The organism is Micromonospora orduensis (assembly GCF_006228125.1).
GTDB classification, from domain to species: domain Bacteria; phylum Actinomycetota; class Actinomycetes; order Mycobacteriales; family Micromonosporaceae; genus Micromonospora; species Micromonospora orduensis.
In genome coordinates, this window is sequence record NZ_VDFY01000162.1 from 57,672 (window position 1) to 151,937 (window position 94,266).

Here is a 94,266-nt window from a genome sequence, read left to right on the forward strand (position 1 = left end):
CGCCTGCTGGAGACGGCCTCGGCGCTCGATCTCATCCTGATCGAGGACAACCCGTACGCGTTCACGGCCGCCTCGGACGACCGGCTGCCCAGCCTCAAGGCGCTCGACCGGACGGGGCGGGTGGTGCACACCGGCACCTTCGCGAAGGTCGCGGTGCCGGGTGCCCGGGTCGGTTACGTCGTGGCCGACCAGTGGGTCACGTCGCGTTCCGGCCCGCCGACGCGACTCGCCACCATGATCGCCGCCGCCAAGAACGCGGTCACCCTGAACACGTCCCCGCTGGCCCAGGCCCTGATCGGCGGGCTCCTCCTCCAGCACGAGGGCTCCATCGCCGCGCTCGGGCGACGTAAGGCGGCGCACCTGCGCGGCAACCGGGCCGTCCTGCTCGAACGGCTCGTCCACCACTTCGGCGAGCCCGGTCAGCCGGGCCCCGGGGTTCGCTGGTGGGCGCCCGAGGGCGGCTACTTCGTCCAGGTCGAGCTTCCGGTCGAGGCCGACGACGCGCTGCTGCGGCACTCCGCCCAGACGTTCGGCGTGCTCTGGACGCCGATGCGCGGCTTCCACCTCGACGGCGGAGGCGAGCGCCGGATCCGGTTGTCGTGTTCCTCGCTGGAGCACGAGGAGATCGTCGAGGGCACCGCCCGGCTCGCCGACTTTGTCAACGCGTTGTAGCGAACCCACCGTACGGACCCGGCGGCGCCCGCCGGCGGCGTTGGCGACCGGTGCGCATGCCAAGGAGGAGCAGTGAGCGACGACCTCTCGTCATCCAAGCGGCGGCCGACAGCCGACCAGCTCGCGTGGTACCTGGCCGAGCAGACGGCGTTCTGGGCCGGTGGCCTGCACCACAGCCGGGCGGTGCTGGTCGAGGACGACGTGGTCCCTCCCGCGGTGGCCGCCGCGTGCACGGATCTCCAGCGCCGCCACCCGATGCTGAGGCGGCACTTCCAGGACGTCGACGGGGAGCCGCTGCTGGTTCCGGGCGACGGCTGTCCGGTGGAGTTCGCCGTCGCTGTACCTCGACCGTTGGCCACCGCGCTGGCGGTGGCCGCGGCCGACGCGAGCCGTCCCTTCGATCTGGACGGACGACCGGCGATCAGGGTGGTCGTCTATCCGGTGGAGGGTGGCAGCACCCTCGTGGTGCTGACCATCCACGCCGTGCTGGGCGGCCGGTCCGTGGCGTCGCGCCTGCTCGACGAGCTGGGTGAGCGCTACCGGTCCACGGTCACCGGTCCGCCCTGGCCGTCGGCCGACACGGTGGCGATCGAGCGGGACGACCGGGGCACCGCGCTCGACAGCGCCCCCGGCGCGCCGACGGTGGCAGCGCAGCCGATCACGTGGCCCACCAGCCGCGGCCGTGGGCGCAGCGACGGTCGGTCGATCATGACGGCCTGGTCGCTGGACGAGAGCCACACCGCGCTCGCGCGACAGTTCGCCGACCGCGCGGGCGTCTCCCTGGCCACGGTCCTGCGGTGCGCCCTGCGCGTCCTGCTCCTGCGCGAGACCGGCGAGCGGGACATCCCGATCGGCTCACCGCGGCCCGGCGGAACCGGCGACCCCGACGTCGTACCCGAGGGCATCCAGGTCCTGCACCACGTCCTCGACCCGAGCACCTCGGTCGTCGACACGGTCCGGGCCGAGCACGCCGCCGCGACGCGGCCGCTCGACCATCCCGACGTGCTGGGCGCGCTGCTGTCGCGGCCGTTGCGGTCCGAGCGGCCCGCCGGGGCCGACGTCCAGGTCGGCTTCCGGTACGACACCGCGGACGGGCCGCGCACGAGCTGGGCCGGCATGGCGACGCGCGACATCGATCTTCCGGTGGCGCACTCACCCTACGAGCTGGAGTTCGACGTGACAGTCGACGGCCCTCGGGTCGTCGGCGCGTGGCGCGGCGCGGTCGGGCTGTTCGACGAGCACACCCTGGAACGGATGGGACGCAGCTACACGACCCTGCTGCACGGGCTCGTGCGGTGTCCCGCCGCGCCGATCGGTGACCTGGACGTGATCCATCCGACCGACCGGGCGCGGCTTGCCGAGTGGGAGGCGCCGACCCCGGGCGTGAGCGGTACGGACACGCTCGTCCACCTGGTGGACCGGTGGATCCGCGGCACGCCCGAGCGGCCGGCGGTGGTGATGGCCGACACCGTCCACAGCTACCGGGACCTGGACGATGCGGCCAGCCGGGTGACGGCCGCGCTGCACGCCCTGCGCCTCCCGCCCGAGTCACCCGTCGGCATTCTCGTGGCCCGCCGTGTGGAGCTGCCCGCGCTCCTGCTCGGAGTCGCCCGTGCCGGCCTGGCCGCCGTACCCATGGATCCGGATCATCCCGCTGAGCGCCTGTCGTACATCGTCAGTGACAGCCGGTGCGGCGCGGTGGTCACCGACGGCGCCCTGCCTGACGATCGGGTGGCGGCCCTCGGCGCGCCTGTGGTGTCGCTGTCCGACCTGCTGGCGGCCGACCCGGCGCCGACCGACCGGGGCCCGCACCCCGACGCGCTGGCGTACGTGCTGTACACGTCCGGGTCCACCGGCCGTCCCAAGGGTGTCGCGGTGACCCACCGCGGCCTGGCCAACTGTCTGGTGGCCACCCGGGAGCTGCTGGGATTCCGGCCGGACCAGTCGCTGCTCGCCGTCACCACGATCTCCTTCGACATCGCGATGCTGGAGACCTTCCTCGCGCTGGTCAGCGGCGGACGGACGATCCTGGCGACCAGCGCCCAGGCGCGCAACGGTGTGGAGTTGCAGGCCGCCCTGCGCCGGTACCGGCCCGATGTCATGCAGGCCACGCCGATGACCTGGCGCATCCTGTTCGCGACGGGCTGGCCCGGGGACCCCCAGCTGATCGTGTCGTGCGGTGGCGACGTCGTCCCGCCCGAACTGGCCAGCCGCCTGGTCGCGTGCACGAAGGAGTTCTGGCACACCTACGGGCCCACGGAGGCCTCGATGTACGCGGTGTGTGAACGACTGCCACGCGGGCCGCAGACGTCGATCGTGCCGGTCGGCCGTCCGCTGCCCGGCGTATGGCTGCGGATCCTCGACGACGCGGGCTCACCCGTGCCGCCGGGTGTCATTGGCGAGCTGTACATCGGTGGTGTCGGTGTGGCGCGAGGTTACGTCGGCGCGCCCGGGCAGACCGCTGAACGTTTCGTGCCCGACCCGACCAGCCCGGGCCGCCGGCTCTACCGCACGGGTGACCTGGCACGGTGGCGCGCCGACGGCCGGTTGGAACTCCGGGGACGCAACGATCGTCAGGTCAAGATCCGCGGCCACCGGATCGAACCGGACGAGATCGAGAGCGTCCTCAACGGCCACCCGGACATCGCGGTCGCCGCGATCGTGGTGGCCGGCAAGGACCGCGAGAGCAGGAGCATCGTGGCGTTCCTCCAGCCACGACAGGCAGGCGCCGGTCAGGACCTGGTGACCCGGGTCGCGGCGCACGCCCGCGAGGTGTTGCCGGCGTACATGGTGCCGGCCTCGTACGCGCTGCTTCGCGCGATGCCCCTGACCGCCACCGGCAAGATCGATCGGGTCGCGCTGGCCCGGATCAGGCCCCCGCGACAGAACGGCGCCGAGGACGACCCACAGACCCGCTGGGTGTACGACGCATGGCGTACCGTCGCCGGCACCGAGCGCCCCGACGAGGCGCAGCTCGCCGGAGACCTGCGGCTCGCCTGGAAACTGCGCACCCACGTACGGCGCGAGCTGGGCGTCCAGCTTCGCCTGGACGACATCGTGACGGCGTCGACCGCCGCCGGTCAGGCACAGCGGATCCGACAGGACCAGCTCGCCGCGGGCGGCCCGCCCCTGCGCTGGTCCGGCCGTACCGATCGGACGCCGCTGGTGCTCCTCCAAGGGGATGCCACCTGGCCGGCGCAGGCGGTGGCGGAGTTCGAGCGCTGGTTCCGGGTGGCGATCCTCGACGTCTCCGACGGGCACGGCCGGGACGTGCCGGCGCGGCTGGCCACGCTCGACGCCCCCGGCGGCGCGGTGCTGGTGGCCCGCGGTGACCTGGTGACAGGCGCGGCCGAGTTCGCCCACGACCTGCGCGAGCGCATCGGCGTCGGGCCGAAGGTGCTGGCGGTCGAACCACCCGCGCCCGGACATGGGCAAAAGCGCGCTCCACAGTGGGTGGCGAGCCGCGACCACCAACTCCTGCGCGCGTGGCGGGCGACGGCAGAGGACGCCGACCTCGTACTGCTCGCGGTGGATGACGACGCGGCGGTCGACTGGCCGCTGCTGGCGTCCGTCGTCGCCGCGATGGGCTGACCTCCGGCGGTTCGGACGGCGCCGGCCGACCGCCGCGCCGCCGCGCGGGCGGGCGGCCGGGGCACGGCAACGGTGAAGTGGTTGAGCGTCGCGCGACGGGGCGACGGTGGTACTCGTGGAAACGACCAGTCGTCCGCGCAGAGGACGGTCAAGGCGGGAGATCTGACGTGTCATTGGTTTTCGACTACGGCGCCGACCGGGACGGCAAGACGCCGTTCACTCCGCCGTCCCAGTACGAGGAACTCCGCAACAAGTGCCCCGTGAGCCAGATCTCCATGTGGGACGGCAGCAAGGCCTGGTTCGTCACCCGGCAGAAGGACGTCCGGGCCGTCTTCGCCAGTGAGGCGATGAGCGCCGACAGCCGTACGCCCGGCTTCCCGCTGGTGTCCCCCGGCTCGGAGAGCCTGGTCGAGGACAACCCCACGTTCGCCCGGATGGACGCTCCCGAGCATCCCCGGCAGCGCGCCATGGTCAACGCCGAGTTCACCCACAAGCGGGCGAACGAGCTACGACCGCAGATCCAGCAGATCGTCGACGATCTGCTGGACCAGATGATGGCGAAGCCCGGGCCGGCCGATCTGGTCACGGAGTTCGCCGTGCAGGTGCCGGCGCGGGTGATCTGCCTGATCCTCGGTATCCCGCACGAGTACCGCGACTACTTCCAGAGTCTCACCCACACCATCTGCGACCACTACTCGGGTGAGGAGGCGATCAGGGACGCGAACGAGAAGCTGACCCGGTTCCTCGCCGACGTGATCGAGCGCAAGGACCGGGAGCCCGCTGACGACCTGCTGAGCCGCCTCGTGGTGGAACGCGAGCGTACCGGCGAACTTCGCAGGATCGACATCATCTCGATGGCCCGGGTGATGCTCACCGCCGGGTTCGAGACGAGCGGCAGCGCGATCGCGCTCGGCATGGCCGCGCTGTTCCTGCACCCCTCGGAGATGGCGGCGCTGCGCGAGGACCCGAGCCTGATGCCGGGCGCGGTCGACGAGCTGCTGCGCTTCACGACTATCAACCACACAGGCATACCGCGGGCCGCCCTCGCCGACACCGAGATCGGCGGGCAGCAGATCAAGGCCGGCGACGGCGTGTTGGCGTACCTGCCCTCGGCGAACTTCGACCCCGAGTTCTTCGACGATCCCGAAACGCTGAACGTACGCAGGAAGAACCGCGGCCACGTGGCGTTCGGGTACGGGCCGCACCGGTGCCTCGGGCAGCACATCGCGCGGGTCGAGCTGGAAGTGGCCTTCGAGACGCTGCTGCGCAGGATGCCGAACCTGCGACCCGCCGTCGATCCCCAGGAGATCCGCTTCCGGCGGCCGACGTCCTCCTTCGGCGTGTACGAGCTTCCCGTGAGCTGGTAGTCACCCCGTCAGCGCGATCGTCAGCAGCCGGAGATGGATGGTCAATGACCGCGAACACGGACACCGCAGAACTCGACCTTCCCGCCCCGCCCGAACCCGGCCTCACCGCGGACCAGGTGGTGGCGAGAGCGGAGGCGATGATCCCCGAGCTCATCGAACGCCAGGCCGAGGCGGAGGAACGCGGCTTCTACGCCGAGGACATCCACGAACGCTTCGCGCGCAACGGCTTCTACCGGATCCTGGTGCCCCGCCGCTACGGCGGGTACGAGTTCGGGATCGAGACGTTCCTGCGGGTGTCCATGACCCTGGTGCGCGGCTGCTCGTCGACCGGCTGGATGTACAGCCTCGGGGCCGCGCACGCGCTGATGGCCGCCACGTTGTTCGACGAGCGGGCGCAGGCGGAGATCTTCGGTGGCGGCGACTTCATCTGTCCCAGCACCTCCGTCCCCAGCGGGTCCGCGGTACCCGCTGAGGGCGGGGGCTGGACGGTCGACGGCACCTGGTCGTACTCCTCCGGCGCGCCCTACGCCACCCACTTCATGGGCCATGCGCTGATGCCGGCGCGGGAGGGGCACCCGCCGGCGCCGCTGCTGTTCGTCGCGCCGCGCAGCCAGTGGGTGCGGCTGGACGACTGGGGCCAGCAACTGGGCCTGCGGGGCAGCGGCTCGCACAGCATCAGGATGGAGAACGGGCACATCCCGGACCACCTGGCGCAGCCCGGTGTGCAGATCGCCGAGTACGACGCGACGTCCGGCACGCCGGGGCGGACGCTGCACGGCAACCCGGAGTACGGTGGCGCGCTGCTCACCTTCATCAACTTCATCAACTGCTCCATGGCGGTCGGCATGGCCCGGGGAGCGCTCGACGCGTACGAGGATCTGCTTCGCGTCCGGACGACTCTGGTACCGCCGATGGTCCCCCGCTACCAGGACCCGGACTACCAGCTCTGGTACGGCGACGCCGTCGGGATGATCGGCACCGCCGAGGCCGCACTGCTGAACGCGGTCCAGCAGTGGCATGACGCGACCGTCCGAGGGCCGGCGGCGGTGACCAGGGAGGTGGACCTGCGCCTCTCGGCCATCTGCCGGCACGTGGCCAAACTGTGCTGGGATGCGGTGGGCGGCTACATCATGCCGACGGCCGGTTCGAGTGCGGTCCGGCACGGTGAGCGCCTGGAGCGGGTGTGGCGGGATATGTCCACGCTGCGTACCCACGCTGGTCTCTCGGTCCTGCTGCCCACGATCGCCATGCGCCAACTCGCCAGGACGCTTGTGCACTGACCACCGGCGCCGTGGGCGCCCTGGACCCCGTTGCCGGTCACCCACCGGCGACGGGGTCCTCGTGTGTCGGCCTTCGCCACCAGCGCGCGACGTCCCCGTTTTCCCGCGTGACCGCCCAGGGCGTGAGACGGCACCGCCCGGCGGGGACTTCCCCGCCGGGCGGTGATCTCACAGTCGGGCCGGTACGGCCCCGATCGTCTCATCCGTCACGACGCCGCCAGCTCGAGCCGATCGGGCCCGTCGCTGATGATGTCGAGGAAGCACTGCTGGATGCGGTCGGCGAGCTCGGCGTCGTGCATGTCGGTCCGCACCTGGAAGACGATTTCCAGGCCCTCGGGGACCGGCGCCACGATGAGCATGACGGCGAAGAAGCTCATGCCGGCGAGCCCGGCGCCCTCGTTCAGGAACGACCCGGAGACGCCGCCCAGGCTGATGCTGGGCGTCGAGGTGTAGTTCAGCGCCACCATCCGGTCCATGTGAATCAGACCCTCCGGGCCGCCGAGCACAGCTCCCATCTCCTTCGGTACGACGAGAACGTCCCGCGCGGCCATCGCCCGCTGGTACGTCTCGCGCATTCGCGCCAGGATGTGCGGACCGGAGTGGGACGGTCCGTTCGGCCGCAGCAGAATGTTGCCGACCCGGTTGGTGACGGTTCCGTCGATCACCTCACCGGAGTTGTTCGCGATCGGGACCATGACCGCGAAGTCCGGCAACCCACCCGCGCGGACCAGGGTCTCCACGTAGACGGCCGCGATACCCACCGAGGGCGGCATCCCCTTGGCCCGGGCGTAGTCGTTCCAGCTCTGCAGCTGCGACTGCGGCACCAGGAAGCTGCGCAGCGCGGCCGGACCCGGCGCCGAATATCGCGAGCCCTCCGGCATCGGTGGCTTCTCGGTCGATCCGTCGCTGCGTCCGGGCAGCTCACAGGCCGGGAGGTCGCGGAGCTCGTCGCGCCAGTACTGCCGCTGCGCCTCGATGTTCGCCGACGCGAGCTGGTGTCGGAAGTCGCAGGCCATCTCGGCGAGCGACGCTGTACGGATCGGCCACTGCGGCTCCTTGCCGGCCACCCGCGCCGCGTACGCGACCGACAGCTCGGTGGTCACGATCTCCGCGGAACGGCCGTCGAACCCCGCGTGGTCCACGGCGAGCCCGAACAGGAGGCGTCCGCTCTGCCCGCTGCGGACGAGCACACACCGCCACACCCTGCCCTCGTCGACCCGCAGGGGCACCCAGAGCGCGCGCCGGAGCGTCTCGGCGGCGGCCTTGTCGGTGTCCTCCTCGCCCAGTCGCTGGAACTCGACCTGTCCCGGGTCGGCCGGTACCTCGGCCAGGCCGAGCTCCGGCCCGCTGAGGTACCGGGCGTGCAGCGCCTGGTGCCGGCGATGGACGTCGTTCGCCGCGCGTTCCAGAGCCACGTCGTCGATCTCGCCGTCGAACCACCAGGCCAGCTCGACCGTGATCTTCTGCGGGACCGTCTCGGCCTGCATCGGCGTGATCGCCACGAGTTCGTCACCCTCGCCGCCGGAGGGCTTGGCGGGGCGGCCCTGCTCGTTTCCCGCCTTGGCCCGGGCTTCGTCGATCCAGGCGGCGAGCTGGGCGACCGTGGGGGTCCGGAAGATCTGGGTGAACCTGACCCGCACGCCGGTGATCTGCTCCAGCCGGGCACAGGCAACAGTCACCCACACCGAGTCGAGTCCGAGGTCGAAGACGGAAGCCGTGCGCGGCAAGCCGGGAACGTCGAGCATCTCGGCGAAGATGCGCTCGACCATGACCTCCGTCTCGCCTTGTGGGCTCTCGTCGGCGCCGATATCGGGCGACGGAGCGGTGGGGGAGGTCTCCAGGGCCTCTTGCTGCGTCATTTCCACTCCTCGGAGGGGATGGGAAGGGCTGGCAAACAGGATTGGCCAGAAGCTGAGGATTGCCCGGACTTCTTCGGGATCGCACCTCACGGGTTGCTCCCCGCCGCCGCTCCTGTCGGCCACCGAACGGGTCGGCGCAACAGCCGAGAGGCATCCGCGAGGCCCCGGTGCCACGGTGGATTCCGCGAAGGACATTCCGCTCCGGGCTCGAATGGGGAACAGGCATGGGTTCCAACTCCACCCGGGAACAGCTCGCCGCGCAGGTCGCCCAGGCACCGGACGCGGAGCTGCCCGAACCGGTGTTCGCCAACCCGGCGGCCTACCGGGCACCCGACACGCCGCGACAGGAGACCCTGTGCGCGCTGTTCGCGGAGGCCCTCGGCGTGACCCGGGTGGGACTGGACGACAACTTCTTCGACCTGGGCGGCCAGTCACTCAACGGCATCCGGCTGGTCAACCTCATCAACAAGGCGCTCGGGCTGGACCTGTCGATCGACGAGTTGTTCGACTTCCCGACCGTCGCCGAACTGAACCAGCACATCGAGAGTTGAGCGGTACCGGACTGTGACCTCGCATCACATCGTGACCAGCAGGAGGCAGGCGTGACGACAACCGACGCCGAGGGTCGGGCCGCGGCGGCCGGAGTGGCCCCGTTGTCGCTGAATCAGGAGTTCAACAGCCTCTTCGACGGGGGTGGCGACGACGGCCCGTTCGGTTGTCGCAATTTCGCGGTCGGCGGGTGGCGCGTCACCGGTGGGCCGGTCGACCCGGATGTGCTGCGCGACGCGCTGGCCGACGTGGTGGCCCGACACGAGGCGCTCCGGACGCGAATCGCCGGGCCACCGGACGATCGGTACCAGGAGATCCTGCCGCCGAGCCCGGCCCGGGTGGACGTCCGCGATTTCCCGCCCACCCCCGAGGCCTCGCGCGCGGAGCTGGCCGAGACGCTGCTGCACGAGATCGAGACGGAGACGATCAGCGCGTACGAGGCGCCGTTCGTGCGCGTCGTCCTGGCCAGGTTCGACGACCGGGACGCGGTCCTGGTCCTGATGGGACATCACCTCAGCGTCGACGGGCAGTCCCTGGCGGTGATCATGCGGGACCTGGCCAACCGCTACGCCGCCCGGACCGGGCACAGCGTGCCGGAGCTGCCGGCCGCCCCGCAGTACCGCGAGTACGGCGCCTGGGAGCGCGAGGCCGCCACCTCGGTCGTGGCCCGCGACTACTGGCGCCGCCACCTGGACGGCGCCCAGTACACGGCTGTCGCCACCGACCTGCCGCGCTCGTCCGGCCTGCCCGAGACGACGGCTCGGCACCGCTTTCTCATCCCGGCCGACGTGATGTCGTCAATCGACCGCGTCGCCAGGTCGAACCGGACCACGCGCTTCATGGCCATGGCCGCGATCTACCAGTTGCTCGTGCATCGGCTCACCGGCGTCACGGACGTGGTGATGGCGACCTTCACGCCGGGCCGTGGCGGGGGGCTCTTCGACGAGACCGTCGGTTCGCTCTACAACTTCGTGCCACTGCGCACGGACCTCACCGGGTGCGCGTCGTACGAGGATGTGCTCCGGCGGACCCGGCGCACCTGCCTCGAGGCCTTCTCCCACGACATCCCGACCATGCAGATCTTCGCCGAGGCGCCGCAGCTGATGGACTCCGCGATGACCGACAACACGACGGCGATGGTGCTCGAGAGCGTGCCCACGAATCCGGTCGTGGACGCGCCGGGTGACCTGAGATTCGTCCGGATCACCCGTCTGGTGAGGTCGCAGGAGTTGTCGTCCGCGGTGCCGGACGGGGCGCTGTGGGACGTGAACCGGGATCCGTCCGGCGTCGGCATCGGTGCCGTCACCTACAAGCGGAACCTCTTTCGCCCGGACACGATCGCTTCGATGGCGGCGGAGTTCGGCGAGATAGCCCGCGCCTTCAGCTCCTCCCCCGGCGCGTCACCGGGCCTGGTGTAACGCACTCAGGACGGCGACACCTCCCGCGGACGGCGAAACACCACCCGAGAAGAGGACATCCATCGTGACCAATAGCATCCCGACCATGCGATTCGGTATGTTCATCCCCCAGGGTGCCGACTTCGACCTCGTCGGCATACCGCCGGCCGAGCAGTGGGACATACTCCGCGGTCTCGCCCAGGCCGCAGACGCAGGTCCGTTCGATTCGATCTGGGTGTTCGACCACTTCGTCAGTGATCCCCCGTCCGAGGAGTCGGCGTTCGAGGCGTGGTCGATGATGGCGGCGTTCGCCGCCTGCACCTCACGGGTACGCCTCGGGCAGCTCTGCACGTGCATGGGCTACCGCAATCCGGCGTACCTGGCCAAGGTGGCGGCCTGCGTCGACGTCATGTCCGGCGGCCGACTGGACGTGGGCGTCGGCGCCGGCTGGAACGAGCACGAGTGGCGCAGTTACGGCTACGGCTTTCCCAGCACCGGCGACCGGCTGGGAATGCTCGACGAGGGCGTGCAGATCATGCGGCAGCTGTGGACGACAGGCAGGGCCACGCTGATCGGCAAGCACTACCAGGTCGACGGTGCGATCAGCCGGCCGCTGCCCCTTCAGGAGGGCGGCATCCCGCTGTGGGTCGGGGGCGGCGGCGAGAAGAAGACGCTGCGGATCGCGGCGAAGTACGCGCAGTACACGAACTTCGGGGCGTCACTTGACGGTTTCACCCACAAGTCCCAGGTCCTGGCCGAGCACTGCCGGCAGGTGGGTACCGACTTCGACGCCATCGTCCGGTCGGTCATCCTCAACGTGACGATCGGTGAGACCGAGAAGGAGGTCGCCGAGAAGTTGGCGTGGACCCGAGCCCAGTACGCCCCGGTGCTGCCGGCGGCGGAACTCGAGTCTCTCCTGCGTTACTGGAGCGAGGGTCTGATCGGTACGCCCGAACAAATCGTCGAGCAGTTGACCAAGGCGGGACGGATGGGCGTCGGGTACGTGAACGCCAGATTCGTCGACGCGGCGTACGACCGGTCGAGCATCGATCTGTTCGCCGACAAGGTGATTCCGGAACTCACGAGATAACCCCGCGACCGGAGCACCGGCGACCCCACCCGCTCATTGCTCCTGTGCGGCACACCGCGCCGCGCGGCTGAAGATTTCCGCTGCAACGGTTATCATCGATGCCGCTCTGGTTCGTCGCTGATGTGGAACCGTGAGGTCGAACGGCGGACTGGGTCTTCGATCGACGAGGTGAGGGAGCGGCGGATGTCGGCTGGCGGATTTTCGGCGAAGCGACTGGTCCGGGTACGGGACCTGCTCGAGCGACACGTCGACTCCGGTTTCGTTCCTGGCCTGATGATGGTCCTGGCCCGCCGGGGCGAGGTGCATGTCGAGGCCAGGGGCACTCTCGCGTTCCAGGGCGCGGGCTCGGGGGTCCCGATGGCGGGCGACACTATCGTCCGTCTGGGGTCCATGTCGAAGCCGATCGTCGCGGCGTGCGCGATGACGCTTGTCGAGGACTGCACGCTGCGCCTGGACGACCCGGTGGACGACCTGCTGCCGGAACTGGCGGACATGCGGGTGCTCGGCGATCCGACCCGGCCCCTGGACGAGACCGATCCCGCTGCCCGTCCGATAACGCTGCGGGACATGCTGACCTTCACGATGGGCACCGGCATCGTGATCGCCGAGCAGGACACGGCCCCGATCGCCGACGCCCTGGACTCGATCGGCCGGCCGCACCTCGACGAGTGGGTGCGCCGCCTGGGCGCGCTGCCCCTGGTCCATCAGCCCGGTGAGCGCTGGATGTATCACACCGCCGCCGACGCGACGGGCGCCCTCATCGCCCGGGCCACCGGCAAGTCCTTCGGCGAGGCCCTGCGCGAACGGCTCTGCGATCCGCTCGGGATGAAGGACACCGGCTTCAGTGTGAACGCCGACTGCCTCGACCGGTTCTCGACGGCGTACGACCGGGACAGCACCCCCTCGGGCGAGGCGGTCGTCGAGGACCTGCCGGACGGCCCGTTCAGCCGGCCGGCGACGTTCGAGAGCGGCGGCGGCGGGCTCGTCTCGACCGCCGACGACTTCCTGGCCTTCGCGTCCGCTCTGCTCGCCGGCGGCACCCACCATGGCGAGCGGGTGCTTTCGCGGGCGTCGGTGGCCCTGATGACCACCGACCAGCTGACGCCCGAGCAGAAGGCGATCTCCGGCTTCTGGCCCGGGTATTTCGACAGCATGGGCTGGGGTTTCGGGATGTCCGTCATCACCCGGCGCACGCGCGTCGGCCCCTCGGTGGGCAGTTACGGCTGGCCCGGCTTCTACGGCACGGCCTGGTACAACGATCCCGCCGAGGACATGACGGCGCTCGTCATGATGCAGCGGGCGCACATGGGCGACCAGACCCTGCCGATGTGGAACGACTTCTGGACCACCGCCTACCAGGCGATCGACGACTGAGCCGGCACCCGGCTCGGAATGCCCGGACGGCGTGACGCCGTCCGGACACCCACCTCAGCCGGTCTGCCCGAGCCCGGCCTCCGCGGCCGCTGCCGCGTACGTCGCCCGCAGCTCGGCGAAGACCGACGGTGTCCCCGGCTCACGCGGGACGCCCAGGTGCTGCTCGCGCAGCTCGTCCATGAACCGGTCCCACAGCTCCGGTCCGCCCCGCTCGAGCAGTTCGACGCGGGCCGAGAGCTCGTGGCTGGCGGGCATGTGTCGCCGGCCCCACGAGCCGAGCGCCGCCATCACCGGCACGAGCTGCACGCCCGCCTCGGTGAGGCTGTAGCGGATCTTCTGCCGGTGGGTCGGGTCGTCCGCCCGCCACAGCAGTCCGTTGTCGACGAGCCGCCGCAGGCGGTCGGCGAGGATGTTGGAGGCGATCCCCTCGCGCGACCCCGCCAACAGCTCGCGGAAGTAGTGCCGGTCGCCGAACATCACATCGCGGAGCACCACGAGCGACCAGCGGTCGCAAACCGCCTCGACGGCCAGGTTGATCGGGCAGCCCGACCGGTACACGGAATCTCGTACGTCAGTCATCGTCGCTGACGGTACTTCGCAATCGGGCGTGTTAACGTCTCTCGACCACTTTTGTTCTGCAATCAGTTGCGGAGGGCTGATGGAGCCGACGAGCGAACGCATCGACTGGCGCTACAGCGACGACGGCGCCGAGCTTGTCCCGTGGGCCGACGCGGTGGCGAGGCTCGCCGCCGCGGGGCTCGCCTGGGTGGTGACGGTGCGTCCGGACGGCCGTCCACACGCGACCCCGATGGTGCCGGTGGTCCACGACGACAAGGTCTACTTCCACACCGGCAGCACCGAGGTGAAGTACGCCAACATCCAGGCCAATCCCCGCGTGCTCGTGCTTGCCGGCGACACGGAGTGGGAGCGCGGCCTGGACGTGTCCGTCGAGGGGACGGCCGCGCCGGTCACGGACGACGCGTTGCTGCGGCGCATCGCCGAGCTCTACAGCGGTTGCTGGGACGGCCGTTGGCAGCTCGACGTCCACGACGGGGTCGTTTTCTCGAAGTCGGCCGGCGGCGAGGTCGCGGTCTTCGAGGTGACGCCGCGCAAGGCGTTCGGCCATACGAAGGGCGACCCGTTCAGTCAGACCAACTACCGCCTCTGACGCCGGTCCGCGGCCCGGTACTCCGGTGCCGGGCGGCGGCCCCGTGGGCGACCCGTTCGGGTCGTCCGGCACGGACCGCCCGCAGATTTCCGCGAATGGCACGTCAACCATTCCTGTTCTCGTGAGGCGCCGCGTCCCTCGGATTCGGCATTCCGCCTGCCGCTGAGCGTTGTCAGCGGCATCTCTTCCGCACGGAGTCCGCCGTCTGCACGGCCGCGGACCTCGGGGCGACAGCCCCGCCGCCGCACCTGGTCTGACCCGACATCAGGCCAGGTGTCCGCCGACCTCGAGCCGGTGCCCGGCAATCTCCAAGATGCAGCGTCCGCGTCCCGGAATGCATTGTCGGAGTACGAGCACAATGCGGCTTTGGCCAACCGTGCCAAGGTGGCTGAGATGCGGAAGGAAGATCTGCGCGTGACCGTTGACATCGCCAATACCCAGGGGCCGGAGGACCGGACACTCGTAGCGGAGTTTCCCGTTCTTCCACCCAACCCCTACGACTCCACGATAGTTGGGGTGGGCACGGCCTCGTCCTCCACGTCCTTCTCGCAGCAGGACCTGCTGGACACCTTCGCGATCTCCGACCCGAAGATCCGCTCGGTCTTCCTCAACAGCGCGATCGGCCGCCGTTTCCTCGACCTGCCGCTTCCGGCCCAGGACGGCACCCCGTCCCCGGAGACGCAGGCCGACCTGCTCGATCGGCACAAGCGGCTGGCCGTGGACATGGGGATGCGCGCCCTGCAGGCGTGCCTGGACGACGCCGGCGCGACGGTTGCCGACATCCGGCACCTGTGCTGCGTGACGTCGACCGGGTTTCTCACGCCGGGGCTCAGTGCCCTGCTCATCCGTGAGCTGGGCATCGACCGGCACTGCAGCCGGAGCGACATCGTGGGGATGGGATGCAACGCGGGGCTCAACGCCCTGAACGTGGTGTCGAGCTGGTCCGTCGCCAACCCGGGCGAGCTCGCCGTGGTGTTGTGCGCCGAGGCCTGTTCCGCCGCGTACGTCCTGGACTCGACCATGCGCACGGCGGTCGTGAACAGTCTGTTCGGCGACGGCGCCGCCGCGGTGGCCGTGGTCGGTCGTCCGGTCGGCAGTTCGTCGGGCGCCTCCGGCCATCCGCGCATCCTCAAATTCGCCAGTTGCATCATCCCGGACGCCATCGGCGCCATGCGCTACGACTGGGACAGCGACCAGAACCGGTTCAGCTTCTTCCTCGACCCGCAGATCCCGTACGTGGTCGGGGCGCACGCGGAGATCGTCGCCGACCGTCTGCTGGCGAACACCGGACTGCTGCGGAGCGACATCGCGCACTGGATCGTGCACGCCGGCGGCAAGAAGGTCATCGACGCGGTGATGGTCAACCTGGGACTGAACCGCCACGAGGTCCGACACACCACAGGTGTCCTTCGCGACTACGGCAACGTGTCAAGCGGCTCGTTCCTCTTCTCGTACGAGCGGCTCCAGCAGGAGAGAGTAACCGTCCCGGGCGATTATGGAGTGCTGATGACCATGGGTCCTGGTTCCACGATCGAGACAGCGTTGATCCAGTGGTGAGCGCGGAAACCGTCCGGACCGGCCGGGGCGGCCTGTACGCCGCCGCCGGCGCGCGAGGTGATGTCGAGCTTCGCATCGATGGCTCACAACCCTTGAGCCGGGAGTCCGTGGCCGCGGTGGAGGCCGCCTGCGCGGCCGCCGAGTCGGACCGGACCACGACCGTGCTGCCGGTGCGGGTGACCGGTACGCCCGGCAAGGACTGGACACACGGCCTGGACGTCGCACTGGTCAGCAAGTGGGAGCGGGCACTACGCCGGCTGGAACGCCTGAACGTCACGACCGTCGCGGTCGCCTCCGGCGACTGCGGGGGCCTCGCCCTGGACGTCCTGCTGGCGACCGACTACCGCATCGCCACCCCCGACATCCGGCTGTCCCTGCTCGTCGACGGGGAGGCCACCTGGCCGGGCATGGCGCTCTTTCGACTCGCACAGCAGTCCAGTGGGCCCCGTCTGCGCCGGGCGATCCTCTTCGGCGCCCACCTGGACGCGTCCGAGAGCGTCGACCTGGGCATCGTCGACGAGCTGACCGACGACCCGGCCACGGCCCTGACCGAGGCGGTCGAGATGGTGAGCGGTCTCTCCGGCAGAGAGCTGGCCGTGCGCCGGCAACTGATGTTCGACGCCGCCACCACCAGTTTCGAGGATGCCCTGGGCCGCCACCTCGCGGCCTGCGACAGGGCGCTGCGGCGGTCGGCTGCCACGGCGCCGTAGCGGAACCGGTTCCCGCCTCAGGGGAGGGGCGGGTACGGGGGAGTCGGATCGTCGCTCGCTGGCGGCGACGGTCCGACTCCCCCATCTTCATGACACTCCGAGGAGACGACGGCCCGGCCCGGGGCGGCAGAACGCTGTTCCGGGCCGGGCCGTCCGCGCCCGCGGGGCCAACCCACCGGTCACGCGACGGGCGACCGATGCTCCGGTGAGCATCGGTCGCCCGTGGTGACAGTCGGACAGCTCAGTCGCGCGGACAGTTCTGGTAGACCGCCAGCTGCCACCGGTCGTCGCGCCGGACCAGGATCCAGGACGCCCGGATGGCGTCCCGGTCCGCCAGTTCGGTCTCGCCCGACGCGATCACACCGCCCGTGGTCAGCAGCGCCACGGCGCCGTCCGCGAGCGGCTTGAGGTCGATCGGGGTACCGGTGACCCGCGTACCCTCGTAGGGGCCGGCGTAGCTGGCCGACATGAATTCCCGGATCTCGTCGCGGCCCTTCTTGTACACGCCGGGAAGGATCAGCGTTCCGTCCTGGGTGAACAGGTCGGCGAAGGCGTCGGCGTCGTGCGCGGCCCAGGCCGCGACCATCCGCGCGGGTACGGCGGCGATCTCGGCCTGCTCGGCGCCGGAGATGGACGGCGCGGCGACCGGAGAGGGATTGGTCGTCATGGTTCCTCGCTTTCGTCGTACCGAATTGGGCACTGCTCTGATCGGGTGAAGACGCGGGCAGGCGACCCGGGCGCCGGCGCGGTCAGCGTGGAAGGGACCGGGCGAACGTGCGGATGTCGCCGACCAGCAGCTGTGGCTGCTCCAGGGCCGGGAAGTGGCCGCCACGGTCGAACTCGGTCCAGTGGGTGAGGGTAGGCATGATCTGCTCGGCGAACCGGCGTACCGGCCGCACCGCGTCCTTGGGGAACGACGCGACGCCCACCGGCATCTCCAGCGGCCACGGCCCGGCCCAGGTTCTGGCGAAGTCGGCGTCCATGTGGCTGGACTCGTAGTACAGCTGGGCGCTGGACCCGGCGGTCGCCGTCAGCCAGTAGATCGACACGGCGGTGAGGATGTGGTCGCGGCTCACCGCGTCCTCGGGCACCTTCGCCGAGTCCGTCCATTCCTTGTACTTTTCGGCGATCCAGGCGAGCTGCCCCACCGGCGAGTCGGTCAGCGCGTACGACAGCGTCTGCGGACGGGTCGACTGGATCCGCTGCCAGCCGGTGCCGTCCTGCATGAACCGGGCGGTGAACTCCAGCCGGGCCAGGTCCGCCTGGTCCAGGCCGGCCATCGCCGCCGGGTCGGGCGGCGGGAAGGTCACGCACATGTTGAGGTGGATGCCGACGACGTGCTCGGGGTCGGCCAGGCCGAGCCGCAGCGAGATCGGCATACCCCAGTCGCCGCCCTGAACCGCGTACCGGTCGTAGCCGAGGCCGCGCATCAGCTCCTTCCACGCGTCGGCCACCCGACCGGTGTCCCAGCCGACCTGTCCGGTGGGGCCGGAGAACGCGTACCCGGGGATCGACGGGATGACCAGGTGGAACGCGTCGGACGGCTCGCCGCCGTGCTTGACGGGGTCGGTCAACGGCTCGATGACCTCCAGGAACTCCGCAACGGTGCCCGGCCAGCCGTGGGTCATGATGAGCGGCAGCGCGTCGGGCTCAGGTGACCTGATGTGCATGAAGTGCACGTTCGTGCCGTCGATCTCGGTCACGTACTGCGGGTACTCGTTCAGGCGTGCCTCGGCGGCCCGCCAGTCGTAGGCACTTCGCCAGTGGTCGGCCAGCTCCCTGAGGTATCCCAGCGGCACGCCACGGTCCCAGCCGACGCCCGGAATCTCGTCCGGCCAGCGGGTGCTGGCGATCCGCTGTTTCAGATCGTCGAGCTCGGACTGCGGAATCTCGATACGGAATGAGCGCATCCTGCACCTCCTGAACTAGTCGCGGGCCACTGCGAGCGGCGCCGGGGCCGGGGACCGGCGCCCGGCATGCCGCAGCGTCCGAAGAACCCGGCCGGGACGAAGGAGAGCGGTCGGCTCGTCGACGAGGCCGGCGACCCTCATGAGGGCGTTGGTGAGGCTCTCGTCGTGGACCGCGGCCCGCTGGAGCCGGGCGACGTAGCTATTGATCATGCGTACCCGGGGGGTTCGTCGGCCCTCCACTCCGGCGTAGCCGAGGTCCGCGACCGCCGCGAAGTCCCAGGGCGAGTCGATCTGGCGCGAGATCGCCTGGAAGAACTCCCGCGCCGGCGGTACGGGGGACCTACTGAGCTGGTCGGCCAGCACCCGCGACTCGATGGCGGCGACAGCCATGCCCTGCGCGTACACAGGGTTGAAGCTGCACACCGCGTCGCCCATGACCAGCAGGCCCTCCGGGAAGCGGGTCAGCCGCTCGTAGCGGCGGCGCACGCTCGCCGGGAAACGGAACATCACCGGGTCGTCGATCGGCTCGGCCTCACGGATCGACTCGTAGATCTCCGGAACGGGCAGAGACCTGACGAACTCGAGGAAGCCCTCGGGGTCGGTCGGCGGGTGGTCGCCGAGCACGCCCGTGAGGGACAGCTCGACACGGCCGTCTCCCCCAGGGAGCCGGTAGTAGAAGGCGCCGCGCGGATGCGAGGGGGTCGCCGCCGCCATGATCGCGATGTCGCTGCCGAAGGGGTCGCGAGGCACCCGGTAGTGGCGGGTGGTGTAGGCCAGGTCGACCTTCACCCGGTCCTCGGCCGGCCGGGCATAACCCAGCTCCTCCAGCCAGGCCGGCGTCCGTGACCCCCGGCCGGTGGTGTCCACCACCAGGTCGGCGGGCAGGATCTCCGGGCCGGAACTCCCGTCGCGGGGCTGCACCCGCACGCCCGTGACCCGACTCGCGTCGGGGGTCGTCTCCAGCCCGACGATGTCGTGCTGCTCGAGGAACCGCACATTGCGCAGCTCCTCCACCCGATCGCGTATCAGCCGCTCGATGACGGGCCGGGTGCACGGCACCGACAGCAGGCCCGTCTGTGCCGGCCGGAGTCGCATGCCGTTGAAGTACCAGCGGATGTCGCCGCTGAAGTCGCCGGGCTGGACGCCGGCGTCCTCCAGGTCCGTCATGAGGCCGGGGAACCGCTTCTCGAGGATCTGCTGGCCGCGGGCGACCAGACCGTGGGCGTGGCGGCCGTGCGGGACGCCGCGCCGGTGGCCAGCCACCCCCGCCAGCTCGTCACGATCCACCACGAGCACTTCCGCGTAGACGTCGGCGAGTACGTCGGCGGCGAGCAGGCCGGCGAGGCTGCCACCAAGTACCACCGCCCGGTTACCGAGCTGATCAGGCATCGCGATCTCTTCCTCCCCTGTGGGCCAAGAAACGTGCGCCCTCGCGTACCGGCGGCCGCCGTATCGGGCAGGCGAAGGCCCTTCTTCGCCGCATGGGCCCCGGCAGAACCAGAGCCAGCATCGAGGATGGCGGCGGGCCGGACACCTTCCACCGTGCTACGGGACCAGGTCACGACGCCGCCGGGTACCGGATTCCGACTGGGCACCGTCCGATAAGGAGCCGCGCGCCGGTGCGCGAAGGATGGTGAGGGACGACGGTCGACCGAGTCGATCATGGTTGGCCGTGACCCTCCCGGGTCGCGGCCAACCCCGGTCGGCGAGGCCACGGGCCGCATCGGGCGGCACGAGCGCTTTAGGGAGCGGCATGACGCATTCGGGCGACGAACCAATCCTCCGGCGGCTGAGCCCCGGAGACGCCGATCCGATCCTGGTGGCCGACTTCCAGGCGATGTCCATGTCACCGCGCATGAGCGAGATGCTCAGCGAACGGATCCAGGGCCGCGCCGTCTTCCAGATCGATCCGATCGGCGTGCTGTCCGAGGACCGCCTGTACGTTCCGTTGCCGGATCTCGCCGCGGCCTGCGTGGACGAGTTCCTGACCGCCGGCGCGGACCACGGCCATGTGCACGTCGTCGGGCACTGCAGCGCCGCGCCTCTGGCACTGCGTGTCGCGGGCCTGTTGGCGGCCACCCGTCCGGTCACCGCCGTCCTGGTGAACCCGACGTGGCCCGGCGACGCCGATGTGACCGCGAAGTTCACCGAGTTCCTGGGCAAGTTCGGCCCGGCCACCCCGGCGCCCCCGGATCTGACGGCAGATCCTGCCCTCGTCATGGCGGGGATGGAACGCACCCTCCTCGACGAGGTGACGGCCCTGGCGGTCAGCCGGGGCCTCAGCGGCTCGGCGGGGGCGTTCACCGACCTGATCGTGTGGTACCGCGCGTGGCTGGCCTTCCTGCTGGCCGGGCGGAACGACACGCAGATCGGGCTCGCCGCCGGACAGGCGGCCGTGACGGTGCTGTCCGACTCCCCCTCGACCGTCACCGTGCCCGGCCGGACCGAGGATGCCTACCTGGTACGCGAGCTGCCGTCGCAGCCGGTCGGTACGGTCACGCCGGAGCTGGCCGAACTTGTCGCCACGCACATCGTGCCGACTCTCCGGACCGCGGCGCCCAGCCCGTCCCGCGTCACCGGCCACACCGCCTAGCCGCAGGCCCCGTCGCTCGCAGGGGGCGCCCCGCCGCGGTCGTCGATCGGCTGCTGGACGGGCGCCCCAGGGTCGGTTGGCCACCGTCACCGTCGGCTGAGAACGCGCGCAGGTGACGGATGGAACCAGTCCGCGCACGTACCTGTCGCGCCGGCGCCGCTCCCCTGCACCCCGTCACGGCAGGGCCGGCCGGACCGATCCGTCGGTCCGGCCGGCCCTGCTCCCATCCGCGTCCTGGCCGGTGCTCCTCGCGAAGCACCGGCCAGAACCGTCTCGATCAGCTCACCGCGCCGGCGGGCTTCGCCTCGACGAGTTCGGCCGCGTCCGGCCTGGTCCGCTCACCCCAGCGCGCCACGGCCGGCATCAGCAGGGCCGGCAGGAGGAAGAACACGCCGAGTGCGAGCAGACCGGGCAGGCCAAGGCCCAGGACCACACCGAGGAGCAGCGCCGGAGCCATCACGGACCCCATGCCGCCGATGATCCCGCCGACGCCGTCGTACTGCCCCTGCGCGTGGGCCGGGGGCAGGCCCATGCCGAGGGCGAACCCGCCGGACGTGTGCATGATCTCGCCGAAGGTGTGCACGGCGACGGCCGCGACCACCATCAGCAGCGCCGCCCAGCTGGGCAGCCCCGCCGCGAGGCCCAGCAGCGAGCTGCTGAACAGGAAGAACACGCCGGCGCGTCGCCACGCGTTGCCGCCCTGGCGGAGAGTCTTCACCTCACCGCCGAGACGGACCTGGAGCATGATGATCAGAATCGTGTTGATCACCAGGGACAGCGGGATGGCCCAGCGCGGCGCGTTCGTCTCCTCGACCACCCACAGCGGAAGCAGCAGCGTGAGGACGTAGAACTGCGGGTGGATGGCAGCCGCGAGCACCGCGAACGAGACGTACGGACGATCACGCAACGCGATCCAGCGCGGCCCGGTGGCCGGCTTCGGAAGGGGCGGGTAACTCGGCAGCCTGGTGAGCACCGCCCAGGCGACCAGGAAGCTGATCACGTCGAGGACGATGAGCGTCTTGAACGCGGTCGCCGTGCCGAGCTGGATCGCGATACCGCCGGGGATCAGGCCGAGCGACAGGCCCAGATTCGTGATGGCGTGGATCGAGGATCGGTAGCCGGCCGCCTCGTCGCCGGCCACCCGTCGCAGCAACGCTCCCTCGGCCGTCGCGACCGCACTCGACGCCACCGCGTGCACGGTGGCGGCGAGGAGGAACGTGACGAAGTTGTTGATGAAGAGGAAGGCGAACATCGCGGCGGCGTCCAGCAGCAGCACCGCCTTGACCACTTCGAGCGGGCCACGCCGGTCGGCCATCTCACCGACCATGAGACCCGTCACCAGGGTGACCAGAGCCGCGGCGGTCAGACCGACCCCGACCTGCGCGGCGGGCAGGTCGACGATTCGGGTGAAGTACAACGGCAGACTTCCCAGCAGCAGCCCACTTCCGAATGTGGTGATGAGCGTGGCCAGCGCGTACGAGCGCCTGGGGCCCGGCTCGGTGGGAAAAAGGGAGCTGACTACGCGAACTGGATTCCATCGCGGCATGGCTCCGCCTCCGATCTCTGTGTCGGTCGCTGGCAGCACGATCTCGGATCCGGCCTGCCGGTCACATCTCCCGGATTGCCCGACGGTGTGGAGACCGAGCACGCGACCCGCAGACGATCGCGGGCTAGCTGGTCGGCGGCCGGCTACACCCGGCCGCCGAGGGCGGTCAGCCCGAGCAGGCTGTCGGCCTGGCTGAGCTCCTCGACGCCGCGGTCGTAGACGGAGTAGGTGTGGAAGATGTTCCCGTTGTCCTGGATGAAGCAGCTCAGGCCGACGATCTCGACAGGCGTCTCGCTCACGACCAGCTCGATGGGCGTGCCGGCGGCCAGGATCTCCTCCTTGGACTCGAAGTTGTACATCACCGGGGCGACGCGCTCGTCGAGCGTGACGTGGAAGTCGTAGTTGAAGTCGCTGCCGAACGACGAGTACCACGGGAAGGGCAACCGCCTCCATTCCCTGCTGGCCCGCAGCTTGGCCAGCGAGGCCCGGGACACGGCGACGAACGCGGTGTCGCTCGCCCGCACGGCCGCGAGCACCCCCGGGTGGAGCCGACCCGAGAAGGCCGAGCAGCTCGGGCACGCGTCGTCCCAGGTCGGGTCGAACATGAGGTGGAAGACGATCAGCTGGCGACAGCCCTCGAACAGCTCCGGCAGGCTCACCGGCCCGCGCGCGCCCTGGAAGACGTAGTCCTTCTCGATCCGTACCATCGGCAGCCGACGGCGAGCGGCGACCAGCGCGGCATGCCGCGGGGCGAGCTGTTGCTCCGTGGCGAGAAGCTCCCTACGGGCCGTCAGCCACTGATCGCGGGAGACCACCTGCGGCAACACCATGAGCATCTCCTCTTCGGTCGACGGCGCCCTCAGAGGCGCCGAACCTCGACTGCCCGCCCACATCGTCGCTTCGGGGTCGGTCTGCCGATGCCCCCGAGTCCACGGGAGCAGCCGTGGACCCGTCGGGTGTCAGGGGGTTGGGGGGCCCGTTCCGGGCGCCGGGTGGGCAGGACGTCGGCCGGTGTGCAGGGCCTCACAGCATGCCGGATCACGACCCGTCCGTCCACAGTAGAGCCAGCGACGGATTGGGTCGGGCTCTCGGCGCGGGCCTCAGCCGGCCTCGACCACGGCCCCATCCGAGCCCGACCGGCTCTCGAGGTCACCCGTGCAGAGTGATGACGGATCGTGTTGCTCCGCTCACGGAGGCCCCTCATGAACAGTGCCATCAAATCCGCCATCGCGCGCATCTGGGAGGGCTACAGCGAGCCGCTGTCGCTCGACGAGATCGCGAGGAGCGCAATCCTCAGCAGGTTCCACTTCTCCCGCGTGTTCCGCGCCGCCACCCGGGTCTCCCCCGGGAGGTACCTGTCGGCGGTCCGCATCTACCAGGCCAAACGCCTGCTCGCCACCACCTCGATGAGCGTCACGGACATCTCCCTGGCGGTCGGCTTCAACAGCCTGGGGTCGTTCACGAACCACTTCACCGACAGCGTGGGAACCTCACCCAGCCGGTTCAGACGAATGTGGACCGAGGGCATCCGTGGGACACCCCAGCCCGAGGATCGGGCACTGCCCGAGTCGGGCACCATCACCGGCACCGTCACCCTGCCGGCCGGGTATGCCACGGCCCGGGTCTACATCGGCGCGTTCGACACCCCGATCATCCAGCGGCGGCCGGCGGCCTGGACCGTCGTCGAGGCCGAGGCCGGCACGAAGGCACGCTACTGCCTGCCCGACGTCTCCCCCGGGCAGTGGTTCGTCCGGGCTGTGGCGACGGCGGACAGCGTCGACCCGGAGCCCTGGACCCGGCGCTCGCTGCTCCTGGGCGACGTCGATCCGGTCACCGTGACGGACAGGTCCACAAGCATGGTCGGCATCGCGTTGCGGCCGAAGCGGACGACGGACCTGCCCATCCTCTACGCGATTCCCGACCTGGAGGCTCACCGTCCGGGCCGTGCCGTTCGGGCCGAGGCGGGCCGTACCGCCGAACTGGCACCCCGAGGCAGGTAGCGCGACGCGCGTCGGGACCGGTCGCGCGACGCGCGCCGGTTCCCGTCGCCGCGCGAAGGGCCCCACCACCCCGGCGACGCCCGGATACACAGAAAGGTCCGCCTCCGCGGGCGCCCTCGGGGCGCCCGCGGAGGCGGACCTCGGTGTACCTACCGCTTGGCGAACTGACCGGGACGGCGTCCCGGCCCGGCCGGGCCCCGGTAGGCCTGGGCGACGTCGAGCCAGCGGTCGGCCTCCTCGCCCTGCGCGGTCAGGGACAGGTCGTCGCGGTGTCGACGGCGGCTGACCAGCAGGGCGAAGTCGACGGCCGGGCCGGTCACCCGCTGGGTCGCGTCCGGCGGCCCGAACTCCCAGACCACACCCGAGGGACCGGTCAACTCGACCCGGAACTCCTGCGTCGGCGGCGTCAACCCGTGCGCGTGGTAGCCGAAGTCGCGGGTACGGAAGCCGAACCAGGCCAGGTGGCCGATCCGGTCGGTCAGCTCACGGGTACGCCCGAGCGCGTCGGCGATGTCCTGCCCGTGGCCGAACAGCTCCATCATGCCGGCCGCGGCCAGCACCGACGGCGGCAACGGGGTGACCAGCCACGGGACGGTGCCCGTCGGATCGACTGCGGCCAGCGCCTTGGCGGCCGTGTTGCGTTCCTGCCGCCACCTGTCCACGAGCGCGTCGGTGGGCAGCTCCATGTACGCGGTCAGGGCGTTGTCCACCGCAGCCTGGAAGTCACGCTTGGCGTCGGCCACGTGCTCGGCGAAGGCGTCCGGCTGGGTCGCCGACAGGGCGGCCAGGTGGGACACGAAGGTCAGGTGGGCGATCTGGTGCTTGACCGTCCAGCCCGGCGCCGGCGTGTCCGTGGACCACTGAGCCGGGCTCAGCCCGGTCACCAGGGCCTCGACGTCGTCGCCGTCGGCGATCAGGTCATCGTAGACACTCGTCTGGTTCGACATGGATCCTCCTGATGTTCACCTAAACCGAAGGGACTGACACGGGCTGGCCGTCACGGCCGTTCACCGCCACCGGTGTCCGCCGGCTGACCCGCTCCCCCGGCGGCAGCGACCCGAGATACCGGACGTCGACGCCACGGGACTGGGCGGCCCGGACGATGTGGGGCACGGCGCGCTCGGCGATCGCGGCGATGGTGAACGCGGGATTGACAGTCAACGCCCCGGGCACGGCCGAGCCGTCGGTCACGAAGATCCCCGGGTGGTCGCGCAACTCGTTCGTGTCGTCCAGGGCCGAGGTCTCCGGGTCGTCGCCCATCCGGCACGACGCCAGCGGATGCACGGTGTACGCCCCGATGACCTCGTTGGTCCAGGGCATCACCCGGGCGAGACCGTCGCGCTCCAGGATGTCGCGGATGTCCGCGTCGGCCAGAGCCCACCCGTTGCGGGTGTTGGCGGTCGGCTCGTACCGCAGGTTGCCCCGGCTGAGCATCTGCATGGAGATGCGGTCGGCGTTGCCGGTCTCCGGAGGAGGACCGAAGACGCCTTCGTTGTCGTCCTCCGACATGATGAAGATCGTCAGCCACGACTGCCAGCGCCGCAGGATCTCCTTCTTGTCCAACCCGAACCAGCTCGGTCCCTGGGCGTCGGGCGCCTGCGCGAGGATGGTGCCGAACCCGGGCGGGAAGTACAGCTGCTCCAGCGAGTAGCGGCTGAACTCGGGCAGCGAGCCGTCGAGGCGGTCCCAGCTGGCGGCGGACGGCCCCCGGCCGATCTGGTTGGCCGCGTACGCCAGGCCGTCGCCCCGATCGAGTCCCAGGACGTCACGGACCCGGTCCTCGTTGAGGATGGCCGTGTTGAGCCGCTCGCCGTTGCCGGAGAAGTAGCGCCCGACAGCGGGTGGCATCGCCCCGAGGGTCTCCTCGGACCGCTGCAGGATGACCGGGGTCGCCGCGGCGCCGGCCGCGACCACCACGAGTTTGGCCTCGATCACACCCTCGTCGACCTGCACCCGGTAGTCGACCGGGTCGACCACTGTGTAGCGGACCAGGAAGTCACCGTCGGCGGACCGCTCGATGCGCTGCACCTCGTGCAGGGGCCGGATCTGGGCGCCGTGGTCGACCGCCGCCGGCAGGTAGTTGAGCAGTAGCGACCGCTTGGCGTCGAACTTGCAGCCGGACATCATCCAGTTGCAGTTGGTGCACAGGTCGGTGTCGATCGCCGCCGCGACCGGATTGGCCGTACGACCGGCGTGGTCACAGGCCGCGGCGAACACGCCGCCGGCGTACGTGACGTCTTCCCACTTGCTCTGGGTGATGGGCAGGGCCTGCGCCACCCGGTCGTACCAGGGCTCCAGCGTGTCCCTGGTGATGGACTTCGGCCACATCCGCCGGCCGATGCTGCCCTCGCGTTCGAACACGAAGCGCGGGGCGCGGGGCATGGCCGCGAAGTAGACGACGCTGCCGCCGCCGACGCAGTTGCCGCCCAGCACGTTCATCCCCTCGCCCATGGTGAACTCGAACACCCGGGTCGACGACGAACCGAACTTGAAGTCGTGCTCGAACTCGTCGGCGGTCAGCCACGGGCCGCGTTCCAGGACGACGACCGAGGCGCCGCCGGCCGCCAGGTGGTACGCGGGAATCGCGCCGCCGAAGCCGCTGCCGATGACCAGGACATCGGTCCGTTCGTGGGCTGTCACTGCGGATCTCCTCTCGGGGTCGTCCGCGGGTGGATCGCGGCAAGGGCACGGCCATAGGAAAATCGGGGGAAGCGCCAGGCGCCGTCCGGGTCGGGCGGCATGAACCCCATCGAGGTCAAACCCGGATGGCCCGAGGCCAGGGCGTCGGTCGTACTCATGTGGGCGCCGGTGTCCCAGGCCATGGCGCTGAACATGGCCAGCGCGACCCACAGCTCCTGCTCCGGGTGGCCCGGCGCCAGGAGTTCCCGGGCCAGGGCGATCCGGTCCGCGAAGGCCAGCGCCACGAAGGGCGGCACGGCGGGATCCAGGTCGAGACCGGTCCGGGCACCGTAGTCGCGGGCGTGCTCGTTGAGCCCCTCGGCCAGGCTGTCCAGGGTGCCTGCCAGGCCGCCCTCCGGTGAGAGCATCAGGTCCACGGCTCCGGAGGCGACGGCGCCGCCTCCGCTGGCCGCGCCGGCGACCGCGCGGTCGCTCGGATCACGCCGCTCACCGGGAATGATGGTGTCGGCGTACGCCTCCAGGGTCATCACCTGGTCGGCTGTCAGGGCGTCGAAGTTGTCCACGTACCTTCCTTTACGGCCGCGGCGTGTCGAACAGGCTGGGGAAACGCGTGGTGAGACCCAGGTCCCCGCGGGCCTTCATGCGGCCGCGCAGGAACAGGATCCTGGCGTTGGCGTTGCCGGTGACCATCCTGAGGAAGTCGACCGGACCGAGGGTCAGGGTCAGACGGGCCGGGCGTGTGGGCTCCAGCGACGCCGTCAGCGTTCCCTGCGTGATGACCAGCTCCAGCGTGTCGGTGCCGCCGTCGGGGCGCCCGGTCACCTTCCAGTGCACCACCGCGTCGAGGTCGCCGGCCCGGTCGGCCCGGAAGACCGCGGGCAGGTCCTCGACGATGTCGTGCACGATCGACGCGCGGCGTGGTGACTGCATGAGGGCCAGCAGCTCGCCGGTGGAGGCGGCCTTGACCTGTCGGGCAAACGCGAGCCGGTCGTGCAGCGGGCTCGTGTCGACTGGGCTCATCCGTCGAATCTCCTGTCGGGGTGCGCCACGGGGTTCCACCGCCTGTCATCGGCGTCGGTGGGACCGAGGCGGTTCCCTCGACCATGGCACCGCCGGCCGTGCTCGGCCCTCTCCCACCGTGCCGTCCGCACGAAGACGAGTGCCGGACGCCTGGGCGCCCGGCACTCGTGTCCCGTCTCGAACGGGGGGATCGCCCTATCGCACGGCGATTCGGGTACGGTCGCGGACGAGTTCGGCCGCGGTGGCGAACGCGTCCGCCCCGTCCAGCTCCCAGACCCGTACGGGCCGGGCCGACAGCACCGTCACCGCTCCCACGTAACCCGGTTCGGGCCGCAGGTCCACCATCTGTGCCGTCTCGACCAGCTCCGGTCGGTCGGTGAAGCCGGTCAGCCGCACCTGTCCGTGTGACGCCCCCACGGTCACGTTCGACATCGGGGTCCGCAGCCCGTCACCTGTCGCCTTGAGCACCGACTCCTTGCGCGTCCAGCAGTGGTAGAAGGCCTGGAGTCGGGCCGATGGGTCCTCGATGGCGTCGAAGACCCGGCGCTCGGCCTCGCCGAACACGAATCCCAGCATGCTGTCCATGTCCACGTCGGGGTTCACCTGCTCCACGTCCACCCCGACCGGTCCGTGCTCGTACAGCGCGACCGCGACCCGGTCGCCGGAGTGCGAAAGGGAGACGTTCGGTGTGCCTCCCACGACCTCGGGGCGGCCGTGCAGCCGTCCGCAGTCCGGGCACTCCCGCCGCAGCCTGACATCGAAGGGATCACAACCGGCCCACCCGGCCACCGCGACCTTGACGAGCGCGGTGGCCGAGGTGAACCGTCGTCGTGCCACGACGTTGTGGAACGACTCGGCGCGGGCCCGTTCCGGTTCGCTGAGCAGCTCCTCGCACCAGTCGGGCGCATCTCTCGGGTCGATGCACCACACGCAACAGTCCGTGGTGCGGACCGCCGCGCCGGTGTCGCCGCCCGGGACACCGATGGTCAACGTCAGCTCGCCGGTGCCGCCGCGGCGACCGCCGGCTGGCGGCGACGCTCCCGCAGCCACTTCAGCCACCACATGGCGCCCCGGCCCAGGCAGACGAGGGTCGTCGCGAAGAACAGGGTGTACACGATGTTGAACTGCATCAGCACGCCGTACACGACACCCACGCTCATCCCGAACATGAACTGGTGAAGCGGCCGGCTCGGGGTGGTACCGGGGTCGGTCACCATGTAGTTGGTGTAGAGAAGGAACGCCACACCGGTCATCGGCACCAGCGCGGCCCACAGGTTGACGTCCCAGACCCAGTGCCGCACCAGGGCCTGGATGACGAACGTGCCGACCCAGCCCAGGATCAGGGGCACCTTCTTGGTCAGGACGGCGTTCAGGACCGTACCGGCGGTCAGCAGGATGACCGGGATCATGATCCGGAACACGTCCGGCACGTGCTCGGTGAAGTGGTACGGCGGGGCGATGTTGACCCAGGAGAACAGGACCAGGGCCATGGTGATGCCGAAGTTCGACGGATTCATGAAGTGCCGCATCCGCCCCTTGATCGGCGCGACGAGGACCGCCTTCTGACCGACACCGATCACCACGGCGAGGGCGATCGGCCAGAACCGGTCGTTCGCGTACAGCAGCATGTTGACCGCGAGTGTGGTGATGTAGGCCGGTAGCAGGAATGTGAACAACCCCCATGCGCCGTGTCCGGCGAAGGCGGGTGTGCTCCGCGTGGCCCACGCGGCGATCAGCGCGATCACGATCTCCAGGCCCAGACCGATGGCCAGGGCGAAGAACGGCCAGGCCCATGGCTGCTCGAATCCGAGAACCGTGTAGCCCAGGATGTTGAAGATGCTCATCGAGATGGCGAAGTTCCGCAGCGCCAGGTAGCGCGGGTCCCGGCGGTCCACCCGCGGTGGCCGGCCGGCTCGCCTGTCCTCCGCGCGCCGCAGCGCCGGGGGCACCGGCACGTCCCTGGCCGGCGGTGGGAGGGTGATGGTGCTGGATAGGTGGTTCTGGCCGCGCCCGTCACCTGTCGAGACGCTGTCCGTCGCCGTCATTTCGCTGCTACCTCCTTGACCTGGTCGGTCAGCATCAGGTCGTGCCAGCCGGCGGCCAGGTCAACCTTCTGCACCCGGGCGGTCCCCTGGAGGTCCCGCCAGCTGATCTCGGCCGACACGGGCTGCGAGCCCTGGTCGCCCAGACCGAAGAACACGTCGAAGCTCCGCTTGCCGGAGTGGCCGCCACCGCCGTCGAGCTGGGCGACCTGCCGGCGACCGTCGGCCGTGGTCACCACGACCTTGGCGCCGTACGCCGGGGTGCCGATCGGTCCCGCCGCGGCGCCGGCTGTGGCCGGTCGGTGCAGGCGCAGGCCGACGAAGTCACCGCGGTTGGCGCTCTCGTTGCGGTAGAAGGCCGGCGCACCCCACTGACGGGCGATGGCGAACTCCTGCCCGCCGTCGCCGTCGGTGTCGGCGACCGCCACACCCCGGGTCGGGATCGGCACGGCCAGGCCGAGCTTGGCGCTGATGTTGACGAAGCGGTCGTCGCCGTCGCGTACCCAGAACGCCATGGGCTCGTGCCCGGCGATGTCGTCACCCGGCTCGGCCTTGGGCCACATGTCCGGGTTCTCCAGCAACAGGTCGTTGCTCATGGCCAGTTCCTGCAACCAGTTGAACCGGTTGATGGTGCCCTTGACGAACCCGCAGGCCTGTACGACGGCCAGGTGGCCGCTGTTGTCGAAGTCGGCCATCTTGGAGTCCCAGCCCCAGCCGGTCCAGGCCATGTCGAGGTCGGCGGCCTCGTTGCGGAACGGCGCGATGCCCTTCTCCAGCTTCGCCCTGGCACCGGCTTCGCTGCTCTCGGTGTTGATCCAGGTGAGGTTGCTCTCCTCCAGACCCCACGACGTGGTGATGTTGCTGACGAAGGCGTCGAACTGGCCATTGCCGTTCAGGTCGCCGAACTCGATGGACATGCCCTTGAACGAGTCATGCCCGACGACCAGGGACTTGGGCGTGAGCGCGTCCCGCTCGCCCTCCACCAGCTCGAACCTGATGTCACCCCTGGTCGAGCGGTTGTGGAACATCCGGTCCTGACCGAAGTCGTTGGCCAGGTAGAGCTCGGGCAGCAGGTCGCCGTCGAGGTCGGCCGAGCTGGCACCCAGCGTCCAGCCGGTGGCGAAGCGGGGGTCGATGGCCGGTTCCTCTTCGAAGGAGACAGACGTCGCGGTCGCCCCGGTCCAGCGCAGGATGTGCGCGCCACCGGCGTTGGTGGCCCGGGACATGGAGTGGTTCATCTGGACGTTGGGCTGCCCGTGGGGGTCCAGCACACCGCTTTCCGGGAAGTAGTTGAACACCCCGAGGTCGGGGTGCCCGTCGCCGTCGAAGTCGGCTACCGCCACGGCGTTGGTGTTCCACTGCTTGCCCTGGTAGGTGCCGCCGGGGCCGGTGGACGACGCGATCAGTTCGGTGGGCTGGTAGCTGGCCAGGCTCAGCGGGCCCTGCTGGCCCCGGTGCAGGAACACCACGGGGGTACGCCCCCAGTAGTAGACCAGCAGGTCGGTCCACCCGTCACCGTTGTAGTCGCCCGGGACGCAGCCCATCGGCGCGATGACGTCGTTCATCGGCAGGGGGGCCGGGTTCAGCACGAACGGCTGGTAGTTCTCGCCGCCGGCCGGGGCCGGGGTGACGATGGCCGCGTCGGATCGCGTGTCGACGAGGCACAGGTCGTTTGCCACACCGCGACCGTCCAGGTCGTTGATGGAGATGGCGGCGCCGACCGACGAGATCCACGACCGGATGTGCTTGTACCTCGGGTTGACCACCCGCACCGACTTCTGCGGGAGATTCTCCGGCAGCGCGATCGGCATTTCCGTGAACCGGAACTGCGCGGCCAGTGCGGCCTCGTCGGCGGCGGAGATCGCGGGTCGCTGGGCCACCACGAACAGCGTGGTGCACAGGACGAGGACGAATAGTGCTGGGGCGAGTCTGCGGACCACCGCGACTGGGCTCGATCGCATTGGATCCTCTCATCTCGACGGAGAAGGCGTCAGCCGACGCCGGACGGCGGCAGCAGTTCCTGCCGAGGAAATCGTGGGTTCTGCGCTGCGGCAGTTCTTCTCGTGAAATGCGCGATGGCCTGCCTGCGAACGCGTTGAGGACCCGGCGGGCCACCGGAATGGCCGAACCGGGTCCCCGCGGTCCCGAATGGGACAGAGCTTCTCAACAGGTTGGCGGCCGCGGCCGCCCGGTCGTACCGATCGGTCCTATGCGGCGCCGGTGGACCCCGGCTGGGCGGGCACCGGCGCCGGCGGCTGGTCGGTACGCAGGAACTGGCCGTTGAGGAACAGCAGTGCGTCCTCGCCGGGTCGGCGCCACAGTGACAGCACCCGACCGACGTAGATCGTGTGGTCGCCCGCCTCGTGGTGCTGCTCCAGCTCGCATTCGAGATGGGCCAGCGAGCCGTCGATGAGCGGCGCGCCGCTGTACGCCCCCGGTGACCACGACACCGCGTTGAACTGATCCCGGCCGACCGGCCGCCGCTTGTCGGCGAAGTACCTGGCCAGCGCGGTCTGGTCGGCGGCCAGGATCGACACCGCGAAGGCCGGCTGCTGCTCCAGGACGTCGTGCATGAGGGCGTCGCGCCCGACGCAGACCAGGATGAGCGGCGGGTCGAGGGAGACCGCGGTGAAGGAGTTGGCGGTCATGCCGTGCGCGATCTCTCCACCCACCGTCACCACGGTGACGCCGGTGGCGAAGGCGCCGAACACCCGGCGCAGTGACGCCTTCTCGTGGACCACATCCTGGGTTGGCTGGAGCCTTTCCACATTCGCCTCCGGGGGCCGTCTAGGCATAGGGCTGAAGGGCCTTGGCCAGCGCCTCCGGCACGCGGGCCGGAGTCGTCCGGGTGTTGGGGCCCCGCATACAGGCGACCCGTTGACTGCCGCGCGCGACGAGCGTCTCCCCGTTTTCGTCCAACCGCACGTAGTCGAAGCCGAACTGCACCTGGGTCTGCGCCAACTCGGTCAGGCGCATACGGATGGACAGATCGTCAAAGGCCGCCAGCTCGGCGAAGAATTCGCAGTCCACCTTGAGGGTGAACAACTTCAGGTCCTGCTGGAGATCCTCGAGGACCGCCGGCGCCCGGTCCTTGAGGAACATCTCCCGGCACCGGCCCTGCCACCGCAGATAGTTGACGTAGTAGACATTGCCGACCATGTTGGTTTCCTCGAACCCCACGGTGTGGCGATACTCGTAGTATTTCGTCACTGCCTATTCACGCCCTCCGCTGAGAATGGCCACGGCGACCCTGTCCGGTGCGCCGGACACCCGGGTGACAAAGGTGGCGACCTGGCGGTCACCGCATCCGAGCACGACCCACCCGATCGGTTCGGTCGAGATCAGGCGCCACTCGTCGGCGGCGGGCAGGCAGTCCAGGGCGGCCTGGACCCGCGTCGCCGCGGCGTCGAGCGGTTCCCCGGCGGCCTGGGCGACCTGATGCGCCAGCTCCACCCGGGAGCCGAGCCGGTCGGCCCACTCCGCTGGGGTCTGGCGGGTCACCGGGGTGACCGCGCAGCCGGTCTGATCCGCGGCCGCGACGCACAGGGCGAGACCGGCCGCCGAACTGGCCGACACGTTCCGCTCCCCGGTGACCCGGGGTTGGCCGTCCCTGGTGTAGCGGACCTTGGTCGGCGTACCCAGTGCCCGACCGACCGCGATCGTGGTCGTCGACTGGGCCGGGCCCGCTGGCGCGGGTTCGACAGCGACCGCGACCGGGGAACCCAGCACGTCCCGCATCGCCCGTTCCAGGTAGCAACCGAGCAGGACCGGGTGCCAGGGTCCTGAGCCGTCCTGCCTGCGCACGGCCCGCAGCCGCAGGCCCTCCCACCGTTCGACGACCGTGCCGGCCGCGTCGCGCAGCGCGATGTCGTACACGTAGGTGTCGCCGTCGCGCGAGCGTTCGGTGGCGCGGAACCGGAGGGAGTCGGCGTCGAACATGGCCGGGCCGGCCGGCACGATCCGCTCGATGCCCTGGGGCAGCAACGTCGCGTCGGGTACGCAGACCTGGTTGCCGTGCATCATCGCGTCCCGCACACCCGGATCGCCGAGCAGCAGGGTGGACGGCAGGTAGGCGGCGAACCAGTCGGTCGAGGCGTCCGCCGCCACTGTGGCGTCCACGTCGCGCGCGGCGGCCAGGTGGTACGTCCGCAGGCGCTGGAACCGGCGGCCCTGGAACAGGACCGGGCCGTAGAGGTCGGTCGCCGGGTCGAGTGGCACCTCGGGCAGGCCGGGTTCGACAGGTTCGGGTGCTCCCGCCGCCGGAGGTGTCGGCGTGAAGCACAACCGGGCCCGGAAGTGGTCGGCGCTGAATCCGGTCTCCTCGCTGCGCAGCGCGACCTCCACGGTGTCCGGGCCGGTGACGACGGCCGCGATCCGGATCCGGGTGCTGCCGTGCGGCGGCACGACGATCGGTCGGAGGAACTCGGCGTTGTCGATGACCGGAGCGTTTACCGCACCGGTGACCGCCGTCGCGACCTGTGCCATGGCCTCCATCCCGAAGACCGCCGGGAAGAGCTGGTTGCCGTCGAGCAGGTGATCGGCCAGGTACAGGTCGGTTCCACCGCTCAGCTCCACCTCGCAGATCAGCTCGACCCCGTGGTAGCGCACCACCGGGCGTTCGACGAAGCGCAGCAGCGGCAGTTCCGGCTCGTCGTACCGCATCGTGTCGATGCCGTGGGTACGGCCGCTGATCACCACGGTGCCCGGGCTGTCCGGGTCGGCCAGCAGCCGACGGAGCACGGCGATCCCCTGCTCCGGTGGGATGGGGCTCACTCCGTCGCGGTCGAGCTTCTCGACCACGTCCAGCCGTTCGCCCATGCCGACGTCCGACCACACCGACCACTCCAGGCAGAGCGCGCGGCAGTGCGGGTTCTGCCGGCCGAACTCGGCGGTGGCGTCGGCCAGCCAGTCGTTCGCCGTGGCGTAGTGGGCCTCGCCGGGTAGTCCGGCGCGGCCGATGATGCTGCCCAGGGTGACCAGCAGTCGTACCTGCCGCGGGTCGACGGCGGCCAGCACCGCGCGCAGGCCGCCTACCTTCGGCGCGAGCGTACGGCCGATGGTGTCCGCCTCCAGGGTGAGCAGCGAGGCCGGTTCGTTGCGGCCGGCGCCGTGCAGCACCGCGGTGACCGGGCCGAGGGTCGCGGTCAGCGTGTCCACCGCACGTCTGACCGACTCCGGGTCGGTGACGTCGGCGCGGGCGTACTCGACGGTGACGCCGGCCTGTGCCATTCGCTGGAGGTTGGCCGACAGCTCGGCGTCCTCCGCCGGGTCGGATCGTCCCAGCAGCGCGAGCCTGGCCCCGCTGTCCTGGGCCATGGCCAGGGCGCACTCGGCCGTGATGCCCTTGCCGCCTCCGGTGACCAGCAGCACGTCCGGCGCCGCGAGGGCCTGGACGGTCCGGGCCGGTTCGAAGGGCAGCACCCGGAGTGTCGGGGTGCGGCGGGTGCCGTCCGCGTCGTAGAACACCTCGGCGAAGGACTCCGTCACGGTCGTCTCCGCCGTGACCCGCGCCACCGCCTCATCCGCGTCGGCCAGGTGGACCACAGTCACCCGTGTCTGCGGCGACTCCAGGTGCAGCGTCTTGGCCAACCCGGCCGCGCCCCGGCCCTGCTGGACCAGGACGAAGCGGCGGTTCGACGGGCCGGCCAGGATCACCTTGGCCCCGCGCAGGGCCAGTTCGAGGTCCTGCTCGGCGCAGTCCGGCGGAAGGCAGACCAGCACGCCCGCGCCCACGCCGGCTCGGGCCAGGGCGGCGCTCAGGTCCTGGGCGTACGGGTGACCGGCCGGCGCGAAGACCTGCCACTCGTCGTCGGTGTCCCGGGCCGTCCGGGACGGAATCGGGGTGACGTCCAGGTCCACCGACCAGGGGCGGACCCAACCGGCCGCTCCGGCGGGCGCCACCGGAGCGGCCGCCTCGACGGGTTCGGTGTCGCGGGCCATCGCCTCGTAGGCGTCCGCCAGCTCCCGTACGGTCGAGGTGGCGAAGTTGGGCGGTGTCTGGCCGACCGGGATCTTGAGCTGGGTCGCGACCTGGTTGACGATCTGACCCACGGTGATGGAGCTCAGGTGCAGGTCGTCGAGCAACCGGCTGTCCGGACGCACCAGGTCCAGCGGCAGCTCGGCCCGTTCGGCGGCGAGCCGCCGCAGCAGCTCCAGACTGGAGGTCGCGGCATCGTCGGCCACCCCCGCGCCCGCGCCGCCTATCGGCGAGTCCGTCTGGGCCTGGACCGACGACGCCGCAACGGCGGGCTGGATCGGTACGTCGATGTCGAGTGCCGGGACCGCCTCGCACGGACTGGCGAAGAACGACTGCCTGGCCCCGATCTCCAAGGGCTTGAGCAGCCGGCCATGGAACAGGCTCGAGTCGACCTCGGCGGCGCCGACCACGAACGCCGCCCCGACCACCCGCAGCACGCCGGTCAGCGACTCGTCATCGGTGTCCAGGGACACCGCGCGCAGATCGGCGGCCGCGGCGAGCCCGGTGAGCACCCGACCGGGACCGACCTCGATCAACAGGTCGACCTCCTTGCCCACCAGGGCGAGGGCCTGCTGGAACAGCACCGGATCGGTGATCTGGTTGCGCAGCAGCCCGGTGAGGTCCGCGTCGGCCGGCAGCAGCTCACCGGTCACCGAGGACATCACCCGACCGTTCAGCGGCGCCCAGGCCTGGCCGTCGAGCGCCGCCCCGAACACCTCGGCCGCCTTTGCGACAAGCGGCGAGTGGAACGCGTGCGACACGGGGAGCCGGCCGGCGACGTAGCCAGCTTCGCGGGCCCGGACACAGGCCGCCTCGACGGCCTCGACGCGCCCGGCGATCACCGTCTGCTGCGGGCTGTTGTAGGCGGCGATGACGACGTCCGAGCCGTCGATGATCTGCTCGACCTCCACCGCGGGAGCGCTGATCCTGGCCATCGTGCCGGTCACGCCGTGCTCGCTCATGGCCTGACCGCGCTCGGCGGCGAGCCGGAGCAGCGCGTCCTCGTCCAGAGCGCCTGCCCAGTGCAGGGCCGTGAGCTCGCCGAGGCTGTGGCCGAGGGACACCGAGGCGTGCAGCCCGAGCGAGGACAGGACCCGCAGGCCGGCCATCGACCCGGTGACGATCCGGGGTTGCGCCACCTCGGTCGCCACTGTGTCGCGGCCGGTCGGCAGGGCGGCCTTGGCGTACACCGCGTCCGCCTCGGTGAAACGGCGTCGCATCGCGCCGCCGCTGGTCCCCTGCCCGGATCCCTGGCCGGGGAACAGGAAGCCGACCTGGCCACGCCGGGCGAAGTACCCGAGCAGGGTCCGTCCGTCCGCGCTGAAGCTGGTCGTCTCGCCGGCCTCGACCTTCTCCAGCAGGCTCCGCAGCCGGGTGGTGGCGTCGGCGGGCGAACTGGCCACCACGGCCGCGCGGAAGGGCAGGTCACGCAGCCGCTGGTGCAGGGTCGCGGCCAGGTCACCGAGCTGGGCGTACGAGATCACCGGCACGAAGTCGACAAGCTCCCGCAGCCGGTCCGACAGTTCGGTGGCCGAGGCCGCGTCGACCAGCAGCAGTTCGTGGTCCTGGATGGCCGTGGCGATGGCCCGGGTCCGGACATCGAATCCGTTGCGCCGCTTGGTGTTCTCCAGTACGACGTGGGTGTTGATGCCACCGAAGCCCATGGCGGTCACACCGGCGCGGACCGGACCGGTGGTCGGCCACGGCTCGGCCTGACGCAGCACCCGGAGCGTCGCGTCCGGGGCGGTCAGCAGGTCGTGGGGATCGTTACAGCCCAACGCCGGCGGCAGGACCTGGTGGTGCACGGCCATCGCGGCCCGGATCAGACCGGCCACGCCGGCGGCGGCCTTGGTGTGGCCGATCATCGCCTTGACCGAGCCGACCACGGCCGGCGTCCCGGTGGCGCCGGCGGCCCGCCGCGCCTCGGACAACGCACGCAGCTCGGTCGCGTCGCCGACCGAGGTGCCGGTGCCGTGACCCTCGAACATGCCGACCGTCTCGACGCCGAATCCGGCGCGCTCGTACGCCCGCTGCATCGCCAGTTGGTAGCCGCTGAACTCCGGCCGGGTCATGCCGCCCTTGCCGTCGGATGACATGCCCCAGCCGGCCACCGTGGCGATCACCCGCTGGCTGCTGCGCAGGGCGTCCTCCTCGCGCATCAGGACGATCATGCCGCAGCCCTCACCGGGCCAGAACCCGTTCGCGCCCCGGTCGTAGACCTTCATCTCGCCGCGGGCCAGCGCCCCGGTCTTGGCGAAACCGATCATCTCGAACGGATCGATCGACAGGTCGACCCCACCGGCCACGGCCACGTCGACCACACCGTCGACCAGGTTGTTGCAGGCGGTGGCCACCGCCAGCAGCGACGACGAGCAGGCGCCGTCGACGGTGAAGCCACCGCCGTTGAGGTCGAAGTAGTTGCAGATGCGGCCGGCGATCGTGTTCGACAGACCGCCGGCGAGGGTGTCCTCGTCCACCTCGGGGAAGGGTGCCTTGTAGACGCCCTCCAGCTTCGCGATGAACGCGCCGAGCCGATCGTCGTCCCAGCCCTCCCGGCGCAGCGCGGCGGCGACCGTACGCCTGACGAACGGCCAGCGCAGCCGCATCTGACCGGCGCGGGAGAACTCACCGGTCAGGCTGTTGCCCACGACGACGGCCGTCCGCTGGCGGGGCAGCCCCTCGCCGCCGGGGAACCCGGCGTCGGCCAACGCCTGCGACGCGACGTCCAGGGCGAGCCAGTGGGTCAGGTCGGTCGACCGGTACGTGCTGCCGGCGACCTTGAAGGCCAGCCGGTCGAACTCGTAACCCTCGATGACGGCGGCCATACGGGCGTAGAACCGGTCGGGTGCCTCCGGGTCGGCCGACCAGTAGTCGTCGAGGTTCATCCGCTCCGACGGCAGTTGACGGAACGCGCGTCGCCCGGCGACCGCGTTCTCCCACAACTCACGTGGGCTGTTGGCATCGGGGTAGCGGCAGGCCATGCCGACAATAGCGATCCGGGTCATTTTTGCTCCGTGGCGGTTAGTGCGTAGTGTCCGGAACGAGCAAAGGCATCCGAAATCCGTTGGCGCCAGACTTCGAACGCCGGTACCTGGTCGTCGCCCGGAAGGTCCACCATCGCCTCATCTGTGACCTTCTGCGCCAGCGCCACCGGCTGGCCGCAGAGGATCCGGGTGGCCGTCTCGTTGTGCGGGCAGACCAGGTTGGCTCTGGCACGAGCGCCGGCCGCGAAGGCGGCGCCCTGCGCCAGCTGCGGCCGGTATTCCTTGGCGTGCTCCCACAGGGCGGTCAGTTCGGCCTCGGTGGCGCCGCCGGCATAGGTGGCGGCGAGCCCGATGCCGCTGTAGAGGTCGACCCACCGCTGGCGGGGGTAGCGCTCGACCAGGCCGGCCACGACTTCGACGTCGGTGCCGCCGATGAACCAGAGCGCCCGACCGATGCCCTGGTCGATGGCGCGTGTGGCGTAGTCCCGCGCGGTCCCGTCACGCCACGGGATCGAGCTGTCCTCGTACAGGTCGTAGACGTAACGCTCGGTGCGGAAGTAGGCCTGGTGGAACCCGTAGCCGTCGAGCACCAGCCAGCGCAGCAGCGGATCGGGCGCGTGCAGCCTCGACCAGCAGATCCGGGGCAGTCGCGCCATGGCCCACCCGACGCCGACGTACGCCATGTAGACGTGGTCGGCGCCGGTGCCGGCCAGATAGCGCTCGACATTGCGCCCACCGGGGCGCATGCCGTCGCGGATCGCGAAAGCCATGGCGGCGCCCTCGTTGGCGAAACCACGGAACCGAATGGGTATGGCCGCCAGCGGCGCCTCGGCGTCAGCCGGTGTCCGAGCCTGGGCGGCGATTCCGAAGCCGTCAAGGAAAGTGCCACCGACGGTCTCCAGCAGCGTGCGCGCCTCGGGGCTCTTGACGTGGAATCCGCGGACATCCATCCTGGTGGCGGATCGGTTGGGTGTCATTATCTTGCGGCGAATCACTCGAAGAGCGTTCATCGGTGGGCTACTCCTGTGCCACTAGGCCGACATTGGGAAGCGTTGTACGCCTCGCCATCTCCCTGAGCCTGGCAAGACGTCGGTGACGTGTCTTCTTTGGTGTTGCCGAGGGCCGGTCAGATCGAACAGTCGGATCCGGGCCGAAATCCGCAAATGCGGAAACGGTCCGGTTGCGACATCGCATCCGGACCATTTCTCACAATGCGGTCGGTCGCCATCGGGAGATGCCGTGGGCCAGCTGGTGGATTCGACACGCGTCCTAGGGCCGGCGGGGCTGGGGCCGGTGGATGAGCATGACCAGCAGCGCGATGACGGATCCCGCGGCCACGACGGTGAGCACGACGCTGAGCGGGTCGCTACCGAAGTGGTCGTGGCCGCCGGCGGCCGGTTGCGCGGCATCGGCGGGCGCCGCCGGGGAGGCGATCGACGAGGACACACGGAAACGGTTGGTGCCGGTGAAGGTACGGCCGTCGGCCAGGACGACGTGATAGGCCAGCACGTAGTCACCGTCGGCCTGGATGGTCACCGGCTTGTCGATCTTCGCACCGGACACCACCGGCGCACCGGACGGCACCAGGTGGCCGCTGCCGTCGGAGACCCCGATGTGGATCTGCGCGGGCTGCACCGCCTCGTCGAAGGTGAGCGACACCTGGTGGGGTGGCTCGCGCAGGGCCGCGCCGTCGGCCGGGTAGACCGGCCCGAGGTCGGCGCCCCGGCTCCCGGCGTACATCAGCACACCGATCGCGACGACGACAACCGCTCCGGCCGCCGCTGCGAGCCTCCCCCACCGGGTGGTGCGGTTCATCGCCGTCAGACCCGGACCAGCTCGCGGGCGCAGGTGCAGACGGTCAACTCCCGCTCGGCATCCTTGGGGCGCAGGTGGAAGTACATGGCGACCACCATCGGGACGAAGACGATGGTGTTGTAGAACAGGTGCAGCTCGACCCGGGGGTAGAAGTACTGGAGGATGCTGGTCGGCACCGCGGCGCCGAACAGGTAGTTGTGAGTCTGTGCCTGGATCAGCAGCAGCAGGTGCTCGATGTGGTGCCAGAACTGGATGGCCAGCGCCACGGTCCACCACGTCCGGGCCCGGCCGACGAATCCGTCGCGCAGGGCGAACAGGCCGATCAGCATCACGATCGCGTAGCCGTAGTGCAGCAGCTCGGACGACACCAGCCACGGATAGAACTGGCCGAGAACGCCCCGCGCCTGCGGTCGCGGCTGGTTGAAGGCCCAGATCTGCGCAGCCTGCACCAGGTGCTCGGCCCAGTGGGCCAACACAATGAACATGAACACACCGAGAGTCAGTCGATGACCCGCCCCGTTCATCCAACTGACAGAACGCGGGTTGTTTCTCGCTAGCGTGGCCACAAGCCCCTCCGCACCATTTTGAAGGCACCCGACGGCGCCGACTCAACGATGGGATCATACCGACGGCGACCCATCTCGTAAATTGCTCCGATGCGTACCGGACTGCCGTCGCATTGTCCGTCGTGAGTCGCGATACCGGCCGCTCCGCAGGTTGTGCAAGCATTTTTCCGTGCCCGTCGGCGCGATGCGCGCAAGATTCGACGGAGTGCCCATCACCATCGCAAAAAGGGTGATTACGCACGTGCGGCGGTGCGCTTTTCTCCCGAATTGCCGGCCCGCCCGTCGCAAGAGCAATCTGGAACATCCCACTGGCCCGATCTACCCAGACAATGGCGTCCATGACTCTGCATGATCACCGCCAGGCAATCACCGTGCCGCCGAGCAGCGGGCCCGAGCACCGGGGCCGGATCATCGTCGGCAGCGTCGTGGCCGGCGTGCTGCTGGCCATCCTCTGGTCGTTCGAGTTCGTCGACCACGTCATCGGCGACAACGTCGCCAACACCCTGCTCGGCCACGACGCCAAGGCCACCGCCATCGGCGGCACCGTGGCCGGTCTCGCGTTCGCGTTCGTCTCCGGTCTGGCCGGCACGTTCACCGCCTGCAACATCGCCATGGCGGCGTCCATCGGCCCGATGAGCCAGGCCAGTGCCGACTCCCCCACCCGCAGCGGCCTGCGCAGCATGCTCAAGCCGGTGGGATGGCTGACTCTCGGCATGGTGACGGTCTCCGGCGTCTACGGCTTCGTCGGAGTGCTCATCGGCGACCGGCTGCCGCAACTGTCGACCGACACGGCCGGCGGCATACCCGTACGCCTCTGGCAGTCGATGGTGGTGTTCGGCCTGGTGGGTCTGGCCTTCGTCTATCTGGGGCTCGCCGCGCTCGGGATCCTCCCCGACCCGTTCGCCCGACGCCCCGTCGCCCGCGTGGTCACCCTCGGCGCTCTCGTCGGGGCCTTCCTCATCGGGCGCCCGTATCCGTTGTTCAACAAGCTGTTCCACTGGGCCGTCGACAGTGGCAACCCGCTGTACGGCGCCGGGGCGTTCATCCTCCAGTCCCTGGGCAACATCGTCATCGTGGCGGCCCTGTTCAGCCTGATCGTGCTGCTCAGCCGGGGGCGTGCCATCGTCTGGCTGTCCAGCGACCCGGCCCGCACCGTCGCGGTGACCGGCGCGCTGCTGATCGCCCTGGGCATCTTCACGTTCGTCTACTGGGACGTCCGGCTGCCCGCCATGTTCGGGCACGGATGGTTCCCCACAATGCCGTACAACAACTGACGAGGCGTTCGGGCCGGCGGGGGCGCACAGCCGCCGCCGGCCGGCTACGAGTTCGGCATGTGGACGACCCGGAGGTATCCGGGCAGCAGCCACGGTCGGGGCCCGCCGATGATCACGTCGCGGCGCAGCACCGCCGAGAGCATGCTGATGCGCCCGAACAGCATGAGATTGAACCGCGCCGGACGGTAGGTGACGCGCGCGTCCAGCGGGGTGCCGGGCGGGGCGATGGTCAACCGGCCGTCCTCCAGGACGGTCGTGGTCTGCGCGGTGTACGCCGACCGGTACGCCACCGCGACCGGGCGCGCGGGCTGGCGCGCGCCGGTGTCGATGAGGACGCCGTGGTCGTGCCGCACCATGTCGAGAAAGAACAGGTCGAAGAAGAGCGCGGCCTCGGCCTCCGGCATCGGCCACGGTCGGCCCGCCGCCCGGGCGATGTCCCAGCCGTGGACGAGGAGTTCGTTCGTGAGGTGAGCGAACAGGCCCGCGACAGTTACCGACGCTCCGCCGAGCCAGCGGACGACGCTGCCCGGATCCGTGTGCGCGCTGGCCCGGAGCAGGTGATCGACGGTGTCCGACAGGTCCCGGCACAGCACGTCGGCGTCCCGCTCGGTCAGGTGCCGCATGACGAGCACGTTGAGCGACGAGACAGTGTCCACTGTCGTCCGTTCCAGCGCACCGGCGAGCCCGGGCACCGGCGGCGGCTCGACATCGGCGTCGACAAGCGAGACGTAGAGCACCGCGATGGACAGCACGTGCACGGCGGTGTCCGACACGGTCCAATCCTTGGTGACCATGGTGCTCGCCGGCGTCGGGCACGACTTGACAAGCGCGATGAAGCGCTGGGTGGCCTGGTGCACGGCTGCTCGGGCGTCGGGCCATCGATCGCGGGCGTTCTTCGTCACCGCACCACTCTCACATCGGACCGGCCGCTGGCGGATCCTCCAGCGTGCGCAGTTCCGGCATCTGTGCATCGAGACGACACGGACCCCTTGGGCGTGTCCGTCCCCCGTCCGGCAACGCGCGAGGTGGACGCCCCGGCGGGCGATGCGAGGCTGGCCGCATGACCGAGTGCGACGCCGAGGCCCCACGGCGAGGGTGGGCACCGGCACGAGCGGTCCGCACCACCGCTGGCAGGGACGTACCGGCGGTGGCCTGAGCGAGCGCCGCCGCTGCGCCGGACGAGCCGGTGTGGCGGCGGTGCTTTCCAGCGGCACCGACCTTCAACCACCGCCTGACGCAGAGACGGGATCGGGATGACCACACTGTTCGCGCGCGCGACGCGCCGCGCCGGCCGTTCGCATTTCCGGTACGTGCGCCCGGTGCCGTTCGCCGCGGCCACCGGTCTCGTGGGCACCGTGTACCGGCGGATCGAGGCGGAGTTCGGAATGCTCGCCCCGCCCCTCGCCCTGCACTCCCCCGCACCGTCGGTGCTGGCGGCCAGCTGGTCGATCCTGCGTGAGGTGCTGGTGGTGCCCGGGTTGGTCGCACGCGCGGACAAGGAAGCCGTCGCGGCTGCCGTGTCGCTGGCGAACAACTGCCCGTACTGCGCCGAGGTGCACAGCACGACGCTGCGGGGGCTGGTACGCGGGAAGGACCCCGAGGCCATCGCCGCGGGCCGTATCGAGGACGTGACCGACGACCGGTTGCGGACGCTCGCCGGGTGGGCGGTCACGTCCGCCGAGGCTCCCGGCCCGGCCCCCTTCCCCCGCGCTCAGGCGCCGGAGCTGATTGGCACGGTCCTGACGTTCCAGTACATCAACCGCATGGTCAACGTCTTCCTCCAGGAGTCGCCCCTGCCGCCGGTGCAGGGAATCGCACGTGACGTGGTGCGGCGAGGAGCCGCCCGGGTGATGCGGCGACTGGCCTCCTCCGCTCCCCTGCCCGGGCTCGACACCGACGACCTCCTCCCCGCCGCGCAGCTGCCCGACGACCTGCGCTGGGCGCAGAGCCGTCCCTCCATCGCCAACGCCCTGGCCCGTGCGGCCGGCGCGATCGACGAGGCTGGCGAGCGGCGGCTCACGACCGCGGCACGCGACATGGTCCGCGCCGCCCTGCGGGAACCGGGCCGCGACGCGGGAACGGCGCCGTGGCTCCAGGAGCGGCTCGGCACCCTGCCGGCCAGGGACCGCCCGGCGACCCGCCTCGCTCTGCTCACCGCCGTCTCGTCGTTCCGCATCACCGATTCGGTCGTCGCGGGCGTACGGGCGACCGGCGCGGACGACGCGGCGCTGATCGAGGTCACGTCGTGGGCGAGCCTGACCGCTGCCCGCCACATCGCCGCACGTCAGGACATGGGGAACGACGACCACGGCGGGAACCCCGCCGGGTGATGTCGTCCGGCCTGCGACCGCGCCGCTCGGTCGACCCGGCGGGTGGACACGACACGGTCACGCCTCAGGGGCAGGGTGTACGCGCGCAGACGTCGATGACCTCTCCGGTGAGCAGGAAGACCGCCTTCTGCCGCTGGGCGCCGGACTGGGCGCGCGGAAACTCGTGTGGATCGTCGCCGTACTCCGGCCCGGCCGGGGCGAGGTTGGTCGACGGTGGCGCGTACGCCGCGCCGCTGTTCCAGACCACCATCGCTGAGCCGGTGTACGGGTAGCTGCGGATCGGCGCGATGCCCCAGTACGGCCGCACGTCAGGTGACCAGCCGTCGGCGAGCGCCGGGGTGTGCAGGCGGGCGCCGATGGTGCGCGCCTGCACCTCGGCCGCCGCGGGCGAGACCTGGTGGTCCCCGAAGGCCACGTGCATGAGCACCTGGTGTGCCGGGGTGTTCGGCAACGGCCGGTCGGTCATGTGCTGGGCGTACCCGTTGGCCTCGGAGCGGTCCCACAGCATCTGGAGCAGCGCGAGGATCAGCTGCTGGTCGACCTTGTCCGGGTAGTAGCCGTCCAGGACCGTCTGGAACGGCGCGAAGTCCACGCTGCGTTGCAGCAGCGTGGAGTAGTTCATCGCCGGTACGCCGAGCACCGACCGGGTCCAGTCCTGGGCGATGGCGGTGAGCGCGCCGCCGTTGATGCCGCCCTGACTGTTGCCGTCGTAGTGCAGCCCGCCGGCCACGTCGATAAGCGGTCCTGCCCTGTCGTCCCGGAACGCCGGGTGGGCGGCGAACCCGCGGGGGTGGATCATCGCGCGGCCCAGGAAGAGGAAGTTCAGGAAGCTCTGCTGCAACCTGTCCGCCACGGCGGGGAAGGCGCTGAGGTCGGTGAAGGCGCCGGCCACGTAGGGCACGTCGGCGGCGGCCATGCCGATCCAGCTGGTCGCGCAGAAGGTGAAGTCGTACGTGTTCGACATCGTCTTCACGTTTCCGGCGTTGATCTCGGTGGGCCTGCCGAGCAGACCGTGGCCGTAGAGCGAGAGGTGCGCCGGCCTCGCGGCGGAGGCACTGCGCGGGATGTTGCAGACGAAGTCCGCCGCCGTTGTCACTCCGGACGGCGTGGGCAGGGCGTTCGGCGTCGGTGGCGTTCCGCCGCCGCCGAGCGGCCCGTAGTGCAGCCGGGAGCCGGGCCCGCCGTCGCCGGTCAGGTACGACGGCACGCCGATGGTTCCGGTCACCTGCCGGGCGATCAGCGGATCCTGCTCGGGCGCGTAGTCGGTCACCTGGGTGACGGTGAACGAGGGTGCGGCCCGGCGGAGGTCGGCGAAGGCGCTGTCCCGCATCGCCAGCATCCGCCCGGTCAGGCCCTGTCGGCTGGCCACTGTGAAATCCCAGGCCAGGTAGAGGCTGTGCCGCTTGACGCCGGTCCGGTTCAGGTCGGCGATGATCCGCTTCATCTGCGGGACGCGTGGGTCCCGATGGCCGAGGCCGACGCCCTTGGCGTACGCCGTGAACGCCTTCGGCGCCGGGATCGACGCCCCCGTGCTGTCGCGCATACCGCGCAGGCCGACGACGTACCGGGTGCCCTCGGCCAGCGCCACCGCCGGCCGGATGATCAGCGACTGCCGGTCCGGCTGGCCGGCGGCGTGCGCGTCCGGCTCGGCCCAGTAGGGGGTGCGCTTCCCGGTGCGGGTGTCGAGCAGCACGATCGGCGCGTCCGGCGCCAGCGAGCGGCCGATGTCGGTGACCGGTGCGATCCGGGTCGCCGTGGCGTCGAGGCCGGGCACCCGCACCAGGATCGGTGAACCGGGGCTGAACCCGTCCTGCCGGTTCCATTCCGTCGGGTCGATCGGCGTCCCCTGGACGTTGGCGGGCATCGCGGAGGTCGCGAACCGCACCCGCTTGCCGGTGGGGCTGGTCCGGTCCGGCACGGTGAAGTAGTCGTTCGGGAACGGCAGCAGACAGGCCGTCGGGTCGATGGGGTCGCAGGCCGGCTGCCCGGCGGGCGCGGAAGTCGCCGGGGGCGCCGCGGCGGCGCCGGCGCCGACCAGGACGGTGCCCGCCGTCACCAGCACGGACACGGCGAGACCGAGCCGTCGGTGTGGGGTCACACGCTTCTCCTTTGACAGTGGACGGTGGATCGCCGCGGGGTCGGCCATGGCGGATCGACTGTGGTGTTCTTCCTACGCTCGTGAAGAGATCTCAGCAAGGCGCGAGGATCACCTGACGGTCGGGCCGGCGCCGCGGAAACCGTGTCTCGTCTCACCGTGATCTTCGGCCGGATCACGACGACGTCCCGGTAGTCTTGATCGGGTCCAGACTGTGCGCATATGTCCCCGATCCGAGGGGTGACCATGACTGACGACAAGTCCGGCCGTATCGACCTCGCACGCCTGCGGGAACTACTCGACGGTCCGTGGGCCAAGGTTCGCAACGCGCACCGGGACCACCTCGACGAGCGCTTCCTCCCGGTCTACGGCGAGACCGGTGACCAGGCACGTGAGCGGATCACCCGACTGCTCACCGAACTCCCCGCCGAGCTGGGAATGGCGTCGGCCTTCCCCACCGAGTACGGCGGCAGCGCCGACGTCGGCGGCTCGATCATCGCCAGCGAGATGCTGGCGCAGGTCGACCTGTCGCTGATGGTCAAGGCGGGCGTGCAGTGGGGCCTGTTCGGCGGGGCTGTCGCGGCCCTCGGCACCCGACGGCACCACGACGCCTACCTCCGGGACATCGTCTCGGGCAAGACCTTCGGCTGCTTCGCCATGACCGAGACCGGGCACGGCTCCGATGTCCAGCAACTGCGCACCACCTGCACGTACGACCCGCGGACGCAGACCTTCGACCTGCACACCCCGCACGAGGCGGCCCGCAAGGACTACATCGGCAACGCCGCCCGGGACGGGCGGATGGCGGTCGTCTTCGCGCAGCTGATCACGAACGGTGAGCGGCACGGCGTACACGCGTGGTTGGTGCCGATCCGCGACGCGCAGGGCAAACCGCTGCCCGGGGTGCGCATCGGGGACGCCGGTCCGAAGGCCGGCCTGCTCGGCGTGGACAACGGGCGGCTCACCTTCGACCACGTACAGGTGCCGAGGGACATGCTGCTCGACCGCTACGGTCAGGTCGCCGAGGACGGGACGTACTCCAGCCCGATCGAGAACGACTCCCGGCGCTTCTTCACCATGCTCGGCACCCTGGTCCGCGGCCGGGTGAGCGTGGGCGGCGCCGCGTCGGCGGCCACGAAGTCGGCGCTGACCATCGCGGTGCGCTACGGCGACATACGGCGCCAGTTCGGCACGCCCGACGCGGAGCGGGAGGTGCTGCTCAACGACTACCTGGCCCACCAGCGCAAGCTGCTGCCCGCCCTGGCCACCACGTACGCGCTGCACTTCGCCCAGACCGAGCTGGTGGCCGCGCTCAGTGAGGTGCAGGGCGGCGACGGGCCGGTCGACGAACACCGGCAACGGGAGCTGGAGTCCCGTGCCGCCGGTCTCAAGGCCGCGCAGACGTGGCACGCGACCCGGACCATCCAGATGTGCCGCGAGGCGTGCGGTGGCGCCGGCTACCTGGCGGAGAACCGGCTACCCAGCCTGAAGGCCGACACCGACGTCTTCACCACCTTCGAGGGTGACAACACGGTGCTGTTGCAGCTGGTGGCCAAGGGACTGCTCACCGGCTACCGGGACGAGTTCGGCTCGCTTGACGGCTGGGGGCGCGCCTCCTTCGTCGCCGAGCAGGTCCGCGAGATGGTGCTCGAACGCACCGCCGCGCGGTCGCTCATCGAACGGCTGATCGGCGCCGTGCCCGGTCGCGACGAGGAGGTCGCCGTCACCGACCGCGGCTGGCAGCTCAAGGCCTTCGAGGACCGCGAGAGGCACCTCCTGGACGGCGCGGTCCGCCGCCTGCGGGGCGGCGCGGCCACGAAGAAGGACCGGCCCTTCGACATCTTCAACGACGTCCAGGACCACGTCCTGACCGTGGCCTCCGCGCACATCGACCGGATCACCCTGGAGGCGTTCGTCGCCGGCATCGAGGAGACCGCCGACCCGGCGGTCCGGGCGCTGCTCTCCCGGGTCTGTGACCTGTACGCGCTAAGCGTCATCGAGGCCAACAAGGGATGGTTCCTGGAGCACGGCCGTCTCACGCCGGCACGCGCCAAGGCCGTCACGGGCGTGGTCAACGCTCTGCTCAAGGAGCTACGCCCACACATGCGCACCCTCGTCGACGGTTTCGCCATCCCGGACTCGTGGCTGCACGCCGCGATCCTGCGCGAGGAACCCCAGCGGCAGGAGACCATGGCCGCCCACGGGTCGACACCACCGGCGGGGTGAGGCAGCGGGCCGCCGCCACGGCATGACCTCAACGGGGTGTCAGGGCGACCGGCAGAGTGCTCAGTCCGGTGATGAAGTTCGACGGCAGCCGCCGGACCGGCCCGGTCACCTCGACGCTCCGCACGGTCGCCCGCAGTTCGGCGAGCAGGGCACGGATCTCCTCGCGGGCCAACTGGGCGCCCAGGCAGAAGTGCGGGCCGTACCCGAAGGTCAGGTGCCGGTTGGGCTGCCGCGCCAGGTCGAACGTGTCCGGGGCGGCAAAGACATCCTCGTCGCGGTTGGCCGACACCATCCACAGTGTCACCACATCGCCCTCGGAGAGGGCCCGGCCGCGCAGTTCGGTGTCGGCCGTCACGGTACGGCCGACGTGCGCCGCCGGCGTGGTCCAACGCAGGATCTCCTCGGCGCCGCTGTGCACGAGGGCCGGATCCGCCATCAGCCGTACCCACTGCTCGTCATGTGTGGCCAGGGCCAGCAGTCCGCCCGCGAGGGCGAGCCGGGCCGTCTCGTCCCCGCCGATGACGAGGTTGTAGCAGTTCAGCAGCACCTCCTCGTCGGTCAGCGGACGATCGTCGACGGTGCCTGCGACCAGGAGGCTGATGACGTCGTCGGCGGGTGCGTCGCGGCGCGCGGCGGCCAGCCGGGTGTAGTACAGCAGGATCTCGCTCTGCGCTATGCGGGCCTCCATGCCCGCCTGGTCGGCGGGCTCGCCGAGCATCGCCGCTCCGGTCAGCTCCAGGACGCGCGGCCGGTCCACCTCGGGGACGCCGAGCAGTTCGCAGATCGCCTGAAGGGGCACCTGCGCCGCCACCTCGGCGACGAAGTCGCCGCCGCCCCGCTCCACCAGGCGACGAAGGAGTTCGCGGGTGGCCCGCGTGATGGAGTGGGTCACCGGCCGCAGCGCCCGTGGAGCGAACCCGCCGACGAGCAGACTGCGCAGACCGGTGTGGAACCGGCCATCGGTGACCACGAGCATCCGGCCCGCACCCGGGTCGCGACCGCGCAGCAGCGTGCCGAGCATGTTGCCGCGCATCGAGGTGAAGGTGTCACTGTCCCGGACCACACGCAGGACGTCGGCGTGACGGGTGACCACCCAGAAACCCTTCGCGGCACCTGCCTGATGCCAGTGCACCGGGTCGTGGCGGCGCAGCCACCGCCACCTGCCGGTCAGATCCCGGGTGGCGTGCACGTACGGGTCGAGCAGGTCGACCGCGCCCGCGTCGACAGTCGCCGGTTCGCCCGTCACTGCGACGACTCCGCCTCGTCGAGCAGGGCGGCGAGCAGGGCGTCGTCCGCGCCACCCCCCATCACGGTCAGCCGGGCGACGATTTCACGGAGGCTGACCGGCTCCAGGAAGAGTTCGATAGGCGCCCGGATGCCCAGGTCGTCGTCGAGCCGGCCGATCAGGTGGACAGCGGTGAGCGAGTCCCCGCCCACGGTGAAGTACGACTTGTCGAGGTCGTCCGGTCCGGTCAGCCCGAGGGCGGTGACGAGCAGCTCGGTCACGGCGGCCTCGGTGACCGGCCGGGCGGGGCCGGCGGGCTCGTCGGCAGGTGGCGAGGCCACCGGCTGCGGCGCCGGGGTCATGGTGACCGCCGTGGTGAGGCTCAACGCGCCGAGGCTCTCTCCGGCGAAGGGGTAGGTCGGCAGGTGCGTCCGCCGCGCGCCGCTGGCCGGCGCCGGCCACCGTACGTCCGCGCCCCGGACCCAGGAGTCGCCGAGCATCCGCAGTTCCTCGGCCTGCCCGGCGTACGTCACCTGCCGGCCCTCGGCCAGGGCCTCCAGCGCGTCGGCCGCCTCGGCGGTGCTGCCGGCCACCACGTACGCCCGCGCGGCGTGCGCGCTCCGCCCGCTGCGCAGGGTGTACGCGACGTCCGCGAGGATCGGCGGCGCGGGCGCGCGCAGCGCGGCAGCCAGCTCGGCGGCCGCGCGGCGCAGTTGAGCGTCCGTCCGCGCGGAGATCGGCAGCAGCTCGGGACGGTCCGGCGGAACCGGGCGGTCCGGTTCGGGTGCCTCGGCCAGCACCACGTGCACGTTTGTGCCCCCGATGCCCAGCCCCGTCACCCCGGCCAGCCGCTGGCCGCCGTCCGGTCGGTCCCACGGGGTCAACCGGGTGATCCGCTCGAACCCCGGCATCCGCGCCAGGTCCGGATGCGGCCCGCTGGCGTTGGCCGTCGGCGCCATGCTCCGGTGGCCCAGCATCAGCGCGACCTTGATCAGGCTCGCCACCCCGGCCGCCGCGTCGAGGTGCCCGATGTTCGACTTGACCGAGCCGATCCCGCAGGGCCGGCCAGGTCTGGTGGCGCCGACCGCGGCGGCGGTCGCGGCCAGCTCGACACGGTCGCCCAACTCGGTGGCGGTCCCGTGCATCTCCAGGTACTGGGCGGCGGTCGGGTCGAGGCCCGCCGCCGACCAGGCCTCGACGATCGCCCTGCTCTGCGAGTCGACGCCGGGCGCGGTGAAGCCCACCTTCGCCGCGCCGTCGTTGGTGACCGCCGAACCCAGGATGACGGCGTGGATCGGGTCCGCGTCGGCGAGCGCGTCCGCCAGCCGCCGCAGCACCAGCACCCCGACGCCGTTGCCGCTGACCGTGCCGGCCGCCTTCTCGTCGAAGGGCCGGCACCGCCCGTCCGGCGAGAAGATGCCGCCGTCGCGGTACAGGTAGCCGCGCGGGTGCACCGAGTCCACCGAGACCCCGCCCGCCACGGCGGTGTCACACTCGCCGAGCAGCAGCGCCTGCGCGGCCAGGTGTACCGCGGTCAGCGAGGTGGAGCAGGCGGTCTGCACGCTGAGGCTGGGGCCGTCCAGCCCGAGACGGTACGACACCCAGGGCGCCAGGAACTCACGGTCGGTGAGGATGCGCAGTTGCAGCGGCCCCAACTCGGCGGCGAGCCGGCGATCCACGGCGGCGGCGAGCATGTGGTCGGTGGGGCTGCCGCCGACGTACACGCCAGTCCGGTGGGGCACGTGGCGGGGGTCGTAGCCGACGTCCTCCAACGCGCTCCACGTGGTCTCCAGGAGCAGCCGGTGCTGCGGGTCCAGGATCGCGGCCTCGGTGCGGTTGAAGCCGAAGATCTCCGCCTCGAAGCGGTCCGCACCGGCCAGGTGCCCCTTCGCGGGCACGTACGCCGGATGGGCCAGCTCGGCCGGACCGACACCTGCGGCCCGTAGCTCCTCCACGTCGAAGGTGGCGATCGAGCAGACGCCGGAGCGGAGGTTCTCCCAGTACTCGCCGAGGTCCCGGGCGCCGGGGAAACGCCCACTCATCCCCACGATCGCCACTGCTGGCGCTTCGGTCATGTCGGGCCACCTTCCACTGTGTCGTCACCGGCCGGCCGGGCTCGCGCGGTACGGGTCATCAGCCGGGCCCGCCGGTCCTGGCCCCGGCGTCGGCCCGCGTCGACACCGGCCGACGGCCCGGGATCGCCGGGACCGTCCAGGTGCGCGGCGAGGGCGGCGACGGTGGGGTACCGGAACAGGTCGACCATGCTCAGTCCGGCGTCGCCCTGCTCGTGCAGCGCGGACAGCACCCCCAGCAGCCGCAGGGAGTTGCCGCCCAGCTCGAAGAAGTTGTCGTGGACGCCGACCCGGTCCAGCTCCAGCACCTGGCGCCAGACCGTCGCCAGCCGGAGTTCGGTCCCGGTGGTCGGCGCCACGTACCGGTGCGCCAGGTCGGGTCGGGTGGTCGGCGGGGCCGGTAGCCGGGCGCGGTCGACCTTCCCGGTCCGTCCGGTCGGCAGCTCGGCCAGCGGCACCACGCTCTCCGGCACCATGTAGCCGGGCAGCCGCTCGGCCAGCCAGCCACGCAGTTCGCTGGCTCCCGGCGGCGTGCCGTCCACGCCCACCACGTACGCCACCAGCCGGCGCAGGGCGCCGTCGCCGAGCACCGCCGCGACGGCCGCCGCCACCGCCGGATGGCGGACCAGCACGGCCTCGATCTCCCCGAGCTCGACCCGGAAACCACGGATCTTCACCTGGTTGTCGGACCGGCCGAGGTAGCTGAGCGTCCCCTCGGCGTCGTACCTGCCGAGGTCCCCGGTGCGGTACATCCGCTCCCCGGGCGGGCCGAACGGGTTGGCGACGAAGCGCTCGGCGGTGAGCCCGGGCTGGTTGGCGTACCCCCGGGCCAGGTGGGTGCCGGCCAGGTAGATCTCGCCGACCACGCCGACCGGCACCGGCCGCAGCAGCCTGTCGAGCAGGTACGCGCGGCCGTTCGCCACCGGACGGCCGATCACCACAGGCTCGCCGGGGCGCAGCTCGGCGGTGGTGGCGTAGATGGTGGCCTCGCTCGGCCCGTACGCGTCGACCAGCCGGCGGCCGGACACGGCCCACCTGTCGACGAGTTCGGCCGGGCACGGCTCGCCGCCGACGGCGATCGTGCGTAGGTCGGGCAGGGCGTCCGGCGAGCAGGGCAGCGACATGGCCGCCGTCGGTGGCAGGAAGACGTACGTGATGCGGGAGTCCCGCAGCCGTCGGTACAGCGCCTCGCCGAGCCGCTCGTGCTCACCGGCGATGTGCAGTTCGGCCCCGGCGACCCAGGTGAAGAAGAGGTCCGACACGGCGACGTCGAAGCCGAACGCGACGTACTGGAGGACCCGGTCCGTCGCGGTGACCGGGAACTGTGGACGCACCGCCGTGGCCAGGTTGGTAAGCGCCCGATGGGGCACGCTCACGCCCTTGGGAGTGCCCGTCGAGCCGGACGTGTAGAGGATGTACGCGGCGTTGTCCGGGCCGGGCGCTCCCATGGCGATCCGAGGGCCGGGCTCCGGGCGGGTGAGCACGTCGGCCGCTCCGGCCGTCACCACGAGCGTCGGCAGGCCGAGTTCCCCGGAGCGCCGGGCGGTGCCGGCGCCCAGCAGCACCAGTCGGGCGCCGGCCCCGGCGAGCATCTCGCGCAGCCGCGCCGACGGCTGCTCCGGGTCGAGCGGCAGGTAGGCGCCGCCGGCCCGGAGCACGGCGAGCGCGCAGACGGCCATCTCGGCGGACCGGGGCAGGCACAGTCCGACCGGGACCTCCGGGCCGACCCCGGCGGTCACCAGCTCGGCCGCCAACCGGTCGGCTCGCGTCAGCAGTTCGCGGTAGCTCAGGACGGTGTCGCCGCAGACCAGCGCCGTCGCCTGGGGACGTTCGGCGGCGCGTTCGGCCACCAGATCGGGCACGAGGCGGTCCGACACGTCCACCGTGGTGCTGTTCCACTCGTGCAGCATCCGGCGCCGCTGCCGCGCGTCGAGCATCTCGGCGGCGACCGTCTGCCGGTCCGGACGGTCGAGCAGGTCGTCCAACAGCACCTGGAAGCCGCTTGCCCAGTGCCTGACGGTGGCCGGATCGAACAGCTCGCCGCGGTAGATGAACTGCCCGACCAGGTCCGTCCCCCAGCGCTCCACGTACAGCAGGAAGTCGAACTTCGCCACGTCCAGCACGAGCGGCACCCGCTCGACCCGGGCCGGCGGGAGGTCCAGTTCCAGCACCGTCTCGTCGTCGTAGGCGAACACCACCTGCACGACCGGGTCGTGGCTCGGCTGGCGCTGCGGGGCCACCGCGTCGACCACGGCGCTGAACGGCGCGTCCTGGTGGTCGCGGGCGTCGTGCAGCAGGTCCCTGACCCGGTCCACGAGGTCGGTGAAGCTCGGCTCCCCCGCCAGGTCGACACGCAGCACCTGGGTGTTGGTCAGCAGGCCGACCATGCCCTGCACGTCCGGGTGGTCCCGGCCCGCGACGGGGATGCCGACGACAAGGTCGTCGTGGCCCGACAGCCGATTCACGAACGCGGCGTAGGCGGCCAGCAGGACCACGAACGGCGTGGTGTCCCGGGTACGGGCCAGCTCCGCCAGCCGTTCCCGCAGCCCGACCGGCAGGAGGAACGACTCCACCCCACCGGCCGGGGTCTGCACCGCGGGGCGGGGCCGATCGCCGGGCAGGGCGAGCACCGTCGGCGCCCCGCACAGTGTCCGCCGCCAGTGGGCCACCGAGTCGGCGTACCCACCGCTGGCGAGGCGGTCCCGCTGCCAGGCGGCGTAGTCGGGGAACTGGATCGGCAGCGGCTGCGGGGGCGTGCCGTCGCCGTCGCGTTCGACCCGGTAGTGCTCGGCCAGCTCGCGCAGCATGATCTCCATCGCCCAGCCGTCGCAGACCAGGTGGTGGACGGTCAACAGGATCCGGTGGTCGCCGTCGGTGAGGGCGTACAGGCGGCAGCGCAGCAGCGGGCCGCCCGCGAGGTCGAACGGTCGGGCCGCCTCGGCACGCATCGCCGCGTCGACCCCGGCGGGCGAGACACCCCGGTCGACGCGCACGTCGGCACTCGCCTCGGCGGCCACCACCTGACGGTGCTCGCCGTCGACGGTACGAAAGACGGTGCGCAGCGACTCGTGCCGGGCCACAAGCGCGTCGAGGGCGCGGGTGAAGGCGTCGACGTCGAACGGGCCGTGGACGGCGAACGCGACAGGCACATGGTACTGAGCGCTGCCGGCGTGCAGCCGCTCCAGCACGAGGAGGCTGGCCTGCGCGGGTGACACCGGAAACTCGTACTCCACCGGTTCGTCGGCGCGGTCGCTCACGTCAGCGGGCAGCATTGTCGGCCCTCCTGAGAAACGGATCGATGGTGGCGGCGATCTCGGCGACGGGCCCCGCCCGCAGCACGTCGCGGTGGGCGCAGTCGAGGTCGCGTACCCGGACCTGCCCGGCGGTCCGCCGCCAGGCGGCGGCCTTCGCCTCGGAGGTCAGGCCACCGGGTTCGGCGGTGGCCGAGAAGAGCAGCACCTCACCGTCGTACCGCGACGGCAGGTAGCTCCGGGTCAGCCGGAGATGATGGCCGCCCAGCTCGACAAGCGCGGCGAGCCGCCGCTCGGTCGCACCCCGCAGCGGGCCGTCGCTGGTCCGCAGCGCCGCGAACACCTCGGCGCGGCGCAGCGGTCCCGGCTGGTCGAGCAGCTCCGGTGGCCCCGCCTGGAGCAGGATACGCAACATCTCCTGCTCCAGCAGGTCGTCGTCCGGCGGCTCGGGCACCCCGTCGGTGAGCGCCGTGACCGGTACGGCGTCCAGGACGGCCACCAGCCCCACCCGCTGCCCGGCCCGACGGAGCTGGCCGGCCAGCTCGTACGCCAGCAGGCCGCCGAACGACCGGCCCAGCAGCAGGTACGGCCCGGTCGGCTGCGCCGCCCGGATCCGGGGCAGGTACTCCCGCGCCATCTGTTCGATGCTCACCGGCGGCGGGGTGTGCCCGCCGAGCACTGTCGACTGGAGGGCGTACACCTGTCGGCCCGGCAGGTGCGGCAGCAGCGCCGTGTACGACCAGCCGAGTCCCATCGCCGGGTGCAGGCAGAACAGCGGCGTACGGTCGCCGTCGCCGCGCAGCGCGAGCAGGGGCGCCAGTCCGAGGTCGCCTCGGGCGGCGTCGAGCCGGCCGGCGAGAGTGCGCGGGGTCGGCGCGTCGAACAGCGCGCCGATGGGGAGCCGGCTGCCGAGTGCGTCCTCGATGGCCGCGACGAGGCGCATCGCGAGCAGGGAGTGACCGCCGGCCAGGAAGAAGTTGTCGTCCGGCCCCACCGCCGGCACGCCCAGCACGGTGGCGAACAGCTCGCACAGGGTCGTCTCCCGCGCCGAGGCGGGCGTCGTCGCGGTCGACGAGGCGACGCGTTGCACCTGCTGTGGCAGGGCGGCCCGGTCCAGCTTCCCGTGCCGGGTCAGGGGCACCTCGTCGATGCGCTGGTATCCGGTCGGCAGCAGGTGGGCGGGCAGCCGCTGCGCCGCGTACCCGCGAACGGTCGCGAGGTCGCCGTCGCCGTCGCCGTCCAGGACGAGGTACGCGACGAGCTGCCGCCCCCCGTCCGGTCCGGCCGTGGCGGCGACCACCGCGCGGCGGACGCCCGGGCCGGAGCGCAGGACCGCCTCGACCTCGGCCGGCTCGATCCGGAAGCCCCTGACCTTCACCTGGTCGTCGGACCGACCGACGAACTCCAGCTCGCCGTCGGTGTTCCAGCGCGCCAGGTCGCCGGTGCGGTACATGCGGGCACCCCGCTCGGGCGTGTACGGCGAGGCGACGAACCGCTCCGCCGTCCGGGCCGGCTGGCCGAGGTAGCCGCGGGCGAGGCCGGCGCCGGCCAGGTACAACTCCCCCACGACGCCGACCGGGACCGGGCGCAGCCGGGCGTCCAGCACGTACGCCCGGGTGTTGTCCAGCGGACGGCCGATGGGGACCGGGCCGGCGGCCGGTGGGCGGCGGATCGGGTGGCGGGTGGCGAAGGTGGTGGTCTCGGTGGGGCCGTACCCGTTCACCACCCGCAGCCGCGGAGCGGCCCGCTGGACCCGGCGCACCGCGTCGGGTTCGACGACGTCCCCGCCGGTCCACACCTCGGCCAGCCCGGCGAGGACGTCCGGGGCGAGCTGGGCCACGGTCCGGAACAGCTCGGCGGTGAGCCAGAGCGCGGTGATCCGGCTGTCCGTGAGGATCCGTTTGAGGGCGTCCGGCTCCAGTGGTCCGGGTGGCGCGACCACCACCGTGCCGCCGGTCAGCAGCGGCACCCACAGTTCGTAGCTGGCCGCGTCGAAGGTGTGCGGGCTGTGCAGCAGCACCCGGGCGTGCGCGCCGTCGGCGAAGCACCGGTCGGCGGCCAACGCCAGCAGATTCCGGTGGGTCGCGACCACGCCCTTCGGGGTGCCGGTCGAGCCGGAGGTGTACATCACGTACGCGGCGCGGTCGGGGTGGGACGTCACCGCAGCGGGGCCGGCCGCGATCGCACCCCCGTCGGTGCTCCCCGGGGTGACGACGTGCAGGTCGTCGGGGATCCAGTCCGGCATCCGGTCGGCCAGGACGATCCGTACCCCGGCGTCCCGCATCAGCCGGACCAGCCGGGACCGGGGCTGGGCGGGGTCGAGCGGCACGTAGTGACCCCCGGCCACCAGCACCGCGAGCTGGCCGACCACCAGCTCCGTCGACCGGCCCAGCAGCAGCCCGACCGGGAACTCCGGGCCGACGCCCGCCGCGGCGAGCCGGCCGGCCAGGGCATCGGCCCGGGCGGCCAGCTCGCGGTAGCTGAGGACGTCGTCGGCGGACTCGACCGCCACCGCGTCGGGGGTGCTCGCCACCTGGGCCGCGAACCGCTCGGGCACGCTGCGGCCGGGCACCTGGCGCGCGGTGGCGTTCCAGACGCTCAGCAGGTCGCGCCGCTCTGTCGCCGGCAGTACGTCGACCCCGTCCACGCGCGCGTCCGGGTCACCGGCCAGCAGGTCGAGGGCACGGACCAGCCGCCGCGCGACCAGATCCGCCTCGACGGCGCCGAAGCAGTCGGGGCGGTAGCCGAGCCGCAGCCAGAGCCCGTCGGCGGCCACCAGCGTGACGGTCAGCGGATAGTGGGTGGCGTCCCACACCTCGACCAGGCGTGGCCCGGCGGCCTCGTCCGGGTCGGTCGCGCCGCGCGGGAAGTTCTCGAACGCCAGCATCGTGTCGAACAGTTCGCCCACCCCGGCCAGGCGCTGCGTCTCGGCCAGCCGTACGTGGTGGTGCGGGGTCAGCGCCAACTGCTCGTCGTGCACGCGGGCCAGCAGGTCGCCGACCCGCTCCCCCGGCCGCAGCCGGACCCGGACCGGCACGGTGTTGATCAACAGGCCGACCATCGTCTCCACCCCGGACAGCTCCGGAGGGCGACCCGACACGACCGCGCCGAAGACCACATCGTCGGTACCTGTCATCCGGGCGAGCACCAGAGCCCAGGCGACCTGGACGATGGTGTTCACCGTCAACCCGGCCCCGCCGGCCCGCCGGCGTACCGCGGCGACAAGTGCGGCGGACAGCCCACACTCGACAGTCGCGGGTTGGACCGGAGTACGGGTCACCGGGCCGGGGGCGACAAGCGTCGGCCGCCCGAGCCCGGCCAGGGCGGCCCGCCATGCTCCGGCAGCAGCCTCACCGTCGAGGCCACGAAGCCAGGCCAGGTACTCCCGGAACGGCGGCGCGGGCGGCAGCTCGGCGCTCCGACCCGCGTAGAGCGCGACCAGGTCCCGGGCCAGGATCGGCATCGACCAGCCGTCGACCAGGATGTGGTGCAGCGTCACGATCAGTTCGGCCCGCTCCGCGCCGAACCGGACCAGGGCGCACCGCAGCAGCGGCGGGCGGGTCATCTCGAACCGCCGGACGCGGTCGGTCGCCAGGAGACGCCGCAGTTCCTCCTGCGCCTCGGCCGGGTCGCGTCCGGCCAGGTCGACCTCTGTCCACGGCACCGACACCTCGCGCGGCACCACCTGCACCGGCCGGGCCAGGCCCTTGTGCCGGAAACAGGCCCGCAGGTTCGGGTGTCGCACGAGCAGCGCCGCCATCGCGCCCCGCAGCCGCTGCGGGTCCACCGGGCCGTCGATCCGGAACCGGACCTGCACCAGGTAGACGTCCAGCCCCGAATCGTCGACCAGGGCGTGGTAGAGCAGGCCCTCCTGAGCCGGTGTGAGGGGCAGCAGGTCGGCCAGGGCGCCGCCGCTCACCACGAACCGCCCCGGCCCGGGGCGTCCAGGTCGTCCACCAGGGCGTCGAGCTGCTCCTGGCTGAGGTCCACAAGCGGGAAGTCGGAGCGGGTCACGCCGCCGGCCCCGGCGGTCGACGCGTGGTCGGCGAGCACCCGCAGGGCGGACCTCCAGTGCTCGACCAGCTCACGCACATCCGTCTCGCCGAGCGTGCCGATCGCGTACGACCAGGTGGTGGCCAGGTACGGGCCGTCCGGGCCCACCCGTGTGACGGCGTCCACGTCCAGGGCACGGGTCAACGGCAGCGCCTCGGCGCACACCACGCCGAGCAGCTCGACGCCGCCGGCCGTCGACTCGAAACGGCCCAGGTAGTTGAATCCGACGTCCGGCTCGGGCAGTTTCGCAAGCGTCGAGGCGGTCTCCGGGTTGACGTACCGCAGCAGGCCGTAGTCCAGCCCGCCCGCCGGCACCGCGCGGAGCTGCTCCTTCACCTCTTTGAGCGCCGTGCCGGTGTCGGCCCCGCCTCGCCAGAACGCCTCGGTCGCCGCCGCCGGGGCGTCCAGCCGGACCGGGTACCGGGTGGTGAACCATCCGACCGTGCCGGCGAGGTCCACCCCGTCCACAGGTGCGTCCCGGCCGTGCGCCTCGCGATCGAGGAGCAGGCCGGTACCCCGGCCACGCCACCGTACGACGGCCGCGAGCAGCGCCGTCAGCAGCACGTCCTCAGTCCCGCACCGGAAGGCCGCCGGGATCTGGGAGAGCACCGGCTCGGTCTCGGCCGCCGGCAGGCTGACCGTCAGGGTGGCCCGCCGGCCGGTGGTGACCCGATCGGGCAGCAGTCGGGAATCCGGCCCGGTCAGCACGTCGGTCCACCGTGGAAGGTCGTCGGCCACCTCGTCGGCCCGCGCGTGGAGCAGTTCCGCCCAGCGCCGCATCGACGTACCCGGCGCCGGGCCGGCCAGCACCGACTCGGCGGGCCGGTCGGCGGTCAACAGCTCGATCATCTCCCGGTGCAGGATGTGCAGGGAGACCGCGTCGACGGCCAGGTGATGCACGGTCAGCAACAGGCGTCCGTCCTGCCCGGGCCCGTGGTCGAACCACACCGCAGCCAGCAGGTCACCGGCCTCCGGCGCCAGCCGCGTCCGCGCCGCCGCCTCCTGGATCGCCATCGCGCGCTCGGACTCCGTCATCGCGGCGGCGTCCACCCGGACCACCGCGCCGGGCGGGGCCGAGCCGGGCGGCGAGACCTCCAGGGCCCGGTCGTCGGGCGCGGGCCGCAGCAGTCGCAGCCGCAGGGCGTCGTGCCGGTCGGTCAGGATCCGCAGCGCCTCGTCGATGCGCCAGGCGTCGGGCGCGGCCGGGACCGGGAAGTGCACCGACAGGGCGAACGCGGCCGGCTCGGTGCCGTGCTCGCACCACCAGGACATGACCGGGGTGAGCGGAAACCGACCCGGACCGGACCACTGGGGCGCGGCGGCGACCACACCGGCACGGGCGAGTACCGCCAGACCGGCAGGCGTCCGGGCGGTGAACACCTCGCGCAGGGTGAGCTCCAGTCCGGCCGCCCGGGCGCGACTGACCAGCAGCAGCGCCATGATGCTGTCCCCACCGAGCTCGAAGAAGCCGTCGTCCACGCCGACCTGCGGGACTCCCAGCAGCTCGGCGAAGAGCCCGCAGAGCACTTCCTCGGTGGCGTTGCCGGGCCGGGCCGACGAGGGCTTCGGCTGGCTGACCGGAGCGGGCAGCGCGGCCCGGTCGAGCTTGCCGTGCGCGGTGGTGGGCAGCGTCTCCAGCGGAACGAACGCGCTCGGCACCATCTGCACGGGCAGCGCGGCCAGCGCGTGCGCCAGGACCGCGTCCGGTCGGATCTGCGCTCCGGGGCGCGGCACCAGGTAGGCGACCAGTCGGCGGTCCCCCGGGGTGTCCTCGCGCAGCAGCACCACCGCACGGGCCACCGATGCGTGCTTGGCGAGCACCGCCTCGATCTCGGCCGGCTCGACCCGGAATCCGCGCAGCTTCAGCTGCCCGTCGGTGCGGCCGAGGAAGTCCAGTTGGCCGTCCGCCCGCCACCGCACCAGGTCACCGCTGCGGTACATCCGGGCACCGGGCCGCCGGGCGTACGGGTCCGCGACGAACCGTTCGGCGGTCGCCGCCGGTTGGCCCAGATATCCCCGGGCCAGGCCCTCGCCGGCGAGGTACAGCTCGCCGGGCACCCCGACCGGCACCGGGCGCAGCCGCGCGTCGAGCACGTGCACGGTCGTGTTGGTGATCGGTCGGCCGATCGGCGGGGCGCCACCGCCGGGCGTGAGCGGTTCGCTGACCGTCACGCCCACAGTGGTCTCGGTCGGCCCGTACGCGTTGTGGAACCGACGCCCCGGCGACGCCCACGCCGCGACCAGCTCCGGTGGACAGACGTCCGCCCCGACGCACACCGTCCGCAGCTCCGGGTACTCGGCGGGAGGCACGCTGGCCAGCACGGCCGGCGGAAGCAGCACGCAGGTCACCCGGCGCTCGCGCAGGACGTCCCCGAGTGCGGCGCCGACGAGCGGCCCCGACTGTGGGATCACCAGGGTTCCGCCCGAGCCGAAGGCCATGCACAGCTCGCCGACGGAGATGTCGAAGCTGGGCGAGCTGAGGTGCAGCACCCGGCTCTGCGGGGTCAGCTCGAACCGGCGTACCAACGCCTCGGCCAGGCTCGCGATGCCGCTGTGGGTGACCACGACGCCCTTGGGCCGACCGGTCGAGCCGGAGGTGTACATCAGGTAGCCGGCGGCGGCGGGTACCGTCCGGGCCGCCGCGCCGGCCGGTTCGCCCGCGAGGTCCGCCGGACCCAGCACCAGCCGGGGTACGCCGGTCTCCGGCAGCGCCGCCTCGGCGTCGGTGACCACAAGCACCGGCGCCGCGTCGTCGAACAGCAACCGGATCCGGTCCGCCGGATAGTCCAGGTCGATCGGCAGGTACGCGCCGCCGGCGCGCTGCACCGCGAGCACGGCGACGACAGTCGCCACGGTACGGCCCAGTGCCAGCGCCACCACGCTCTCCGCGCCGACGCCGTGCTCCCGCAGGCGGCCCGCCAGACGGTCGGCCCGGTCGAGCAGTTCGGCGTACGTCAGCGACAGGTCGTCCGATTCGACGGCGACCGCGTCGGGCGTCTCGGCGGCCCGCCGGGCGGCCAGGTCGGCGATGGACGCCGGCGGTAGGTCGAGCCGGTCGCCGTCGCCCGCCGTACGCAGTCGCCGCCGCTCGTCCCCGCCGAGCAGGGCGACGGCACCGACCGGCACCTCCGGTTCGGCCAGCAGTCCGGCCAGCAGCACCGGGAAGCTTTCGGCCCAGCTCCGCACCACCTCGGCCGGATACACGTCGGTGCGGATCTCGAACGTGCCCTCGATGCCGTCCTCGGTGTCCCGGGTGATGCCGACGAGGTCGTGTTCGCCGCCGGTGTGGACACGCTCCGGCTCGGCGATCTCCCGCAGCGCGCGGACGCTCTCCTGTCGGTTCAGGTGCATGAACACCCACTGGAACAGCGGGGACCGGCCGTGCGTGCGCTGCGCGCCGACGGCGCTCACGATCCGGCCGACCGGCACCTCGGCGTTGGCCAGCATCCGGGGAAAGCCCGTGGTGAACCCGCCCAGCAGGTCGGCGAAGCTGTCGGTGGGTCCGATCCGCCAGCGGGTGGGCAGAGCGTTCATCACGTAGCCGATGACCCGGTCGAGGCCCGTGGCCGAACGGTTGGCCGTCGGGGTGCCGATGACGAAGTCGGCCCGCCCGGACAGCCGGTACGCCAGCACCGCGAACGCGGTCATCAGCACGCCGTACGCGGTCGCGCCGCGCTCGCGGGCGAACGCGCGCAGGGTCGCCTCGGTCCCGGCGTCGACGTGGAACGGGATCTGCCGGATTTCGCTGCCGGTCGCCGGTACGACTGCCGCGTTGCCGCCGACGGTCAACGGCTCAGGTGGATCGGCCAGGCGCTCCCGCCAGAACCGCAGCTGCGCGTCGAACACCCCGGCGGCCTCCAGCTCACGCTGCCAGGAGGCGAAGTCGGCGTACTGGATCCGCGGACGCCCCCGTCGAGGCGCGACGCCGGCCCGCACCGCCCGGTACGCCTCGACGAACTCGCCGTGCAGCACGTCGAAGGACCACCAGTCGGTGACGATGTGGTGCAGCGCCAGCACCAGCGACGAGCGGGTGTCGTCGACGGTGACGAGGCATCCCCGCATCAGTTCGTCGCGGGTCAGGTCGAACGGACGGCGACTGAACGCCGCGAGCTCCTCGGACAGGGTCGTGCCGTGGTCGCGGAGGTCGACGCGTTCCAGGACGAACCGGTCGGCGGGGAGGAGTTCGAGGCGTAGGTCGCCGACGTCGCCGGCGATCCTGGTGCGCAGGATGTCGTGCTGCTTCCGCACGATCGTCAACGCCCGCTCCAGGTCGGCAGCCGCCACCGGCCGGTCGAAGTGGTACGCGCAGCAGAGGTTCAGCGCCGCCGTACCCGGATAGAGCGATTCGAAGACCCAGAGGTCCTCCTGGGCGAGGCTGAGCGGCACCGGGCCGCCCTCGTCACGCGGTGGCACCACGGCCGGGATCTCGCCGAGCCGGTCGGCCTCGACGAGCCGGCGCAGCAGCCGGACCCGCTGCTCGCCGCGGAGCGCGGCGAAGCGGGCCGCCGTCGAGGTGCTGGCCGGGCCCGCGCCGGGCGCACTGCTTGGCACCGTCATGCCGTGAGGTCCTTTCGCAGTTCCGCCAGCCGGTGCAGCCCGGCGAGGATGTCCGACCGGTCGAGACCGAAGTCGACGAAGCAGGCCACCTCGTCGCAGCCGAGGTCGCGCAGGTCGAGCAGGGATCTGCGGCAGGTGTCCGGCGAACCGAGCAGACTCCCCCAGCTCAGGTAGCGCTGCCTGGCGAATTCCACGAGCGCGTCGGTCTGCTCGGCGGTGAGCGCCGCGGTCCGGCCGTCGCCGGCCCGGTTGGCGGCCGTCTGCGCCACGTACGACCGCAGGTACGCCCGCAGCGGCCCGCTGGCCAGCCGGGTGGCCTCGGCGTCGTCGGCCCCGACGTACGTGTGCGCCATCAGGGTGACCGTGCCCCGGTCCGTGGTGCCCAGCTGCTCGGGTGCGGCCTGGTACGCCGTCCGGTAGCGCCGGATCTTCTCCGCCAGCTCCTGCCGGGTCTGCCCGATGGTCGCGCCGAGCACGTTGGTCCGCAGCCGTCCGGCCGCCGTCCACGTCTCGGGGCTGCCGGAGGTGGTCAACCAGATGGGGAACCGGGGGGACACCGGCCGGGGCTGGGGTCGTACCGCCACCGGACGCCCGGTGCCGTCGGGCAGTTCGACCGCCTCGCCCGCCCAGAGTCGGCGCAGCAGCGGAATGTCGGCCAGGGCCTGCTGCCGCCGGCCGGCGTACCTGTCGGGGGCCAGGACGAAGTCGGTGGAGTGCCAGCCGGTGGCCACCGAGATGCCGGTGCGGCCCCGGGACAGGTTGTCGACGACCGACCAGTCCTCGACCACCCGCAGCGGGTGGTGCAGTGGCAGCACGACACTGCCTGCCCGCACGGCGACCCGGTTGGTGACCGCGGCGAGCGCCGCGGAGAGCACCGGCGGGCTGGGGAAGACCTGCCCGACCTGCTGGAAGTGCCGCTCGGGGGTCCACACGGCGGTGAACCCGAGCGAGTCGGCGGCCCGGGTGATCTCCAGGATGTCGTCGTACTTGGCGGCATGGCCGGCGCCGCTGTCGCAGTCGTCGGCGCCGAAGAACATCACGCTGAGGTCCATGGGCGTCGTTCACTCCTCACCGTGGGAGGTCCGACCGGAGCGGACCCGTGGGATGCGGGGCAGGCGGGGAATCGGGGTCGTGGCGACCGTCGGGGCGTCGGTCAACGCCCGGGCCAGCTCGGCGACGGTCGGGGCGGCGAAGATGTGGCTGGCGGTCGCCGGCAGCCGTTCCACGGTGGCGATCCGCGCGGCGACCCGGACCGCCCGCAGCGAGTTCCCGCCCAGGGCGAAGAAGTTGTCGTGCGCCCCGACCCGCTCGACGCCCAGCGCGTCGGCCCAGAGCGCGGCCAGCCGTCGTTCCAGCTCGGTACGCGGTGCGACGTGGACCGGTCGGCGGGACGGCTGCCGGGGCGGCGGAGCCGCTGCGTCCGCACCCGCCGGCAGGGCCAGCCGGGCGTCGAGGTCGGTGAGGCGGGTCTGCGGCGCCTCGGCCATCGCGTCGAGCACCCGCAGCAGGGCGTCCGCCAGCCACTCCATCACGGCCCGGTCGAAGACCTCCGCCTGGTACTCGACGGTCACCGCGATCCCGGCCGGCGTACGGTCCGGGCCGTAGTCGTCGGTCACGTCCACCAGCAGCTCGAACCGGGCCGCGCCGGTGCGGATGACCTCCACCCCGCTCCGCACGCCGGTCACGGCGAGACTGCTCCGCGCGTTGTTCTGCAGGGCCAGCACGACATCCACCAGGGGGTGCCGACCGGGCGACCGCGGCGGGTTGAGGTCCGCCACCACCTGTTCGAACGGCACGTCCTGGTGGGCGAACGCCGCGACGTCGACCTCCCGGACCCGGGCGAGCAGCTCGGCGAGCGTCGGGGCGTCGGACAGGTCCGTTCGCAGCGCCAGCATGTTCACGAAGAACCCGACCGCGTCGGTCGGGGCGACGGTCCGGCCGGCGATCGGCGCGCCGACCGCGATGTCGTCGCCCGCGCCGGCCCGCCTCAGCACGACGGCCAGCGCCGTGTGCAGCACCATGAACAGCGTGGCCCGGTGCCGCCGGCCCAGCTCGACGAGCCGGGCGTGCACGGCGGGGTCCACCTGCCGTACCGCGGTCTCGGCCCGGGGGCCGGGGGCGGCGGGCCGGTCGGCCAGTCGGGGCAGGGCCAGCCCGCCCGGCAGGTCGGCCAGGACCGAACGCCAGTAGGCGAGCTGCCGGGCGGCCACGCTGCCCAGGTCGGCCGGGTCGCCGATCCGCGCCTGCTGGTCGGCGCCCACGGCGTGCCGTTCGGGCGCCGGCAGCTCAGGCGCCGCGCCGAGCCGGCGGGCCGCGTACGCGCCTGACAGGTCGTGCAGCAGGGGCGCCAGCGACCAGCCGTCCGCGGCGATCTGGTGCATCACCAGCAGCAGGGCCGCTCCGGGCTGGTCGGCGTCGACGGTGAACACCACGGCCCGGAACGGAGGCTCGGCGCTCAACTGGAACCGGTACTGGGCGGCCGACGCGACCCGCTCGGCGAGTTCGGCGTCGTCGGCGACCCGGACCACGGCGGTGTCGAGCCGCGCCTGCCCCGCCGGCAGCACCCGCTGCTCCGGTTCGCCGTCGTCGACGGTGAACACCGTCCGCAGCGCCTCGTGCCGGTCGACCAGATCCTGGAGCGCGACCCGCAGGGCGGCGGTGTCGACCTCGCCACGGAGCCGGACGAGGATCGGCATGTTGTACGCGATTCCCGCGTCGACCTGGTCGAGGAACCAGAGCCGTCGCTGGGCGAACGACAGCGGCGTACCGCGTCCGGCGCTCTCGATCCCCTCCGACGGCGGCTGCTCCGTCGCGGAACGGCGGACCTCGTCCAGGCGCCGCGCCACCGCGGCCACGGTGGGCGCCTCGAACATCGCCCGTACGCCGATCTCGGCGCCCAACACGGTGTGGATGCGGCTCAGCAGTCGCGCCACCCGCAGCGAGTCACCGCCCAGGTCGAAGAAGTCGTCGTCGACCCCTACCGACGGTACGCCGAGCACCTCGGCGAACAGGTCGCACAGCGCCTTCTCGGCGTCGGTGCCCGGCGGACGCGACGCCCCGGACCCGTCCGCCCCGACCGGTAGGTGCTCCGGTAGGGCCGCGCGGTCGAGCTTGCCGTTTGCGGTAAGCGGCAACGCGTCCACCGCGACGACCACCGCCGGCACCATGAACTCGGGCAGCACGGCGGCGACGTGGGTCCGCAGGTCGTCCCGCCCGGGCGGGCGTGCGCACTCCTCGGCCGGCACCACGTACGCCACGAGCTGCCGCTCGCCGTGGCGGTCGTCGGCAGCCGCGACGGCGGCCCGTTCCACCGCCGGATGCCTGGTCAGCACCGCCTCGATCTCGGCCGGTTCGACCCGGAAGCCCCGGACCTTCACCTGGGCGTCGACCCGTCCCACGAAGTCGAGCGGGCCGCCCACGCCCCGGCGGACCACGAGGTCCCCGGTGCGGTACATCCGTTCACCGGGCCGGCCGAACGGATTGGCGACGAACCGGTCGGCGGTCAGCCCCGCACGGCCGAGGTAACCGTCGGCCAGGCCGGCCCCGGCGGCGTACAGCTCGCCGACCTCGCCGTCCGGCACCACCCGCAGCCGCTCGTCCAGCACGTATGCCGCTTTCGCGGCCAGTGGCCGGCCGATCGGCACCGCAGCGCTCTCCGCCTCGGCCCGGATCACCGGGTGGGTGGTCACGAAGATCATCGCCTCGACCGGGCCGTACCCGTTGCGCAGCCGCAGCCCGGGGAAGCGGTCCAGCGCCCGGCCGACGTGCGCCGGCGACAGCGCCTCGCCGCCCACCAGCAGGTCGCGGACGCCGTCGAGTGCGGCCGGATACTCGTCCACCACCACGTTGAACAGGCTGCTGGACAGGTACATCGTGGTGACGCCGTGCTCGCTGGCGAGGCGGGCCAACACCACCGGGTCCACGCGGTGCCCCGGATACAGCACGCAGGTGCCGCCGTGCAGCAGCGCGCCCCACAGCTCCAGCACGCAGGCGTCCCAGGAGACCGGCGCGCACTGCAGCCACACCGCGTCGGGCGCGGTCGGCAGGCCGTCCTGCCCGGTCAGGGTGCCGACGATCGCGTGGTGCGGCGCCGCGACACCCTTGGGCCGGTCGGTGGAGCCGGAGGTGAACATGACGCAGGCGACGTCTCCGGGGCGGGCCCGGCCGGCCCCCCGGGGCAGCTCCCGCCCCTGGTCCGCGTCGACGCCGACGAACCGGGCTCCGGTCCCGAGCCGTCGCACGGCCGCGTCGGTGGGGGCGACCACCAGGGCGACGCCGGCATCCTCCGCCATGCCGCGCAGCCGTTGCGGTGGAAAGGCGGGGTCGAGCACCAGGTATCCGGCCCCGGCCTTCAACGCCGCGAGGATCGCGACCACCAGGTCGACGCCGCGCTCCAGGTGCACCCCGACCACCGCGCCGGGCCGCGCGCCGGCATCGGCGAGACACTGGGCCAGGCGGTCCGCGCGCGCGTCCAGCCCGGCGTAGGTCACCCGTTCCGAGCCGTACACCAACGCCGTCGCATCCGGGGTACGGGCGACCTGCTCCTCGAAGACCTCGTGTACGCAGCGCTCGCCCGCCCGTTCGGAGCCCACCTCAGGAACCCGTGGACGCGGTATCCGGCGAGCCCCGATCGGCTTCGGCGCGGTCCCTCAGGAGGCTCGCCGGACGGATGTCCGACCAGTGGGTCTCGACATAGGACAGGCAGTCGGCTCTGCTGGCCGCCCCGTGGACGATCCGCCACCCGTCCGGCACGTCGATGTCGACCGGCCACAGTGAATGCTGGTTCTCGTCGTTGACCAGCACCAGGTATTCGCCGTTCTCGTCCTCGAACGGATTGCTCGTCATGTCGGCACCTTCCTCTCTTCCTTCTGCTCGGCAACGCCGTCCCAGTCGGGAAGGATCACGTCGATGTCGCGCACCGGGCGGTTGGCCATCCCCCACACCGCGACAGCTATCCCGCATCCGCCGGCGATCAGCAGCATCGCCGCCATACCGCTGCCGGGGCCGCTCCCGACGACCGGCTGGAGCAGTCCGACCAGGCCGGTGCCCGCGGCGGCCTGCGGCTCGAAGACGCGGTCGGCGACCAGCCCGGAGCAGACCATGGCCAGCGGCGCGGAGATCTGGGACACGAACATCACCGCGCCGAAGACCCGGCCCTGCCGCTGCGGGGGCACCTTGGTCTGGATGATCGCCTGCATGGTGCCGTTCACGATCGGCATGAGCAGTGCCCCGACCAGGATGGCCGCGCACCAGGCGGGGACGTCGCGGGACGCGGCCATCAGAACCTGGGAGGTCAGGCACATGCCGACCACGCCCAGCAGCATGCCCCGGATCCGTGCTTTCGGGCCGCCCCACACACCCATCAGCAGGCCACCGAGGATCCCGCCGACGCCGATGCTGGCCATGACGCTCGCCAGCGCGGACGCGTCGTTGCCGGTGCGGGCCAGGATCATCGGCTGCACGATGGCGTACCCGAAGACCATCACCAGGTTGACCACGAAGATGACGAGCACGAGGCCACGCAGGCTGGGCCGTACGAACAGGTACCGCAGTCCGTCAAGCGATTCGGCGCCGAGCCTGCGGCGAGGCTCGACGGTGGCGCCGTCGCGGGGTTGTTCGTGCGGGCCGGCCGCCTGGATGGTGAGCAGGGCGAGGACGAAGCTGAGCAGGTCCACCAGGAGGATCGTCCCGAGCCCCGAGGTGGCGACCAGCACCCCGGCCAGGGCGGGTCCGCAGATCTCCGCCGTGCTGCGGGCCGTCCCCAGTAGACCGTTGGCGCGTTGCAGCTGGTCCTTGGCGACCAGCAGGGGGATCGCCGAGAAGAGCGCCGGGTACTGGAAGGCGGCGGCGGCACCGAGGAGCGCGACGGCCAGGTAGATCTGCCAGAGCTGGAGCTGCCCGGAGAAGTGCAGGGCCGCCAGTGCGCCCACGACCACCAGCCCACCGATGTCCGCGAGTTGCAGCGCCGTGCGCTTGCGCAGGCGGTCCACAAGCGCCCCCGCCGTGGGGCTCAGCAGCACCTGCGGCAGCACCGCGAGGACCGAGAGGAGAACGACGGCGGTGGCCCGCTGGCCGGACGTCCAGGCTTGCACCACGAAGGCGAACCGGAGGACCGAGTTTCCGATCAACGTGACGAGCTGCCCTGCCCAGATGATGCCGAATCTGCGCATGAACGGGCCAGCCCCCCGAAGTCACTGCCGGGCTGACAACGTTCGCCCGCCCGACATGATCGCTTCCCCGAGGCTATCGACGCGCATGACAACGGTCAATGTCCCTACCTGTTGTTCATTCGCGTTCGGATGAGCCCGGCCGTACCGCCAGCCAGCCACCTACCGTCAGCGGTCCTCGTCGCCGAACGCCGTACGCGGGTCGAGACGCTGACCCTGCCCGTACTCCTCGGCGAAGCCGGCCGGGCCGAGCGCCTCGACCGCGGCCGCCCGCGCGGCGGCCAGGTCGGCCGCGTCGTCGGGATCGGGCACCTGACCCAGCGCCGCGAACGCGTCGTCCGCGACGGCGACCATCCGGGCCGCCCGGTGATGGTCACCCTCGGCCGACGCGAGGGCGGCGCCCGCCACGCAGACGTACGGCACCAAGTCCGCCCAGCCGTTCTGGAAGACCCTCGCGCGACTGGTGGCGAACAGCTTCCTCGCCGCGTCGAGATTGCCGAGACCCAACTCGCAGAAGCCGAGGTTGTGCGTCTCGGAGTTGACGATCGTGGGCTGGCCCAGGGCCTCGTTGAGCGCGATGCTCTCCCGGTACAGGTCCCGAGCGCGGGTCAGGTCGCCGGACATCCGGGCGACGGCCGCCAGGACGTGCCGGGGCCGCTCCTCCAGCCTGCGGTCGCCGGAGCGCAGCGCGACCTCCAGGGCTTCCCGGGCGCGGGCCTCGCCGCCCGGCAGGTCGCCCCCACGGATGGCGACCCGGGCGAGGCTGTACCGGGCCTCCACCTCCCCCGCCGGATCACCGGCCGCCCGCGCCCTGTCGATCTCCGTCTCGCTCATCCGCACCACGGCGTCGGTCTCGCCCCGACGAAAGGCCGCGCGAACGTCGTCGCTGAAACCCATGTCTGTCGCCTCCTGCGTCGTTCCTGTCGTCGAGGGCGTCCGCACCCGTCACAACGCCTCGAACATCGTCCAGGTCTCCACGAGCCTGAACCCCATCGACTCGTAGAGCGGCCGACCCATCGCGCTGGAGTGCAGGTACGCGGCGTCCGCGCCGGCCGCGACCCGCCGCGTCCCGACGGTTCGCGGACCCGGGGGCGCGGCGGTGGCTGCCGACCGTCGCCTATGCCGTCCAGTCCCCGAACGGGGTGAGCGGGACGAGCGCGGGCCGTCGTACCACAGTCGTCAGCTCGATCCGTCGACCTTCGGCTGCCGAGCGCAGCAGGGCGGTCATCGTGTCGAGGACGTGCAGCGCGACGTCGCCACCGGCGCGCGGCGGACGCCGACCGTCGGCCCGGACGAGGTCGATCAGACCGACGCCCCGGGAAGCCTCGGCGTACCCGGCCAGCGGTTCGAGAACCCGCCATTCGCTGCCGCCGAGCGCGAACAGGCGGACCTCACCGTCGAAGACGTTCGGATCGGGTACGGCGATTGTGCCGGTCTCCCCGTGCACCTCGATCGGCGCGGCCGTCGTCGCGACGCCGTCGAAGCTCGTCGTGATGGTGGAGAGAGCGCCGTTGGCGTGTTCGAGCACACCTGTCACGTGGCTGTCCACCTGCACGGGGATCCGCTGGCCGGTGCGTGGGCCCGAGCCGATGACGCGTTCGGCGCGCAGCCGGCTGGCGGCGCCGACCACCGCCCGGACCGGCCCGAGCAGGTGCACGAGCGCCGAGATGTAGTACGGCCCCATGTCCAGCAACGGGCCGCCGCCCGGGGCGTAGTAGAAGTCGGGCTGGGGGTGCCAGCGCTCGTGCCCCGGCGTGACCATGACGGCCGACGCGGACAACGGCCGCCCGATGAGCCCGTCGTCGATCGCCGCCCGCGCGGTCTGCGTACCCGTACCCAGAACGGTGTCCGGAGCGCACCCGACGCGGACGCCGGCCGACGCGGCCCGGCTGATGATGGTTCCGCCGTCCTGGAACGTCACGGCGAGCGGCTTCTCGACGTACACGTTCTTGCCGGCGTCGATCGCGCCGAGTGAGATCTCGGCGTGCGCCGCGGGGATCGTGAGGTTGAGGACGGTCTGTACGTCCGGGCGGTCGAGCAGGCGCTGCACGCTCACCGCCTCGGCGCCGGGAATCGTGGCGGCGACAGCGGCCGACCGGGAGGCGTCGAGGTCGGCCACCGCGGCGATGGACACCGCGGGGTGGTTCGCGAGCGTGTCCAGGTACGCGCGGGAGATGACCCCGAGACCGACTACGCCGACGCGATGCGGGTCGCCCACACCATCCCCCTCTCGATGACGGTACGGACGCTCGGGTGCTCCAGCACGTCGAGGCTGTGCCCCGGGGTGGTCACGACGATGCGCCCGGCACCCCACACCCGGGTCCAGATCGCCGGGGACGTGACCGGCCGCTGCCACGGATGCCAGGCCCGCGTGGGGTGGGTCGTGGTGGCCAGGACGTCGATCAGGTCGTCGTGCAGCACCCAGTACTGCTCGGTGACCAGGTCGAAGTCCTCGACGCCCGTGGTGATCGGGTGTTCGCGGCCGAGGTCGGTGATGGCCACCGTGTGCGGCAGGAAGTTGTCCTCAGCCCCACCGTGCCGCTCGCACGGCTCCTTACCCGGGTGGGTGGCGAACTGGCCGCCCACCAGATGCAGGTACTCCGACGACGCGCGGAACGAGTCCACGATGCCGCCGTGCCAGCCGGTGAGGCCCGTCCCGGCGGCGACCGCCGCGCTGAGGCCTGCCACCTGATCCGAGGTGATCTGCGACATCGTCACGCACTGCACGACGAGGTCGGTGTCTGCCATCTCGGCGGCATCGGCGTAGATCTCGGTCGACCCCTCGACCCGTACCGTATAGCCGTTGCCCTCGAGGTACGGGATGAACAAGTCTGTCGCCTCGACCGGCTGGTGCCCCTCCCACCCGCCTCGAACCACAAGCGCTCTCCGCTGCGTCAACACTCGCTCCCTCCCCCGGTCCGTCATCGGCGGGCTGGCCGCTCCCACCCGCCGACGAACCGCCGATGCCTGTTGCTTGTCGAGCATCGAAACCGTACTCGTCGTTGCCACCCCACGGTCCACAGGCGGTCTCCGGGCTCCGCCCGGACGTCCGTCCACACCGGCCAGCGCCTCGTCAGCGTGTCGCCCGATGACATGGCCTGCTCACGGACGATTCCTTGGGAGCGGTACCAGTCGGGGCCGAAATCCGGCCCTCCCGATCGCTACACTCGCCGCAACCCCGGCACCGCCCGCAGATTCAGCGGGCGCTGATCCGAATCGAATGGAGACGCCTGTGACCCGCGACAAGGCGGCACCCGCCGGCATCGACCCCAGCATTCCCAGTGTGGCCCGGGTCTACGACTTCTTCCTGGGCGGCAAGGACAACTTCGAGGCCGATCGGAAGGTCGCCGAGCACGCCCTGCGGATCACACCGGACGGGCCGGCGGCCGGCCAGGCGAACCGGGCCTTTCTGCGTCGGGTCATTCGCTTCCTCGTCACCGAGGCGGGCATCGACCAGTTCCTCGACATCGGATCGGGGCTGCCCACCCAGGGCAACGTGCACGAGGTCGCCACCGAGCACAACCCGAAGGCCCAGGTGGTGTACGTGGACAACGATCCGATCGTCCTGAGCCACGGGCGGGCCCTGCTCGCCGCGGAGGGCACCGCGACGGTGATCCAGGCGGACATCCGGGCACCGCAGGAGATCCTCAACCACCCGGACGTCCGTCGGTTCCTCGACTTCGACCGGCCGGTCGGGCTGCTGCTCTTCGCGATCCTGCACCACCTCGGAGACGACGAGGATCCGCGAGCGGTGGCGGCGGAGTTGATCGACGCGCTGCCCTCCGGCAGTTACGTGGCGATCTCGCACTTCCGTGACCCGGGTGAGCGGGACCCGGAGGGCTCCCGCAAGGCTCGCGAGGTCGAGCGGGTCTTCAACGAGTCGCTGGGCACCGGTCGCTGGCGTACGGACGAGGAGATCCTCGCCTTCACCGACGGGCTGACGCTGCTGGAGCCGGGTCTGGTGCCGTTGGCCGAGTGGCGTCCGGAGCCGGGTGCGCCCGCCCCGACCCAGACCGACACCTACCACACCTTCGTCGGGCTCCTCGCCCGCAAACCGTAGGGCCCGCCCTCCGGTGGGGCCGTCGGCGGGGACCGCCCCGCCGGCGCTGCCCCGCCCGATATTTTGCGTGGCACGCATCTTTGCGTGTCACGCAATTAATGTTAGCGTGGTGGCATGACGGGGTTGCGGGAGCGGAAGAAGGCCGAGACGCGGGCGGCGCTCGGCTGGGCCGCGATCCACCTCACCGTCGAGCGCGGCTACGACAACGTCCGCGTCGAGGACATCGCCGAGGCGGCCGGCGTCTCCCCGCGTACCTTCAACAACTACTTCGCCAGCAAGGCCGAGGCGATCGCCTCCCGCCACCTCGACCGCAGCCTGCGCACCGCCGCCGCGCTGCGCGAACGCCCCGCCGACGAGCCGCTCTGGGCGGCGCTCACCCAGGCCGCGCTGGAGCAGTTCAGGCCCGGCCCCGAGGTCGAGGCGATGCCGTCGCCCGCGCACGCCCAGTGGGTGGCCGGCGTCCGCACCATGCTCGCCGAGCCCGCGCTACAGGGCGAGCGGCTGCGCGCCGTCGCGATCGCCGAGGCCGAACTCGCCGCCGCGATCGCCGAACGCACAGGCACCGACCTCGCCACCGACATGTATCCGAGACTCGTCGCGGCCGCGGCCAGCGCCGCCGTCGCCGTGGCCATGCAGCACTACCTCGACAGCGCCGACCCGCCCACCCCGATCGAGCGCCTCATCACCGACGCCTTCACCCAGGTCGCCGCCGGCCTCCCGCCGCCGGGCCGCTGAAGCACCACCCGCGCCCAACGCACAACCTGACAGACCTCCTCCGCCGCGTACACCCGCGGCGGGCCGGCCGCGTGCCGCGCCCGCCGTGGCGATGACGCACGCCCGGAAAGGATCACGATCATGATCGATGTCCTCATCGTCGGGGCCGGCCCCAACGGCCTCATGCTCGCCTGCGAACTGGCCCTCGCCGGCGTCCACCCGGTCGTCCTCGAACGCCACGCCGCGCCCACCGGCGAGCCCCGCGCCAACGGCCTCGTCGGCCAGGTCGTCCGCCTGCTCGACAGGCGCGGCCTCCACGCGCGGCTCACCGGCGAGAGCACCCCGCCGGCACCCCAGCCCGCCTTCACCTTCGGCGCGTTCCCGCTGGACCTCACGGTGCTCGCGGAGAACCCGCACTACGTGCTCGGCGTGCCACAGGCCCAACTCGAGGCCACCCTCGCCGCCCGGGCCGTCGAACTCGGGGTCGACCTTCGCCGCGGCCACGAGGTCGTCGACCTTCGCCAACGCCCCGACGCGGTCGAGGTCCGACTTGCCGACGGTACGCGACTCACGTCCCGTTTCCTCGTCGGCGCCGACGGCGGTCGCAGCGTGGTGCGCCGCCTCGCCGGTATCGACTTCCCCGGCGTCACCAATGACCTGTCGATCTCCCGCACCGCCACCGTGACAGTCCCCGCGTCCTCCGTCGACCCCGAGACCGGCGGCCTGCGCGCCCCCGGCTACGGCGTCGTCCCGCCGTTCCAGCACACCCGCACGCCGCGCGGGCTGATCGCCTGGGCTCCGTTCCCCGGACGCCCGGCGATCCTGAGCACGACGGAGTGGCCCGACGCGCCGACGAGCGACGAGACCCCGATGAACCTGGCGGAGCTACGGGCCAGCGTCGCCCGGGTGCTCGGCGCCGACATCCCCCTCGGCCCACCCGACGGCCCCGGCCTGCTGCGGCGGCTGACCGGCGGCAACACCCGCATCGCCGACCGCTACCGCGACGGCCGCGTGCTGCTTGTCGGCGACGCCGCGCACGTGCACTCCGCGATCGGCGGCCCCGGGCTCAACCTGGGCCTACAGGACGCCGCAAACCTGGGTTGGAAGCTCGCCGCCACGGCGCGTGGCTGGGCACCGAAGGGCCTGCTCGACACGTACGAGACCGAGCGTCGCCCCGTCGCCGAACGGGTGGTCATGTCGACCCAGGCGCAGGCGGCGCTGATCGGCCCCGGCGACGAGATCACCGGCCTGCGGGAACTCTTCGCCGAGTTGCTGCGCATCCCGCAGGTGACAGGGCACATCGCGGCGCTGATGTCCGGAGTGGACGTCCACTACCCCGCCGACCCCGCCGACCCGCTGGCCGGCCGGAACGCCCCCGACGTGGTCGTGCACGGCGACCACGGCCCGATCCGTCTCGCCGAGCTGACCCGCGCCGCCCGGCCGCTGCTGCTGGACTCCACTGGCGCCTACGCCGAGGTCACCGCGCCATGGCGTGACCGCGTCGACGTGGTCACCGGCCAACTGGAGGGCACCACCGCCACCGCGCTGCTGGTACGCCCCGACTGCTTCGTCGCCTGGTCAAGTGGAGACGCCGGGACGCTGCGCGCCTCCCTCACCCGCCATTTCGGCCGTCCGCGGTGATCAGATCGCCATTGGTCGCGCCGGCACCCACTGGTACGACAGACTCGCGCGCATGGTCACGTCACCGCGCAGCGTCTCGGAGGTGACCGACGCGATGCGTTCGGGTGCCCGGGTGAAGTTCCTGTTCTTCTGGGGGCACCAGCCGCAGCGTGACGGCAGCATCGGGCCCGGGTGCCTGAGCCAGTGGTGGCCGGCGCCGTTCACCATCGACGGGCTGCGCTTCGCCACGGCCGAGCACTACATGATGTGGCGCAAGGCCACCCTCTTCGACGACCACGCCACGGCCGCCAGGATCCTGGCGGCGGCGCATCCGCATGCCACCAAGGCGCTGGGCCGGCAGGTCACCGGCTTCGACCAGCGGATCTGGGAGGAGCAGCGCTACGACATCGTGGTGGCCGGCAACACGGCGAAGTTCGGCCAGGATCCCGCGCTGCGCACCTACCTGCTCGGCACGGGTGAGCGGGTGCTCGTGGAGGCCAGCCCGCTCGACCGGATCTGGGGCATCGGCCTGGCCGCGGACCACCCGCACGCCGCCGAACCCGCGCGCTGGGAAGGCCCGAACCTGCTCGGCTTCGCACTCATGCACGCCCGCGCGATCCTGCGCGGGCAGGACCCGACCGGCGGATGAGCCGCCGGATCTGCGGCGCGCCTGACGGGCCCGCTGGGTTCCACCGGCGGTGGAACCCAGCGGGCCCGTCAGGCGGGCGGTGACTGGGCGGTGTCGGCCAGGAGCAGGGACAGCTCGCGGACCAGGTCGTCCATCGACTGGCCACTCTGCGCCCTGACCAGCCCGAGAGCGAGGTCGGCCAGCAGATAGAAGCCGAGGGTACGGGCCTGCTCGGAACTGAACGCCGACATCAGCGCCTCGGCGCCGGCGAGGTCACCTCGGTGTCTGGCGGCGATGACCCCGGCGGCACGTTGGACGATCTCGGCCGCTTCGGGGGTGTACCCGCTCACGCCGAATCAGATCTTCGGGTCGGCGGCGCGGGCGGCGTCGAAGCGGGCGGTGACGTCGGTCCAGTTGACCAGGTTCCACAGCCGGTCCACGTAGTCCGGGCGCACGTTGCGGTACTGCAGGTAGTAGGCGTGTTCCCAGGCGTCGAACACCAGGATCGGCGTGGAGCCCTGCCCCACGTTGCCATGGTGGTCGTAGACCTGCTCCACGATCAACCGCCGGCTGAGCGGCTCCCAGGCCAGGACGCCCCAGCCGGAGCCCTGCACGCCCTTCGTCGCCGCCGACAACTGACCGGCGAACCCGTCGAACGAGCCGAAGTGCTCGTCGATCGCCGCGGCCAACTCACCGTCGGGGCGGTCACCGCCGTCCGGGGACAGGTTGTTCCAGAAGATCGAGTGCAGCACGTGCCCGGACAGGTTGAACGTGAACGTCTTCTCCAACCCGACCAGGGTCGCGTAGTCGCCCTTGTCGCGGGCCTCGGCGAGCCGGTCGAGACCGTCGTTGGCGCCCTTGACGTACGCCGCGTGGTGCTTGTCGTGGTGCAACTCCAGGATCTCGCCGGACATCGCGGGCTCGAGTGCGCCGTAGTCGTAGGGCAGGTCGGGCAGGGTGTACACGGCCATGGGGCATGTCCTCTCAATACTGCCTCAAGTTTGCTGTTGCCATTATTTTGCAACAAGACCCCGCGCCACGAGTCGAGCCGCTCCATCCGCTCTTGCAGGTTTCAGACCTCGTCGGCCCCGTCGAGCAGCGGGCGTCCACGTGCACGACGTCGCCGACCCGCACCGCGCGCAGGAAGGCGGTCTCGTCGATGGTGGCGGTCACCGCCGGGCCGTCGGAGTGCCGGGCGGCGACCACCCCGGCGAGGGAGTCGATGAGGTTGAGGATCCGGCCGCCGTGCACCGTGCCCATCAGGTTGGTGTGGTGCTGGTCCGGAGCGCAGCGCGCGGCACGTCACCCGAGCGCGGCCTTTCACAGCCACCACACGGCGATCGATCCGGAACGCATCCAACTTCTGCCATCTGAGGAAAAAGATCGCGACCACTTGAAAAAAGCCTCGTTCCGATGAGGATATTCAGATGCGTCGTCTCCCTCAGGCTCCGGGGCGGGTGCTCTCCGGCCTCCTCGCGCTCCTGCTCGCCTCGGCGGTCACCCTGCTCGCGTCCGTTCGTCCCGCCGCGGCTCACGGGACACTCGCGATGGCCACGCCGGCGGCCGGCGCAACGGTGAGCGACCCGCTGACGTCGGTGCGGCTGTACTTCACCGAGAAGGTCGCCGCCAACGCGTACTTCACGATCACCGCCCCGGGCGGCACCCGGGTCGACAACGGCTGGACGTACGGGGAGCCAAAGCCGCTCGACAAGCCGGTGCGGGAGTACTTCCTGGTCGACGGCCAGTTCGAGCCACGCGAGTACGCGACGGGGTTCCCGGCGGTGGTGGCCCTCGCACATCTTCCCGCCACCGGCCAGTATTCGGTGAGCTACCTGTCGGTCGCCTCGGACGGTGACCCGGTGCGGGGCACGATGACGTTCCGGTACAGCGGGCGCCCGACTGCGGCACCGCAGGGATGGAGCCCGCCGACGAACCAACCGGACCCGACGCTGTTGGCCTCCACGGAGCAGCACAAGGCCTCAGGACAAGCGTCCGCGGTACCGACCACACCAGCCGAGCCGACGGCCACACCGGCGGCGGCTCCCGCGGTCGGGTCGGCTGACGACGACGGCCCGGCAGCTCTGGCCTGGACGGGCTGGGTGGTGGCGGTCATGGCCGCGATGGTGGCCTTCATCGGTTGGCGTCGCCGCCCGGCCCCGGCGGGCAGGTCCTCCGGCCGAGCCCGGACGGCGCGGTCGACCTCCAGCAAGCGCAGCGGCGCCGAGTTCCAGGCGAGCCGGACGAGCAACAGCCGGCTGGCGTTGCTCGTCGGCGGGCTGGTATTGGCTCTGCTGGCCGGGTTCGGACTGGCGCGGATCGGCGCCGCCACCGGGTCGCCGACCGGCGCCGCGCGGCAGCCAAGCGCCGGGCCGGCCGCCGCGGGGCAGGGTGTGTCCGCAGGCGACGGGCACCAACATGGGCCGGGAATCGGGCCCCACACCCATCCGGGTGATGGCGGAGGCGAGACGCTGGCGACCGGGACGACGGTCAGCTCCGGCGGGTACACCCTGCAACCGCTGGAGCGGTCCCAGCCGGCGGGTACGCGCACGGACTACCGGTTCCGGATCGTCGGAGCCGACCAGCAGCCGGCGACGCGCTTCGCGGTCGTACACGACAAGCCCCTGCACCTGATCGTGGTGGGCCGCGACCTGACCGGCTACCAGCATCTGCATCCGACGATGGCACCAGACGGCACCTGGAGCGTCCCGCTCACGCTGAGTCGACCGGGCGCCTACCGCATCTACACCGACTTCTCCATCACCGCGACCAACGGAACCCCGATACCCCTCGTCCTGGGCGTCGACCACAACGTGCCAGGCGCACACACCCCGACCCCGCTGCCGGCGCCGCAGGCACAGGCGGTGGCCGGGCCGTACGCGGTGGCGATGAACGGCACCCCGGCGGTGGGGGTGACGGTGCCGATGCGGTTCCGGATCAACCGCGCCGACCCCGTGGACGTCCAACCGGAGCGGTACCTGGGCGCGTACGGGCACCTCGTCGTCGTCCGCGAGGGCGACCTCGGTTACGTACACGTCCACCCCGAACAGGAACTGGTCGACGGGACGGTCCAGTTCTGGCTGACCACCCCAAGTCCGGGTCGATACCGGGCCTTTTTCGACTTCCAGGTCGGCGGCAAGGTGCACACCGCCGAGTACACGATCAACCTGCCCTAGCGGAGGCTCCAGCCGCTGCGGCGACGGCACCGAACCCCCGGCCAGGCGAGGGCGCGCACGACACCACGCCCTCGCCGGATGCTGCTGCTTCCGGTCAATGACCGCTCCTTGACGTCCCCGAGGCGCCGCGCCAGAACCTCCCCGGCACCACGCGCGTGACGGCCGTTACCCGCCGGCCTGGAACTTTGGCCCCGGGGCGTCCGACCAACAAAGCGGCAGCAACCATCGGAGGAACAATTCATGCGCACCACCAGCCCTTTCGGATCGCGCCGACGCTCGGCCGTCGTCCTCGCCGCCGCCGCTGCGCTCGCGGCCACCGGCGCTGCGGGGTGCGGCTCGTCGAACTCGTCGTCGACCACGCAACCGACCGCGTCAGCGTCGGCCAGTGCCACCACCGGCGTGATCACGATCCGCGATCCGTGGGTGAAGGCAGCCGACAGGGGGATGACCGCGGCCTTCGGCACCCTGGTCAACGACCGCGACACCGATGTCACGCTGACCAGCGCCGCGACCTCCGTGTCTCCGATGGAACTGCACGAGATGACCATGAAGGACGGCAAGATGGTCATGCAGGCCAAGCAGGGCGGCATCGTGATCAAGGCGAAGAGCACGCACGCGTTGGAGCCCGGCGGTGACCACCTGATGTTGATGGATGTCAAGCAGCCCGTGCGGGCCGGTGAGGAGTTGACCTTCACCCTGACCTTCGCCGACGGCAGCACCCAGCAGTTCACCGCCGTCGCGAAGCCGTTCACCGGCGCGCAGGAGAGCTACGCCCCCGGGCACGGGGAACCCATGCCCGGCATGAGTGCCACGCCGGAGATGAGCATGAGCCCGGCACCGTGACCGACACACCGCCCGTAAGGCCGGTGAGCAGGCGTCGTCTGATCACCGGCGGAGCCCTGGCCGCCGGCGGAGCCCTCGCCGGCGGCGCCGCGGTGGCCGCGACCCGTAGCGGCGGGAACGGGCAACGTCCGGCCACCGACATGACGCCGGCGGCGAACGTCGGTCGCCTGGTCGAGCCGTTCCACGGCGCCCGGCAGGCCGGCGTGGCCACCGAACCGCAGGCGCACGCGTCGTTCGTCGCCTTCACCCTGCGCCCCGGCACCGACCGGGCCGCGCTGGGTCGGATGCTGCGGCTGCTCACCGACGACGCGGCCCGGCTCACCCAGGGCCGACCCGCGCTGGCCGACACCGAGGCCGAACTCGGGCTGCTGCCGGCACGGCTGACCGTGACCTTCGGTTTCGGCCCCGGGCTGTACCGGGCGGCCGGGGTCGACGACCGTCGGCCGGCATCCGTGGCCGAGCTGCCGGCGTTCCGCATCGACCGGCTTCAGCCTGCCTGGTCCGGCGGCGACCTGCTGCTGCAGATCTGCGCGGACGACGCGATCACCGTCGTCCACGCCCAACGGGTCCTGATCAAGGACAGCCGGCCGTTCGCCACCGTCCGGTGGGTGCAGCAGGGCTTCCGGCGCAGCCCCGGTGTCGAGCCGGACGGCCACACCCAACGCAACCTGTTCGGTCAGCTCGACGGCACCGCCAATCCGCGGCCGGGGACGCCACTGGACACGGCCCTCTGGGTGCCGGACGGCCCGGCCTGGCTGCGTGACAGCACCACCCTCGTCGTCCGGCGCATCAGCATGAACCTGGAGACCTGGGACCTGCTCGGCCGCACCGACCGCGAACTCGCCGTTGGCCGTCGCCTCGACACCGGCGCCCCGCTCACCGGCACCGCCGAACACGACGAGCCTGACTTCGCCGCCACCGGCCCGGACGGTCTCACCGTCATCCCCGACTTCTCCCACCTGACCCGCGCCCACGTCACCGAAGATCGGCTGAGGATTCTGCGCCGGCCCTACAACTACGACGGGGTGCCGACGGCGGAGGGTCATGCGGACAGCGGGCTGATCTTCACGTCGTACCAGGCGGACATCGCCCGGCAGTACCTGCCCATCCAGCGCCGGCTGGCCGAGCGGGACCTGCTCAACGAGTGGACCACGCCGATCGGCTCCGCCGTCTTCGCCATTCCACCCGGTTGTCAGCCGGGAGGATGGGTCGGTGAGCAGGTGCTTGGATGAACTGCGCCAACCGGAGCTTCGCCATGACCGTACCGCCGTACCGCCCCACCACCGTCCGGCTCGGCGCGGCGATTCTCGCCGTCCTCGTGGCGCTGCTCATCCCGGCCGGCCCGGCCTGGGCGCACAACACGCTGCGGTCGGCGGCACCGGTCCAGGAGTCGACCCTGTCCAGCGCGCCCACCGAGATCGTGCTCGAATTCGTCGAACGGCTCGACCCCACGTTCACCACCATCGTGCTCACCGACGCCGCCAAGCGGAAGATACCCACAGGCGACCCAGTGGTCGGCGGGGCGAAGGGGTCGGTCCAGGTGACCGAGGCGCTGCCCAACGGCACCTACACCGTCGCCTACCGGGTCGTCTCCACCGACGGTCACCCGGTCCAGGGGTCGTACCCGTTCACGGTGGCCGACCCCAATTCCAGCGCCGCGCCGATCGTCAGCACGACGACCGACGCGCCGTCCGCCGCCGCCTCGGTGCAGGACGACGACGGCCCCGGTGCCGGCGTCCTGGTCGCCGGCGGCGCGCTGGCCGTCCTCGTCGTGGTGGTTGGCGGGCTGCTCTGGCGGCGCAAGGCCCGTCGCTGACCGGACCGCTCGCCGACGAACGCTGAGCCGGCGGTCCGCCCGTCTGGCGGGAACCATCGGGACTTCCTGCCCGACTACGTAGTCGGGCAGGAGCTGACGCGACAGCACAACGGGCGACCACGCACACACGGGAGCGACCCTCGGGCAGCTCCCGACTATCCCGATCGGATCACCATGTCTCTCACCGAGTTGTCCGGCACTGCGCCGCCGGAACCCTCCCCGACTGCCGACACACCCGCCCGACCCGCTCGACGCGTGTCGCCGTTCGGCGCGCTACTGCTCCGGCTGCACTTCTACGCCGGCGTTCTCGTGGCGCCGTTCCTCGTGGTCGCCGCTCTGACCGGCCTCGCCTACACAGTGACACCGCAACTGGACCAGGTCCTCTACGGCGACCAGTTGACAGTCGCGCAGGTGGGTGACCGTCCGCTGCCGCTGGCCGACCAGATCGGAGCCGCGCGCAACGCGCACCCCGACGGAAGCATCGCCACCGTGCAGCCCGGCGACGGCGACCAGAGCACCCGGGTGACGTTCTCCCTGCCGGAACTCGGGGAGAAGCAGCACACCGTCTACGTCGACCCGTACACCGCGCAGGTCAAGGGACAACTGACCACCTGGTTCGGCTCCACCCCGGCCACCACCTGGCTTGACGACCTGCACCGCAACCTGCACCTGGGCGTGGTGGGCCGGCACTACTCCGAACTGGCCGCCAGCTGGTTGTGGGTGCTCGCGCTCGGCGGTGTCATTCTCTGGTGGCGCCGCCGCAGCGCCTCCCGCGCCAGCGCCCGGCACCTGCTCGTGCCGGACCTGTCCACCGGCGGGGGCGTCCGCCGCACCCGGGGATGGCACGCCACCATCGGCACCTGGCTCGCCGTCGGCCTGCTGTTCCTCTCGGCCACGGGGCTGACCTGGTCCCGCTACGCCGGGGCGAACTTCGGCGCCGGCCTGGACGCACTCAGTGCTCGCACGCCGGTGATCTCCACCAGCCTCACCGCCGACCCCGCCGCGCCGACCGGGACCGACAGCGGCCACGATCACGGCGACTCCGGGCCGGGTGGGCTGGTCGAGTCCGCCGCCTTCGACCGTGTCACGGCTGCCGCACGTGAGGCCGGTCTCACCGGGCCGGTCGAGATCGCCCCGGCGGCAGAGCCGGGCTCTGCCTGGACCGTCACCCAGGTCGACAACACCTGGCCGGTCGCCAAGGACCGCGTCGCCGTCGACCCGACCGGCGGTACGATCACCGCCCGCAGCGACTTCGCCGACTGGCCCCTGCTGGCCAAACTCAGCGGCCTCGGCATCCAGGCCCACATGGGGATCCTCTTCGGCCCGATCAACCAGATCCTGCTCGCCGCGCTCGCCCTCGGGCTGCTCTGCGTCATCGTCTGGGGTTACCGCATGTGGTGGCAGCGCCGCCCGACCCGCGCCGACCGACGTGCCCTCGCCGGAACCCCGCCGCCGCGTGGAGGCGTCCGCGGTCTGCCGCTCTGGGCACTGCTGATCGGCGTACCGGTGACCGTGGCGATCGGCTGGGCACTGCCCCTGTTCGGGGTCACCCTGCTCGCCTTCCTCATCATCGACGTCGTCGCCGGAGCGGTGTCGCGTCGTCGACGCCCGGCCTCCGCCCCCACCTCCCCCGCACCGATCGCAGGCTGACGCACCACCACGGATCGGGGCCGGCCTGCGCCCGGGGGTCGGCGGGTTGCTCCCGTCGACCCCCCGGGCAAGGTCACCGTCCGTACAGCTCGAATTCGTAGAGCGAGAACCCGTACGAGGTTGCCCGCTTGACCCCGTACACCCGCACGTACCGGGCGGCGACCGGGGCGAAGGTGGCGTTGTCGACGCCGCCGTTGCCGGTGGTGGTGGTGAACACCGGCGTCCAGGAGCTGCCGTCACCGGAGACCTCGATCCGGTACGAGGTGCCGTACGCGGATTCCCAGCGCAGCACCGCCCGGCTCACCGTGCGGGCCGCGCCGAGATCGACCCGGAGCCACTGGTTGTCGTTGTAGCTGCTGGCCCACCGGCTGCCCAGGCTGCCGTCGACCGCCTTGTCCGGGGTGTAGCTGGTCAGGAACTGGGTGCTCGACGCGCTGGCCGGGCGGCCCTGGGCCAGGTTGGTGACGTCGTCGCCCCGGCGTGCCGGGAACGAGACGACCTGCTGGTAGGTGGGGCGGTTCTGCCAGGCGATGAGCGGGTGGGTGATGCCGCCGAGGCCGGACTGGGCGATCGAGTCGGCGCACCACTGGTCGCCGGCCCCGCAGGACTTGTCGCCCGGGTAGGCCGTGGTGGCCGGCACGGCGGCGGCCTGGCCGAGCGTGTCGGTCAGGGACTGCCGGCACGCGCCGAGGTTGCCGTTGCCGCAGTACGCGCGCCCCAGGCCACCGGCGACGGGGTCGCCGAGCACGGTGCGCAGGTCCTTGTCGACGTAGCCCCACCAGCCGTACTGGAACGACGATCCCTTGTGGGCCTGGCCCTGGAGCGCCCAGCTCACGGCGCCGTCGCGCCCGCCGTTCTGGCCGCCCGACGGCGCCTCGTTGACCTCGATGGCGTCGACAAGCGCGGCGTAGAGGTCCGGCCCGAGCCCGGGGCGGAACTCCGCCGAGGCCAGCAGCGGCCACCAGGCGTCGAAGATCCGGATGGCGTCGGCGTGCTGGTAGACCTTCGAGCCGGGTGCGGTCTCCACCCGCCGGGCGCCGGCCTGCTGCCAGGCCCGCAGCTTGCCGATCGCGTCGGCAAGCGCCGGGTCGGTGACCGGTGCGCTGTCCAGCACCCGCAGCAGCTCGCCGAGGACCTGCTGGCCGCGCAGGTCGGTCACCGCCGCGTCCGCCATGATCTTGACGACGTCGACGCGGCCGAGCTTGCGCTGGGCGATCGCGGCGCGCACCGGGCCGTCGAGCAGCTGACCCCGGTGTACGGAGCCGAAGCTGAAGTTGCCGTCGGCCGCCCCGAAGTCCCGTGCCTGCTTGTTGTTCCAGCTCACGTAGTAGTCCTGGTTCACCGACTGCGGATGCGCCGACGCCGGGGCGTACGTGGCGTCGTTGGTGTCCGGATTCCAGCCGACCCACTCGTACGCCGGTTCGGCCTTCGCCGGCAGGTTCGGGTCGGCGGTGGCCGGCCGGACCGGGTTCGAGCCGGAGTTGAAGTACGCCGCCTCGGTCGAGTTGACGTAGAACCAGTTGAACGCGTACCCGACGCTGGACGCGGACGCCTGGAACGCCGCCGCGCTGCCCATCGCCGACGGGTCGTTGAAGGTCTGGAAGCCGATCGCCGAGTCGGCCTCGTGCCGGTAGGTCGAGCGCAGCTTGGTGAACGCGGTCGGCTGCCCGTTCACCAGACCGCGGTAGGACACCAGCCCGTACTTGGTGCGCAGCGCCCGCAGCGTGTACGAACCGGCAGGGGTGGAGTCGGCAAGCGTCGGCGACCAGGAGTTGCGCTGCTCCAGCGCCTCCATGGCGAGGCACTGCCCGTGGTAGAGGTAGCGGTTGGACCGCAGCGTCGGGGCGCTGCCGTCGGTGGTGCACAGCGGCACCGCGTACGTGTCGGTGAGGTCCTGGGAGGCCGAGGTCGCGCTCCACGCGTAGTCCTGGCCCCGACCGAGCAGCACGTAGAGGTTCAGCCCGGCGAACGCGGCGCCGCGCGCGCTGATGCCCGGCCCCTGCAACTCCTGGAGCATCAGCAGCTGCGGCGCGAAGTAGCCGGTCTGCGGGCCGAACACGGCGACCGGATTACCGGTGGTGGTGTGCCGCCCGGAGACCACCACCGCGTTGGACATGCCGTGCGCGCGCAGGTTGGACAGGCCGCCGACCAGCCCCTGGGTCGCGGTGCTGGCGCCGGTGCGGGAGGCGGCCCCGCCGGTCTGGTCGTAGGCGAGGGGCTCGGCGACCACCGAGCCGGCGTCGGGGAGCACCGCGCTGGTCGCGCCCGGCGGCGTCGCCCCGTACGGGAAGCTCTGCCCGTCGTGCAGGGTGAGCACGGTCTCCGGGTCGTTCTGCGACCGGAACGCCTGCCAGACCCGGTCGCCCTCGGCGGTGCCGTACTTGGCCCGGGCGGCGACCCGGACCAGCGCGGACTGGATCTCGCTGCCGCCGCCTCCACCGAACAGCCCGCCGATCACCCCGGCGGTGGCGATGAGGTCGGTCATGGTGAAGTGCGTCGGCTTGCCGGCGCCGGCGAGCACGTACTCACCCGGGTAGTTGTCGTCGGCGATCGACTTGTCGATGTAGGCGTTGATGCCGGCGATGTAGTCGACCACGTCGGTGTAGAGCTGCTGACCCCGGGCGCCCTTGGTGCGTAGCGCGTCCACCTGGGCCTGGAGGTCCGCCTCGGTGTAGGGCGAGTTGGCCCAGACGCTCTGCTCCAGCTCCCGGTTGCCGGGGGCGCCGCCGGCGAACGAGGTGACGTTGCCGCGGCCGACGTGCCGCAGCAGGTCCATCACCCAGAGCCGGTCCTGGGCGCCGGCGTAGCCGGCGCCGAACATGGTGCCGCCGCGGGTGGTGCCGGTGATGTGCGGGACGCCGGTGGCCTTGTCCCGCACGATGGTGACGTCCGCGCGCGGCGAGACGGTGCTCTCCACCTGCGCGGCCGGGACGCCGAACGAGGCGTCGTTGTAGAAGTGCGCGATCTGTTCGTCGGTCAGCCCGGCGTAGTTGTAGACCAGGTTCGCGTACTCGTCGAGCTGGTCGCTGGAGTGCGCCGGGCGGGTGCCGAGCGCCTGGTGGGCCAGGATGGCGACAAGCGTGGCGTTGCCGTTCTGCCCGGGGGGCAGGATGTCGGCGCACTGGCCGAGGCAGTAGTCGTTGGCGGCGAACGTGCTGGCGGCCAGCGCCGGTGACGGCGGGACGACGGTCAGGACGCTCGCGGTCAGGGCGGCGGCGGTGAGCGCCGCGAGCCGGGTTCGGAGAGCGGGACGGGGCATGGCGAACCTCCGGGGACGCGGAGTCGGGCCGTTCGGTACGCCCGGCTTCCGGTGCCCACGTCTCGCCCTCCGCGCCCGGGCGCTCCTACCCGGAGGTGAGAATGACTCATATCTATCTCCGGGCAATGATCGACGTAGGACCGCCATCGGGGATAGCCGTCGTTCACCAGGCGCCAATGCCGACGTTTCGCCGTATTCCGCCTTCGGGCCTCCACGGTGGAGCGGCGTGAGTGGCCCGGCGCGATCGCGGCTCGGTGTGGCTCGTTGCGCACCTCGGCATCGCCGTACCGGTGGATCCGGAGGTAGTCCGGCACCTGGAGAACGGACGGACGATCGAGGCTGTTCGCGCCTACCGCAGACAGACTGGCGCGGGCCTGGTCGAGGCGAAGCAGGCGGTGGACCGCATCGTCGGCGGCTCCAGCTCGAGCGGTATCGCCACGTTCGTTCGCCAGGTCAGAGCAGTCGGTTCCCCCGGCACGTCGGGCGGGGGTTTCACCGGCTTCCGCTCTCGGGTAGCAAATGGCTCATGAACCGCAATCTCGTGAAGGGCCTGCAGGTCGCGTGGGGCCTGCCGGAGTTCCGCAGCGGGGTGCGCCACCTCGTCGATCTCGACGAGGTGGCGGTGCTGCTGGCCACGCTGTCCGTTGCGGATCACGACCGCGAGGTCGAGCGCAGCCTGTTGAGCCTGCTGCGGTCCGGCCTGGACACGATCGAGATCCGGGAAGCGGTGTTGCTGCTGCTGGAACAGGACGAGGTGCGCCGGCGGCTCGTCGCGGCCGTGGTGGAGCCGCTCGCGGACCGACCACGCCTGGCCGCCGCCGTCGCCTCGGCGGCCGAGGATCCTGCGGTGCGGCATGAGGTACGGGCGGTGCTGGACAGCGCCACGGTGCGCGAGCTGATCTGGCAGGCGGTCGACAACCAGATGAGCGACAACCGGGTCGGCCTGATCCGCCGGGCGGCGGTGCTGTTCGTCCGGCACCCGAGCGTCCGCCGCCTTGCGTGGGCGGCGCGTCGGCACGGAGTGTTGCGCGAACTACGCCGCAAGCAGAGCCTCGATGACCTCGCCGCCGACGGTGCTCCAGTTCCGCTCCAACGCGGAGCAGAGTGACGCACCGATTGCCGAGCAGCCGCCGTGCCTTGGGCAACGAGCGATTCGCGGCAGATCCCGGATGTCGGCGGTGGCCGGCGGCGACGGCAGGGCCCAAACGATCAACCGCTACAAGATCGGCAGGACGGGCCCTGAGCGTAACCCGCATCCTCCTCAGCCCTGGAGGTCGCGCCGCCGATAACCCAGGACACCGGCCACGCCCATGGCGACGCCCAGCGTGATCATGATCAGCGTGCTGGTCCAGTCGACCGCGGTCAGCGGGACCGGTTCCAGGTGGGCGAACGGCGAGAGTTCGCGAAGCCAGGCGGGTGCGCCGGCGCTGTCGGCGATCACCAGGAGCAGGAACCCGCCGGTCGCGGGCAGCGATCCAGCAAGGGCCGCCGCCCGCGGCGCCCAACCGGCGGCGAGAGTGGCCGCGCCGAGACTGAGCAGCACGACCGGCAGCGTGTTCCAGGCCCCACCCAATGCTGCCAGCCAGGTGAGATCACCTCCGGTCGCGGTGATGCCCGCCCAGACGGCGAGCCCGGCAATACTCACCAGGGCCATCGCACCTCCGGCCGTGGCAGCGATCTCAGCGGCGAGCAGCCGGATCCGGGTGACCGGTTGAGCAGTCAGCAGCGTGAGATGTCGGCTGTTCTCGGCCGCGACGAAGGCGGACACGCGGACCGTCGTGAACCCGCCGACGGGCAACGCCAGCAGCGCGAACAGGGTCGCGGCGAACCCCTCGACCGCACCGAGCGCGGTGAACCCGGCTCGCGCCGCCTCCTCGGCGAGGGCCGGATTGTCGGTCAAGAGCTCGGTGACCGACACCGTGGTGAAGCCGATGAGCAGGTAGTAGGCGCCAATGCCCAGAGCCCAGCCGGTCAGGGGCCGCAGCATGCGCCGCACCGCAAACGCACCCACGCCGGACAGCAGCAGCAGCCGTGGGCGGCGACCGCCAGCGACCCCGGCCAGACCGCCGCGGACATCACGGCGGCCAGCAGCGGCAATCGTGGCGCCGGCCAGCAGCACCGCCGCGGCCAGCAGAATCAGCAGCGGCAGGACCCGGTTCCGCGCGTACGGTTCGCTGAGTGCGAGCAGCCCGAACGGTGACAGCCAGCGCAGCCACCCAAGTCCGGTGAGGCCGTCGCCGATCATGCGCGTCAGCAGGGCGGTACCGAGCACTGCCACGGCGGTTCCGGTCGCGGCCGCCCGGGCCGGGAACACCTGCGCGGCCAGCCCGGCGACGGCGACGAAGAACAACCCGAGCACGCCGATACCGGCGCCGTGCACGGCGGCGCCGGCCGGGTCGGTACCGGCCAGCAGCAACACCACGGCCACGGCGACGCCTGTGGCGACCGGGACGATCACGATGGCGGCCAGATGGCGGACCACCACCTCTCGCAGCGTTGCCCGCCCCGCCAGCAGCACGTCCCACCGGCCGGCGTCCTCCTCACCCCGGGTGATGCGGGTGGTTGCCAGGATCGCCCAGGCGGCGAGCAGAACAGCGAGAAAGGTGCCGACCCGCCACACTGTGAATCCGCCAGCCTGATCGAGTGCGATCGGCTCGCCGAACAGGGTCCGGATGGCGGGGTTGGCGGCGAGGGTGGCAATGCTGCCCGCCGCGGCGGGATCCGCCATGACGCTGGTGTACGTGCTTGCGACGAGCGCCGGCATGGAAGCGACGAGCGCCAGCACGATCAGGCCGCTGCGGCGTAGCTGGCGCACTGCCAGCCTGGTGACGGCCCTGCCTGGGTCGGCCGGCACGCTGAGTCCGATGGCGGACGCGACGGTCCTGGTGCTCATCGGGTGCTCTTTGCGGCGCCGTAGTAGTCGAGGAAGATCTCCTCGAGGTTCGGTTCGCGGATTGCCAACGCGGTGACCTCGGCGGCGGCGAGCGCCCGCAACGCCGGTGCCGGCGGCCCGATGAGCGAGAACCGTAGTCGCCCGGGGCTGACCTGCTCGACCGTGTCGACGCCAGGGACCAGCTCAAGACCTGGCGGGGGCGCCCCCACGTACGACACGGTCACCTCGGCACGGTGCAGACCCCGCAGCTGTTCGATGGTTGCGATCTCGACGAGCCGGCCGGCCCGCAGGATCGCGACACGGTCACAGACCGCCTCGACCTCGGCCAGCTGGTGCGAGCTGAGAAACACGGTCTGTCCACGGTCACGGGCTTCGGCGACAGCGATACGGAACTCTCGTTCCATCAGCGGATCGAGGCCGCTGGTGGGCTCGTCCAGCACCAACAGCGGCGCTCGGGTCGCGAACGCCGCGACGAGGGCGACCTTCTGTCGGTTTCCCGTCGAGTAGGCACGGGCCGGTCTGCTGGTGTCGAGCGCGAACCGTTGCACCAGTTCATCGCGGTATGCCAGATCGACGCCCGGCCCGGTACACGCCAGCAGGCGCAGGATCTCCGCGCCGGTCAGCTGCGGCCACAACGCCACATCGGCTGGTACGTACGCCAGCGACCGATGCGCTCGGGCGGCATCCGCCGCGTCGCTGTCGAACACCCAGGCACGCCCTGCCGTGGGACGGACCTGTCCCAGCAGCAGGCGGATGGTGGTGGACTTGCCCGCGCCGTTGGGACCGAGAAACCCGAACACCTCGCCAGCGGGAACCTCGAGACACAGATCGTCGAGAGCCGTGAAACGGCCGTACCGTTTGGTCAGATTGATGGCACGCAACGCGAGATCGTTCATGGCGGAAGTCCTCACCGGCCGACACGGATTTGACCGCCGACCAGACTTCCCGGCACACCAGAGCCCCACCGTACTCCCGCATTCACCCGCCGGGAAGCCGTCGCGTGGACACTCAGGACGGCTCAGGAAGCTCAGCGATGGTTGATCCTGTTGCCCGCCGAATCTCCAGTCGCGCATTGGTGAGCGGCGGCACGCCTGGGCCGGCGCCTGTCGAGGAGGCGAGGGCCACGCCAGCGGCCCTCACCGCTCCCCGGATCCGGTAGCGGCGGTTCATCCAGCACCTGCCGCAGCATCGACCACGCCCTCGTGAATACGTCGACCAGCGTCCCGATCTGATCCGTAACAGGCCCGAAACTACCGGTTGAAAATCCTGGAATTTTCTGTCAGCCTGAGAGCCATCGATCAGTGTGAACGTTAACAAGATCCCTTCAGTGGAGGCGCCCCACGCGACCGTCAGGCCCACCCACCCGCCAGGTGACCACGTCCACCACCGGAAGAACCCAGCGCCCGCAACCGCTCCTCGACGGGCGACCGGACCCACTCGCCGCATCCCTTCACCCGCTGGCCAGGCAGCCCGAGACGACTCGTGTGCCCCGGCCCGCTCCGGGCGGACTCAGCATCGTGGCCGCCGCCATTCCAGCGGGGCCTCCCACTGGAACAGCGACAGGAATCTCCTATCCCACCACCGGAGGATCAGCATGGCTTCCCGGACCCGTCCCACCGGGCATACCCGACTACGAACACTCACTCTTTCCGGAACAGCCGCGATAATTCTGGCCCTGGTCGTGTCGCTGCTGCCCAATCTCGCCCAAGCCGCCGAGACGACCCTCGGCGCCGCCGCAGCCCAGTCTGGCCGGTACTTCGGTGCCGCCGTCGCCGCCAACAAGCTCAGCGACAGCGCCTACACGACGATCCTGAACCGCGAGTTCAACAGCGTCACTCCCGAGAACGAAATGAAGATCGACGCGACGGAGCCGCAGCAGAACAACTTCACCTTCAGCAACGCGGACCGGATCGTGAACCACGCCACCTCGCGGGGTTGGAAGGTCCGAGGCCACACCTTGGCCTGGCACTCGCAGCAGCCGGGCTGGATGCAGGGCATGGAGGGCACCACGCTGCGCAACGCGATGCTGAACCACGTCACCCGGGTGGCCACCTACTACCGGGGCAAGATCTACTCGTGGGATGTGGTGAACGAGGCGTTCGAGGACGGCAACAGCGGCGCCCGTCGTAACTCGAACCTGCAGCGCACCGGCAACGACTGGATCGAGGCGGCGTTCCGCGCCGCCGACGCGGCGGACCCGAACGCGAAGCTCTGCTACAACGACTACAACACCGACAACTGGACCTGGGCCAAGACCCAGGCCGTCTACAACATGGTGCGCGACTTCAAGTCCCGCGGGGTGCCGATCGACTGCGTCGGTTTCCAGTCGCACTTCAACGCCAACTCGCCCTACAACAGCAACTACCGCACCACGCTGTCCAGCTTCGCCGCCCTCGGCGTGGACGTGCAGATCACCGAGCTGGACATCGAGGGATCCGGCACGACGCAGGCCAACACCTTCCGCAGCGTGGTCAGCGACTGCCTTGCCGTGGCTCGCTGCAACGGGGTCACCGTATGGGGGGTGCGCGACTGCGACTCGTGGCGCTCCAGCGGCACTCCGCTGCTCTTCGAGTGCAACGGCAACAAGAAGGCCGCCTACACGGCCACCCTGGAGGCGCTGAACAGCGCCTCCAGGGTGGCCGTGTAGGCGGCC

Annotated in this window: 67 protein-coding genes and 1 pseudogene (1 of these 68 cut by a window edge); 28 read left to right on the forward strand and 40 right to left on the reverse strand. The window is 71.5% G+C overall.

Annotation, left to right across the window (positions count from 1 at the left end; all coding sequences use genetic code 11):
• The 4 genes from FHG89_RS16315 to FHG89_RS16330 form a co-directional block, all read left to right on the forward strand.
• A protein-coding gene (locus FHG89_RS16315) for an aminotransferase-like domain-containing protein (RefSeq protein WP_244295514.1) crosses the window boundary here: on the forward strand, positions 1 to 672 show its 3' portion. It extends 642 nt beyond the left edge of the window; only the last 672 of its 1,314 coding nucleotides appear in the window; its start codon lies off the left edge, out of view; it ends in the stop codon at positions 670 to 672.
• 72 nt (positions 673 to 744) lie between these two features.
• Complete coding sequence (locus FHG89_RS16320) at positions 745 to 4,263, forward strand: non-ribosomal peptide synthetase (protein WP_139585241.1); 3,519 nt, start codon at positions 745 to 747, stop codon at positions 4,261 to 4,263.
• Between the two features lie 167 nt (positions 4,264 to 4,430).
• Positions 4,431 to 5,630 (forward strand): cytochrome P450, encoded by a 1,200-nt coding sequence (locus tag FHG89_RS16325; protein WP_139585242.1) that lies wholly within the window; start codon positions 4,431 to 4,433, stop codon positions 5,628 to 5,630.
• 44 nt (positions 5,631 to 5,674) lie between these two features.
• On the forward strand, positions 5,675 to 6,910 hold the full coding sequence (locus FHG89_RS16330) for an acyl-CoA dehydrogenase family protein (protein WP_139585243.1): 1,236 nt from the start codon (positions 5,675 to 5,677) through the stop codon (positions 6,908 to 6,910).
• A gap of 206 nt (positions 6,911 to 7,116) precedes the next feature.
• On the opposite strand, the gene FHG89_RS16335 is transcribed toward FHG89_RS16330, so the two are convergent.
• On the reverse strand, positions 7,117 to 8,769 hold the full coding sequence (locus FHG89_RS16335) for a condensation domain-containing protein (RefSeq protein WP_167517446.1): 1,653 nt from the start codon (positions 8,767 to 8,769) through the stop codon (positions 7,117 to 7,119).
• 224 nt (positions 8,770 to 8,993) lie between these two features.
• Here FHG89_RS16335 and FHG89_RS16340 point away from each other — a divergent pair, with 224 nt between their 5' ends.
• The 4 genes from FHG89_RS16340 (at position 8,994) to FHG89_RS16355 (ending at position 13,179) form a co-directional block, all read left to right on the forward strand.
• Entirely contained in the window at positions 8,994 to 9,320 is a 327-nt protein-coding gene (locus tag FHG89_RS16340; RefSeq protein WP_139585245.1) for a phosphopantetheine-binding protein, read from the forward strand.
• Positions 9,321 to 9,371: 51 nt separating this feature from the next.
• Positions 9,372 to 10,736: a condensation domain-containing protein gene (locus FHG89_RS16345; RefSeq protein ID WP_139585246.1), complete on the forward strand. Its 1,365-nt coding sequence runs from the start codon at positions 9,372 to 9,374 to the stop codon at positions 10,734 to 10,736.
• A gap of 85 nt (positions 10,737 to 10,821) precedes the next feature.
• Positions 10,822 to 11,805, forward strand: coding sequence for an LLM class F420-dependent oxidoreductase (locus tag FHG89_RS16350; protein ID WP_139585247.1), 984 nt, complete (start codon positions 10,822 to 10,824; stop codon positions 11,803 to 11,805).
• Between the two features lie 183 nt (positions 11,806 to 11,988).
• Positions 11,989 to 13,179, forward strand: coding sequence for a serine hydrolase domain-containing protein (locus tag FHG89_RS16355; protein ID WP_139585248.1), 1,191 nt, complete (start codon positions 11,989 to 11,991; stop codon positions 13,177 to 13,179).
• A gap of 54 nt (positions 13,180 to 13,233) precedes the next feature.
• Here FHG89_RS16355 and FHG89_RS16360 read toward each other — a convergent pair whose 3' ends face one another.
• Positions 13,234 to 13,758: a winged helix-turn-helix transcriptional regulator gene (locus tag FHG89_RS16360; protein ID WP_139585249.1), complete on the reverse strand. Its 525-nt coding sequence runs from the start codon at positions 13,756 to 13,758 to the stop codon at positions 13,234 to 13,236.
• A 79-nt stretch (positions 13,759 to 13,837) separates the two neighbouring features.
• On the opposite strand from FHG89_RS16360, the gene FHG89_RS16365 reads away from it, so the two are divergent.
• The 3 genes from FHG89_RS16365 to dpgB all read left to right on the forward strand — a co-directional run bounded on the left by FHG89_RS16365 (position 13,838) and on the right by dpgB (position 16,614).
• The gene (locus tag FHG89_RS16365) at positions 13,838 to 14,347 is read left to right on the forward strand and encodes a pyridoxamine 5'-phosphate oxidase family protein (RefSeq protein ID WP_139585250.1); all 510 of its coding nucleotides are present in this window, start codon (positions 13,838 to 13,840) and stop codon (positions 14,345 to 14,347) included.
• Between the two features lie 393 nt (positions 14,348 to 14,740).
• Positions 14,741 to 15,904 carry a 3,5-dihydroxyphenylacetyl-CoA synthase DpgA gene (dpgA, locus tag FHG89_RS16370; protein ID WP_139585251.1) on the forward strand — a complete coding sequence of 388 codons (1,164 nt, stop codon included), beginning with the start codon at positions 14,741 to 14,743 and terminating at the stop codon, positions 15,902 to 15,904.
• Entirely contained in the window at positions 15,898 to 16,614 is a 717-nt protein-coding gene (dpgB, locus tag FHG89_RS16375) for an enoyl-CoA-hydratase DpgB (protein WP_208760995.1), read from the forward strand. The genes dpgA and dpgB overlap by 7 nt, the downstream gene beginning before the upstream one ends.
• A gap of 241 nt (positions 16,615 to 16,855) precedes the next feature.
• Here the strand turns inward: dpgB and FHG89_RS16380 are convergent, their stop codons facing one another.
• The 3 genes from FHG89_RS16380 to FHG89_RS16390 all read right to left on the reverse strand — a co-directional run bounded on the left by FHG89_RS16380 (position 16,856) and on the right by FHG89_RS16390 (position 19,913).
• Positions 16,856 to 17,281, reverse strand: coding sequence for an SgcJ/EcaC family oxidoreductase (locus tag FHG89_RS16380; RefSeq protein ID WP_139585252.1), 426 nt, complete (start codon positions 17,279 to 17,281; stop codon positions 16,856 to 16,858).
• 82 nt (positions 17,282 to 17,363) lie between these two features.
• On the reverse strand, positions 17,364 to 18,524 hold the full coding sequence (locus tag FHG89_RS16385; protein ID WP_139585253.1) for an epoxide hydrolase family protein: 1,161 nt from the start codon (positions 18,522 to 18,524) through the stop codon (positions 17,364 to 17,366).
• 15 nt (positions 18,525 to 18,539) lie between these two features.
• Positions 18,540 to 19,913: an FAD-dependent oxidoreductase gene (locus FHG89_RS16390; protein WP_139585254.1), complete on the reverse strand. Its 1,374-nt coding sequence runs from the start codon at positions 19,911 to 19,913 to the stop codon at positions 18,540 to 18,542.
• Between the two features lie 364 nt (positions 19,914 to 20,277).
• On the opposite strand from FHG89_RS16390, the gene FHG89_RS16395 reads away from it, so the two are divergent.
• Positions 20,278 to 21,117 (forward strand): alpha/beta fold hydrolase, encoded by an 840-nt coding sequence (locus FHG89_RS16395; protein ID WP_139585255.1) that lies wholly within the window; start codon positions 20,278 to 20,280, stop codon positions 21,115 to 21,117.
• Between the two features lie 277 nt (positions 21,118 to 21,394).
• Here the strand turns inward: FHG89_RS16395 and FHG89_RS16400 are convergent, their stop codons facing one another.
• Positions 21,395 to 22,663, reverse strand: coding sequence for an MFS transporter (locus tag FHG89_RS16400; protein WP_139585256.1), 1,269 nt, complete (start codon positions 22,661 to 22,663; stop codon positions 21,395 to 21,397).
• 143 nt (positions 22,664 to 22,806) lie between these two features.
• Complete coding sequence (locus FHG89_RS16405; protein WP_167517447.1) at positions 22,807 to 23,493, reverse strand: DUF899 domain-containing protein; 687 nt, start codon at positions 23,491 to 23,493, stop codon at positions 22,807 to 22,809.
• 372 nt (positions 23,494 to 23,865) lie between these two features.
• Between FHG89_RS16405 and FHG89_RS16410 the strand changes: the two genes are divergently transcribed.
• A complete protein-coding gene (locus tag FHG89_RS16410; RefSeq protein WP_139585258.1) occupies positions 23,866 to 24,663 on the forward strand; it encodes a helix-turn-helix transcriptional regulator in 798 nt (265 codons plus the stop codon).
• 149 nt (positions 24,664 to 24,812) lie between these two features.
• Here the strand turns inward: FHG89_RS16410 and FHG89_RS16415 are convergent, their stop codons facing one another.
• The 13 genes from FHG89_RS16415 to FHG89_RS16475 form a co-directional block, all read right to left on the reverse strand.
• Positions 24,813 to 25,610: a TIGR03084 family metal-binding protein gene (locus tag FHG89_RS16415; RefSeq protein WP_139585259.1), complete on the reverse strand. Its 798-nt coding sequence runs from the start codon at positions 25,608 to 25,610 to the stop codon at positions 24,813 to 24,815.
• Positions 25,611 to 25,629: 19 nt separating this feature from the next.
• Positions 25,630 to 27,303, reverse strand: a complete 1,674-nt coding sequence (locus FHG89_RS16420; protein WP_139585260.1) for a GMC family oxidoreductase N-terminal domain-containing protein — start codon at positions 27,301 to 27,303, stop codon at positions 25,630 to 25,632.
• Positions 27,300 to 27,830, reverse strand: a complete 531-nt coding sequence (locus FHG89_RS16425) for a DUF5987 family protein (RefSeq protein ID WP_139585306.1) — start codon at positions 27,828 to 27,830, stop codon at positions 27,300 to 27,302. Before FHG89_RS16425 ends, FHG89_RS16420 begins: the two co-directional genes overlap by 4 nt.
• A 46-nt stretch (positions 27,831 to 27,876) precedes the next feature.
• Positions 27,877 to 28,323, reverse strand: a complete 447-nt coding sequence (locus tag FHG89_RS16430) for an SCP2 sterol-binding domain-containing protein (RefSeq protein ID WP_139585261.1) — start codon at positions 28,321 to 28,323, stop codon at positions 27,877 to 27,879.
• 195 nt (positions 28,324 to 28,518) lie between these two features.
• Complete coding sequence (locus tag FHG89_RS16435) at positions 28,519 to 29,373, reverse strand: 4'-phosphopantetheinyl transferase family protein (RefSeq protein WP_139585262.1); 855 nt, start codon at positions 29,371 to 29,373, stop codon at positions 28,519 to 28,521.
• Positions 29,316 to 30,368, reverse strand: a complete 1,053-nt coding sequence (locus FHG89_RS16440) for an enediyne biosynthesis protein (protein WP_244295520.1) — start codon at positions 30,366 to 30,368, stop codon at positions 29,316 to 29,318. The genes FHG89_RS16435 and FHG89_RS16440 overlap by 58 nt, the downstream gene beginning before the upstream one ends.
• Complete coding sequence (locus FHG89_RS16445; RefSeq protein WP_139585263.1) at positions 30,365 to 32,326, reverse strand: CRTAC1 family protein; 1,962 nt, start codon at positions 32,324 to 32,326, stop codon at positions 30,365 to 30,367. Before FHG89_RS16445 ends, FHG89_RS16440 begins: the two co-directional genes overlap by 4 nt.
• Before the next feature lie 246 nt (positions 32,327 to 32,572).
• The gene (locus FHG89_RS16450; RefSeq protein WP_139585264.1) at positions 32,573 to 33,160 is read right to left on the reverse strand and encodes a flavin reductase family protein; all 588 of its coding nucleotides are present in this window, start codon (positions 33,158 to 33,160) and stop codon (positions 32,573 to 32,575) included.
• Positions 33,153 to 33,575: an acyl-CoA thioesterase gene (locus tag FHG89_RS16455; protein WP_139585265.1), complete on the reverse strand. Its 423-nt coding sequence runs from the start codon at positions 33,573 to 33,575 to the stop codon at positions 33,153 to 33,155. Before FHG89_RS16455 ends, FHG89_RS16450 begins: the two co-directional genes overlap by 8 nt.
• Positions 33,576 to 33,578: 3 nt before the next feature.
• Positions 33,579 to 39,347 carry a type I polyketide synthase gene (locus FHG89_RS16460; protein ID WP_139585266.1) on the reverse strand — a complete coding sequence of 1,923 codons (5,769 nt, stop codon included), beginning with the start codon at positions 39,345 to 39,347 and terminating at the stop codon, positions 33,579 to 33,581.
• The gene (locus tag FHG89_RS16465) at positions 39,344 to 40,336 is read right to left on the reverse strand and encodes a DUF1702 family protein (RefSeq protein WP_139585267.1); all 993 of its coding nucleotides are present in this window, start codon (positions 40,334 to 40,336) and stop codon (positions 39,344 to 39,346) included. The genes FHG89_RS16460 and FHG89_RS16465 overlap by 4 nt, the downstream gene beginning before the upstream one ends.
• A 259-nt stretch (positions 40,337 to 40,595) precedes the next feature.
• Positions 40,596 to 41,141: a copper resistance CopC family protein gene (locus FHG89_RS16470; RefSeq protein WP_139585268.1), complete on the reverse strand. Its 546-nt coding sequence runs from the start codon at positions 41,139 to 41,141 to the stop codon at positions 40,596 to 40,598.
• A gap of 5 nt (positions 41,142 to 41,146) precedes the next feature.
• Positions 41,147 to 41,626: a hypothetical protein gene (locus FHG89_RS16475; RefSeq protein ID WP_244295523.1), complete on the reverse strand. Its 480-nt coding sequence runs from the start codon at positions 41,624 to 41,626 to the stop codon at positions 41,147 to 41,149.
• 419 nt (positions 41,627 to 42,045) lie between these two features.
• Here FHG89_RS16475 and FHG89_RS16480 point away from each other — a divergent pair, with 419 nt between their 5' ends.
• On the forward strand, positions 42,046 to 42,981 hold the full coding sequence (locus FHG89_RS16480) for a hypothetical protein (protein WP_139585270.1): 936 nt from the start codon (positions 42,046 to 42,048) through the stop codon (positions 42,979 to 42,981).
• 44 nt (positions 42,982 to 43,025) lie between these two features.
• On the opposite strand, the gene FHG89_RS16485 is transcribed toward FHG89_RS16480, so the two are convergent.
• Complete coding sequence (locus FHG89_RS16485) at positions 43,026 to 43,883, reverse strand: maleylpyruvate isomerase N-terminal domain-containing protein (RefSeq protein WP_208760996.1); 858 nt, start codon at positions 43,881 to 43,883, stop codon at positions 43,026 to 43,028.
• A gap of 408 nt (positions 43,884 to 44,291) precedes the next feature.
• Here FHG89_RS16485 and FHG89_RS16490 point away from each other — a divergent pair, with 408 nt between their 5' ends.
• Complete coding sequence (locus FHG89_RS16490) at positions 44,292 to 45,311, forward strand: carboxymuconolactone decarboxylase family protein (RefSeq protein ID WP_425280184.1); 1,020 nt, start codon at positions 44,292 to 44,294, stop codon at positions 45,309 to 45,311.
• 64 nt (positions 45,312 to 45,375) lie between these two features.
• Here the strand turns inward: FHG89_RS16490 and FHG89_RS16495 are convergent, their stop codons facing one another.
• On the reverse strand, positions 45,376 to 47,409 hold the full coding sequence (locus FHG89_RS16495; RefSeq protein ID WP_244295526.1) for a hypothetical protein: 2,034 nt from the start codon (positions 47,407 to 47,409) through the stop codon (positions 45,376 to 45,378).
• Between the two features lie 243 nt (positions 47,410 to 47,652).
• Here FHG89_RS16495 and FHG89_RS16500 point away from each other — a divergent pair, with 243 nt between their 5' ends.
• Complete coding sequence (locus tag FHG89_RS16500; protein ID WP_139585274.1) at positions 47,653 to 49,632, forward strand: acyl-CoA dehydrogenase family protein; 1,980 nt, start codon at positions 47,653 to 47,655, stop codon at positions 49,630 to 49,632.
• A gap of 28 nt (positions 49,633 to 49,660) precedes the next feature.
• Here the strand turns inward: FHG89_RS16500 and FHG89_RS16505 are convergent, their stop codons facing one another.
• The 12 genes from FHG89_RS16505 to FHG89_RS16560 all read right to left on the reverse strand — a co-directional run bounded on the left by FHG89_RS16505 (position 49,661) and on the right by FHG89_RS16560 (position 73,858).
• The gene (locus tag FHG89_RS16505; protein WP_139585275.1) at positions 49,661 to 50,878 is read right to left on the reverse strand and encodes a cytochrome P450; all 1,218 of its coding nucleotides are present in this window, start codon (positions 50,876 to 50,878) and stop codon (positions 49,661 to 49,663) included.
• On the reverse strand, positions 50,875 to 52,932 hold the full coding sequence (locus FHG89_RS16510) for a beta-ketoacyl synthase N-terminal-like domain-containing protein (RefSeq protein ID WP_139585276.1): 2,058 nt from the start codon (positions 52,930 to 52,932) through the stop codon (positions 50,875 to 50,877). The genes FHG89_RS16505 and FHG89_RS16510 overlap by 4 nt, the downstream gene beginning before the upstream one ends.
• Positions 52,929 to 56,201 (reverse strand): non-ribosomal peptide synthetase, encoded by a 3,273-nt coding sequence (locus tag FHG89_RS16515; protein ID WP_139585277.1) that lies wholly within the window; start codon positions 56,199 to 56,201, stop codon positions 52,929 to 52,931. The genes FHG89_RS16510 and FHG89_RS16515 overlap by 4 nt, the downstream gene beginning before the upstream one ends.
• On the reverse strand, positions 56,188 to 60,099 hold the full coding sequence (locus tag FHG89_RS16520) for a non-ribosomal peptide synthetase (RefSeq protein WP_139585278.1): 3,912 nt from the start codon (positions 60,097 to 60,099) through the stop codon (positions 56,188 to 56,190). The genes FHG89_RS16515 and FHG89_RS16520 overlap by 14 nt, the downstream gene beginning before the upstream one ends.
• Positions 60,096 to 64,790: a non-ribosomal peptide synthetase gene (locus tag FHG89_RS16525; RefSeq protein ID WP_139585279.1), complete on the reverse strand. Its 4,695-nt coding sequence runs from the start codon at positions 64,788 to 64,790 to the stop codon at positions 60,096 to 60,098. Before FHG89_RS16525 ends, FHG89_RS16520 begins: the two co-directional genes overlap by 4 nt.
• The gene (locus FHG89_RS16530) at positions 64,787 to 65,842 is read right to left on the reverse strand and encodes a MupA/Atu3671 family FMN-dependent luciferase-like monooxygenase (RefSeq protein ID WP_139585280.1); all 1,056 of its coding nucleotides are present in this window, start codon (positions 65,840 to 65,842) and stop codon (positions 64,787 to 64,789) included. The genes FHG89_RS16525 and FHG89_RS16530 overlap by 4 nt, the downstream gene beginning before the upstream one ends.
• Before the next feature lie 9 nt (positions 65,843 to 65,851).
• On the reverse strand, positions 65,852 to 69,382 hold the full coding sequence (locus FHG89_RS16535) for a non-ribosomal peptide synthetase (protein ID WP_139585281.1): 3,531 nt from the start codon (positions 69,380 to 69,382) through the stop codon (positions 65,852 to 65,854).
• A 1-nt stretch (position 69,383) separates the two neighbouring features.
• A complete protein-coding gene (locus FHG89_RS16540; RefSeq protein ID WP_139585282.1) occupies positions 69,384 to 69,635 on the reverse strand; it encodes an MbtH family protein in 252 nt (83 codons plus the stop codon).
• On the reverse strand, positions 69,632 to 70,960 hold the full coding sequence (locus FHG89_RS16545; protein ID WP_139585283.1) for an MFS transporter: 1,329 nt from the start codon (positions 70,958 to 70,960) through the stop codon (positions 69,632 to 69,634). Before FHG89_RS16545 ends, FHG89_RS16540 begins: the two co-directional genes overlap by 4 nt.
• A 165-nt stretch (positions 70,961 to 71,125) precedes the next feature.
• Positions 71,126 to 71,854, reverse strand: coding sequence for a tetratricopeptide repeat protein (locus tag FHG89_RS16550; protein ID WP_139585284.1), 729 nt, complete (start codon positions 71,852 to 71,854; stop codon positions 71,126 to 71,128).
• Positions 71,855 to 72,074: 220 nt separating this feature from the next.
• Complete coding sequence (locus tag FHG89_RS16555) at positions 72,075 to 73,175, reverse strand: Gfo/Idh/MocA family protein (RefSeq protein ID WP_139585285.1); 1,101 nt, start codon at positions 73,173 to 73,175, stop codon at positions 72,075 to 72,077.
• On the reverse strand, positions 73,148 to 73,858 hold the full coding sequence (locus FHG89_RS16560) for a ThuA domain-containing protein (RefSeq protein WP_425280185.1): 711 nt from the start codon (positions 73,856 to 73,858) through the stop codon (positions 73,148 to 73,150). Before FHG89_RS16560 ends, FHG89_RS16555 begins: the two co-directional genes overlap by 28 nt.
• A 331-nt stretch (positions 73,859 to 74,189) precedes the next feature.
• Between FHG89_RS16560 and FHG89_RS16565 the strand changes: the two genes are divergently transcribed.
• The 4 genes from FHG89_RS16565 (at position 74,190) to FHG89_RS16580 (ending at position 78,000) form a co-directional block, all read left to right on the forward strand.
• The gene (locus tag FHG89_RS16565; protein WP_139585287.1) at positions 74,190 to 75,017 is read left to right on the forward strand and encodes an SAM-dependent methyltransferase; all 828 of its coding nucleotides are present in this window, start codon (positions 74,190 to 74,192) and stop codon (positions 75,015 to 75,017) included.
• 114 nt (positions 75,018 to 75,131) lie between these two features.
• Positions 75,132 to 75,752, forward strand: coding sequence for a TetR/AcrR family transcriptional regulator (locus FHG89_RS16570; RefSeq protein ID WP_139585288.1), 621 nt, complete (start codon positions 75,132 to 75,134; stop codon positions 75,750 to 75,752).
• A 120-nt stretch (positions 75,753 to 75,872) separates the two neighbouring features.
• Positions 75,873 to 77,372 carry an FAD-dependent monooxygenase gene (locus FHG89_RS16575; protein WP_139585289.1) on the forward strand — a complete coding sequence of 500 codons (1,500 nt, stop codon included), beginning with the start codon at positions 75,873 to 75,875 and terminating at the stop codon, positions 77,370 to 77,372.
• Between the two features lie 52 nt (positions 77,373 to 77,424).
• Positions 77,425 to 78,000 (forward strand): NADAR family protein, encoded by a 576-nt coding sequence (locus FHG89_RS16580; protein WP_139585290.1) that lies wholly within the window; start codon positions 77,425 to 77,427, stop codon positions 77,998 to 78,000.
• Positions 78,001 to 78,068: 68 nt separating this feature from the next.
• Here FHG89_RS16580 and FHG89_RS16585 read toward each other — a convergent pair whose 3' ends face one another.
• The 3 genes from FHG89_RS16585 to FHG89_RS33800 are packed head-to-tail and all read right to left on the reverse strand — an operon-like array spanning position 78,069 to position 79,239.
• On the reverse strand, positions 78,069 to 78,329 hold the full coding sequence (locus tag FHG89_RS16585; protein ID WP_139585291.1) for a superoxide dismutase: 261 nt from the start codon (positions 78,327 to 78,329) through the stop codon (positions 78,069 to 78,071).
• Positions 78,330 to 78,335: 6 nt separating this feature from the next.
• On the reverse strand, positions 78,336 to 78,950 hold the full coding sequence (locus FHG89_RS16590; protein ID WP_139585292.1) for a superoxide dismutase: 615 nt from the start codon (positions 78,948 to 78,950) through the stop codon (positions 78,336 to 78,338).
• Positions 78,951 to 78,963: 13 nt separating this feature from the next.
• Positions 78,964 to 79,239, reverse strand: a complete 276-nt coding sequence (locus FHG89_RS33800; RefSeq protein ID WP_244295529.1) for an acyl-CoA thioesterase — start codon at positions 79,237 to 79,239, stop codon at positions 78,964 to 78,966.
• 167 nt (positions 79,240 to 79,406) lie between these two features.
• Here FHG89_RS33800 and FHG89_RS16600 point away from each other — a divergent pair, with 167 nt between their 5' ends.
• The 5 genes from FHG89_RS16600 (at position 79,407) to FHG89_RS16620 (ending at position 85,461) form a co-directional block, all read left to right on the forward strand.
• The gene (locus FHG89_RS16600) at positions 79,407 to 81,152 is read left to right on the forward strand and encodes a copper resistance CopC family protein (protein WP_139585293.1); all 1,746 of its coding nucleotides are present in this window, start codon (positions 79,407 to 79,409) and stop codon (positions 81,150 to 81,152) included.
• A 240-nt stretch (positions 81,153 to 81,392) separates the two neighbouring features.
• A complete protein-coding gene (locus FHG89_RS16605; RefSeq protein ID WP_139585294.1) occupies positions 81,393 to 81,995 on the forward strand; it encodes a copper chaperone PCu(A)C in 603 nt (200 codons plus the stop codon).
• A 23-nt stretch (positions 81,996 to 82,018) separates the two neighbouring features.
• Positions 82,019 to 83,227 carry a Dyp-type peroxidase gene (locus tag FHG89_RS16610; protein ID WP_139585295.1) on the forward strand — a complete coding sequence of 403 codons (1,209 nt, stop codon included), beginning with the start codon at positions 82,019 to 82,021 and terminating at the stop codon, positions 83,225 to 83,227.
• 23 nt (positions 83,228 to 83,250) lie between these two features.
• Positions 83,251 to 83,811 carry a copper resistance CopC family protein gene (locus FHG89_RS16615; protein ID WP_139585307.1) on the forward strand — a complete coding sequence of 187 codons (561 nt, stop codon included), beginning with the start codon at positions 83,251 to 83,253 and terminating at the stop codon, positions 83,809 to 83,811.
• Positions 83,812 to 83,985: 174 nt separating this feature from the next.
• Positions 83,986 to 85,461: a PepSY-associated TM helix domain-containing protein gene (locus FHG89_RS16620; protein ID WP_139585296.1), complete on the forward strand. Its 1,476-nt coding sequence runs from the start codon at positions 83,986 to 83,988 to the stop codon at positions 85,459 to 85,461.
• 73 nt (positions 85,462 to 85,534) lie between these two features.
• Here FHG89_RS16620 and FHG89_RS16625 read toward each other — a convergent pair whose 3' ends face one another.
• On the reverse strand, positions 85,535 to 88,720 hold the full coding sequence (locus tag FHG89_RS16625) for a penicillin acylase family protein (protein ID WP_139585297.1): 3,186 nt from the start codon (positions 88,718 to 88,720) through the stop codon (positions 85,535 to 85,537).
• A gap of 230 nt (positions 88,721 to 88,950) precedes the next feature.
• Between FHG89_RS16625 and FHG89_RS16630 the strand changes: the two genes are divergently transcribed.
• Together FHG89_RS16630 and FHG89_RS16635 are read left to right on the forward strand one after the other, a co-directional pair.
• The gene (locus FHG89_RS16630) at positions 88,951 to 89,250 is read left to right on the forward strand and encodes a hypothetical protein (RefSeq protein WP_139585298.1); all 300 of its coding nucleotides are present in this window, start codon (positions 88,951 to 88,953) and stop codon (positions 89,248 to 89,250) included.
• Complete coding sequence (locus tag FHG89_RS16635; protein ID WP_244295532.1) at positions 89,247 to 89,828, forward strand: hypothetical protein; 582 nt, start codon at positions 89,247 to 89,249, stop codon at positions 89,826 to 89,828. The genes FHG89_RS16630 and FHG89_RS16635 overlap by 4 nt, the downstream gene beginning before the upstream one ends.
• 153 nt (positions 89,829 to 89,981) lie before the next feature.
• Here the strand turns inward: FHG89_RS16635 and FHG89_RS16640 are convergent, their stop codons facing one another.
• Positions 89,982 to 91,613 carry a polyketide antibiotic transporter gene (locus tag FHG89_RS16640; protein WP_139585299.1) on the reverse strand — a complete coding sequence of 544 codons (1,632 nt, stop codon included), beginning with the start codon at positions 91,611 to 91,613 and terminating at the stop codon, positions 89,982 to 89,984.
• The gene (locus FHG89_RS16645) at positions 91,610 to 92,509 is read right to left on the reverse strand and encodes an ABC transporter ATP-binding protein (RefSeq protein WP_139585300.1); all 900 of its coding nucleotides are present in this window, start codon (positions 92,507 to 92,509) and stop codon (positions 91,610 to 91,612) included. The genes FHG89_RS16640 and FHG89_RS16645 overlap by 4 nt, the downstream gene beginning before the upstream one ends.
• Positions 92,510 to 93,207: 698 nt before the next feature.
• On the opposite strand from FHG89_RS16645, the pseudogene FHG89_RS16650 reads away from it, so the two are divergent.
• A pseudogene (locus FHG89_RS16650) lies at positions 93,208 to 94,239 on the forward strand (glycoside hydrolase family 10 protein); the annotation flags it as partial.
• Positions 94,240 to 94,266 lie beyond the last annotated feature (27 nt).

Coding starts and splice junctions, on each gene's coding strand:
- FHG89_RS16460 (WP_139585266.1), bottom strand. CDS start 39,347: ATGACCCGGATCGCTATTGTCGGCATGGCCTGCCGCTACCCCGATGCC.
- FHG89_RS16640 (WP_139585299.1), bottom strand. CDS start 91,613: ATGAGCACCAGGACCGTCGCGTCCGCCATCGGACTCAGCGTGCCGGCC.
- FHG89_RS16515 (WP_139585277.1), bottom strand. CDS start 56,201: ATGCTGCCCGCTGACGTGAGCGACCGCGCCGACGAACCGGTGGAGTAC.
- FHG89_RS33800 (WP_244295529.1), bottom strand. CDS start 79,239: ATGGGCACGGTGCACGGCGGCCGGATCCTCAACCTCATCGACTCCCTC.
- FHG89_RS16605 (WP_139585294.1), top strand. CDS start 81,393: ATGCGCACCACCAGCCCTTTCGGATCGCGCCGACGCTCGGCCGTCGTC.
- FHG89_RS16600 (WP_139585293.1), top strand. CDS start 79,407: ATGCGTCGTCTCCCTCAGGCTCCGGGGCGGGTGCTCTCCGGCCTCCTC.
- FHG89_RS16480 (WP_139585270.1), top strand. CDS start 42,046: ATGACTCTGCATGATCACCGCCAGGCAATCACCGTGCCGCCGAGCAGC.
- FHG89_RS16390 (WP_139585254.1), bottom strand. CDS start 19,913: ATGCCTGATCAGCTCGGTAACCGGGCGGTGGTACTTGGTGGCAGCCTC.
- FHG89_RS16330 (WP_139585243.1), top strand. CDS start 5,675: ATGACCGCGAACACGGACACCGCAGAACTCGACCTTCCCGCCCCGCCC.
- FHG89_RS16360 (WP_139585249.1), bottom strand. CDS start 13,758: ATGACTGACGTACGAGATTCCGTGTACCGGTCGGGCTGCCCGATCAAC.
- FHG89_RS16525 (WP_139585279.1), bottom strand. CDS start 64,790: ATGACGGTGCCAAGCAGTGCGCCCGGCGCGGGCCCGGCCAGCACCTCG.
- FHG89_RS16340 (WP_139585245.1), top strand. CDS start 8,994: ATGGGTTCCAACTCCACCCGGGAACAGCTCGCCGCGCAGGTCGCCCAG.
- FHG89_RS16335 (WP_167517446.1), bottom strand. CDS start 8,769: ATGACGCAGCAAGAGGCCCTGGAGACCTCCCCCACCGCTCCGTCGCCC.
- FHG89_RS16575 (WP_139585289.1), top strand. CDS start 75,873: ATGATCGATGTCCTCATCGTCGGGGCCGGCCCCAACGGCCTCATGCTC.
- FHG89_RS16530 (WP_139585280.1), bottom strand. CDS start 65,842: ATGGACCTCAGCGTGATGTTCTTCGGCGCCGACGACTGCGACAGCGGC.
- FHG89_RS16540 (WP_139585282.1), bottom strand. CDS start 69,635: ATGACGAGCAATCCGTTCGAGGACGAGAACGGCGAATACCTGGTGCTG.
- FHG89_RS16445 (WP_139585263.1), bottom strand. CDS start 32,326: ATGCGATCGAGCCCAGTCGCGGTGGTCCGCAGACTCGCCCCAGCACTA.
- FHG89_RS16430 (WP_139585261.1), bottom strand. CDS start 28,323: ATGAGCCCAGTCGACACGAGCCCGCTGCACGACCGGCTCGCGTTTGCC.
- FHG89_RS16395 (WP_139585255.1), top strand. CDS start 20,278: ATGACGCATTCGGGCGACGAACCAATCCTCCGGCGGCTGAGCCCCGGA.
- FHG89_RS16440 (WP_244295520.1), bottom strand. CDS start 30,368: ATGACGGCGACGGACAGCGTCTCGACAGGTGACGGGCGCGGCCAGAAC.
- FHG89_RS16510 (WP_139585276.1), bottom strand. CDS start 52,932: ATGACCGAAGCGCCAGCAGTGGCGATCGTGGGGATGAGTGGGCGTTTC.
- FHG89_RS16400 (WP_139585256.1), bottom strand. CDS start 22,663: ATGCCGCGATGGAATCCAGTTCGCGTAGTCAGCTCCCTTTTTCCCACC.
- FHG89_RS16465 (WP_139585267.1), bottom strand. CDS start 40,336: ATGAACGCTCTTCGAGTGATTCGCCGCAAGATAATGACACCCAACCGA.
- FHG89_RS16365 (WP_139585250.1), top strand. CDS start 13,838: ATGGAGCCGACGAGCGAACGCATCGACTGGCGCTACAGCGACGACGGC.
- FHG89_RS16580 (WP_139585290.1), top strand. CDS start 77,425: ATGGTCACGTCACCGCGCAGCGTCTCGGAGGTGACCGACGCGATGCGT.
- FHG89_RS16620 (WP_139585296.1), top strand. CDS start 83,986: ATGTCTCTCACCGAGTTGTCCGGCACTGCGCCGCCGGAACCCTCCCCG.
- FHG89_RS16450 (WP_139585264.1), bottom strand. CDS start 33,160: ATGCCTAGACGGCCCCCGGAGGCGAATGTGGAAAGGCTCCAGCCAACC.
- FHG89_RS16500 (WP_139585274.1), top strand. CDS start 47,653: ATGACTGACGACAAGTCCGGCCGTATCGACCTCGCACGCCTGCGGGAA.
- FHG89_RS16415 (WP_139585259.1), bottom strand. CDS start 25,610: ATGTCGAACCAGACGAGTGTCTACGATGACCTGATCGCCGACGGCGAC.
- FHG89_RS16350 (WP_139585247.1), top strand. CDS start 10,822: ATGCGATTCGGTATGTTCATCCCCCAGGGTGCCGACTTCGACCTCGTC.
- FHG89_RS16410 (WP_139585258.1), top strand. CDS start 23,866: ATGAACAGTGCCATCAAATCCGCCATCGCGCGCATCTGGGAGGGCTAC.
- FHG89_RS16545 (WP_139585283.1), bottom strand. CDS start 70,960: ATGCGCAGATTCGGCATCATCTGGGCAGGGCAGCTCGTCACGTTGATC.
- FHG89_RS16550 (WP_139585284.1), bottom strand. CDS start 71,854: ATGGGTTTCAGCGACGACGTTCGCGCGGCCTTTCGTCGGGGCGAGACC.
- FHG89_RS16570 (WP_139585288.1), top strand. CDS start 75,132: ATGACGGGGTTGCGGGAGCGGAAGAAGGCCGAGACGCGGGCGGCGCTC.
- FHG89_RS16590 (WP_139585292.1), bottom strand. CDS start 78,950: ATGGCCGTGTACACCCTGCCCGACCTGCCCTACGACTACGGCGCACTC.
- FHG89_RS16385 (WP_139585253.1), bottom strand. CDS start 18,524: ATGCGCTCATTCCGTATCGAGATTCCGCAGTCCGAGCTCGACGATCTG.
- dpgA (WP_139585251.1), top strand. CDS start 14,741: ATGCGGAAGGAAGATCTGCGCGTGACCGTTGACATCGCCAATACCCAG.
- FHG89_RS16355 (WP_139585248.1), top strand. CDS start 11,989: ATGTCGGCTGGCGGATTTTCGGCGAAGCGACTGGTCCGGGTACGGGAC.
- FHG89_RS16475 (WP_244295523.1), bottom strand. CDS start 41,626: ATGTTCATTGTGTTGGCCCACTGGGCCGAGCACCTGGTGCAGGCTGCG.
- FHG89_RS16405 (WP_167517447.1), bottom strand. CDS start 23,493: ATGGTGTTGCCGCAGGTGGTCTCCCGCGATCAGTGGCTGACGGCCCGT.
- FHG89_RS16470 (WP_139585268.1), bottom strand. CDS start 41,141: ATGAACCGCACCACCCGGTGGGGGAGGCTCGCAGCGGCGGCCGGAGCG.
- FHG89_RS16645 (WP_139585300.1), bottom strand. CDS start 92,509: ATGAACGATCTCGCGTTGCGTGCCATCAATCTGACCAAACGGTACGGC.
- FHG89_RS16615 (WP_139585307.1), top strand. CDS start 83,251: ATGACCGTACCGCCGTACCGCCCCACCACCGTCCGGCTCGGCGCGGCG.
- FHG89_RS16380 (WP_139585252.1), bottom strand. CDS start 17,281: ATGACGACCAATCCCTCTCCGGTCGCCGCGCCGTCCATCTCCGGCGCC.
- FHG89_RS16425 (WP_139585306.1), bottom strand. CDS start 27,830: ATGACCCTGGAGGCGTACGCCGACACCATCATTCCCGGTGAGCGGCGT.
- FHG89_RS16635 (WP_244295532.1), top strand. CDS start 89,247: ATGAACCGCAATCTCGTGAAGGGCCTGCAGGTCGCGTGGGGCCTGCCG.
- FHG89_RS16625 (WP_139585297.1), bottom strand. CDS start 88,720: ATGCCCCGTCCCGCTCTCCGAACCCGGCTCGCGGCGCTCACCGCCGCC.